The organism is Pseudomonas anguilliseptica, assembly GCF_900105355.1.
Lineage (GTDB): Bacteria > Pseudomonadota > Gammaproteobacteria > Pseudomonadales > Pseudomonadaceae > Aquipseudomonas > Aquipseudomonas anguilliseptica.
The window spans coordinates 2,673,605-2,785,430 of sequence record NZ_FNSC01000001.1; the positions used below are offsets into that span (position 1 = coordinate 2,673,605).

Below are 111,826 nucleotides of genomic sequence, written 5' to 3' on the forward strand. Positions count from 1 at the left end.
TAGCGAAGCCGAGCTGTCGGCCAGCTTCAAGGTCATCCGCGACATCATGCAAGCCGAAGCAGCCGCCAAGGCTGAAGCCGCTGCGGGTGCTGGTCTGGCCTTCCTGGCTGAGAACGCCAAGCGTGACGGCATCACCGTGCTGGCTTCCGGCCTGCAGTACGAAGTGCTGACCGCAGGCGAAGGCGCCAAACCTTCCCATGAAGACAGCGTGCGTACTCATTACCACGGCACCCTGATCGACGGCACCGTGTTCGACAGCTCCTACGAGCGTGGTCAGCCCGCTGAGTTTCCGGTTGGCGGCGTGATCGCCGGCTGGACCGAAGCCCTGCAACTGATGAACGCCGGCAGCAAATGGCGTCTGTATGTACCGAGCGAGCTGGCTTACGGCGAGCAAGGCGTGGGCAGCATCCCGCCGCGCAGCGTGCTGGTATTTGACGTGGAGCTGCTGGACGTTCTCTAAGAGATTGCTCCACGATCTGCTGCGCGTCGGCCCTACTGCGTTCAAAGCAGGCTCGGAATGCTCATGTACAACAGTACACTCCGCTTCTTTGCCGTTTTGACCAGCCGGAGGCTGTTACTAACGTAGCGCCTTGTAGGACTCTAGCTCGCGAGATCTTTAGTCTCTGAGGCTTTCTATCGCGGGCATGGCCCGCTCCTACGCCAGCGACGCTGGAATCTTGTAGGAGCGGGCCATGCCCGCGATGCATTTAAGCTCGGACCGTCAGGGGCGCAATGCCCGGGCGTAGCAATAGAGAAATAGATTACGCACCAACTCCTTGAGCACCAGCGGCTCGCTTGAGTTCAGTTCGTGCAAATCCAGATCCCCCTGATCACGCAGTTCATCCAGCGCATCTTCCTTAAGCAGGGCACAGACTTCGCCGGTATTGCGATTGAGAATGCGTAGATACGGCTGCGGGCGGTCCAGCCAGGCATCGATCAGATAGGTCATGACTCATCTCCCTTTTAAGTGGTCAGATGAGAATAATTCTTATTATATTTATAGCAAGGGTTAATCGCTGCCTTTCGTCGCGTGGTGCAATTGCTGTGGGTCGCAGGCAGTAAAAAGCCCGCCATATGGGCGGGCTTTTGTCTGTTCTGGCAAGTCTTAGTGCGTGCGGGCTACAGCAAAGCGGCTGAGTTCGATCAGTGCGTCGCGGTATTCGCTGGCGGGCAAGACATCCAGGCAGGCGATGGCGCGCTCGGCGTAATCTCGGGCCAGCTGGGCGGTGTAATTCAGCGCGCCGGCGGCTTCTACGGCATTGCGAATGCTTTCAAGATCCTCGATGCCGCCTTTCTGGATCGCCTGGCGTACCAGGGCCGCCTGCTCGGGCGTGCCTTCGCGCATGGTGTGGATCAGCGGCAGGGTCGGCTTGCCTTCGGCCAGGTCGTCACCGACGTTCTTGCCGAGGGTGGTGGCATCGCCACGGTAGTCGAGCAGGTCGTCGACCAGTTGGAAGGCCACGCCGAGGTGATCGCCAAAGGTGCGCAGCGCTTCGGTCTGTTCGGCGTTGGCGCCGGCCAGTGCAGCGGCGCTATGGGTCGAAGCCTCGAAGAGCATCGCGGTTTTGCCGCGGATGACTTCCATATAGGTTTCTTCGCTGGTGCTGGCGTCGCGGATCTTCGACAGCTGCAGCACTTCGCCTTCGGCAATCACCCGGGTGGCCTTGGACAGGATCTTCATCACCGGCATGGAGCCTAGTTCGACCATCATTTCGAACGAGCGCGAATAAAGGAAGTCGCCGACCAGTACGCTGGGCGCGTTACCCCATTGGGTATTGGCGGTGCTGCGGCCGCGGCGCATGTCGGACATGTCGACTACATCGTCGTGCAGCAAGGTTGCGGTGTGCAGAAATTCGATGGTGGCAGCCAGCAGGCGCAGGTTGTCGCCTTCAATGCCCAAGGCCTTGCCACTGAGTAGTACCAGCAGCGGACGCAGGCGTTTACCGCCAGCGGAGATAATATAGTCGCCGATCTTCTCTACGAGCGGTACGCGCGACACCAGTTGGGCGCGGATGATGCCGTCGACGGCGGTAAAGTCATCCGCCACCACGCGGTAGAAAGCCTGGGGTTGCATCGCTTGCACCTGCTACTCATGGGTTGCGCGGCATGCTAGGGGGCAGGGTAGGGGCTGTCAAGGCAAGAGGCTGGGACTCTGGGTGTCGAGGCCTTGCGTCGCGCTGGCTGCTTGCGTATAATCGCGCAACCTGAACTTCCCCCTGGGTATTTCCCTGCCTTACGCAATTGCAAGGGTGTCCTTGAAGGCCCCAAGCAGCCATGCCAGCCGACACTTATTCCTATAAAGCGCTGGGTGAGCAGGATTAACGGAGATTTACCATGTACGCAGTAATTGTTACTGGTGGCAAGCAATACAAAGTCACCGAAGGCGAATTCCTCAAGGTCGAAAAACTCGAGCTGGCCACTGGCGCAGCTGTGACGTTTGACCGTGTTCTGCTGGTCGGCAATGGCGACGACGTAAAAATCGGCGCTCCGGTTGTTGACGGTGCCAAAGTTGTTGCTGAAGTGATCGCTCAAGGTCGTCACGAGAAGGTCACCATCATCAAGTTCCGTCGTCGTAAGCACCACATGAAGCGCCAGGGCCACCGTCAGTGGTACACCGAGATCAAAATCACCGGTATCCAGGCCTGATTCGTTTCGGTCTGATCCCTTTATAGGAGTATTGAACTCATGGCACACAAAAAAGCTGGCGGTAGTACCCGCAACGGTCGCGACTCAGAAGCCAAACGCCTTGGCGTGAAGATGTATGGCGGTCAGGCTATCAAAGCAGGCAACATCATCGTGCGTCAGCGCGGCACCCAGTTCCACGCTGGTTACGGCGTTGGCATGGGTAAGGATCACACTCTCTTCGCGAAAATCGAAGGCGTGATCAAGTTTGAAGTAAAAGGCGCGTTTAACCGCCGTTATGTGAGCGTCGTTGCGGCTTAGTAGCGCGACTGCTGGGAAAGCCCCGTCCTTGCGACGGGGCTTTTTTGTTTCTGTATTCTTGGGGTTTTTGCCAAACTGTCCTGGGTGTTAGCGTTCGATTTGAATGCAGGTCAATTTTGCAAGAACCTGGTGTTTCTCGGTTTAGATGACCCGCGTGATTGCGGGAGGCGCAAAAATGAAATTCGTCGATGAAGTATCGATTTTTGTAAAAGCCGGTGACGGCGGTAACGGCATGATGGCTTTTCGTCGTGAAAAGTTCATCGAGAAGGGTGGTCCCAACGGCGGTGATGGTGGTGACGGTGGCTCGGTGTATATCGAGGCGGTCGAGAACTTCAATACCCTGGTGGACTACCGCTATACCCGTCGTTTCCAGGCGCAGAATGGCGAGAAGGGTGGCAGCACCGACTGTACCGGCGCCAAGGGCGAGGACCTGATCCTGCCGGTGCCGATTGGTACTACGGTGATCGATGCCGGTACTCAAGAGGTAATTGGTGACCTGGTTCGCGCTGGCCAGCGTTTGATGGTGGCGCAGGGCGGTTGGCATGGCCTGGGTAACACTCGCTTCAAGTCCAGCACCAATCGTGCGCCGCGCCAAGCCACGCCGGGCAAGCCGGGCGAGTCGCGCGATCTCAAACTGGAATTGAAGGTATTGGCCGATGTAGGCCTGCTGGGCCTGCCGAATGCTGGCAAGAGCACATTTATTCGTTCCGTGTCGGCCGCCAAGCCCAAAGTCGCTGACTACCCCTTCACTACTCTGGTGCCAAACCTGGGTGCGGTCAGTGTTGATCGCTACAAAAACTTCGTGATCGCCGATATTCCGGGGCTGATCGAGGGGGCTTCCCACGGTGCTGGTTTGGGTATCCGCTTCCTCAAACACTTGTCGCGTACCCGTCTGTTGCTGCATCTCGTCGATATGGCGCCGCTGGATCTGACCGATCCGGCTGAGTCGGCCGCCACCATTATTGATGAGCTGACCAAGTTCAGTCCGTCATTGGCTGAGCGTGAGCGCTGGCTGGTGCTGAACAAGGCTGACCAGATGCTCGATGAGGAGCAGGAAGCGCGGATTGCTGAAATCGTTGCGCGGATCGAGTGGACTGGGCCGGTTTATGTAATTTCTGCCCTGGCGCGCCAGGGCACTGAGAAGCTCTGTTATGACATCATGGACTTCCTTGAGGCGCGCGCTGAGCGCATCCAGGAAAACCCAGAGTACGCTGCCGAGTTGGCCGAGCTGGATACGCGCATCGAAGACGAAGCGCGCGCTCAGCTGCAGGCGCTGGACGATAAGCGCGCGCTGCGTCGTTCTGGGGTCAAGGCCGTCGGTGATGTCGATGAAGACGACAGCTTTTGGGATGAAGAAGACGAAGATGATGGCCCGGAAATCATTTGCGTCCGGGATTAAGCAACTACAAAACGCCGCTTAATTGCGGCGTTTTTGTAATCACAGGTCGCGGCTAAGGTTGGAAGATCATGCGTGACAAGGTAACCGGTGCGCAGCGCTGGGTGGTGAAAATTGGCAGTGCGCTGCTGGCCGCTGATGGTCGTGGTCTGGACCGTGCGGCGATGGCGGTGTGGGTCAGGCAGATGGTTGCGCTGCGCGAGCAGGGTGTTGAGCTGGTGCTGGTGTCCTCTGGTGCCGTGGCGGCGGGTATGAGCAAGTTGGGTTGGGTGGCGCGACCGAGGGCCATGCATGAGTTGCAGGCTGCGGCAGCTATTGGTCAGATGGTACTGATTCAGGCGTGGGAGTCGAGCTTTGCCGAGCATGGTCGGCGCACGGCACAGATTCTGCTAACCCATGACGATCTGTCCGATCGCAAGCGCTACCTGAATGCGCGTAGCACGCTGCGCACGCTGGTGGATCTGGATGTGGTGCCGGTCATCAACGAGAACGACACCGTGGTTACCGATGAGATCCGCTTTGGTGATAACGACACTCTGGCGGCGTTGGTGGCCAATCTGGTCGAGGCCGACCTGCTGGTAATTCTTACTGATCGCGACGGTATGTATAACGCCGATCCGCGGCATAACCCCAATGCTGAGCTGATTTTTGAGGCGGGCGCCGATGATCCGGCTCTGGATGCTGTGGCGGGTGGTGTGGGCGGTGCGCTCGGGCGTGGCGGTATGCAGACCAAGCTGCGTGCGGCGCGTCTGGCGGCACGCTCCGGTGCTCATACGGTAATCGTTGGCGGTGCCATTGAGCAGGTGTTGGCGCGTCTAAAGGCGGGCGAGCGCTTGGGTACTCTGCTGGCGCCAGAGCGCGGCATGCTGGCGGCGCGTAAGCAGTGGCTAGCTGGGCATCTGCAGACCCGTGGCACCCTGGTGCTGGATGATGGTGCGGTCAAGGCGCTGGCGACCGGCACCAAGAGCTTGTTGCCAGTTGGTGTGAAGGCTGTGCAGGGTAGCTTTCGTCGCGGTGAGATGGTGGTCTGCGTGGCGGCGAATGGTCGCGAGATTGCCCGTGGGCTGGCTAACTACAGTGCGCTTGAGGCGCAAAAGATCATCGGCCGGTCGTCAGATGCCATCGAGAGGCTGCTGGGTTATGTTGATGAGCCCGAGTTGGTGCATCGGGATAATTTGATCCTGATTTGAGGGAAGGCTGATGCGAGTGGTAAAGGGATTGTTGGGTGCGCTGGTGCTGTTGCCTGGGTTGGTGGCGGCCGAGCAGATCGGTGAAGTGTCGACGGTCTTTAAGTTTATGGGGCCGAACGACAAGATCGTGGTTGAGGCGTTTGATGACCCCAGGGTAGAGGGGGTTACCTGCTACCTGTCGCGGGCCAAGACTGGCGGCGTTAAGGGTGGTCTTGGGTTGGCTGAGGATCGCGCCGAAGCGTCGATTGCCTGTCGTCAGGTTGGGCCGATCAGCTTTCTGGAGAAGCTCAAGGAGGGCGAGGAAGTCTTCCGTGAGCGCACCTCGCTGGTATTCAAAACCATGCAGGTGGTGCGGTTCTTCGATCAGAAGCGCAATACCCTGGTTTATCTGGTCTACAGCGACCGGGTAATCGAGGGTAGTCCGCAGAATGCGGTGACCGCCATTCCGATTCTGCCCTGGCCGCAAAAGCCCTGAGTTAAAAAAGCCCGAAGTGATTCGGGCTTTTTTGTGGTTGTGGGTGTTGCAGGTTGTGTTGGCAATTATTGCGGGCAATAAAAAACCGGCGGTTAAGCCGGCTTTTCAAGAGCTAGTAGCGTGTTGCAAGCAGCTTAGGCGGCTGCAGTAGCGCTCAGGGCCTTGATGTGGCCATTGAGGCGGCTCTTATGACGAGCGGCTTTGTTCTTGTGGATGATGCCTTTATCGGCCATGCGGTCGATTACTGGCACAGCCAGGGTGTAAGCGGTAGTTGCAAGAGCAGCGTCTTTGGCTTCGATAGCCTTGACGACGTTCTTGATGTAGGTGCGAACCATCGAGCGCTGGCTGGCGTTATGGCTACGACGCTTCTCAGCCTGTTTTGCGCGTTTTTTGGCAGAAGGTGTATTGGCCACCGTCAAGCTCCTCGAAAAAATTCTGGGGGTTACAAACAAATAAGGCCGCGAATCATGCCGATATGAGGGGGTGCTGTCAAGCCTGATGGCTTTTCCCTGTGCTGGCCTGACCAGTGGCAGACCGCTACACTCGTCGCTTTTGCGCGCCAGTGCTTTTTTGCGGAGCCGGGATACTACATGAATTTGCTCAAGTCGTTGGCCGCCGTCAGCTCCATGACCATGCTTTCGCGTGTTTTGGGCTTCGTGCGTGACACCATTATCGCCCGTGCTTTCGGTGCCGGCGTGGCCTCGGATGCCTTTGTAGTGGCGTTCAAGCTGCCAAACCTACTGCGCCGTATTTTTGCCGAGGGTGCGTTTTCCCAAGCTTTTGTGCCGATTCTGGCTGAATATAAAACCCAGCAGGGCGATGAGGCAGCGCGCACGTTTCTGGCGTATGTGACGGGGCTGCTGACCCTGGTACTGGCGCTGGTCACTTTTATTGGCATTCTCGCTGCGCCCTGGATTGTCTGGGCGTCTGCCCCAGGTTTCGCCGATGAGGCGGAGCGCTTTGAGCTGACCACCGACCTGCTGCGGGTGACCTTTCCTTATATCTTGCTGATCTCCCTGTCCTCGCTGGCGGGGGCGGTGCTCAACACCTGGAACAGGTTCTCAGTGCCGGCCTTTGTGCCGACGCTGCTGAACGTCAGCATGATTGTCTTCGCCCTGTTTCTGACGCCTTACTTCGACCCGCCGATCATGGCGCTGGGCTGGGCGGTGCTGGTGGGCGGCTTAGCGCAGCTGCTGTTTCAGCTGCCGCATCTGCACAAGATCGGCATGCTGGTGCTGCCTCGGTTGAACCTCAAGGACACCGGCGTGTGGCGAGTGGTGAAACAGATGGGACCGGCGATCTTCGGGGTATCGGTTAGCCAGATTTCGCTGATCATCAATACGATTTTTGCCTCCTTTCTGGTCGCCGGCTCCGTGTCCTGGATGTATTACGCCGATCGCTTGATGGAGTTGCCGGCTGGCGTGCTCGGTGTGGCGCTGGGCACCATTTTGCTGCCGGCCTTATCGAAAACCCATGCAGGCGCTAGTTGCGAGGACTATTCCAGGCTGCTCGATTGGGGCTTGCGGTTGTGTCTGGTGTTGGCGCTGCCCAGTGCGGTGGCGTTGGCGATTATCTCCGAGCCGCTGATTGTCTCGCTGTTTCAGTACGGCAAGTTCACCGCTGCCGATACCTTGATGACCCAGCGCGCCTTGATTGCCTACTCGCTAGGATTGGTTGGCATCATTCTGGTGAAAATTCTCGCGCCGGCCTTCTACGCCCAACAGAACATCAAGACTCCGGTACGTATCGGGCTTGTGACACTGCTGGCGACCCAGGCGATGAATGTGCTGTTTATCTTTGTAATCCCCCTGGCTCATGCCGGCTTGGCGCTGGCTATTGGTCTGGCCGCCTGTCTGAATGCTGGGTTGTTGTACTGGCAGCTGCGCAAGCGCGACATGTTCCAACCGCAGCCGGGCTGGGCGATGTTCCTCGGTAAGCTGCTGTTGGCGTTGCTGGCGATGGTGGGCGTGTTGCTGCTGGCCATGCAGCAGCTGCCAGCCTGGGCGGACGGCGCCATGCTCTGGCGTTTGCTGCGCTTGGGTGGGTTGGTTGGTGTGGGCATGTTGGCCTATTTGGCCGTGTTGGCGCTGCTGGGCTTTCGCTTGCGGGACTTCGTCCGGCGCAGTGCGCTCTGAAGGCGGCTGATTTGCCGCCTGTTGTCCGCTGCTCGGTGTGCGTATAATCGGCCACTTTATGAGCAAGAAGCGCGTTATGCAGCTGGTTCGAGGCCTACACAACTTGCGGCCCCAGCATCGGGGCTGTGTCGCCACTATCGGTAATTTCGACGGCGTCCATCGTGGTCATCAGGCCATCTTGGCGCGCTTGCGTGAGCGTTCCGCCGAGCTTGGTGTGCCCAGTTGCGTGTTGATTTTCGAGCCGCAGCCGCGTGAGTTTTTTACCCCTGATGTAGCGCCGGCACGCCTGGCCCGCTTGCGCGACAAGCTGGCGTTGTTGGCTGCCGAAGGCGTCGATCGGGTGCTGTGTCTGAGCTTCAACCGCCGCCTGCGTGAGCTGAGCGCCTCCGAGTTCGTGCATCGCGTGTTGGTTGAAGGCCTGGGTGTGCAGCATCTGGAAGTGGGCGATGACTTTCGCTTCGGCTGTGACCGCGCCGGTGACTTCGCCTTTCTGGCCGAGGCCGGTGAGCGTGAAGGCTTCAGCGTCGAGGCTGCCAGCACGGTTGAACTGGACGGTATTCGCGTCAGCAGCACGCGGGTGCGAGAGGCCCTCGATGCGGGTGATTTTGCCTTGGCGCATCACCTGCTCGGCCGCCCTTTCCAGATCGCCGGGCGGGTGTTGCACGGGCAGAAACTCGGCCGCCAGTTGAATGCGCCGACCGCCAACGTGCAGCTCAAGCGCAAGCGTGTGCCGCTCAGGGGTGTGTATCTGGTCAGCACCGAAATCGACGGAAAAACTTGGCCGGGCGTCGCCAATATTGGCGTGCGGCCCAGTGTTGCAGGTGACGGCAGTGCCCACCTGGAAGTGCATTTGCTGGACTTTGCCGGTGATTTATATGGCCGGCGTTTGACGGTGGCTTTCCACCACAAGCTGCGCGATGAGCAGCGTTTCGCCTCACTTGAGGCATTGAAAACGGCCATTGCTGCCGATATTGCTGCCGCCCGTGCCCATTGGCGCGTTTAAGCACTGAGTGCCAACCGCTTACGAAGAGCCTGACATGACCGATTACAAAGCCACGCTTAATCTGCCTGATACCCAATTTCCGATGAAGGCCGGCCTGCCACAGCGCGAGCCGCAGATTCTGCAGCGCTGGAACGAGATTGGCCTGTATCAGAAGCTACGCGCGCAAGGCGAAGGCCGGCCGAAGTTCGTCCTGCACGATGGCCCGCCCTATGCAAACGGCAGCATCCATATCGGTCATGCGGTCAATAAGATCCTCAAGGACATCATCACCCGTTCCAAAACCCTGGCTGGCTTCGACGCCCCCTATGTGCCGGGTTGGGACTGCCATGGCCTGCCGATTGAGCACAAGGTGGAAACCACCTTTGGTAAGAATCAGCCGTCCGACCTGACCCGCGAGCGCTGCCGGACCTATGCCGGTGAGCAGATCGAAGGGCAGAAGGCCGACTTCGTCCGCCTCGGTGTGCTGGGCGACTGGGACAACCCGTACAAGACCATGGATTTTGCCAACGAAGCGGGCGAGATCCGCGCGCTGGCTGAGATGGTCAAGCAGGGCTTTGTGTTCAAGGGCCTGAAGCCGGTCAACTGGTGCTTCGATTGCGGCTCGGCGTTGGCTGAGGCCGAGGTCGAGTATCAGGACAAAAAATCCGATGCCATCGACGTGGCCTTCGTCGTTGAAGATGCTGACAAGCTGGCCGCCGCGTTTGGCCTGGCCAGCTTGCCTAAGCCAGCCTCCATTGTGATCTGGACCACCACGCCGTGGACCATTCCGGCCAACCAGGCGCTGAACGTTCACCCGGAGTTTACCTACGCGCTGGTCGATACCGGTGAGCGCTTGCTGCTGCTGGCCGAAGAGTTGGTGGAAGGCTGTCTGTCCCGTTATGGCCTGCAGGGTGAAGTGATCGCCACTGCAACGGGGGCTGCGCTGGAGCTGATCCGCTTCCGTCATCCGTTCTATGAGCGCTTTGCCCCGGTATATCTGGCTGAATACGTCGAGCTGGGTGCGGGTACTGGCGTGGTGCACTCGGCGCCGGCCTATGGCGAGGACGACTTCCGTTCCTGCAAAGGCTACGGCATGAGTAATGACGACATCCTTAGCCCGGTGCAGAGCAATGGCGTGTATGTCACCGATCTGCCGTTCTTTGGCGGCCAGTTTATCTGGAAGGCCAACCCGGCCATCGTTGCCAAGCTGGAAGAAGTCGGCGCGCTGCTCAAGCACGAAGGTATTCAGCACAGCTATATGCACTGCTGGCGCCACAAGACCCCGCTGATCTACCGCGCCACCGCGCAGTGGTTCGTCGGCATGGACAAGCAGCCTAACGAAGGCGGCCCCCTGCGTGAGCGCGCGCTGGCGGCCATCGAGCAAACTCAGTTCGTCCCTGCGTGGGGTCAGGCTCGCCTGCACAGCATGATTGCTGGCCGTCCGGACTGGTGCATCTCGCGTCAGCGCAACTGGGGTGTGCCAATCCCGTTTTTCCTGCACAAGGCCACGGGTGAACTGCACCCGCGCACTGCCGAGTTGATGGAGGAGGTGGCCAAGCGTGTCGAGCAAGAGGGCATCGAGGCCTGGTTCAAGCTGGATGCCGCCGAGCTGCTCGGCGATGAAGCCGCCGACTACGACAAGATCAGCGACACCCTGGACGTCTGGTTTGACTCCGGCACCACGCACTGGCACGTGCTGCGCGGCTCGCACAACCTGGGCCATGCCAGCGGCCCGCGTGCCGACCTGTACCTGGAAGGCTCCGACCAGCATCGCGGCTGGTTCCATTCCTCGCTGTTGACCGGCGCGGCCATCGATGGCCATGCGCCGTACAAAGAGCTGCTGACCCACGGTTTCGTGGTCGATGAGAACGGCCGCAAGATGTCCAAGTCGCTGGGCAATGTGGTCGCGCCGCAGGAAGTGAATGACAGTCTGGGTGCCGATATCTTGCGTCTGTGGGTGTCGTCCACCGACTACTCCGGCGAGATGGCGGTGTCCAAGGTCATCCTGCAGCGCAGCGCCGATTCCTACCGGCGTATCCGCAACACCGCGCGCTTCCTGCTCTCCAACCTCAGCGGCTTCGACCCGGCGCAGCACCTGTTGCCGGCGGAAGACATGCTGGCGCTGGACCGCTGGGCTGTAGATCGCGCCCTGCTGCTGCAGCGCGAAATCGAAGAAGCCTACGACAGCTACCGTTTCTGGAACGTCTACCAGAAGGTGCACAACTTCTGCGTGCAGGAGTTGGGCGGCTTCTACCTCGACATCATCAAAGATCGTCAGTACACCACTGCGGCTGACAGCGTGGCGCGTCGCTCCTGCCAGACCGCGCTGTTCCATATCGCTGAAGCCCTGGTGCGCTGGATCGCCCCGGTGCTGTCGTTCACCGCCGATGAGCTGTGGGAATATCTGCCGGGCGCGCGTAACGAGTCGGTGATGCTCAATGGCTGGTATCAGGGGTTGAGCGAGCTACCGGAAGGTTTCGAGCTGGATCGTGCCTTCTGGGAGCGCGTGATGGCGGTCAAGGTCGCGGTAAACAAGGAGATGGAAAACCTGCGTGCAGCCAAGGCCATTGGCGGCAACCTGCAGGCTGAAGTGACCCTGTACGCTGAAGACAGCCTGATCGCCGATCTGAACAAGCTCGGTAACGAACTGCGCTTTGTGCTGATCACCTCCACCGCCAGCCTGGCGCCGCTCGCCAGCGCGCCAAGCGATGCCGTGGAAACCGAAGTCGCCGGGCTCAAGCTGAAAGTGTTGAAGTCCGGTCACGCCAAGTGCGCCCGTTGCTGGCATCACCGCGAGGACGTTGGGGTGAACCCGGCGCATCCGGAAATCTGCGGTCGTTGCGTGGACAACATCGAAGGCGCGGGTGAGGTTCGCCACTATGCGTGATAACGGCATGCCTAACACCAGTCGTTTCGGGCGTTTGGCCTGGTTGTGGCTGAGCTTGCTGGTGTTTGTAGTCGATCAGGCGAGCAAGTTCTGGTTCGACAACAACCTGAGCATGTACCAGCAGATCGTGATCATCCCCGACTACTTCAGCTGGACCCTGGCTTACAACACCGGTGCGGCATTCAGCTTCCTGGCCGATGCCGCCGGCTGGCAGCGCTGGTTCTTCGCCGCAATTGCCGTGGTGGTCAGCGCAGTGCTGGTCGTCTGGCTCAAACGCCTCAAGCCAGATGAAACCTGGCTGGCGATGGCTTTGGCGTTAGTTCTGGGTGGTGCTCTGGGTAATCTGGTGGATCGCGTGGTGTTTGGCCACGTGGTCGACTTTATCCTGCTGCACTGGCATCAGCAGTGGTACTTCCCGGCCTTCAACGTGGCCGATATGGCGATTACCGGCGGTGCCATTCTGCTGGGGCTGGATATATTTAAAAGTGAAAAGTCCGGAGAAACAGGCAAATGACTGACGTGCGTATCGGTCCGGACAGAGAAGTGACCCTGCATTTCGCCCTCAAACTGGACAACGGCGATGTAGTGGACAGCACCTTCGATAAAAAGCCCGCCACCTTCAAGGTCGGTGACGGCAACCTGCTACCAGGTTTTGAGCAGGCCATTTATGGTTTGAAAGCGGGCGACAAGCGCAACCTGTCGATCAGTCCAGAGCAGGGCTTCGGTCAGGGTAATCCGCAGAATATTCAGGTCATGCCGCGCAGCCAGTTTCAGGATATGGAGCTGTCGGAAGGCCTGCTGGTGATCTTCAACGACGCTGCCAATGCCGAGTTGCCGGGCGTGGTCAAAGCCTTTGACGATAACCAGGTAACTATCGACTTCAACCACCCGCTGGCCGGCAAAGCGCTGAGCTTTGACGTGGAGATTATTGAGGTCAAAGCGCTCTAAGGCTTAGCCCGTTCCTGTGGGAGCGGCTTTCGTCTTGCGTGTTCCCGGCTGATCCTCGCGATCACGGCGGCTTATACAGATTGCTTTCCCAGTGCGTGCGGCCGCGCCGTACACTAGCTCGCAAGGTCTTTCGTCGAGATATTCGCCATGCATATCAAACTCGCCAATCCCCGTGGCTTCTGTGCCGGCGTCGACCGCGCCATTGAAATCGTCAACCGCGCGCTGGAAGTCTTCGGGCCACCCATCTATGTGCGCCATGAAGTGGTGCACAACAAGTTTGTGGTCGAAGACCTGCGTTCGCGCGGCGCCGTATTTGTCGAAGAGCTGGATCAGATTCCTGATGACGTTATCGTTATCTTCAGCGCCCACGGCGTCTCCCAGGCAGTGCGCAGCGAAGCAGAGCGCCGTGGTCTGAAGATCTTCGACGCCACCTGCCCGTTGGTCACCAAAGTGCATATGGAAGTGGTGCGCTACAGCCGCGAAGGGCGCGAATGCATACTGATCGGCCACGAAGGCCATCCGGAAGTCGAAGGCACCATGGGCCAGTACGACGCCAGCAACGGCGGCACCATCTATCTGGTTGAGGACGAAGCGGATGTCGCCGAACTACAGGTGCGCAATCCCGAAGCCCTAGCCTTTGTCACCCAGACCACCCTGTCGATGGACGATACCAGCAAAGTCATCGACGCTCTACGCAGCAAGTTCCCCGCCATCGGCGGCCCGCGCAAAGACGACATCTGCTACGCCACCCAGAATCGTCAGGACGCGGTCAAACAACTCGCTGCTGAGTGCGATGTGCTGCTCGTCGTTGGCAGCCCCAATAGCTCCAACTCCAACCGCCTGCGTGAGCTGGCTGAGCGCATGGGTACCCCGGCCTACCTGATTGATGGGGCCGAGGATCTCAAGCGGGAGTGGTTTGCAGGCGTGACCGGTATCGGCATCACCGCCGGCGCATCTGCGCCGGAAGTGTTGGTGCAAGGCGTTATTCAGCAGCTCAGCGAGTGGGGCGCGACAGGCGCGCAAGAGTTGTTGGGGCGGCCGGAGAACGTGACGTTTTCGATGCCGAAGGAGTTGCGGATGCTACCTGTTTCATAAGCATCCAGCGTGTTGCCTGAGTATTCGCGCGCGTCCAGCTTTATTGATAATTATTTTGTAGCTGACGTCGTGGTTAGCTGAGCAGACCGTAAAGGTTCCGGCGGCGAACGCTCGGTTAGGTTGGACCGCCTCGCCACGGTTGGTTGCTGGTGACCCTGAGTCGGCTATCAAGAGCGGCTCGCTTGATTAATACCTGTGTATTGGTTAACTCAGTCGTTGTCGAACTGCCTATGCTCTCAACATATCCCACCTGCCATCCACAAGCCCAACAGTTAGCCGATGCGGGCTGTATAAGGACTTCGCGTTGCTGTGTGACCGCTTGGGCGCGGGCAAACCCGATGTCCTGACGTATTTGATGTGTTACTGATTCTAGCCGGCTTCGCTCAAGCCAAGAACTAGCAGCCGGCATAGCGGTTGAGGCCAGAATTGAAAGCACAACAAGAATGATAAGACTTTCAAGCAAACTGGTTCCATTTTCCATTTGTCACATCCATGTGCATTGCTCCAGTTATGAAGCTAGACCACTCAGCAGAAAGCGACCAGTGACCTGTCGTCAGCACCATTGGTGCGGCTGTCGCGCGCCAGGTGACAGACTTGTGCGCTGTCAATAACCTAAATGTGGGATGAATAGGAGGTACAAAGTGAAGCTTTTTCGAGGTTTTACTCTGGTGGAGCTGATGATCACCATTGCGGTTGCTGGCGTGCTTTTGGCGATCGCTGTTCCAAGCTTTACTGACTTAATAAGAAATAACCGCTCACAGGCTGCGGCTAACGAGCTGGTTTCAGCGTTTAACGCAGCGCGGGCAGAGGCAGTTAAGCGTGGTAGGCGGGTGAGTCTTTGCCCAAGTGTTAATGGGACATCTTGCTCGGGCACTGCATGGCAGTCAGGCTGGATTGTGTTTGTAGATACTGCAGCCAGTGACACGACCAGCACGGCAACTGTCGGGACTGTACTCAACCACCGCAGCGCAATGCCGACGGGTGCCACAGCAACGGGAAGTGCAACATTTATTCGCTACTCCGGCTTGGGTTTTGCGCCTGTTCGTCAAAATATTACTGTGCAGACCTCGTCTTGCACTGGACAGAACGCCAGGCTTATTTCCTTTTCGTCGTCGGGACGCATCAATGTGCAAAAAGTTGCGTGCACCTAAGGGGGCTAGATGAAACATGCACAAGGTTTTTCGCTAATTGAGGTGCTGGTAACGTTGCTGATAACGTCTGTCGGCCTCTTAGGTCTTGCTGGGTTGCAGGTAAAGTCACTGCAGTTTAACCATGGGGCTTATTTGCGCTCCCAGGCTAATATTCTGGCATATGACATGGCAGATCGTATGCGCCTCAATAAAGATGATGCGCGTGCAGGGCAGTACAACATCCTCATCACCGCCAACAAGCCTACAGCCTCAAATCTCGAAACCACTGATCAAAATCAATGGTTGACTTTAATTGAGAATACGCTGCCCTCCGGGGATGGGTCGGTCAGCTGTGTATCTAATATCTGCACCTTGACTATTACGTGGCGGGAAGCGGGTCGGGATACGGACGACAGCTTCACCTATAAAACGCAAATCTAGGGTAAAGCTATGCGTAATTTAGAGAAAGGCTTGTCGCTGGTTGAGTTGATGGTGGCAATGGTCATCGGGCTCTTCCTAATAGCCGGGGTCACTAAAGTTTTCTTGGACAGTAAGCGAACATACAGTTTCCAGCAGGCATTGGCGCGAGTCCAAGAAAACGGCCGTATGGCCATGGAGTTTATAGGGCGGGATGTCCGCATGGCTGGTTACTCAGGCTGTGCTAGTGGTGATTACTCATCGCTCACCAATACGTTAAATAACGCTACAAGCTTAAATTATGATTTTTCTCGCGGAGTTAACGGCTATGACGTGGGTGCCAGTGTGCCAGCTGCGTTGTCAGCGTTGAGTCCAGCGCCGCTGGCTAATACTGATGTGTTGATTTTAAAAGGGCCACTTGGCGATGGGGTTAAGATTGTAAGTAATAATGATTCGGCTCAACTTTTTGCGCAGGTTACGAGCACCGATAGTGGGGCTTGTGCAGACAATACGGATCGAATTAGTGGGATCTGTAAGGCTGATATATTGATGGTTGCTGATTGTAGTAAGGCCAGGATATTCCAGGCTGGTAATATTCAGACTACCGGTGGAGCTCCCCCTGCGTTCAATATAACCCATCCGGCTTCAGGTGCTCCTGGCAATGCAATAAGCTCTTGGGGTGGCGCTAGTGCTTTCAGCTCAGAGACCTTCGGCACAGGCGCCGAAATAATCAAAATGAATACCGTGTACTACTATATTGCAACCGGTGCTGGGGGGCGGCCTTCCTTATATCAATCTATAGCGCCTAACCCAAGTGTAGAGATTCTTGAGGGTGTTGAGAATATGCAACTACTCTATGGGCGAGATACAGGTACTGATTTAGTGCCGGATCAATATGATACAGCCACAGCTGTAAGTACAGCATCGGCCTGGGACAAAGTTGGTGCTGTTCGAGTGCAACTATTGATGCAGAGTGTGGATGATGGCGTTACTGACATTGCCCAGCCTTATAGTTTCAACGGAGCGAATGTGACTCCAGTCGATAGAAGGTTGCGTCATATATTTGTCTCTACCATCGGTGTGAGGGCAAAAATGCCATGAATGTGTATTATAAAAAACACCACTTCGGGCAGCGTGGGGCAACCCTAATTGTCGCGTTAATTCTTTTGTTGATTTTGACTGTAATTGGCGTTGCCGGAATGCAGGACACAACGTTGCAGGAAAAAATGGTAGGCAATATGCGTGACCGCAACCTTGCCTTCCAAGCTTCGGAATCAGCCTTGCTCGGCGGCGAGAAATACCTCCAGTCAGCGGTATTGCCAGTGTTTGCAAATTCTGGGGGGCTAATCAATGACACCTATGCAAATCTACAGCCCGGCAATCCGGCTTTCTGGGATAGTTACCCGTGGTCTACCAATGCTAGGACCTATGCTACTCAGTTCAGTGAGCTGAGTGCGGCGCCACTCTATGTCATCGAAGAAATCAAAACTATGGTTGCTCCAGTCGGTGAAAGTATGAAGTTTGGCGCATTGAAAGAGATAAAAAGTTACCGTGTTACGGCCCGTGCTCAAGGTGGCACAACGGACGCGGTGGTGATTCTGCAGTCGACCTATCGTCGGTAGGGAGGTATCTAATGCTTAAATTAAATTCCGTCGCATTGGGCGCAAGCTTAGCCTTGTATGCGTCATCCCCTGCGTGGGCGTTAAATATTGCAGACGTGCCGCTGTTTCAGTCGACTACGGTAGCGCCTAACGTCATGTTGCTCGTCGATAATTCGGGGAGTATGAATAATATTATTCAAGCAGAAGCGGCGCTCTCAGCCAGTTGGCCTGCTATCCGCTATGTTACCCGAAGCGGGCCGGATCTAGCTTGGGCTGCCAATATGGCGGATTCTAACATCGATCTGTCGGCCGTTGAACAGTACACGTGTTCTTCTGGCTTTAAGGCTTTATATGATGCTGCTGGTAATAATGGAAGGTGTTATGTATTGCCTGATCCCGTAGGGGGTGGGTTGACGCGTTATACTGCAAATTATCTTGCATATATTTATGCAAATTACACTAATGCTAATAATGATTTAACCACGCTGTCTGATGCGGTATTTCCGAAGCAAGTGAGAATGACGGTCGCTAAGGAGTCGGCTACGTCCATTGTCAACGCGAATCGCTCCATGCGCATTGGTCTCTCCTCGTTCAATTCACCGATTTTTAATGACGCAGGTCCCGGCGGCAGTATCAATAGCAGTGTTGTCAGTTTGTCTTCATCGACTAGCGTCACCCAGGCTCAGGCTGACGCTAACTACACGGGCTTGATTGCGAGTATTAATGCGCTTGACGCAGTTGCGAACACCCCCTTGGCAGAATCTTATTATGAGGTGACTCGCTACTTTCGAGGTCTGAGTCGCTATCAAGGTGCAGGGCAGGGCAATTATACAAGCCCTATCCAATATCGCTGCCAAAAGAATTTCGGGATTGTTATCACGGATGGTCTGCCGACGCATGACAGTACTTTTAATGCGCCGGACAACGATGCTGATTCTAGGTTGCCGGACTGGGACGGTGTCGGAAGTGGACAAGCTGAAGGTATTAAGTATGCAGACGGCACGGGTGTGAGTGCTGGTGAGGGCAGTAGTCTTTATCTCGATGATATAGCAAAATTTGCATACGATATTGACATGCGAAGTTCTGGTAATGATCTTGCGAATGTATCTTTTAACGACGCTGCATTCACCAAGCAAAATATTGAAACCTTCACTGTGGGTTTTTCTACAGCAAATCAGATGCTTGAAGACTCGGCCGAGCGTGGCGGAGGTGGTTATTACACCGCGAATAACTCCGCCCAACTCAACAGCGCTCTCTCTAGCGCGTTGCAGTCCATTAAAGAGCGGACAAGTTCCGCTGCTGCTATTGCGACAAACTCTACACGCTTGGATGCAGACACGCTTATCTATCAGGCGAAATTCAACAGCGCCGACTGGGGCGGCGAGTTGCTAGCGTTTGGCATCAATGCTGATGGTTCGGTAGGTCCGGTAAGCTGGAGAACTGGTACCGCGGGGCTTATTCCAGCAGCGGCTTCGCGGAATATATTTACTCGTAACGCACTGGGTGGCACTGCTTTCCAGTGGGTTAACCTCACTCTGGCTCAGCAGGCCGAATTGAGTGTGTCTAACGCAGTCGATGGCGCAACCGTTGTAAATTGGCTGCGTGGCGGTAGTTCGGGCGCGACACTCACCAGCGGTGAGGTTTTGCGTAGCCGGGCAACAGTGCTTGGCGATATTGTGAATTCGAATCCGGTATATGTTGGTGCCCAAAATTATGGCTATACCGTACCTAACGATCCCTTGGTGACGACCGAGCCTGCAGATACGTATCAGGTTTTTTTAGAAACAAAAAATAGTGCAACCAAGTTGTTGTTAGTAGGCGCTAATGACGGCATGGTACATGGTTTCAATGCTGAAACAGGTGCTGAGTTGTTTGCCTATGTGCCAACATCTTTGTTCAAGCAGCGTACCACTACCCCTGGTGCCACACCAGGTTTACGCTACCTGACCAAGAGTAGTTATGCTCACAAATATTATGTTGATGGTTCTATAGGTGTAGGTGACGTCTATGACTCCAATGTTGTTAATGGGGGATGGAAGACTTACGCAGTTGGCGGTTTAGGCGCGGGTGGGCGCGGTATATATGCGTTAAATATCACCAATCCGGCAGGTTTTTCCGCTGGTAATGTGTTGTGGGAAATCACGGCGCCCGATACGTCTACGGCTTCGAATGATTGGAATGACCTGGGTTATACCTATGGCGTGCCGGTTATTGCGCGCACCAATGACAATACGTGGGTGGCTATTTTTGGTAACGGCTACGAGAGTAATACTGGTCGGGCAGCTCTCTATGTGGTTAATGCGCTGACCGGTGCTCTTATAAAGAAAATAGTAGTGGATACAGATACCACCGCTGATGTTGATAATGGTCTTTCCACGCCTTCAGTAGTGGTTGATGCAAATCGTCAAATTACTTATGTGTATGCCGGGGATCTGAAAGGTAATCTGTGGAAGTTTGACCTGCGCGGTGCTGTCTCTGCCTGGGATTCTTACAAGACTTCCGGCAATGGCGCTAGCAAGGTAAGTGTTCCGCTATTCATCGCCAAGAATGCCTCGAATCAAGTCCAGCCTATTACATCGGGGTTGGAAATTGGCTCGCATCCTACTGACGGTGGCTTAATGCTCTACTTTGGCACGGGTAAGTACTTTGAGACTACCGACAGCGTAGTTGGCTCTAGCCCGCAAATGCAGAGTTTCTATGGTATTTGGGATAAGCCAGTGACGGGAGCTAGTCTGAATGGTTGGGAGATCACAGCAAGGAGTGAGTTGCAGCGACAACAGATTACCTTTGAATCCGCAGATTATCGGTCGTTCAGTAATAACGCCATTAATTGGTCAGCTCAGCGTGGTTGGTATATGGATCTGGCTCCCCCTCCTTATAGCGCTGCTGGTGAGCGATCTGTGAGTTTGCCACTGTTGAGGGCTGGTCGAATTATTTTCACCACTCTCATTCCTTCTGCCGACCCTTGTCTTGCTGGGGGTGCTAGCTGGCTGATGGAAATTGATGCGTTCACCGGAGGTAGTTTGAATTATTCTGTGCTGGACGTGAATAATGATGGGGAGTTTAATAATGCTGATAAGATTGCTTGTGGTTCAGGCCTTCTTTGTTACGCAGGAGGTAAGCGTTCACCGGAGGGAATTATCAAAACTCCGGGTATCGTTTCCGCAGGTAAGACCGAGTACAAATACTCCGGTGGCTCATCAGGTAATGTTTTGGTGGTCAAGGAGAAGGGTTCACTGAAAGAGGGCAGAATGTCATGGCGACAATTACGCTGAGGCCAACAGTGCGTGGTTTTACCTTGATTGAGTTGCTGATAGTGGTAGCTATAGTCGGAATTTTGGCTGCTATCGCTTATCCCAGTTATCAAGAGTACGTACGCAAAGGCAATCGCACTGATGCCACAACTGCGCTCTTGCAAGTGTCGCAGACGCTTGAGCGCTGCTTCACTCAGTTCAGTACTTACAACAATGCCAACTGTTCTGTGCAAAATGCCGGGACTGTAGACTCTGCTGAGCGGTTGTATACGATCGGCATCGCTAGTGCGGCTACGACTTATACTTTAACGGCTACGCCTGTTGCCGGGAGGGCGCAGGCCAGTGACGGTAAATGTGCGACATTGACACTTACTCACCTAGGGCTTAAAGGCGCTACAGGAACAGCTTCCACTGAATGTTGGAAGTAACAATATTCAGGGCCTGCTTGTCAGGCCCTGTTTCTTTGTGAGGGTGGTAACGTGAAGGTGGTCTGCGTAGGTGGTGGAGTTATTGGCCTGCTGAGTGCTCTAAAGTTGGCAAATTCCGGAGCTAAACTCCGCCTAATAGAGTGTGCTGAGGTTGGCCAGGAGTCTTCCTGGGCCGGCGGGGGCATCGTTTCCCCTCTATATCCCTGGCGCTACGATTACGCAGTGACCGCTTTAGCGCATTGGTCGCAAGAGTTCTATCCGCGTATAGGTCAGCAACTGTTGGTGCAGGCGGGAGTCGACCCTGAGGTTTGTGTCACAGGGTTGTACTGGCTTGACTTAGACGATGAGGCGCAGGCGCTGTCTTGGGCTGACCGCGAAAAGCGGCCGCTGCAGCGGATTGATATGCGCTCTGTCCAGCGCGCAATTCCAGCACTGTCCAGGGTTTTCAAGCATGCGGTGCATCAAGCAGATGTGGCGAATGTGCGCAATCCGCGCTTGGTCAAAGCGCTGCGTGCTGCGCTGCAGCAAATGCCGAATGTCACGCTGCATGAGCAGTGTGCGGTCAGTGGTTTTATCCGCGAAGGCGGGCGTGTTACGGGTGTGCATACGGCACAAGGTGATATGCATGCCGATCAGGTGGTGCTTGCGGCCGGAGCCTGGAGTGGGGCGTTGATGAAAACCCTTGGCATCGAGTTGCCGGTGGCGCCGGTCAAGGGGCAGATGATTCTGTACAAGTGTGCCGAAGACTTTCTCCCGGCCATTGTGCTGGCCAAAGGGCGCTATGCGATTCCGCGGCGTGACGGCCATATTCTGATTGGCAGCACCCTTGAGCATGCGGGGTTCGATAAAGCGCCGACCGACGAGGCGCTGGCCACCTTAAAGGCTTCTGCTGTTGAGTTGTTGCCGGCGCTGGCAGATGCCGAGGTGGTGGGGCATTGGGCGGGGTTGCGGCCTGGTTCGCCTGAGGGCATTCCGTTTATTGGGCTGGTGCCGGGGCGTGAGGGTTTGTGGTTGAACTGCGGGCATTATCGCAATGGGCTGGTGCTGGCGCCGGCGTCCTGCCAATTGCTGGCGGATCTGATGCTCGGGCGTGATCCGATTGTGGACCCGACGCCTTATGCGCCGGCTGGGCGATTGGATTTGACTGTTTGAGTCGATGGTTTAAGGAAGGGCTTTGCGGCTAAAGCCCTTTCTTCAACTGGTGCTATGTGACGCATGGCGTTAGTCGATACCAAGTTTCTTTAGTCGATAGCGCATTGAGCGAAAGCTTAGGCCTAAACGCTGAGCAGCTGCGGTGCGGTTCCAGCGAGTTTCTTCCAGGGCCTGCATGATCAGCTTGCGCTCGATGGCTTCCAGATAGTCCTCTAGGTTGTCGATCTGCGCGAGGTTGGCTTCGCCGTTTTCACTGATGGGCACACTGTCTGCCAGGCGTAGGTCGCTGCTGGTGATGCGATCGTCTTCGCACAGGGTGTAGGCACGTTCGAGCATGTTCTCCAGTTCGCGCACGTTGCCGGGGAAGCGGTAACTCTTGAGCTTCTCCAGTGCGTCGTCATCTAGCTTGGCCGGGCTGAGGCCAGTGCCGTCGGCTAGGCGTTTGAGCATGATATCGGCCAGCAGGGCGATGTCTTCGCGACGTTCGCGTAGAGCGGGCACGCGTAGCTCGATGACGTTGAGGCGGTAGTACAAGTCCTGGCGGAAGCGCCCAGCCGCAACTTCGCCAGCCAGATCCTTGTGGGTGGCGCAGAGAATGCGCACATCGACAATCAGCTCTTGCTGGCCGCCTACGGCGCGTACGGCTTTTTCCTGAATCGCGCGTAGCAATTTAACTTGCATCGGTAATGGCAGGTCGGCGACCTCATCAAGGAACAGGGTGCCGCCGTTGGCCGCTTGAAACAGGCCTTGCTTGTCTTCGATGGCGCCCGTAAAGCTGCCCTTCTTGTGGCCGAAGAACTCGCTTTCCATTAGTTCGGTGGGGATGGCGCCGCAGTTGACCGGGATAAAGGGTTGCTCGCCGCGCGAGCCTTGCTCGTGGACCAGTCGTGCGACCAACTCCTTGCCGCTGCCGGATTCGCCGCTGATATACACCGGGGCTTGGCTGCGGGCGAGCTTGAGAATCTGTTTGCGCATGGCCTTCATCGGCGGTGAGTCGCCGAGCAGGCGGCTGTCTACCGGTAGCTCTTCGCCATCGGCGCTGCGTAGGCGCAAGGCGGCGGCGACCAGTTCACGCAGGCGGCCGAGATCCACCGGCTTGGTCAGAAAGTCGAATGCGCCAGCTTTCAAGGCGTTGATTGCGGTGTCCAGGCTGCCATAAGCGGTGATCATCGCCACGGGTACTTGCGGGTGGCGCAGCAGAATATGTTGCACCAGCTCCAGGCCGGTGCCGTCCGGCAGGCGCATGTCGGTGAGGCACAGGTCGAAGGGCTCTTTGGCCAGCCACTCGCGGGCTTCCTTGACGTTGCGTGCGCTGCGGGTGTCGAGCTTCATACGTCCCAGAGTGATTTCCAGGAGTTCGCGAATATCGGGTTCGTCATCGACGATCAAGGCTCTCTGGCGGGTCATGGTCAGCTCAGTTTGCGCGGGTGGGCGAAGGTGATGCGCAGGCAGCTGCCGCCACCTTCACGAAGTTTATAGTCGAGGCGGGCCTGGTTGCTTTCGCACAGTTCGCGGGAAATATACAGGCCCAGGCCGGTGCCCTTGTTTTCCGTGGTGTAGAAGGGCTCGAACAGATGGTGCAGCTGCTCTTCGGATACGCCGGGGCCGTCGTCCAGCACTTCGAGTACCGGCAGCTCGCTCTCCGGGTCGCGGAACAGCTTCAGCCAGACCTGGCCGTGCCTGTTTTTCTGCGCGCTGTAGCGCAGGCCGTTTTCCACCAGGTTGCTCAGCACTTGGGTGAGCTGGTGTGGGTCCATGCGCGTTTGAATGCTGCCGCTGCTGGTTTCCAGGTGCAGAGTCTGACCGGGGGCGGCGCTGCTGCGGAACTCGCTGGCGAAGCGGTGTAGCCAGTACTTCAGGTCGAGCAGTTGTGGTTCTGCTTGGCGCCGGCGCGACAGTTGCAGAGCGTTCTCGATCACCAGGTTCATCCGCCGCGAGTGATCCTGAATGATCTGCGCCAGGCGTAGGTCCGGACCTTCCAGTTCTTCCGACTCCTGCAGCAGCTGCGCAGCGTGGCTGATCGCCCCTAGTGGGTTGCGAATCTCGTGGGCGATACCGGCGGTCAGGCGGCCCAGTGAGGCAAGCTTGAGCTGTTGCGCCTGCTGCGCGATCTGCGAGATGTCATCGAGGAAGACCAGCGTGTGTTTATGCTCGCCGCGTTGCAGGGCTATAAAGCTTGGCTGCAGCACTCGGCCGTCGGGGGCCGCTTGTAGGCTGGCGGGGTGCAGGCTGGGGTTGTGCGACCATTGCTGCATGCGCTTGATCAGCTCGGGGCAGTGCGGGTCGAGGATCTTGCCGGTCAGATCAGTATGTCCAAGCAGGTGGTTGGCGCCCTGGTTGGCCAGTAGTACGCGGTGTAATTCATCCAGCACCAGAATGCCGGTGCGCATACGTTGTAGGATCAGTGCGTTGAGTGCTTCCAGATTGGCCACGTCGGCGGCGCGTTGCTCGGCCAGACTTTCGCTGACTTGCAGGCGGCGTGTCAGCCCCTGCACAAACAATGCGGCGGCAAAGCACAGCGCGCCAAGTGCGCCGGCCTGCACGTATTGTGCGGCAGCGGCCGGGCGACTGAGGCTGAGGTAGAAGGTCAGGTAGATCATGCCTGTTGCGGCGACTGCGGCAATCAGCAGGCCGATACGTCCGCGCAACAGGATATTGGCGATCGCCACTGCGACAATCAGCAGGTTGCCGATGCCGCTGGGTGTGCCGCCGGCGGCATAGAACAGGCCGGAGAGCAGAATCACGTCGACCATGGCCAGGCTGAATACCTGCGCCAGACGCTTGGGGCGGCGTACGGTGGCGATGATCAGGACGTTGAGTGCCAGATACAGCCAGCTGCCATTGCGAAACAGCGTCGGGTGCATCATGTCCAGCAGCTGGGCGTCGAGGTCGCTGGAAATCAGCAGCGCCAGGGTAATGCCGATAACCAGGCGGTATAGGTGATAGAGCCGCAGGATTCGCCAGCGTTGCTCCCCGCTCAGGGAGAAATCAGCGTTCACCGGATTGTGGGCCTTGTTCTAGGTGTACCTGGCTGCAGAACCACTGTTCGCCCTTTGCCAGTGCATGGTCGCGCGGTACATGGGTGCCGCAATGCTCGCAGCGCACCATAGGCGTCGGAGCTGCGCTGGTGTTGCGCTCTTCGGTGCGTGGGGCTGCTGGCCGAGTAACGCGTCGCCATAGCCAGAAGGCTGCCGCAATGATGGCAATCCAGAACAGTAAGCGGAACAGGCCCATGGAGCTCTCCTTCTATCGGTAAGCGGGCAGTTTAGCTAACCCGTTTGCGTGTGCCCAGCGTTGAAACTGTGCGCGGAGTGTTGTTTTTCTAAGCGTTGGGCGAAAGCGACGCCTGGCGTTTGGCTGTGAGCATGCGTGCGGTTGTAGGTTCGGTGATCTGGCCAATAAAAAGGGAGGCATTGAGCCTCCCTTGTTTAATTGCGTTTGCCGACTTAGTCGAACAGACCGAAAGTCATGTAGCTGAACCAGGAGCGGCTTGGCTTATCTTCGCTGGTGCCAGTCTTGAGTTCGTCCGGAATCTGCTCTTCGGCATCTTCGTACTGGCGAATCACGTCTTGGCTGGCGCGGGTTTCGCCCGGGGGGCAGTGGGGTGTCGGTTTCGATCAGGCCCAGAGTGGCCTTGGCCAGCCAGGAGCGGCTGTCGGCCTCTTCTTCGCGCGGGACGAACTGGCCGTCGACCAGGCTTGGGTGGTCCGGATAGTTGAGCTTGAGGGTTTCCAGGCTGGTGGCTGCTAGATCATCCAGGGTCAGGCGCTGGTAGGCTTCTGTCATGGCCGCCAGACCGTCGCCGACTGCTGGGGTTTCCTGGAAGTTTTCCACCACATAGCGGCCACGGTTGGCGGCAGCCACGTAGGCGTTACGGGTCAAGTAATAGTGCGCCACATGGATCTCGTAGGCGGCCAGCAAGTTGCGCAGGTAGATCATGCGCTGCTTGGCGTCTGGTGCGTAGCGGCTGGTAGGGAAGCGGCTGGTGAGCTGGGCGAACTCGTTGTACGAGTCGCGGGCGGCACCTGGATCGCGCTTGGTCATGTCCAGCGGGACGAAGCGCGCGATCAGGCCGCGGTCCTGGTCGAATGAGGCGAGGCCCTTGAGGTAGTAAGCGTAATCGGCGTTGGCGTGTTGCGGGTGCAGGCGTATAAAGCGATCGGCCGCGGACTTGGCTGCTTTAGGCTCAACGTTCTTGTAGTAAGCGTAGATCAGCTCCAGCTGCGCTTGCTCGGCATAGCGGCCGAACGGATAGCGCGACTCCAGTGCCTTGAGCTTGGCGACGGCGCTGGTGTAGCTACTATTATCCAGGTCGGCCTGTGCCTGCTGGTAGAGTTCGGTCTCGCTCAGATTTTCGTCGACCACCGGCTTCGATGAGCAGGCGGCAGTGAGGGCGAGGATTGCGATCAGCAGCAGGTGTTTCACTTGCATGGCGGCTTGCGTCCCTGTGACGGCGGCTGTCTTGAGCAAGGCCGTCCTGTTATGATGAGCGCCCCCGGTACCCCTGGGGCAAAGACGCCGTATTTAACCACAAGCGTGTAGCCGAAACCAAAAGCTATGCCCCCTCTGTTGCCGAGCATGTCCTCTATTAATAAGCAGATCATTGAACTGAACGCCGAGGTGCCCTATGAAATGGGCGGTCAACGCCTCGATCAAGTCGCCGCACTCCTGTTCGCCGAGCACTCGCGTTCGCGTCTGTCTGCTTGGATCAAAGAGGGTCTGCTGACCGTCGATGGTGAGGTGTTGCGCCCGCGCGACATCGTCCACGGCGGTGCATTGCTAGCGTTGAACGCCGAGCAGGAAGCCCAGGGCGAATGGATTGCCCAGGACATTGCGCTAAACATCGTCTACGAAGACGAGCAGATTCTGGTGATCGACAAACCGGCTGGCCTGGTTGTGCATCCGGCTGCCGGGCATGCCGATGGCACCTTGCTCAACGCTTTGTTGCACCACGTGCCGGACATTATCAACGTGCCGCGTGCCGGCATCGTCCATCGTCTGGACAAGGACACCACCGGCCTGATGGTGGTGGCCAAGACCATCGAGGCGCAGACCCGCCTGGTCGACCAGCTGCAGAAGCGCTCGGTCAGCCGTATCTACGAATGCATCGTGATCGGTGTGATCACGTCCGGTGGCAAGATCAACGCGCCTATCGGCCGCAGTTCGTCACAGCGTCAGCGTATGGCAGTCAGCGATGGTGGCAAGCCAGCGGTCAGCCACTACCGCGTGCTGGAGCGCTACCGTTCGCATACCCATGCGCGGGTCAAGCTGGAAACCGGCCGCACCCACCAGATTCGCGTACACATGAGTCATATTGGCTATCCGCTGGTGGGCGATCCGGTCTACGGCGGGAGTTTCCGTATTCCGCCAGCGGCCAACCCGAGCATGGTGCAGACCCTCAAGGAGTTTCCGCGCCAGGCCTTGCATGCGCGTTTCTTGGAGCTGGACCATCCGATTAGCGGTGAACGGATGAAATGGCAGTCGCCATTGCCGGATGACTTTGTCTGGTTGCTGACGCTGCTGCGTCAGGATCGTGAAGCCTTTATCGGCTGACAAGGATCTGGCTGACACGCGTGGGTAACAGGGAGCAGGGTGACAGGATGCACGACTGGCTAACGCCGCAATGGCCTGCACCGGCCAGAGTAAGGACCAGTGTCACCACCCGCAGTGGTGGTGTCAGCGTTGCCCCGTTCGACAGTTGCAATCTGGGCGAGCATGTTGGCGATGATCCAAAGGCCGTGCTGAAAAACCGTCAGCGCTTGGTCAGCCTGCTCGGCTGCAAGCCCGCCTGGTTGCAGCAGGTGCATGGTGTTGCGGTGGTTGAGGCCAATCCTGCTCTGGTACTTGAAGCCGACGCCAGTTGGACGAGCAAGCCAGGTATCGCCTGCACGGTAATGACCGCCGACTGCCTGCCCGCGCTGTTCTGTGACCGTGCCGGAACCCGTGTTGCGGCAGCCCATGCCGGCTGGCGCGGTCTGGCTGCTGGGGTACTTGAAGCCACCCTGGATCAATTGGCGGTGGCGGCAGATCAGGTACTGGTCTGGTTGGGGCCGGCAATTGGGGCGCAGGCCTTTGAGGTGGGCGCGGAAGTGCGTGAAGCCTTTGTTGGCCAGCATGCGCAGGCCGCAGCGGCATTTCAGCCCAGCATTAATGCGGGCAAATTTATGGCTGATATCTACCAGCTGGCGCGTATTCGCCTGGCCGCTTGCGGCGTTGAGGCAGTCTACGGCGCCGATTTCTGCACCTTCAACGATCCACGCTTCTTCTCCTACCGCCGTTCGGCACAAACCGGGCGTTTTGCCAGCCTGATCTGGCTGGGCAACTGACCCTCGCGTGCCGCCTCTGTGGCACTGCTGCGGTAAATGACTCAGGTCAACGCCACTCGGCTTGAAACCCGCACAATCGGCCTCATCTACTCTTCATCTCGCAGGCTTTCTGTTTGGGCGCGATTCAGTGCGCCGGCCTGCCATCACCACGAGGGCTGATTGTTTATGCGTATTGATCGTTTAACCAGCAAGTTGCAACTCGCGCTGTCCGATGCGCAATCCCTGGCCGTTGGCCTTGATCATGCGGCCATTGAGCCGCTGCACCTGATGCAGGCATTGCTCGAGCAGCAGGGCGGCTCGATCAAGCCGCTGCTGATGCAGGTCGGTTTTGATGTCAACAGCCTGCGTCTGGCCCTTGGCAAAGAGCTGGATCAGCTGGGCAAAATCCAGAACCCATCCGGCGATGTCAATCTGTCGCAGGATCTGGCGCGTCTGCTCAATCAGGCCGATCGCCTGTCGCAGCAGAAGGGTGACCAGTTTATTTCCAGCGAGTTGGTGCTGCTGGCCGCAATGGATGAGAACACCAAGCTGGGCAAGCTGCTACTCGGTCAAGGTGTAAGCCGCAAAGCGCTGGAAAATGCCGTGACCAATCTGCGCGGTGGCGATGCGGTCAATGACCCGAACGTCGAGGAAAATCGGCAAGCCCTGGATAAATACACCGTCGACCTGACCAAGCGCGCCGAAGAGGGCAAGCTCGATCCGGTGATCGGTCGCGACGACGAAATCCGCCGCACCATCCAGGTGTTGCAGCGCCGTACCAAGAACAACCCGGTGCTGATTGGTGAACCCGGCGTGGGCAAGACGGCAATTGCCGAGGGCCTGGCCCAGCGCATCGTCAACGGTGAAGTGCCGGATGGGCTGAAGGACAAGCGCCTGTTGTCGCTGGATATGGGCGCGCTGATCGCAGGTGCCAAGTTCCGTGGTGAATTCGAGGAGCGGCTGAAGGCGGTGCTCAACGAGTTGAGCAAGCAGGAAGGGCGAATCATCCTGTTTATTGACGAGCTGCACACCATGGTCGGCGCCGGCAAAGGCGAAGGTTCGATGGACGCCGGCAATATGCTCAAGCCCTCCCTGGCGCGCGGTGAGCTGCACTGTGTCGGCGCCACTACGCTCAACGAATACCGCCAGTACATCGAGAAAGATGCCGCGCTGGAACGGCGCTTCCAGAAAGTGCTGGTCGATGAGCCGAGCGAAGAGGACACCATCGCCATCCTGCGTGGGCTGAAAGAACGCTACGAGGTGCACCACAAGGTGGCCATCACTGACGGCGCGATCATTGCTGCGGCCAAGCTGTCGCACCGCTATATCACCGATCGTCAGTTGCCAGACAAGGCCATCGATCTGATCGACGAGGCGGCCAGTCGCATTCGTATGGAGATCGATTCCAAGCCTGAAGTGCTCGACCGCCTGGAGCGCCGGCTGATTCAGCTCAAGGTTGAGGCTCAGGCCCTGAAGAAGGAGGACGACGAAGCGGCGATCAAGCGCCTGGCCAAGCTCAACGAGGACATCGCCCGGCTGGAGCGCGAGTACGCTGATCTGGAGGATATCTGGAAGTCGGAAAAGGCCGAAGTGCAAGGCTCTGCGCAGATCCAGCAGAAAATCGAACAGGCCCGTCAGGAGCTTGAGGCGGCGCGGCGCAAGGGCGATCTGAATCGTATGGCTGAGCTGCAGTACGGGATTATTCCCGATCTGGAGCGCAGCCTGCAGATGGTCGATCAGCACGGTAAAAGCGAGAATCAACTGCTGCGCAGCAAGGTCACCGAGGAAGAAATCGCCGAAGTGGTGTCGAAGTGGACCGGCATCCCTGTGAGTAAGATGCTCGAAGGCGAGCGTGACAAGCTGTTGAAAATGGAAGGCCTGCTGCACCAGCGGGTTATCGGTCAGGACGAAGCTGTGGTGGCCGTGGCCAATGCGGTGCGGCGCTCCCGTGCTGGTTTGGCCGACCCGAATAGGCCGAGCGGATCGTTCCTCTTTCTCGGCCCAACCGGCGTCGGCAAGACCGAGCTGTGCAAGGCGCTGGCCGAATTCCTCTTCGATACAGAAGAAGCGCTGGTGCGTATCGACATGTCCGAATTCATGGAGAAGCACTCCGTGGCACGGCTGATCGGCGCGCCGCCAGGCTATGTCGGCTATGAAGAGGGCGGTTATCTGACCGAGGCGGTACGCCGCAAACCCTACTCAGTGATCCTCCTGGATGAGGTGGAGAAAGCTCACCCGGATGTGTTCAACGTGCTGTTGCAGGTGCTGGAAGATGGCCGTTTGACTGATAGCCACGGCCGTACCGTGGACTTCAAGAACACCGTGGTCGTGATGACCTCCAACCTGGGTTCTGCGCAGATTCAGGAGCTGGTCGGGGACCGCGAGGCGCAGCGTGCGGCGGTGATGGATGCGGTAGGCACGCACTTCCGTCCGGAATTTATCAACCGGATTGATGAGGTGGTGATCTTCGAGCCGCTGGCCCGTGATCAGATTGCCGGTATTGCGCAGATCCAGCTGGGCCGTTTGCGTCAGCGCCTGGCTGAGCGCGAGCTGAGCCTGGAGCTGTCTGACGAGGCCTTGGATAAGCTGATCGCCGTCGGCTATGACCCGGTCTATGGTGCGCGCCCGCTCAAGCGTGCGGTACAGCGTTGGATCGAGAACCCCCTGGCGCAGTTGATCCTGGCGGGCAAGTTCGCCCCAGGCAGCAGTGTGACGGGCAAGGTTGAGGGCGATGAAATCGTCTTTGGTTAAGCGCCATCGGCCACAATAGCGCTGCACAATTAAAAACACCCCGGTTCGTTCGCGCTGACCGGGGTGTTTTTTATTCGGCAGGTTTACAGGTGCTTGAGCAGGACTTCCAGCGCTGCAGCCTGGTCTTCTGCCAGGTCAATGATGTGAAAACCTGCCCAGCAATGCTGGCCGTCCGCACCGGGGCGGCTCCACAGGCAGTCGGCCCCCAGGGTTATTTCGCATACGCCTTCAATCACCTGTTCGCTGACCAGGCGGCACTCCACCAACTCGTCTGCGGTCAGCGGCGTGTCACTGAACAGCATGAAGCCATCGGCGGACAGGTCGACCACGCGGCCCAGGCGCTGCCCGGTGTGTAAGTCGAAGACTTCCAGTTGCACGTCGGCGTTATGCCGGCTGTGCAGGCGACGTTCGTCATCCATAGGAGTTCCTTATTCTTGAGGCTCAGCCGTGCGCCCGGTAAAACGCTGGGGCACGCGGTAAATGGCGGTAAGGGCACGGTCCACCAGTGGTGCACCTCGTTCGGGGGTGACGATGCGCGCCAGCCCTTGTTCCATTTCAGTGGCCAACTGGGTGAGCGCTTTGATTGCCACGCGCTGGCCGCTCTGGTCGACAAACATGTAGTTGCGGGTTGTTGGGCTGAACCAGGACAGCTTGAGTGTGCGCACCTGCTCGCCATTGACGAACTCGAACCAGGTGCCGAACTCGATATGCCCCAGTCCTTTGGCCAGCGCCCGCGCGCGGGTCGAGAGTGTTGATTCACGTGGTGCCAGAGTGGCCAGCGCGGCATCTTCACCGAGCATGGCGCCCAGTGGGCTCTCGGGCAGGGTTGGTTTGAGCTGGGCGGCCACCTGTGGCTGCTTGGCCTGTACGGCATGTTGGCAGGCCACCAGGTCCTGCAGCAGGCGGCGGATGCCGTCTTCGTGGTAACCACCGCGCAGTTCCAGGCCCTTCCGCAAGTCTTCGAGTAGCGGCACGCGCAACTTCTGCAGGCGCTCGCGGCCTGCTTCATCGAGCAGCGTGCCGCTCCAGGCCAGCTGCTCAGCCGCTTCGCAGGCGCGTTGCCATTCCGGGCTCTGTTCGCCATTGCGCAACAACACGAATACCAGCACATCGGCCCAGGTCAGTTCGAGGAAGTTACGGATGATGGTCGGCGGCTGGCGGTTGTTCAGGCTGTTGGCGATCGCTTCTACTGCGTGCTGGCGCGCGCCAAGCAGTTTGTCGCGGCCTTTGGCTGCTTCCACTGCACGACGTTCACGCAGCTCGACCTTGTGTCTGAGGGTGGCAACGAATTCGTTGAACTCGTCCAGCAGGCCTTCAAAGAGTTGCAGGTCGCCAAAGAAATCATGGATAACCCGCTCGACTACCCACTGCATCTTGGCCAGCAGGCCGCGCTCATCGCCTTCGCCGCCATACAGCACGCCGGCCTGGGCCATGGCGTTGAGCAGGCGGCGGGCAGGGTGATGATGCTGGGTGAATAGCGCTTTGTCCTGCAGTGCCACTTTAAGGTAGGGCGTGTGCAGGTGAGACAGAGTGGTCTTGCAGCTGTCCGGCAGGTTGTCGTCGTCGAGGATAAAGTCGAACAGCATGCCGACCAGGTCGATTACGTCGGCTTCCTGGTCGGAAACCTTTTGCTGCCCCGGCAGCTCGCTATGGGCTTCCAGCTGTTGTTGCAGGTCCGCCTTGAGGCCTTCTACCTGCTGCGGGCGACTCAGGCGCTGCGACAGGTCGTTGGCCGATTGCTGCTGCATGCGGTTGAGCGCATCCAGCAGGGCCGAGGCGCTATAGGTGCTGGTCGCCTCGCGCGGGGTGAAGCTGGCAATGCTGCGGGTGCCGCCAAGCAGCGGGGCGTCAATATCGCGTTGGCGATGTTCACCCAGCAAGGTTGCCAGGCTGCCCAGTAACTCCTGCGGGTCGCTCGGCGGCGGGCCGCTCAAGTCTGTGCTGCCGGCGCTGTAGGGTTGCCCTGGTGGTTGTGTAGCCGCGGCAGTGCCCTGCGACTGGCTGCTGGTGCTGCTCTCGGTCGTGTGTTCGGCTGATGCAGCGGGTGTTGCCTTGGGGCGTGCTGGCGGGTTGTTGCGCTGTGCGGTGTACTTCAGGTTTGGCAGTACGCCGGCATCAATCAGGCGCTGATTCAGCGCGGCATAGATGCTGTCCAGGCTCTGCATGACGTGCGTGTCAAACAACGCATAAAGGATGACCTTTATACGCAGCGGAAACGGGCAGGGGGGGCAGGGCGTCGCGAAACGCCTGGGCAATCATCTGCGGACCGAAGGGGTTGATGTCCTCGACGAGTTTTTGGCCGTTATTCAGCGGCGCCAGACGTTGCTCTAGAGCAAACAGCGGCTGCGCGCAGCGTGCCTTGACCCGGCTGACCATATTGGTGACTTGCAGGCTTTCTTCATAATCCTCGTTCTGCACCAGGGCCATGTGCTCGGCGTCCAGTTCGCTGGCGCTGGGCGGCGGCTTGAGCTTACCTTCGAGGAAGCCGGAGAAGTTCTGTGCGATCTGCTGGTGGTAGCTGCGTTCTATCTGCGGGCGCTGCCTACGGATCTCGCGCATGTTGTCGAAGAACAGGGTTTGTACCTGGTTGTTCTCGGCTTTTTCGGCGCACTCAAACAACGTGTCGTCGACTTGGGCGAAGACCCCGGTCAGGTGTTCGGCCAGGCGATTCATCACCAGTTTTCGACAGCTTTGCACCAGATCACCGAAGCGCGGCTGGATGCCCCGGCTGGCTAAGGTTTGCGCTGAGCCGGGTAGATTTGGCGGTGTGCCCTGGTTACTCATGGACTTTCCTGGCTGGAGCCTTGCGGCTGGTGCGTCCTGCAATGAATACAGACATAGGGAAGATATAGCAGCCGCTCACGCAGCTGCAAATCATTGTACTAAAAGCAATTTAAGGGGTTGACAGGCGCGCGCGGAAACGTAAAATGGCGCGCCTCAGACACGGGAAACGATTTAACAACCGGCTCCGGTTTCTGAGAAAGGAAGCAAGTAGTTCCGCGATAGCTCAGTCGGTAGAGCAAATGACTGTTAATCATTGGGTCCCAGGTTCGAGTCCTGGTCGCGGAGCCAATATTTCATCGGGGTATAGCGCAGTCCGGTAGCGCGCCTGCTTTGGGAGCAGGATGTCGGGAGTTCGAATCCCCCTACCCCGACCATTTTTGGGTCGTTAGCTCAGTTGGTAGAGCAGTTGGCTTTTAACCAATTGGTCGTAGGTTCGAATCCCACACGACCCACCATTTCAAGCATGCTTGAATGATAAAAAACCCGCCTAGTGCGGGTTTTTTATTGTCCGCGATTTATGCCGGCAACCGTTCTGGCGCTTAAATAAATGTAAAAACGGACCATGGCCGCGATCATCACTTGGTGGTCATGGCCCGCTTTTACGGGTTTTGCTGGATCAGCTTAGTGCAGCTTAAGGCGCGGCTCGGTGCTGCGGCCGATGCGGTCGCCGAGCATCATCAGTAGCGTGCGGGTTACGCCATACAGGGCGATCTGATGCATGCGGTAGAGCGATACGTAGAACATCCTGGCCAGCCAGCCTTCGAGCATCACGCTGCCGGTCAGGTTGCCCATCAGGTTGCCGACCGCCGAGAAGGTCGACAGCGAGATCAGTGAGCCGTAATCGCGGTAGCGATACTCGGGCAGGGCTTTGCCTTCAATGCGCAGTTTCAGCGATTTGGCCAGTAGCGAGGCTTGCTGGTGCGCCGCTTGTGCGCGGGGCGGCACGTTGCGGCCCTCGCTGCCGGGTTGTGGGCAGGCGGCGCAGTCGCCGAAGGCAAAGATGTTGTCGTCCAGGGTGGTCTGCAGCGTCAGGCGCACCTGTAGCTGGTTGATGCGATTACTTTCCAGGCCGTCCAGCTCTTTAAGGAAATCAGGTGCGCGAATCCCTGCGGCCCAGACCTTCAAGGTGGCTGGAATAACCTGGCCTTGCGCAGTATGCAGCGCCTCGCGAGTCACCTGGCTGACGGCTGCGCCGGTAAGTACGGTTACGCCAAGCTTCTCCAGGGTTTTGTGCACTGGCTGACTAATGCGCTCCGGCAGGGCTGGCAATACCCGCGTGCCGGCTTCGATCAGGGTGATGCGCATGTTTTCCGGGCTGATCCGATCCAGGCCGTAGGCCGCCAGTTCACGCGCTGCGTGGTGCAACTCGGCCGCTAGCTCAACGCCCGTGGCGCCGGCACCGACGATAGCGATGTTGATCAGCTCTGTTGCCGCACCTTGGCTGGCATGGGCGCGCAGGTAATGGCTGAGCAATTGATGATGGAAGCGTTCGGCCTGCTCGCGGGTATCGAGAAACAGGCAGTGCTCGGCGGCGCCGGCGGTGCCGAAATCATTAGTGGTGCTGCCCACGGCGATGACCAGGCTGTCGTAACTCAGTTCGCGCGCAGGCATCAGCACCTGGCCCTGCTCATCCAGGGTCGCGGCCAGGCTGATACGCTTTTCTGCACGATTAAGGTCGCACATCCGCCCCAGCTGGAACTCGAAGTGATTCCACTTGGCTTGCGCTACGTAGTTGAGTTCGTCGCCGGAGGAGTTCAGCGAGCCAGCGGCCACTTCATGCAGCAGTGGTTTCCAGATATGCGTCAGGTTGGCGTCGACCAGGGTGATCCTGGCCTGGCCGCGCTTACCCAGGGTTCTACCCAGGCGGGTAGCAAGCTCCAGTCCGCCGGCGCCGCCGCCGACAATTACGATTTGATGAGTCATCAGACACGCTCACAAGGCTTTTAAGAAAAAGTGGTGAGTCGTTGTGGGCGAGCGCTAAGCAGCTCATAGCACCAGTCGACTCAGAAGACGGCTCAGTACACCCAGGCCAATCACGATGATCACGATGATCAGCAACAGTCGCCAGACCTTGAACGGCTGGCGCTCGACCTGATGCTGCGGAGCGCTGAGGTATTGCTCGACACGTTTTAGATCATCAGGGTTCAGGCGACTGGACATGCGTGCCTCGAATTAAGGGGCCGGTTGGCAATTGATGGGATCGATTGCCGACTGAAGTGCTGGGCATTCTAGCCGTGCGGCCTATAAAGGCTCAACGCGCAGGGTGTCATTCAGGCGAATAATGCCCCCTTGTAGCACGCGTGCGGTAATTCCGCCGTGGCCGCGCATGGCTTGAAAGGTGCCGAGGCCCAAGCGTTCTTCCAGCTTTGCACAGGGTTGGCACCAACCCGTGGTTTCCAGAATCGCCTGGCCAAGGCGAAAACGCCGGCCCTTGAGGCTGAACAGGTTGATGCCGCTGACGGCGATATTGCGCCGTAGTTCAGGTGCGCTGATTGGCTGTTCAGCTGGGCGGCCCATCAATGCGCTGATCACTGCCAGGTGTTCCCACTGGATCAGGGTGACCGGCCGGGCATTGCGCGGCCCTGGCCGGCTGTGGTCGCCGGTGAGGCCGGCTTCGCGGCGCGCTTCGACGGCCTCCAGCTCAATCATTTCTGCTCGCGAGGCGGCGCGCACGCCAATCCAGCGCACGCAGCCCTGTTGCGGCACGGCCGCGAGCAATTCGTGCAAAGGGCTCACAGGCTGATGCCCACGTCGAAGAGTACGGAGCGGCCGAGGTTGTTACGCAGAAAGTCCGGAGCGTCCGGGTGGGCGAAAAGTACGCGCGCAAAAGTCGGGCCGACCAGTGACAGCGAGCGCCAACCCTGGCGGAGAAACTCGGTCGGCGGCGGAAAGTGGCTGTTGAAGTCCGGTACGGCGCGCTTCAGGTTGACGTAGGCGAGCAGGTCCAGCTCGCCCAGATCAAGGCCGCGCTCTTTATAGTTGTGGGCTTTCTTGCGCAGGGTTGGGGTCAGCCGTTGTTGTAGTTCGGCTGCGGCGATACGCCGTGGCTTGGCTTCGCGGCGTACCAGTTGACTGAGGGAAAACGCACTGCGGCGCCGCTCCAGTTCGGCGCGCCATTCATCATTCAGGCGGCGGCCCTCGTCGAGGACGAAGAACACTTCAAAGCTGGCCTCGCGGAACAGCACGTCAGGCGGCTCATGGCCTGCGGCGCTGAGCTCATCCAGGCGGTGGCTGACGTTCAGCGCTTGCAGCAGGCGCTGGCAAACCCAGCGCTCGCGCTCCCACTTGCGCGCGTTAGAGAGGAAGGCGTTGGCTTGTTCGGCCTGATGCGTCAGCAGGCGCAGGTAGTCTGAGTCATCCATGGGCTCAGCTTAGCTTGCGCACTTGGGTTGTTGGTACCCCTCTGCGACGGTTGTTGCGGACTTATCATGTGTTGCTGAAGGCCGCAGTTGTAGACTGCACAAGTCGGCCACGATGGCTTGGGGATTGTTCCGCATGATTGCCGCGCACTTGCTGTCTTCCACCAGTCAGATACTGGGTTGGCTGATCTATCTTCCACTGCTGTGCTGGGCGATCTGGCGTGCGCCCTGGGTCGAGCTGTGCAGTGATCTGCGCCGTCAGCATCTGCTCGGCGGCACGACGCTGGCGCTGTTTGTGCTGTGGCTGGTGCGTCGGGATTTCGACTCGGGTCTGTCCTATCACTTTATCGGCATGACGGCGGTCACCTTATTGCTGGACTGGCCGTTGGCCATGCTGGTGGGGTTTATTGCCCAGCTGAGTTTGCTTGCACTGGGTAAGCAGGATCTTGCCGCGCTTGGGGTTAACGGTGTGTTGCTGGTGGTGATACCTGTGTGGGTGACCGAAGCCTGTGCGATTTGGGTTGAGAAAAAGCAGCCGCGAAATCTGTTCGTTTACATCTTCTGCAGTGGCTTCTTCGCCGCTGCGCTGGCGGCATTGCTGTGTATCGCTGCCGCTTTCACCTTGCTTTGGGTAGATGGGTTGTTCCCGATGCCGCCCTGGCTGGAGGACTTCATCGGCTATCTCTGGCTGGTGATTTTTCCCGAAGCCTTTATCAATGGCATGCTGGTAACGGCGCTGGTGGTGTTCTATCCAGACTGGCTGGAGACCTTCAACCGTACGCGTTATCTGGCTGCGCCCTGGAAGGATGATGATCTGCCGCGCTGATGGCGCACCCTTCAGCGTTTCGATTGCGTTGCGTAGCTTGATTCAGATCAAACTACGCGAACGGCTATGCGCGATCTTTTATCTACCAATAGGGAGGGCGTGACATGGGTGTGCATCAATGGGCAAGGCAGGTAATCGAGCAGAGTTTGCAGGGTGTCGAGGTGCAGGGTTTTGATCAGGCGATGGCGCTGAGGGCGTTGCTCAGTGCAGTGGTCGAGCGCAGTCGGGTTGGGCGCAGCGCGGTGGATTTGGCCGCCGAGCTGCAGTTTCTCGCTGACAATCTGGATGACGAGCGCGACTACGGCTTTATGCGGCCCTGACGGTCAGTGTTCGCGCAGGGGCAGTTCGCCAGAGAACACGTCATCTTCCAGTGGGTTACCGGCAATCGCATGCTCTTCCGAGGCCCAGGCGCCGAGGTCGATCAGCTTGCAGCGTTCAGAGCAGAAGGGCCGGCTCGGGCTTTGCGGGCCCCATTCGACGGGCGCACTGCAGGTGGGGCAGGGGACTAGGGTTGGCGTACTCATGTTTGGCCTCCGCGTAGGCTCAGGTAAAAGGTGTGGAGTCGCTCCACTTCGGCTTGCAGCCAGGGTAGATCTTGGTCATTTAGCAGCACATCGTGGGCGTGGCGTAGGCGTTCTTCACGGCTGGCCTGGGCCTGGAGAATAGCCTGCACCTGCTCGCTAGAGCTCTGATCGCGAGCCGTGGTGCGCTGCACTTGCAGCTGCTCGGGGGCGTCCACCACCAGTATGCGCTGGGTTAGCTTGTGCTGGCCTGACTCGACCAGCAATGGCGAAACCAGAATGGCATAGGGTGATTCTGCACGCGCCAGGTACTGGATGATTTCCTGGCCGATCAGCGGATGCAGCAGGGCTTCAAGCCAGCGCCGCTCATTGGCGTCGGCAAAAACCAGGCTGCGCAATGCTGCGCGATTAAGCTGGCCGTCGGCCTGCAACACATCGCTGCCGAAGTGCTCGGCTATCTTGGCCAGCGCCAGCTTGCCAGGCTCAACCACCCAGCGTGCCGCATGATCAGCGTCGACCAGATGCACGCCAAGATCGATAAAGTGCTGGGCCACAGCGCTTTTGCCGCTGCCAATGCCGCCGGTAAGGCCAAGGATCCAGGGTTTTTTCGTCAAGGCGCGCGCTCGTGTTGGTCATCCAAGGGCGCGATTGTAGTGCAGCAGCTTGGCTGCTGGCGAACGGAAGAGGTGGGGCATGTCCGCGAGGTGCTGGCGCTTTCCGGTGTGGTGACGTAGCCCGAATTGCATTCGGACTACATCGTTTTATCAGAGCCCGGCAATCTGCAGGTAGCTGGAGGTGATTTGCTCACCCCAAAGTAAGGCAATCCAGCCGGCAATCGCCAGATAAGGACCAAAGGGGATCGGTGTGCTGGTTTCCGCGTTACGCAGGCGCAACATAATCAAACCCAGTACCGCGCCAACTAGCGAAGACAGCAATATGGTTAGAGGCAATACCTGCCAACCACCCCAAGCACCGAGCATGGCCAACAGCTTGAAGTCGCCATAACCCATTCCTTCCTTACCTGTTACCAGCTTGAACAGCCAGTACACCGACCACAGGCTCAAGTAGCCGGCAATCGCGCCCCAGAGCGCACCCTCCAGGCGAGTAAATAGACCGAAGCTGTTTGCAATCAAGCCGAGCCACAGCAGCGGCAGCACCAGTGAATCCGGCAGCAACTGGTGGTCAACATCGATCAGGCTCATCGCTAGCAAGCCCCAGGTCAACAGGAGCATCGCGCCAGCCTGCCAGGTAAAACCGAAGTGCCACGCGATAAAGGCCGACAACAAGCCGCAGGCCAGCTCAACCAGTGGGTAGCGCATGCTGATCGACGCTTTACAGCTCGAGCACTTGCCGCGCAGAAACAGGTAGCTGATAATCGGAATGTTTTCCCAGGGTTTTATTTCGTGGGCGCAGTGCGGGCAGCTTGAGTTAGGCAATACCAGGTTGAATGTTGCGGCCGGTGCTTCAGTGGACAGCTCCAATATTTCGCGAGCCTGTTCACGCCACTCGCGCTGCATCATTTTTGGTAGGCGGTAAATCAATACATTGAGGAAGCTACCGACCAGCAAGCCAATAAGCAGTGCGCATAAAACAAAGGCCAGCACATGGCTGGCCAAAAAGTCGATTACTGACATAGGTTAAACAACAGCACCCAGCTGGAAGATAGGCAGGTACATGGCAATGATCAGGCCGCCGACAAGAACGCCAAGTACCGACATAATCAGCGGCTCCATCAAGCTGGTCAGGCCATCTACCGCGTTATCAACTTCAGCCTCGTAATAGCTGGCGACTTTATCCAGCATCATATCCAGTGCCCCGGACTCTTCACCAATGGCGGTCATTTGGATGGCCATTGAGGGGAATACTCCGGTGCTGCGCATGGAGAAGTTCAGCTGCATACCGGCACTGACATCCTGCTTGATTTTATTCACCGCATTCTTGAACACGATATTGCCGGTGGCGCCAGCTACAGAGTCCAGCGCCTCCACCAGTGGTACGCCAGCTGCAAATGTGGTTGCCAGGGTGCGGGCGTAACGCGCAACGGAGGATTTGTAGATGATGTCACCTACAATCGGTGCTTTCAGTGCTGTTCGGTCGAGCCAGTTACGGAATTTCTCCGAACGCTTCTTGGTTTCAGCAAAAGCAAAGGCTGTGGCAAGCATGCCAATCAAGATGATGAACCACCACTTTTGCAGGGCCTGAGATATGCCGATTACAAACTGCGTAAATGCTGGGAGTTCAGCGCCAAAGTTGGCAAATACAGATTCAAATTGCGGCACTACTTTGATCAACAAAATAGCCGAAACAATGACCGCCACCAGCACCACCGCAATGGGGTAGTTCATTGCTTTTTTGATTTTTGCTTTAAGCGCTTCGGTCTTTTCTTTGTAGGTCGCAACTCGGTCCAGCAGGTTTTCCAGGGCACCTGCTTGCTCCCCTGCATCCACCAGGTTGCAGAACAGGTCATCAAAGTATTCTGGACGAGTTCTGAGGGCAGCCGCAAAGCTATTACCAGCCGCAACGTGCTGTTTGATGTCATCAACCAGCTTGCGCATATTAGGGTTGTCTACGCCCTCGGCAATAATGTCAAAGGATTGTAACAGTGGTACGCCGGCCTTCATCATGGTGGCCATCTGCCGTGCAAACAGCGCGATGTCCATTGGTTTGATTTTTTTTCCGGCACTGAACAGTGAGGCAGATTTTTTGCGCACCTTGGTCGGGTTAATGCCCTGTTTGCGCAGTTGCGCCTTTACCAGTGCGGGGTTCTGGCCGCTAGCCTCGCCTTTTATTTTGGCACCTTGTTTATTGGTGCCCTCCCAGGCGAAGGTACTGGTTTTTAGTGCTTTAACGGCCATCGGTTAGTCCTTAGTCACGCGGTTCACTTCAGCGAGGCTGGTAACGCCTTGCATGGCCTTCAGCAGCGCTGAGGTACGCAGGTCATTAAAGCCGTCTTTGCGCATCTGGATGGAGATATCAATAGAGTTGCCTTCCTCCATGATAATCCGTTGCAGGGCTGGCGTGTTTTTAACCACTTCATAAATCCCAACACGGCCTTTGTAACCGCCATTGCAGTTTTCGCAGCCTGTAGGTTCATAAATCTTGAAGGTGTCGATTTTGTTTTCCGGGAAACCTTCCTCGAGTAGGGCCTCGCGGGGAACCTGTATTTCCTTTTTGCAGTTATTACAGAGTTTGCGCGCCAGACGCTGAGCAATAATCAGGTTGACCGACGTAGCAATATTGAACGACGGCACGCCCATATTGCGCAGGCGAGTCAGGGTTTCTGCTGCGCTATTGGTGTGCAGCGTGGACATCACCATGTGGCCGGTTTGCGCTGCTTTGATAGCGATGGACGCGGTATCCAGGTCGCGAATCTCGCCGACCATGATGATGTCCGGGTCCTGACGCAGGAATGACTTCAGTGCGGCAGTAAAATCCATGCCCTGTTTGGGGTTTACGTTGACTTGGTTGATGCCTTCCAGATTGATTTCCACGGGGTCTTCAGCGGTGGAGATGTTTACGTCAACGGTATTGAGGATATTCAGGCCTGTATAGAGAGAGACCGTTTTGCCAGAGCCGGTAGGGCCTGTCACCAGGATCATGCCCTGTGGCTGCTTCAGGGCGGACATATAGAGCTCTTTTTGCGACTCTTCATAACCGAGTGCGTCGATACCCATCTGCGCGCTGGAGGAGTCAAGAATCCGCATTACGATCTTTTCGCCCCACAGGGTTGGGCAGGTACTTACACGAAAGTCGATTGATTTGCTTTTAGATATGCGCATTTTGATGCGTCCATCCTGCGGCTTGCGGCGCTCGGAAATATCCAGGCCTGCCATAACCTTCAATCGAGCAGAAATGCGTGGTGATAGCTGGATGGGCGGCCGAGCTATCTCATGCAGAATGCCGTCTGTGCGAAAGCGTACGCGATATGCCTTCTCGTAGGGCTCAAAGTGTAGGTCAGATGAGCCGCCTTTAATGGCATCCAGCAATATCTTATTGACAAAGCGTACTACTGGCGCGTCATCGGCAGCATTGCTGTCCCCGTTGTCCTGCGCATCGTCACTGACCGCTTCAACATCCAGGCCGTCGAGATCTATATCCCCTAGGTCGTCTATTCCGCTTGTGGTCGAGTCGAAGAATTTTTCGATAGCCTCACCAAGCTTGTCGTCTTCCACCAGGATGGCTTCGGTGTTCATTCCGGTGCTGAACTGGATGTCGGTGACAGCTTGGTGATTGGTGGGGTCGGAAACAGCGATAAATAGCTTGTTGCCGCGACGCCATAGCGGCAGCACGCGGTGTTGGCGCACCAGCTTTTCGGTTACTAGATCCTTGGGTTGGCTTTCTTTGTCTATCGAATTCAGATCGACGAAGGATACGCCAAACTGCTCGGAGGCAAGCTCGGCAAGCACGCGACTTTTAACCAGTTTGTTCTGCACCAGATAAGTGACCAGCGACAGTTTATTGCGCTGGGCCTGGCTCTGCGCCTGTTGAGCGGTTTTTTCATCCAGTAGTTCTGCCAGAACCATCTGGCGGGCAAGGCCGGTAAGGGACACACTATCGTTCATTGCAGGCTCCATAACAATCCTTGCCTTATAGCCTAGTTGATTGATGCGTGCCAAACGCAAAGCTGGAGGGTGACAAAAAAAGGCGGTTAGTGCCGGCAGGGTGTGGCGGTGCTGCGTTATTGGCTTGCAGGGCTTGCCTAAAATAGCTGTTTAAGAATTGGCACGAAGGGTGCATTGGGTTGGTGTAGGTCGCTGACCTGAACATAACTAGGAGATGCTATATGAAAGCTCAAATGCAAAAAGGCTTTACCCTGATCGAATTGATGATTGTGGTTGCGATCATCGGTATTCTGGCGGCTGTTGCGCTGCCGGCTTATCAGGATTACACCAAACGTTCCCATGTCTCCGAGGGCTTGAGTCTGGCGTCTGGCGCAAAAACCACGGTTACTGAGTACTTTTCGTCTATCGGGGCTTTCCCTGACAGCAACACCTTGGCAGGCCTTGCCCCTGCGGGGTCCATTAACGGTAACGCAGTTACGTCGGTAGCAGTTGGTGCGAATGGTATGATCACTATCACCTACAATGCGAAGGTAGCAAGCGACAGTACCTTGGTTCTCAGTCCCTTCACTGCAGCGGGGTCGGTTAAGTGGACCTGTAAGGCCGGCGCCACTAACCCGGTTGATGCTAAGTTCCGTCCTTCGAACTGCCGCACCTAAATATCTTGTTTGCATACGCCCGCATTTTGCGGGCGTTTTTTTTGGTGCTAAGTAAATGTCTAAAGAAGTGAGAGCTGTATTTTTTCTATATGCCATTATGGCTCTGGCTTTCGCGTGCTATTTTCCGGGGGTGGCAGGCGGTTTTTTATTTGATGATTATCCGAATCTAGAAGCGATGGGGTATCTCGGTGGCGTAATTAACTGGGAAACCTTTCAGGCGTTTGTTTTTAGCGGCGAGTCCGGGCCTACGGGGCGTCCTATCGCATTGCTCAGCTTTCTGTTGGATGACAATACCTGGCCTAGCCAAGCCCCCTGGTTTAAGCAGACCAATCTTCTGATTCATATTCTGTGTGGTCTGCTGCTGTGCTGGGCCGCCTTATTGCTCGTGCGCAACCTTAAAAGCGTCAGTGAAAGTCAGGCGCAATGGGTTGCTGCGTTGGCCTGTGCTCTTTGGCTGCTGCACCCCTACATGGTATCTACAACGCTATATGTGGTGCAGCGTATGGCGCAACTGGCGACGCTGTTTTGTCTGGCCGGGATTGTTCTGTATCTCTATGGCCGACTGCAGTTGGCCATGCGCCCGCGACGCGCATATATACTCATGAGTTTGGGCCTGGCGGCTGGAACCTTGCTGGCTACCTTCAGTAAGGAGAACGGTGCGCTGCTGCCGTTGCTGGTGCTGGTGATCGAGTACTGCCTGCCGAAAGAAGGTAGGCCTGCGTGGCAGTGGCGCGCCCTGTTTCTCTGGTTGCCCTCGCTGGCTATTTTTGCGCTGCTAGCCTGTGTTATCGATTTTTCGGATAACCCCTGGCCCAATCGAAATTTTAATCAAATTCAGCGGCTGCTGACAGAGTCTCGAATTGTCTGCGAATACCTACTGCACCTGTTCGTACCGAGAATTGAAGGCAATGGTCTTTATCAGGATGGCTATGTCATTTCCAAGGGCTTGTTTGAGCCGGCTAGCACTTTCTCTGCCATTGCATTTCTTGTAGCTCTGCTGGCTTTTGCTTTTGCTGTTGGTAAAAAGGCGCCGTTGATTAGTCTGGGTGTACTGTTCTTCTTTGCCTCCCACTTGATGGAGTCCACCGTCGTCGGGCTTGAACTGTACTTCGAGCATCGCAACTATCTGGCATCGCTGTTCCTGTTTCTGCCGCTGGCCTACTACTGCGTCATCTACAGTAGTCGTTTCAAGCTGTTGCCGGCGCTGGCCGTTGCTGTGCTGGGTATTCTCGCCTCTATGAGTTGGTTGCGTGCATCGCTATGGAGTGATAACGACAAGTTGGAGCTGTATTGGGTGCAGTCCGCTACCAACTCGCCACGAGCCATCAACTCGGTGGCCGCCTATTACATGAATAATGGTGACTATGAAAAGGCCAATGGCTATGTGCTGGCAGCGAGCGGACGTTTGCCGCATAGCTCGCTGCTGACTGCTCGCCTGCTGTTGCAGAAGGTCTGGGTAGGGCAGGCCAGTGAGCAGGATTTTATCCAGGCAGGCGAACGCCTCAAATCGCAGGAGTTCGATGCGCAAACGGTGGCTGGCATACGTATTCTAGTAGAGCGTGTGACGGGTGAAAGTGCCGCAAGCTATCCTCTCGACTATGCTCGCTATAGCCTGGCGTTGTTGGATGCGATGGCAAGCAGCCCGGTGTACGGCCAGTTCCCGCTGTTTATGCGCCTGGAAGCCTACCTGCGTGCTCAGCTATACCTGCGCATTGGTGATGCTGCACAAGCTTATGGGTATTACAGTCAGGCAATCAGCCGCTATCAGGAGATTGACGCTGCGCTTGCCATGGTGGCGGAAATGGCGGAAGGCGGATATCCAGAGATGGCGCTAGCGTTGCTGGAGCAGGCTACTCAAGTGCTTGCACATCAAGATTCGCGCAAACTAAAGCGCTCGCGGATGTCCTACGAGCAGGATATAACCTATCTGAAAGGTGCCTTGAGAGAGGCAATAAAGACCAAAAAAACTCCCACGGAAGCTCCATGACGATCAGCATCATCCTCCCCGCCAAGAACGAATCTGCCGCCATTGGTGCAACAGTTGCCGGCATCCGCCAGCATTACCCTGACGCCGAGGTAATTGTGGTCAATGATGGCTCCACGGACAGCACGGCAGCGGTTGCCGAAGCAGCCGGGGCCAGGGTGGTGCATCACTCCTACAGCAAAGGCAATGGTGCGGCGATTAAAAGTGGCGCGCGCGCCGCCAGTGGCGAGATCATCGTGTTTATGGATGCAGACGGTCAGCATGATCCGGCGGATATTCCCCGCCTGTTAGCGTTGATCGAGCAGGGGCACGACATGGTCGTGGGGGCGCGCCAGAAAGGTTCGCAAGCCAGTGTGGGGCGCGGGCTGGCCAACGGCTTGTACAACCGTTTGGCGAGCTGGATGACGGGGCATCGGGTAGAGGACCTGACTTCCGGTTTCCGTGCTGTACGGGCGGATAAATTCCGCGAGTTTCTTTATCTGTTACCCAACGGTTTTTCCTACCCCACCACCAGTACCATGGCCTTTTTTCGTGCGGGCTATTCGGTGGCCTATGTTCCGATTCACGCGGCCCAGCGTATCGGTAACAGCCATATCCGCCTGCTGCGCGACGGTTCGCGCTTTTTGCTCATCATCTTTAAGATCGGCACCTTATATTCACCGTTGAAAATATTTGCGCCGGTGGCTTTGATCATGTTCATGCTGGCCTCAGGTTGGTATGGCTATACGCTGTACAGCTTTGGTCGCTTCACCAATATGAGTGCCTTGCTTTACAGCGGGGCGGTGATGGTGTTCTTGATGGGGCTGATCTCGGAGCAGATCACTGCTCTGATGTACAAGGGGGAGTGAATGGGCAGCAAAAAAATCATGGGAGAGGCTGATCTGACAATTCACGGTGCGCCGCCTGCATTTTTGCAACCGCTACATGTTGGTCAGCCAAATATCATGAACCGCGATAAGTTTCTGGCGGGCGTCACCCGTGCGCTGGACAATCGCTGGCTGACCAACAACGGCCCATTGGTGCAGGAGTTTGAGCAACGTGTTGCCGATAAATTGGGTGTCAAGCACTGCGTTGCCATGTGTAATGGAACCATTGCGCTGGAAATCGCCATCCGCGCTTTGGGTCTGGCGGGTGAGGTTATTGTGCCTTCTTGGACCTTTGTTGCTACCGCGCATGCGCTGTATTGGCAAGGCATCACTCCTATCTTTGCCGATATTGACCCTGCGACGCACAACCTTGATCCTGTCGCTGTACGCCGCATGATTACGCCGCGTACCAGTGGCATCATTGGCGTGCATGTCTGGGGGCGCGCCGCGCCGGTGGACGAGTTGCAGGCCATTGCTGATGAGCACGGACTAAAGCTGATGTTCGATGCAGCACACGCCTTTGGCAGCAGTTATCAGGGGCAGGGCATCGGCCAGTTTGGTGCTTGCGAGGTATTCAGCTTTCACGCCACCAAATCGTTCAATGCGATGGAGGGGGGGCGCCGTTACCACCAATGACGACGAACTGGCCGAAGCGATGCGCTTGATGCGCAACTTTGGCTTCAAGGGCTACGACAACGTCATCCATCCCGGGACTAACGGTAAGATGATCGAAGTGTGTGCGGCGATGGGGCTGGCGAACTTGGATGGGTTTGATGAGCTGGTGGAGACCAACCGCCGCAACCATGATGCCTACAATCAAGCGTTGGCTGACATTCCCGGCATCAAAGTACTGAGTTATGACTCTGGTGAGCGCAATAGCTATCACTATGTGGTTGTGGAAGTGGGCATCGATTGCCCGGTGTGCCGCGATGATCTCATCGCGACGCTGCAAGCCGAAAACATTTTGGCGCGCAGATATTTCTGGCCCGGTTGCCATCTGATGCAGCCGTATCGAGATTTGTTCCCGCACGCAGGACTTGTGCTTCCGCAGACGATGGCGGAGCAGGTAATGGTGTTGCCAGCAGGCGCAAGCATTACTTTCCAACAAATTCAAACCGTGTGCGATGTTATTCGCAGCAAAGTTTCCTTATGAAATGCCTCGTGACCGCCATGGCTCGATGTCAGCGGAGGTTGTCATCACCCGCTTGGCGCTTTTGCCTTGCGTGGACTGAATTGAGCAGTCTTGCGACATTTTTCAGGAGCTACGCTTTAGTCGGTTGATGTTCATGAAGTATTTATAATTCGGGGGCTTTAGGTGTATGAACAACAATCCTTTCGATCCCGGTTATTACACCAGCGACCAACTCGTAAACATCGGTTTCAAAACCGTTGGAGTAAACGTTAGAATTGCCAAAAACTGCACGATCATTGGGTTGGAAAACATTGAGTTTGGCGACAATGTTCGTATAGACGGGCATTGCACCATCATTGCCGCTGGAAGTGGTTTCGCAAAAATCGGTTCATTTGTTCACATTGCAGGATATTGTGGTATTTATGCCGGAAGTGGTGTCGTGCTCGAAGATTTTTCAGGCTTGTCTGCTGGTGTGAAAATATATACTGGCACTGATGATTATTCAGGCCGAACTCTAACAAATCCAACTGTGCCAGCGAAATACACAGGTGTGACGTCTGGCCTAGTAACGCTCCGTAGGCATGTGATTGTAGGTGCTGGTACCGTTATCTTGCCTCGCGTAACCGCCAACGAAGGAGCATCCGTTGGGGCTCTTTCCTTAGTAACAAAAGATTTGGAATCCTGGTCAATATATTCAGGTACGCCCGCGCGAAAGTTACGTGATCGCTCCAGGGATTTACTGGAGCTAGAGCGGGAACTCCTTGCAGAAGTGAGCCTTGGCAACACGAAATGACTGGGTTAGCTTCAGGCATTTTTCAATTTAGATGCTCCCTGCAATTTTTGATCATATTCAATTTTATTATGCGCAATTTCCAACGATCCCTGTTTTTTCCGACAGCAAAGCGTGTATTTGGATACGCGCGTGCGCTCATGCGGCTTTCTCCTGGCTATTGCAACGTCTGTGATAGACGCGTGCCGGGCTTCTTGCCGTACAGGATCGGTGCGGCTTCGCTGTCCCCCATCCTGAGATATCTGGATTTGGTAGGCTCCGATCTGGAGCGCTTCAGGTGCCCGCATTGCGGCTCCACTGACCGCGAACGCCACCTGCTGGCCTACATGCAACGCACTGGCTTGTTAGAGCTGGCGGGCAAGCGCGTGCTCCATTTCGCTCCGGAAAAGAATTTGCGCCTGCGTATCAAGGCCGCCGGGCCAGTTGAATACGTCCAGGGCGATCTGTTTCCTAGGGATGCCCAGATCACGCGCGTGGACATCACCATGATGCAGTTCCCTGATGAACACTTTGATCTGCTCATCGCAAATCACGTGCTGGAGCATGTACCGGACGACATCACCGCATTGCGTGAAATCGTGCGTGTCCTCAAGCCTGGCGGACACGCCATTCTGCAAACACCATATGCAGCGAAGCTTGAGCGCAGCCTCGCTCTCCCTCATATCAGTTCGGATGCCGCCCGCCTGGCTCTGTATGGGCAGGAGGATCATGTGCGCCTCTATGGAGCAGATATTTTTGAACGCATCATATATGCCGGCCTTTTGTCCCGCGTACAAGTTCATGGAGACCTGTTGGCAGACATGGATCCGCATCGCCACGGCATGAACCCGCGCGAGCCGTTCATGCGCTGGGTCAAGCCCTGATCCGCATGCGAGGCCGCCTAGCCAGCAACACGTTGCTGGCCTCTTTCTGGCAGGCTGTCAGGGTAGTCTGTCAAGCCGCATGGATGATCGTCATCGCACACGCGCTTGGTGCCAGCGGATTGGGTGCGCTGTCTGGCATGCTGGGTCTTGCTGTCACGCTAGGAGGTCTGTCCGGTTTTGGCGGAGCCATGCTCCTACTGAAGAATGTTGCGCGCAAGCCAGAAAGCTTTGGTCGCTATTGGCGGCAATCTGTTGTATTGAGCGCGTGCAGCGGTAGCCTGCTCGTAGTGATTTTTCTGGTTCTTTCTCCGGTTCAGTATGGTTGGGTTTTGCTGCTGGCGATTGCTTGTGCTGATCTCATCTGCGCACCGTTTGTCGTGCTCTGCAGTCATGCTTTCCAGGCCCATGAAAGGATGGGGTGGCACAGCGCACTTCCGGCGATCAATGCGTTCGCGCGGCTGATGGCCGCAATGGCGTTCTGGCTTTGCTCGGCAGAACATGGAATTGGTGGCTATGCCTTGCTGCATGCATTAGCCAGTTTGCTGGGTGCAGGCTTGGCATATCTATCGGTTGTTCTACTGCTCAAACCGTTGCGCCACCCATTCGCTTGGTCGATTGGGGAAGCACGTGAAGGCGCGGCGTTCTCCGCCTTGTGGGTCACAGGCAATGCCACGACTGAGTTGGATAAAGCCGCAGCTTTGTATGTGGGTGGTGGAGAGGTGGCCGGAGTCTATGCGGCCGCCTATCGATTCGCAAGCGTGATGGCTTTGCCGATTGTTTCCCTGATTGGCGCCATTCAGCCGCGCTTGTTCCGCAACGACTCGGCGCAGGGGCGATTGCTGCGGTACTCTCTTGTCGCGATTCTTGGTTGGTCGGTCGTGGGCGGATTGGCCTTGCAATGGCTGGCACAATTCATCCCCATGCTGCTGGGCGAACAGTTGTAAGCGCTCCATAAACCTCATCTACAAATGATCCGCAGGCCAGCCAATGCTGAGCTCCAATTTCTTTCTGGAGCCAGCCGTCATGATGCGCCCCGACGCCAAAGTCGAAAAAGTCTATCTATACCCCAAGCCGGTGGATTTCCGAAAATCCATCGATGGCCTGGCCGCCCTGGTCGAGCTGGATATCAAGGTGGCGGTGTTCGACCCGGTGCTGTTCGTCTTCCTCAACCGCGCGCGCAGCCGGGTGAAGATTTTGTATTGGGAGCGCAACGGCTTTTGCCTGTGGCTCAAGCGATTGGAGGCTGAACGCTTCAAGTCGCATCCGGAACCTGGCGAAGATGCGATCGTGCTGACGGCCCAGGAGTTGAACTGGTTGTTGGACGGTATCGACCTGTGGCGCAACCGGCCGCACCAGGTTTTGACCCCTAGGTTCGTCACCTGAGCCGGTATAATCCACGGCATGATTTCTGTGCCCGAAACCCTTCCTGATGACCCCGCCGCGCTCAAGCAATTGCTCGCTGAGGTGTTGTCGTCGGCGCAGGAATTGGCCAAGGACAAGGATGGGCAGATCGAGCGCCTGCGCGAACAAAACGCGCTGTTGATCCAGCGCCTGTTCGGCCGTAAATCCGAGCAGAGCAGCGACCCGGATTCACCGCAGCTAGAGATGTTCAACGAAGCGGAAAGCCTGGCCGAAGCGGCGGCTGAAGCTCCGGCCGCTGAGGTCGAGGAAGAAGTCGTTGCGCCGACCAAGCGCCGCGGCAAGCGCAAGCCGTTACCGGCCGAACTACCGCGTGTCGAGGTCATCCACGAACTGCCCGAACACGAACTGACCTGCGAATGCGGTTGCCGCAAGCAGGCCATCGGCGAAGAAACCAGCGAGCAGCTGGAAATCATCCCGATGCAGGTTCAGGTGATCCGCCACATTCGCAAGACCTATGCCTGCAAGGCCTGCGAAAGCGCGCCGGTCACCGCTGACAAGCCGGCCCAACTGATCGAGAAAAGCCTGGCCAGCCCGAGCGTGCTGGCGATGCTGCTGACCAGCAAATACGCCGACGGCATCCCACTGTATCGCTTCGAAAAGATGCTCAGTCGCCATGGCATCGACATCCCCCGGCAGACCCTGGCGCGCTGGGTGATCCAGTGCGGCGAACTGCTACAACCGTTGCTCAACCTGATGCGCGACAGGCTGCTGGACAGTCCGGTGATCCACTGCGATGAAACCCGCGTGCAGGTGCTCAAGGAGCCTGGGCGCGATCCGAGCAGCCACTCCTGGATGTGGGTGCAGACCGGTGGCCCGCCTGGCAAACCGGTGATCCTCTTCGACTACACAACCAGCCGCGCGCAGGAGGTGCCGCTGCGCCTGCTCGACGGTTATCGCGGCTACCTGATGACCGACGATTACGCCGGCTACAACGCCGTGGCCGCACAACAAGGTGTTGAACGCCTGGCCTGCTGGGCGCATGCGCGGCGCAAGTTCGTCGAAGCGCAAAAGGTGCAACCGAAGGGCAAAACCGGGCGTGCCGACATCGCGTTGGGGATGATCAACAAGCTCTACGGCATCGAGCGCGAACTTAAGGATGCCAGCGATGAACAGCGCTACCGGGGCCGCCAGCAGCACAGCCTACCGCTCCTCGATCAGCTCAAGACCTGGCTGGAGAAAACCCAGCCGCAGGTCACGGCGCAGAATGCCCTGGGCAAAGCAGTGAACTACCTGGCGAGCAACTGGAGCCGACTCGAACGCTACATCGAGGCTGGCCACCTGCCGATCGATAACAACGCTGCCGAGCGCGCGATCCGGCCCTTCGTCATAGGTCGCAAGAACTGGCTGTTCAGCGACACGCCGAAAGGCGCGACCGCCAGCGCCCAACTCTACAGCCTGGTGGAAACCGCCAAGACCAATGGCCAGGAGCCCTACGCCTGGTTGCGCCATGTCCTCGAACGCCTGCCGCTGGCCAACAGCGTTGAAGCCTACGAAGCGCTGCTGCCTTGGAACTGCCAACCAACGACGCCACTGTAAAACGCAAAACCTCTCCAGAGGGAGGTGGGGTCTATGGAGCGCTTACGGACAGTCCGGTGATCCACTGCGATGAAACCCGCGTGCAGGTGCTAAAGGAGCCTGGGCGCGATCCGAGCAGCCACTCCTGGATGTGGGTGCAGACCGGTGGCCCGCCTGGCAAACCGGTGATCCTCTTCGACTACACAACCAGCCGCGCGCAGGAGGTGCCGCTGCGCCTGCTCGACGGTTATCGCGGCTACCTGATGACCGTCGATTACGCCGGCTACAACGCCGTGGCCGCACAACAAGGTGTTGAACGCCTGGCCTGCTGGGCGCATGCGCGGCGCAAGTTCGTCGAAGCGCAAAAGGTGCAACCGAAGGGCAAAACCGGGCGTGCCGACATCGCGTTGGGGATGATCAACAAGCTCTACGGCATCGAGCGCGAACTTAAGGATGCCAGCGATGAACAGCGCTACCGGGGCCGCCAGCAGCACAGCCTACCGCTCCTCGATCAGCTCAAGACCTGGCTGGAGAAAACCCAGCCGCAGGTCACGGCGCAGAATGCCCTGGGCAAAGCAGTGAACTACCTGGCGAGCAACTGGAGCCGACTCGAACGCTACATCGAGGCTGGCCACCTGCCGATCGATAACAACGCTGCCGAGCGCGCGATCCGGCCCTTCGTCATAGGTCGCAAGAACTGGCTGTTCAGCGACACGCCGAAAGGCGCGACCGCCAGCGCCCAACTCTACAGCCTGGTGGAAACCGCCAAGACCAATGGCCAGGAGCCCTACGCCTGGCTGCGCCATGTCCTCGAACGCCTGCCGCTGGCCAACAGCGTTGAAGCCTACGAAGCGCTGCTGCCTTGGAACTGCCAACCAACGACGCCACTGTAAAACGCAAAACCTCTCCAGAGGGAGGTGGGGTCTATGGAGCGCTTACGCAAGAACTGGCTGTTCAGCGACACGCCGAAAGGCGCGACCGCCAGCGCCCAACTCTACAGCCTGGTGGAAACCGCCAAGACCAATGGCCAGGAGCCCTACGCCTGGCTGCGCCATGTCCTCGAACGCCTGCCGCTGGCCAACAGCGTTGAAGCCTACGAAGCGCTGCTGCCTTGGAACTGCCAACCAACGACGCCACTGTAAAACGCAAAACCTCTCCAGAGGGAGGTGGGGTCTATGGAGCGTTTACGAACAGTTCACGCAGGCGGCGCAGTTGGCGCGTTGGCTGGCGCTGTGGATGCCTCTTTATGCTCTGCGTATGCTTGGCACCAGCATCCTGACCTCACAAGGTAGGCTGGCCCTACGCATCAGCATTGAATGCACAGGGCTTGCAGCCATGCTGGCGCTGGCCGCTTGGTTTATTCCGCAATGGGGAGCGATCGGTGCTGTGGCAATGGCCCTGGGTACCGAGGCGCTGCTTGCCACGCTTGCTTGGGCAGCAGTGGCTTGGGTTCAGCGCCGATAGAACACGCTGGCTTTCATGAATCGGCGGCTGTCGTGCCGCTTGCGCAAGTAGCGCCACAGGGACAAAGGTACTCGCAATACGCCAAGTAGCAACGCGCATGTCACGGGGACAGGGCTTTCTTTGTGCAAGCGCTGGGCCCATGACCACGCCGCGTATATCTTTCCATGCATCAAGTTGGCGACCAGCACTTGTTCGAAGAAGCGAGCGACGGCGGCTTGCTGCGCAGTCCTGCAGACACCGCCTGCGGCCGCGTACTTCAGCGCCTGCCAGAAGTTCTCGTGAACCAGGCCACGCATCGCGGTGCGCATTGAGGTGCTTGAGTTCCAGCGATAGGCGACGAATGGGGCGTGTAAATAGCCTATCTTTCCGGCCATGGCTAGCCGGATAAGGAGCATGTAGTCGATATAAGGTACTGGGACTTCCAGCAATCGCGCTTTGTATGTGGCCCGGTACAGGATGCTGCTGTGACAGAGGAAATTTCCTCGGCCGACAAGGTCATCCAATCCGATGTCTTTTTTCGGGTAGTCCGTGAAGAGGCCCAGCGGATTGCCATCGTCGGAAATAACCAGCGCATTGCATGCCACAGCCGGCATCAGTGGATACTTGTCCAACATCGCGAGTTGTTCATTCAGTTTGCCTGGAAGCCAGTAATCGTCACCATCTAGGTGAGCGATATATCGACCCTTGGCAAGTGCAATCAAATTGCTCAAATTGCCGCTGGGGCCGAGATTCTTCTCGTTGAATACCGGTGTCACGATGCCTTGCCAAGTCCTTGCATATGTTGAAACGATTTCTCGCGTTCCGTCCGTTGAACCGTCGTCGCCAACCAAGACTTCGATTTCACCTGGGGATAGCTGTGCCACGACGCTTTCCAAGCATCTAGCAATGTATCGCTCATGGTTGTAGGTGGATATGCAGATGCTGACGAGTGGGCTGGTCATGAACAGTTCCTCAGTAAGGCCACAGCAGCGCTCAATTGTGGGGGCAGTTTGTGGCCATACGGTGTGTCTGTGTCTGTGTCTGGGCAGCGGTGTTATTCACGGCGTGCTTCGTTGGATTCGGTGAATAGCAAACGCTCCAGCAGCTGCATAGATGCCGCATTTGAAAGGTGCGTAGCGTAAAAACTCCTAGCTGACTCGGCCAAGCGGATGCGTTCTAGGGGCGCGTCTGCCAGAAAGGCTATGGCGTCAGCCAAGGCGGATGGGTTGTTCACTGGTACGCCGAGGAAGGGAGGGGTGAGGGACGATCCGGCAGCCGACTGAAGCCAATCCGTATTGCCTGTTATGATCGCCCGGCCAATTGATGAATATGAATAAATTTTGTAGGGGCATACCCGTTGGGTTTTGTCAGTATCGCCAAAAACTCCCAGACAAATGTCTGAAGCTTTGATTTCGCTGGCCAACTCCTCCGCAGAGTACCATCTTCGCTGCCAAGTCACATTCACAAGATCTGCAATTGCCGCCTGAAGTAATGGCGCATCGGCACCATCGCCTATGATTTGAAACTCAACATCCTGTCGCGAAGCCAGCCGGCGAGCAGCTTCAATTATCGTGCATATTCCGTGCAATGGAACCAGTGTTCCGATGAATAGCACGCGACAACGTTCCCCTGATGGTGAGTAAGGCGTGGGTATATAGTCAATTTCGTTGGTAGCTAATGGTAGTGCAAAAAAATGTGCAGGAGGAAGATTAAATAATCTTGAATAAAACTGGGCGTTCTGCGAGGTGTCAACCAAGACGATGTCTGCCTTGATGAAGGCATGCCGCTCTAATTTGTATAAAAGCCGAGGCAGTAGTGCATTGGGCGACCACAGTTTTCGATCATTAACTACCGTGTCGTACAGAGAAATGAAACCATCCACGATGATACGACGTGGGCGATGCGGCAACAGGTATGCGAGCAATGTGACCAATGGTGCAGGGTAAGGAATATATATAATATTGCAGTGCGGCATGCATCCAATGGCCCATGCCACCTGCAGGTGGGAGGTGATCGCCCGCCACAATGTTTTTATCGGTGAACGTGTACTTTTCCATCCCCCGGTGGTAGTCGACCACATTGGGAAATTTACTTCACGTGTATCAAGCCGGCTTCGCAACTGGCATACCCGATATAGCGTGTTAGGGTAGGCATCGGTTGATTGATGAACACCAGCCACCAGTAGCGTGGAAGAGTTAGATTTTTTCAAGTGGGCCGCTCCTGCCAATTAATCCGTGCCATAACCCTCGTGTGAAGGCGCAAATTTTGGAAGTTTTATCAGATTCGATAAAAGCTATTGCAAGTCCTTCGCCGATCAACCGGAATATCTGGCGGGTTGCCCAGCATGGGTATGCGGTGCCGTACTGTCTTATGGTAAGAATTGTATTGCGTGCTAGGTAATAGCGTCGAGTTGCTTGATGTTGCAGGGACAATGTCAGACCGAAAAGGCAGGCGCCTGCGTTCCCCATACGGTGACGCATAAATGGCTGCACGGTCATTAATATTTCGGCGCCATGGCGATGTGCGCGCAAGCAAAATTCGTGGTCTACCGAGTCAATGAAATAGTCTTCTCGAAAACCGCCGATCTCACGGGCGAAACATGCGGGCATGAATGTGCCCGAAGTGATGAGGGTCTGGCGTGCCCAGGCTTCTGTTGCCTTATGCGGTGCGCGGTGTACAACTTTGGTATCACCGTCGTGTAGATAGTTGCATCCAACCAGAACCGGGGTTGGTGTCTGGCGTGCCGAAATGGAAACCATATTTTCCAGATAGCCTGGAAGAATTTCGGAATCCTGATCAAAGGTGGCGACCCATTCGTAGCCTTTTTCAATGGCGAGATCAATCCCCTTATTCAAGGCAGTTGCTATTCCGAGGTTACGACCATTTTGCAGAACCCTAACCGACGAGGGCAGGTTGGTTAGGGCTGCCCCTTTTGGGGTGTTGTCAACGAGAATGACAGAAGAGAATTGCGTCAGAATTTTGTGTAGTCGCCAGCCAAATGCTGCATCCGGATGGAATAGCACCACGATTGCGCAGGCTCCAGAATTTGTGGGCGTGGGGACTTTGATTTTCTTTTTCACGCTTGCTGTCTTCAGTGATCACGAAAGCTGGCGGGGCTGTTGGATTTTTTGCGCAGTCAGGCGCTCGATATAGCTTTGCCCGGCATTGAGGGTATCGATTTTAGTCAGATCGATGTCAAAGCCTATGACTTTTATCCCTACGTCGCTGAAACGTAAGGCCAGTGGGAGGCCGACATAGCCTAGGCCGTAAATGCCTATGACAGCGGGCCAGCGGCAATGCGTTCATGCCGTCTACTTAGTTCACTCATGCTTGAGTCATCCTTGTGCGCTTCGACAGCAGAATGTGAGGGCTGACCATGCCAGAGATGCCAGGTGTTTTACTGAGTACTTTGTCATCGAGCGATCTTTCTCTCTGTCAGGCTGGTATGCCGAGTTGGGGGCTTACAAACTCAGTCGCATCGACAAATCCACCACCCTCACATCCTTGGTCAATGTGCCAATCGACACATAGTCCACTCCTGTCTCAGCGATTTCCCGCAAGTTGCTTTCGTTTACCCCGCCCGAGGCTTCCAGTTTTGCTTGGCCTTGGGTGAGGGCTACAGCTTCGCGCATTTCATCCAGGCTTAGCTCATCAAGCATGATGATGTCAGCTCCTGCATCTAAAGCCTGGCGCAGCTCTTCCAAGCTCTCCACTTCAACTTCCACCGGCTTGCCGGGCGCAATCTTATGCGCTGCGGCTACCGCTTGGGCGATACCTCCGCAAGCGGCGATATGGTTTTCCTTTATAAGGAAGGCGTCGTATAGGCCGATGCGGTGGTTGTGGCAGCCGCCTTGGGTGACGGCATATTTCTGTGCCAGACGTAGGCCGGGTAGGGTTTTGCGGGTGTCGAGCAATCTGACGGCGGTGCCTTGTACCAGGTCGGCATAGTGCTGGCAGCGGGTGGCTACAGCGGAGAGGGTTTGCAGGAAGTTCAGTGCACTGCGCTCGCCGCTGAGCAGAGCGCGGGCGGGACCTTCAAGCTCAAACAGCACCTGATTGGGTTCGGCGCGTTGGCCGTCCTGGATATGCCAGTGCACGGCCACTCGTGGGTCGAGTCGGCGAAATACGGCGTCTACCCAGGCGGTGCCACAGATCACTGCGGACTCGCGGGTAATGACCTTGGCGTGCGCCAGACGCTCGGCGGGTATCAGTTGGGCGGTGATGTCGCCGCTGCCGATATCCTCTGCCAGTGCGCGGCGCACATTGGCCTCGATTTCGTTGGCGAGGTCGGCGAGGATAAGGTTAGGCATGATGGGCTCCAGTCAGCAGAATGCGCCGATTATAGGGATTGATGGCTGTTTGCGCAGTGTTTGCAGCTGTTCTCTGGCAGCTGTAAGGCTATGCTGATGAAGGTTCTTCGTTAGCTGCATACAGCTGCAACGCATAACGTGTTGCGTTGGTCGTATGCAGGTAACCGTTGGGAAGCTGTGGTGCTGCATCTGTGACGCGGGTCATGTCTGAAGGAAAAGTCCGCTTGGTATGCGCGCGCATCCCTATAATGGCTTTACTTTTTAGGGATGGTCTGAAGTAGCCCTGTATTTCCGGTCAACTTCAGCCTCCGCTGATTTTGAAAGCGGAAAACTGATCAAAAACGATCAAGTCATCCGCTCATTTCGGTGTTTCTGGCCGCCGCGAGCACCTCGCAGCGGTCATTTCCCACATTACAGGCGCACCTCTCCTGCATTCGTCAGCAAATGTCGACGGGCCATCCACAGGTTCGACAGGGCGAACAGCGTTACCAGTTGTGCGGTGTTTTTGGCCAGGCCACGGAAACGCGTCTTCACATAACCGAACTGACGCTTGATCACCCGGAACGGGTGCTCGACCTTGGCGCGAACTTGCGCCTTGGCCTTCTCGATCTTGCGCTTGGCTTTGTACAGCGCGCTGCGCTTACTCAACGTGTTGTACGTACTGCGGCGGGCTGCGATCTGCCAGATCACTTCACGGCCTTCATGTTCTGGCCGCTTCTCTACGCCGGTGTAACCCGCGTCGGCACCCACCATGTTTTCTTTGCCGTGTAGCAGCTTGTCGACCTGAGTAACGTCTGCAACATTGGCTGCCGTGCCGACCACGCTATGCACTAAACCCGACTCGTCATCGACGCCGATGTGCGCCTTCATGCCGAAGTAATACTGGTTTCCCTTCTTGGTCTGGTGCATTTCCGGGTCACGCTTACCGTCCTTGTTCTTGGTCGAACTCGGCGCATTGATCAGCGTGGCATCGACGATGGTGCCTTGGCGCAATGACAAACCGCGGTCACCCAAATAGCCATTGATGACGGCCAAGATGCCCGCAGCCAGTTCGTGTTTCTCCAGCAATCGGCGGAAGTTGAGGATGGTGGTTTCGTCGGGAATGCGCTCCAGGCTCAGACCCGCAAACTGGCGCAGGATGGTGGTCTCGTACAGAGCCTCCTCCATCGCCGGGTCGCTGTAGCCGAACCAGTTCTGCATCAAATGAACCCGTAACATCGCCATCAGCGGATAGGCTGGACGTCCGCCTTCACCCTTGGGGTAATGCGGTTCGATCAAGGCAATCAAACCCTTCCACGGCACAACCTGATCCATCTCGATCAGGAACAGCTCTTTGCGGGTTTGCTTGCGCTTGCCGGCGTACTCGGCGTCGGCGAAGGTCATCTGCTTCATCGGAAAACTCGGCGGGTGGAGTTCAGGTATTTTGCCAAATTCAGGAAGTCTTCTTCAGGGTTTCCTTAGAATTGTTGACGCCAGGCCTTTGACGTTACGGATGACGCTCAGTTGATCGCTGTGCAGATCGGTTCGCCCAAGAGGGGCAGTCTGCAGGAGACTCGCAATGAAGGCTGATGCGAATGTGATTCACCTGAGCAAGGTGGTCCCTGAGCAATCGCCCACTTCGCCGGTAGGAAGACTGCCTGTGGCGCTGACAAATGTGCGTGACAAAGCGGCGCAACAGCTGAAAACGGCGTTGCAGGCGCTGTTCGACAATGCGGACGATACGCTGTTCGAGATGGCGGATCGTGCCACCAGTAATGCCGAGCAGAATGCCTTCTTTGAGGCGATGCGCGATCTGCGTTTGAAACGCAAAAATATCGAACGTGGCTTCCTGCAGAAGGTCTTCGAGGCTTTCGCCACCCTGAATCAATATGAAATTGGCAAGCCGGCGCCTTTGGATGCGGTGTCGTTCGATACCCTGTCGCTGGTGCAGAACGACGCGCTGGAAGAGTCGGTTGCTCTGGACTCCATGGTGGCCAAGGTTGTCAGCCGTGACGGTGCTGCGCTCAGCCATCTGACTACGCGTTTTAACGCCATGGTCAGCAAAAAGCTGGACGACAAGAGCAATCCCATCGGGCCGACCAGCCTGTGCGAATTCTTTCTTGAGGCCTGCAGCAGCTTGGGCGTAGAGATCCGGGTCAAGCTGATTATTCTTAAGGATGGTCTGAAAAAGACTTCCTGATTTTGGCAAAATATCCGCACTCCACCCGCCGAGTTTTCCGATGAAGCAGATGACCTTCGCCGACGCCGAGTATGCCGGCAAGCGCAAGCAGACCCGCAAAGAATTGTTCCTGATCGAGATGGATCGGGTAGTGCCATGGAAAGGGTTGATCGCTTTGATCGAGCCGCATTATCCAAAGGGTGAAGGCGGCCGACCGTCCTATCCGCTGATGGCGATGCTGCGAGTGCATCTGATGCAAAACTGGTTCGGTTACAGCGATCCGGCGATGGAAGAGGCGCTGTACGAGACCACCATCCTACGCCAGTTTGCCGGGCTGACTCTGGAGCGCATTCCTGACGAAACCACCATCCTCAACTTCCGCCGCTTGCTGGAAAAACACGAACTGGCTGCCGGCATCCTGGCCGTGATCAATGGCTACCTGGGTGACCGTGGTTTGTCGCTGCGCCAAGGCACCATCGTCGATGCCACGCTGATCAACGCGCCGAGTTCAACCAAGAACAAGAACGGTAAGCGTGACCCTGAGATGCACTCAACCAAGAAAGGCAATCAGTATTACTTCGGCATGAAGGCGCACATCGGGGTGGATGACGAGTCTGGCTTGGTGCACAGCGTGGTGGGTACTGCCGCCAACGTGGCGGATGTCACCCAGGTCGATAAGCTGCTGCACGGCGAGGAAAACATGGTGGGGGCCGATGCCGGATATACCGGTGTCGAGAAGCGCCCCGAGCATGAGGGCCGTCAAGTGATCTGGCAGGTTGCAGCACGGCGTAGCACTTACAAGAAACTCGGTAAGCGCAGCGCGCTGTACAAAGCCAAGCGCAAAATCGAGAAGGCCAAGGCCCAAGTGCGAGCCAAGGTCGAGCATCCGTTTCGGGTGATCAAGCGTCAGTTCGGTTATGTGAAGACGCGCTTCCGTGGCCTGGTCAAAAACACGGCGCAACTGGTGACTTTATTCGCGCTGTCAAATCTGTGGATGGCGCGCCGACATTTACTGACGAATGCAGGAGAGGTGCGCCCGTAATGCTGGAAATGGCTGCCGCGAGGTGCTCGCGGCGGCTAAAAACACAGAAATGAGCCGGTAATCTGATCGTTTTTGATCGATTTATCACTTTCGAAATCAGCAGAGGCTGACGTCAGCCAGAAATGCATGGCTACTTCAGAGGATCCTTAAGCTGTTCGAAAAGTACGTACTCAGCGACCTTGATCAGCTGTATGCCGATGCTAACCAGGCGTTGATCGCAGCTGGAGTTTTGCCTGAGCTTAAATCTGCACCGGCGCGGCGTAACCCTTCGCGTGCCAGTGCATCGGTTGCTGGTGCTCGCCAGGACGCATCGCCGGAACTCTCGGCTGAATTTGCCGATGAGGGTGTGCAGGAAGTCTTTGGTGCGTTGCAGGAGCTGCTCTCCCAAGCGCGTGGCACCGTGATTCCGCGGTGCAACCGTCCGGCCGATGCGATGCCGATCTCCAGCAATGACCTGATGCGCCTGCTTTCGCATATGCAGCAGCGTGCGCCTGCGCAGGTCAGTGATGATTTTGATCTGCGTGAGCAGTTGGAAGGCTTACTGACCCGTGCCAGTGCTAAAGCTGGTAAGGCGCGGGTGGTCGGTGAGGTTGATGAGGACGTTATCAACCTGGTGTCGATGCTGTTTGAATTTATCCTCGACGACCGCACCTTGCCGGATTCACTCAAGGCGCTGATTGGCCGCTTGCAGATCCCGATGCTGAAAGTGGCGGTGATCGACAAGACCTTCTTCAGCCGTGGTAGCCATCCGGCTCGCCGCTTGCTCAATGAAATCGCCTCAGCCGCCTTGGGTTGGGGCGAGCAGGACGATGCGCAGCGCGACAGCTTGTATCAGAAGATCGAGCAGGTGGTGCAACGCCTGCTCAATGACTTTGTCGATGATCCGGTGATCTTCTCCGAGCTGCTGGCCGAGTTCCTGGCCTTCACCGGCGATGAGCGCCGCCGCAGCGAGCTGCTTGAGCAGCGCACCCGCGATGCCGAAGAGGGCAGTGCCAAGGCTGCATTGGCCCGCCGCGAAGTCGAACAGGCGCTGAATGAGCGCTTGCTCGGCAAGACCCTGCCAGAAGTGGTGGTGCGTCTGCTGCAGGAGGTCTGGAGCAAGGTGCTGATGCTGACCTGTCTGAAGCACGGCGTTGAGTCGGCGGAGTGGCAGACAGCGCTGGCGACCATGGATGACCTGGTATGGAGTGTTGAGCTGCACGAAGAGCCGGAAGCACGCATGCGTCTGCTGGAGATGGTTCCGGGGCTACTCAAGGCACAGCGTGAAGGCATGGCCAGCGCGGCGTTTGATCCGTTCTCCACCGGTGAGTTCTTCAGCCAGCTGGAAGCTTTGCATGTGCAGGCCTTCCAGCGCTTCAAGCGCAGCCTGCCGGAAGAAAACCCACAGGGTGATGTGCCACCGCTTGCTGAAATCGATGAAGAGCAGCGCGCGGCTCTGGCTGAGGCTGGTATCGAGCTGCCATTGCTGGAGCTACCCGCTGCGGAAGCGGTTGAAGAGCCAGCAATGGTCGAGGTGGTCGAAGAGATTATTCTGCTGGCACCCGGCGAGCATCGTGCCGCCGAGCCGGAGGCCAGCTTGCCGGACGACGATGAGTCGCTGCTGCAGGTCGATAACCTGCGGGTCGGCAGCTGGGTCGAGTTTCAGGAAGATGAAGAGCACAAGCTGCGTTGCAAGCTGGCGGCAGTGATCAAGCCTACTGGCAAGTACATCTTCGTCAACCGTACCGGTATGAAGGTGCTGGAGAAAACCCGCATGGGCTTGGCCGTGGAGTTCCGCCGCGGCGCGATTCGCCTACTCGATGATGCGCTGCTGTTCGATCGGGCGCTGGAGTCGGTGATCGGCAACCTGCGCAAACTCAAGGGCGCTTGATCGCCTGTAATTGATGCGTTACCACAACGCCGCCGGGGGTATTGCCCAGGCGGCGTTTTTGCTTCTGCGTATTTACTCGGCTATTCGCCCTTGGCCTTGAGCAAGTTCTGTACTAGCAGGTCGTTAAGAGGCGTAGGTGAGATAGTCGAGGCTAGGCGCCACTAGGCGCCACACCAGTAACAGCCTTCGGCTGGTCAAAACGGTGAAAAAGCGGAGCTTGTGAGCTGTAAATGAGCATTTTTAGCCTGTTTATAACGACGCATCGGTAACGTAGGTAGTTTTTCAGCAGCCTGCTAGAGTGGTGGCTCGTTTAAGGAGTCTTTCATGCAGCTGGATCCTTCCAGTGGCTGGTGCGATGGTATTCAGCACTGCCCGTCGCCGAACTTCAATCAGCGGCCGCTGGGCGAAGTTTCTTTGTTGGTAATCCATAACATCAGTCTGCCGCCCGGGCAGTTCGGCACGGGCAAGGTGCAGGCGTTTTTTCAGAATCGTCTGGATGCTGATGAGCACCCTTATTTCGCCAGTATCGCCAGTCTGCAGGTGTCAGCGCATTTCTTTATCGAGCGTGATGGCGCCGTTACGCAGTTCGTCTCCTGTAACGAGCGCGCCTGGCATGCCGGGGTGTCGCGGTTTGCCGAACGGGAAAACTGCAATGATTTTTCCTTAGGCATTGAGCTTGAAGGTACGGATGATCTGCCGTTCACTGCTGCGCAGTATGCGGCGCTGATTGGGCTGGCCCGGCAGCTGCAGGCGGCTTATCCGGCCATCACTCTGGAGCGCATCTGTGGCCATAGCGATATCGCACCGGGTCGCAAGACCGACCCTGGCCCGGCATTCGATTGGCAGCGTGTGCGCATGGCATTGCAGCAAGACAAGGAGCTGACATGAATTTTCTGGTGCTACTGCTGGTGCTGTGGGTCGAGAAGTTCTCGTCCTGGCGTAAGCCCATTCAACACGATGGCCCCTGGCTGCGCTTGCTGGCTGCAACTGAGAGCAAGCCGCAGTGGGCAGAGCGGCCGTGGCTGGCGTTGGCGTTGTTGGTACTGCTGCCACTTTTGGCGCTGGGGCTGATTCTGCTGGTGTTGGAGCCTGTGGCCTATGGTTGGCTGGCGTTGCCGGTGCATCTGTTGGTGGTGATTTACAGCCTGGGCCGCGGTGATTTACTGGCGGCATTGGGGCCGTTTCGCGATAGCTGGCGCCGTGAGGACGCCGAGGCCGCGTATCTGGTGGCGCGGCGTGATCTGGCGCTGGAGGCGGACGAAGAGGGCGAGTTGCTGCAGCGCGTCCAGGGGCATCTGGTGTGGCAGGCCTACCAGAGCTTCTTCGCAGTGATCTTCTGGTATGCGCTGCTGGGGCCTTTGGCGGCCCTGGCCTATCGGCTGGTCGCCCTGGCCGGCGAGCATGCAACTCTGCCAGCCTTGCGTGAGGCTGCCGTACAGGTGCGTCATGGCTTCGACTGGCTACCGGTGCGTGTGCTGGCCGCCAGTTTTGCCCTGGTAGGTAACTTCGCCGGCGTCAGCCGCAGCTTGTTGCATGAACTGCTCAGTTGGGATATCAGCGCGGCGCAGTTGGCGATCATTACTGCACGGGCTGCTGGCGAAACGCCGGAGCCAGTGATTGGCGAGCTCGGTGTCAGCAGCCTAGACGGACTGTGGCAGCTGTTGGTACGCGCGGCGGTGTTCTGGTATGCGGTGTTCGCCGTATGGACTTTGGTTATCTAAGGTCATCGTTCCACAGCCAGGCCGCACCGCGTACACCGCTGGAGTCGCCGTGCTTGGCCTGTAACAGGCGCGTGTTGACCTGGTCGGAAAACACATAGCGCGGCAACAGGGGCACTACCTGGGAGTAGAGGGCCGTGCAGTTGGACATACCGCCCCCCAGCACGATCACATGCGGATCAATCAGGTTGATCACCGATGCCAGGCCGCGCGCCAGTTGGTCGCAGTAGCGGGTAACGGCCTGCCGTGCGGCTGGGTCGCCGGCCTCTGCGGCGCTCACCTGGGCGCTTGCGTCGAGGCCAAGATTGCTGCGCGCCGCCCAACCTGGGCCGCTGAGAAAGGTTTCGATGCAGTCATCCTGGCCGCAATAACAACGTCGGCTCGGGCCATCCTCATTACGTCGCCAGGGCAGCGGGTTGTGCCCCCATTCGCCGGCGATCGCATTCGGCCCGCCAAGCAGTTGCTGGCGCACGACCAGCCCGCCCGACGCCTGTGCCGAGAATAACCCCGAAAACACTCAGGGCCCCTTCGCCAGCGCCATCGCAGGCTTCCGAGAGAGCAAAACAGTCGGCGTCATTGGCCAGGCGCACTGGCCGCTGTAGCCGTTGCTGAAGATCGGCCTGCAAATCCTCGCCAATCAGACACTGTGAGTTGGCATTCTTGATCCGCCCATGGTCGGGCGAGCGGGTGCCGGGGATACCGACACCGACGCAGCCACGGCTGCCCAGTTCGCGCTCGCAATCTTCAACTAAGCGGGCAATCAGGGCGACGGTTTTCGGGTAATCGCCCTGCGGCGTTGGGACGCGGCGGCGCAAGATTTGCTGGCCGCTTTCCAGTGCGATTATTTCGACTTTGCTGCCACCCAGATCAATGCCGAGCTTCAGTGGTGTGCGCATCATTAACCTTAAGTTACAGAGGTTGGGGTCGATAAGAGGTATACATGGCGCCATGTTCGACCGTTATTTTGTGACATTAATCACATTAATCTGCCCGTATTTACCCCGTTGATGCAAATGCCGCAGGTCGAGCAGCAAGGGACATACAAGCCGCCGTTTGAGATTCTGCACGGCCGTTTTGTAACCTTACACGACAATAATTAGAACTGGAGACGTCCTGTGAAGACCGTGTTGTATCCGGCCATCGCGCTAATGAATCGCCTCAGCTTCGGCATGAAGTTCAGTCTGATCAGTGTGCTGTTCTTTCTGCCCATGCTGGTCACCAACTTCTATCTGGTGCGTGACTCCTATCGGCAGTTCGTCAGCACCCAGGAGGCTCTCGAAAGCATTGATCTGCTCGGTGAAAGCCTGACGCTGCGGCGCAATCTTGAAGACTTCGTCGACCTTATCGAGGTCAATGCGATGATCGGTCAGTCCGGTCAGGCGGGTGATCTTGAAGCGCGTCTGATCAAGCTGCAAGGCGGCATCAGTGAGGCGCTGCAGGGTATGGCAGCAGTAGTGCGCGAGCCTGAGCAGATCGAGGAATTCAACAGCAAGCGCGATCAGCTGATTGCCGAGCTGGGCGCGGTGCAGGCCGAAACTTCGCTGCAGGGCAAGATTGCTCTGGCGGAAAAACTGCTGTGTTTATCAAGCTGGTCGCAGCCCAGGCCGGCTTGAGCCAGGACCGTCAGGGCTCCGTACGACAGATGATCGAACTGGTCACCGTGGACACGCCCAAGGTTACCGCAGTGCTGAGCGAGGGGCGTGCGGTAGGCGCCTACTCCCTGGCTCAGGGTTTTCTCAATTCGTCGGCCAGCACCACGTTTGACGAGCTGCTGCTGGAACTGGAAAAGCTGCATGCCGAGTACGGCTTGAACCTGCAGGCATCACTCAACAGCAGCGCGCAGGCCCGCACAGAACTCGCCAGCCAAGCCGCGAGCAGCCTGGAAACCTTGAAAAGCACTGCTGTGCTGTTTGAAGACAAGGTGGTAATCGCCGATTCGCTGGATACGCCCTGGGCGCAGTTCTACGCAGATATCAGCGGCGCCATGGAGCAGACCTATCAGCTCAATGATGCGGTGCTGGTATTCCTCGACAAGCAGCTTCAGGTGCGCCTGGAGGGAAATCGTACACAGATGGTATTGCTGGTAGCGGCCCTGCTGGTGGTGTTCCTGCTGATCGTCTACCTGTACGGCGGCTTCTACGTATCGATCCGCACCACCTTGAAAAAACTTGGTCAGGTGATGAATCAGGTGGCCGCTGGTGATATGACCGTCAGCTTCAAGGCGCAGAGCCAGGATGAGCTGGGCGAGCTAGGCCAGGTGTTCAATGAGACGGTGAGCAAGATCCACCAGTTGATCGAGCGCGTGGGCCAGACCGTGGTTGAGGTTGAGCGCCAGGCGGACCGCGTGCAGGAGGTCTCCGGTGAAAGTAACCAGGCGGTTGTCGGTCAGCGTGGACAGATCGACCTGATCGCCACCGCAATGAATCAGATGTCTGCCACCGCCCAGGAAGTGGCGCACAGCGCAGCCGCGGCAGTAGGTAGTGCGCAGAGTGTGAATGATGAAACGGTCAGCGGTCGCGCGCTGGTCGAGTCCCAGGTGGGCAGCATTCAACGCCTGGCTGGAGAAATCGATCAGTCGGTAGCGGTGATCAACAAGCTGGCCAGCGATAGCGCTTCGATCAGCCAGGTGCTGGACGTGATCAAGGGCATTGCCGAACAGACCAATCTGCTCGCGCTCAACGCTGCCATTGAGGCGGCGCGGGCCGGCGAGCAGGGGCGTGGCTTTGCCGTGGTGGCCGATGAAGTGCGTAACCTGGCCAAGCGCACGCAGCAGTCCACCGAAGAAATCGAGTCGATGATCGCCAAGCTGCAAAGCGGTGTTGGCGCGGCGGTCAAGGCGATGAACGCCAGCCACCAGATGGCCGACACCACGGTCAATGAATCGGGCAAAGTGCAGCAGGCGCTGGAGAACATCCTTGGGGCGGTGGGCATGATCGTCGACCAGAACCAGCAGATCGCCACTGCCGCCGAAGAGCAAACTGCCGTTGCGCAGGATATCGACCAGAACATCGTCGAGATCAGTCAGGCCGGTGAACGTACCGCCGAAGGGGCCAGCCAGACCGAGCAGGCCAGCCGCGAGCTGTCCGGGCTGGTGGCACGCTTGAAGCAGCTGATCGGTGCGTTCCGCGTCTGATCGGCAACCCGTCAGGAAAAAGCCCGCCATCTTGGCGGGCTTTTTTATTCGCAATGCTTGGCTCGGCCAGTCGGTGTATCCCAGCCAAACAACTCGGCTGCGTTGCGGCTGCTGGTGCTGGCCAGTTCATCCGCGCTGATGCCGCGTAGTTCGGCCAGGGTTGTGCAGATGTCCGGCAGATATTCCGGGCTATTACGCTGGTTGGGGTGCATGGCGGGCGCCATGTCGGGTGAGTCGGTTTCCAGCACGATGGCCTCCAGCGGCAGTTGCGCCACCACCTTGCGCAGCCGCAGCGCCTGCGCAAGGTCGGCGCACCGCCCAGGCCGAGTTTGAAACCGAGCTTGAGGTATTCGCGGGCTTCTTCAGTGCTGCCGGCAAAGGCATGGATGATGCCGCCACGTGGTGGCTTGAGGCGTTTTAGCGTGGCGATGGTCGCCGCATGAGCGCGGCGTACATGCAGCAGGGCCGGTAGTTCGAACTCTATGGCCAGTTTGAGTTGGGCCTCGAACAGCTGTTGCTGCCGCTCGCGATCAAGCTGTTCGAGAAAGTAGTCCAGGCCGAACTCGCCCACCGCGCAGAGCTTGGGGTGGCCGGCGCAGCGGGCTAGCCAATCATGCAATTCGCCCAGGTGCTTAGGGCGATGCTCGTCCAGGTAAACCGGGTGCAGGCCAAAGGCGGCGTGCAGGCAATCTTCGGTCTGTAGCAGATCCCATACCCGTTGCCAGTTGGCCTGATGTACACCCAACACCACCAGGCGCTCGACGCCAAGATCGCGGCAGCGGGCCAGCAGCTCGGCGCGATCAGCATCGAAGTCGGGGAAGTCCAGGTGGGTATGGGTGTCGATCAGGCGCATAGCGTCACGGTTAGCAGCGGTTGCCAGAGAGGTTCAGGCGGCGTGCTTCGTCGTCGCTCACGCACTTACTGTCAGCGCCCTGGACGATTCGCGGGGATTTCCCACTGATGCTACTGGTAAAACTGTCGACAAAGCGCTGCGCCTTGTTCGCATCGTCAAAACGGCGTGCGGCGCTCTGGTTGGAGGTGTAGCTGCCGTTGCTGGCCGCATAGCACTGCGGGTTGCCCTCACAGGAGAGCTCGACGTACCAGTAGGATTGGCGGATTTCCACCCCGGCCATGCTGTAGCTGGCGAGCAGGCTTAAGGCAATGAAGAGCATCGTGCGCATGGAGTTACTCCCTGTAGGTTAAGAAGCCAGCCTAAGCCAGTGCCTTGTCCGTGGGAAGTGTTGCGCTCGATGTGCTGAGACAAAAGCCGCGCATGCGAGCATGCGCGGCTTCGCTGGGGCTTAGTGGTGTTCGCGGGTGGCGCGGAATTTCACATCCGGCCAGCGTTCTTCCATCAGGCTCAGATTGACTCGGGTCGGCGCCAAGTAAGTGAGGTGACCGCCGCCATCCAGGGCCAGGTTTTCCACCGCTTTATTGGAAAATTCCTCAAGCTTCTTCTTGTCGCTGCACTCGATCCAGCGCGCCGACCACACAGTGATCGGCTCGTAGGCGCACTCGACCTTGTATTCCTCTTTCAGGCGGCTGGCGACCACATCGAACTGCAGCACACCGACTGCGCCGAGGATGATGTCGTTGCTGCGCTCGGGGAAGAACACCTGCGTAGCGCCTTCTTCGGCCAGCTGCTGCAGGCCCTGGCGCAGTTGCTTGGATTTCAGCGGGTCTTTCAGGCGCACGCGGCGGAACAGCTCCGGGGCGAAGTGCGGGATGCCGGTGAAACCCAGCACTTCACCTTCGGTGAAGGTGTCGCCGATCTGGATGGTGCCGTGGTTGTGCAGGCCGATGATGTCGCCGGCGTAGGCCTCTTCGAGCATTTCACGTTCGCTGGAGAAGAAGGTCAGGGCGTCGCCGATGCGCACATCCTTGCCGGTGCGCACATGGCGCATTTTCATGCCCTGGCTGTATTTGCCCGAGCAGATGCGCATAAAGGCGATGCGGTCGCGGTGCTTGGGGTCCATGTTCGCCTGGATCTTGAACACGAAGCCTGAGAACTTCTCTTCCACCGGCTCCACGCTGCGCTCGTTGGCCACTCGTGCCAGCGGCTTGGGTGCCCAGTCGACCACCGCATCCAGTACATGGTCGACGCCGAAGTTGCCCAGCGCGGTGCCGAAGAACACCGGAGTCAGTTGGCCGTTCATGAATTCGTCTTGATCGAATTCGTGGCAGGCGCCCTGGACCAGCTCCAGTTGCTCAAGGAAACGGTCGTATTCATCACCCAGGTGGGCGCGAGCTTCATCCGAGTCGAGGTGCTGGATGATCTTGGTTTCGGTGCGCTCGTGGCCGTGACCGGCGGTGTAGACGATGATGTAGTCGCCTTTAAGGTGGTACACACCCTTGAAGTCGCGGTAGCAGCCGATCGGCCAGGTGATGGGCGCGGCCTTGATCTTGAGTACCGCCTCGATCTCGTCGAGCAGCTCGATCGGGTCGCGGATATCACGGTCGAGTTTGTTGACGAAGCTGACAATTGGCGTGTCGCGCAGACGGCACACATCCATCAGGGCGATGGTGCGTGGCTCAACGCCCTTACCGCCATCGAGCACCATCAGTGCGCTGTCCACTGCGGTCAGGGTGCGGTAGGTGTCTTCCGAGAAGTCTTCGTGACCGGGGGTGTCGAGCAGGTTGATCATGTGCTCGCGGTAGGGGAACTGCATCACCGAAGTGGTGATGGAGATGCCGCGCTGCTTCTCCATCTCCATCCAGTCGGACGTGGCATGACGGTCGGATTTACGCGACTTCACCGTACCGGCCACGGCGATTGCCTTGCCCATCAGCAGCAACTTTTCGGTAATGGTGGTTTTACCGGCGTCGGGGTGGGAAATGATCGCGAACGTGCGGCGCTTGCCGACTTCGGTGGCCTGGATGGTCATTGTGCGGGAACCCATCGACTGAATAGTCGGTCTGTCAAAAAAGGCGGCGATTATAACGGTAAACGTCAGCGCGCGCGGCGACCTGTAGTCAGGGGAGAAAATCGCTGGTTTTTAGCGCTTTGTGCAGCATTTCATAACGTTTTGTTTTGAATATAAAACGATCAATCAATAAGGCGACAAAGAGGAGCAAAAGTGCGGCATTTTTGATTGATCTCAGCCCCCCCATGGCCCTAAAGTTCGCGCCCGAGCGTCCATGCTGGCAACGATCCATCCGGCTCAAGTACTGACGACGAGAGACCCGCAGGGTACTCGGCGACATGCCTTGGGAAGTAGGCGAACCAAAGTGGGGAAACTGATCAGACGTTCTGCCTGTGCGGGTTAGCCGCCAGGTCTCCCTGAATGGTGGGTGAGTGGCGCTAATGCCGGCTCATCTGCTGAATGCGTTTTAACTGGTTCTGCCAACTGGAGTCCGAGCATGTCGATCAAGGTCGAAGACTATTACGCACCCGCAACTTTTCAGCGCATGAAGGCTTTCGCTGATACCCAGGAAACCCCCTTTGTGCTGATCGATACCTCGATCATCAGCCAGGCCTACGACGACCTGCGCGCCGGGTTCGAATTCGCCAAGGTGTATTACGCGGTCAAGGCCAACCCGGCGGTCGAGATCATCGACCTGCTCAAGGAAAAGGGTTCCAGCTTCGATATCGCCTCGATCTACGAGCTGGATAAAGTGCTCAGCCGTGGTGTGACGCCTGATCGCATCAGCTACGGCAACACCATCAAGAAATCCAAGGATATTCGCTACTTCTTCGAGAAGGGCGTGCGCCTGTTCGCCACCGACTCGGAAGCCGACCTGCGCAATATCGCCAAGGCCGCACCGGGCGCGAAAGTCTATGTGCGCATCCTCACCGAAGGCTCGACCACGGCCGATTGGCCACTGTCGCGCAAATTCGGTTGCCAGACTGACATGGCCATGGACTTGCTGATCCTCGCTCGCGACCTGGGGCTGGTGCCTTACGGCATCTCCTTCCACGTCGGTTCGCAGCAGCGTGACATCTCGGTGTGGGATGCGGCGATTGCCAAGGTCAAGGTGATCTTCGAGCGCCTGAAAGAAGAAGACGGCATTGTCCTCAAGCTGATCAACATGGGCGGCGGCTTCCCGGCCAACTACATCACTCGCACCAACAGCCTGGAAACCTACGCCGAGGAAATCATCCGCTTCCTTAAGGAAGACTTTGGCGACGACCTGCCGGAGATCATCCTCGAGCCGGGCCGTTCGCTGATCGCCAACGCCGGCATTCTGGTCAGCGAAGTGGTGCTGGTGGCGCGCAAGTCGCGTACCGCCGTCGAGCGCTGGGTCTACGTGGATGTGGGCAAGTTCAGCGGTCTGATCGAAACCATGGACGAGTCGATCAAGTTCCCGATCTGGACCGAGAAGAAAGGCGAAGTGGAAGAAGTGGTGATCGCCGGCCCAACCTGCGACAGCGCCGACATCATGTACGAGAACTACAAATACGGCCTGCCACTCAACCTGGCCATTGGTGACCGTCTGTACTGGCTGTCCACCGGTGCCTACACCACCAGCTACAGCGCCGTGGAGTTCAACGGCTTCCCGCCGCTGAAGTCGTTCTACCTCTAACCCCTACGCGTTACCGCTGACCCAACAAGGCGCTCGCGCAAACGAGCGCCTTGTTTGTTTCTGCAGCAACGTTTTACTGCGCCGCAGGCCTGGATCAATGGATTGCGCGCGCGGCGCTGTCATAGTGCGCTTCAGCTATTTAGAATCATTCGCAGTTGTTTGGTGGCGGGCGCTTGAGGCGGCCGGCGAGGAGAGTGAATCATGATGTTGTTGGCTGCGCGCGAATATTCCATCGCCTCCTTACCCAGCGACGGCGAACTGGAACTGATCGTGCGTCAGGAAAGGCATGCCGATGGCTCGCTGGGCCTCGGCTCGGGCTGGCTGACCGAAGGCGCAGCGCTGCAGGGCCAGTTGCTGGCGCGGGTACGACGTAACAGCGCCTTCCATGCGCCGGACGATGCGCGTCCGCTGATCCTGATCGGCAATGGCAATGGCAATGGCAATGGCACTGGCCTGGCCGGGCTGCGCAGCCTGCTCAAGGCGCGGATTGTCGCGGGGCACACTGCTAACTGGCTGCTGTTCGGCGAGCGCAACGCGGCGTATGACTTCTATTGCCAGGCGCAGCTGCAGGGCTGGCTGGCCACTGGCGACCTGGCGTGGCTGGATCTGGCCTTCTCCCGCGATCAGGCCGCCAAGGTCTATGTGCAGGACCGCCTGCGTGAGTCCGCCGAGCGGCTGCGCGAATGGTTGGCCGAGGGCGCCGCAATCTACGTCTGCGGCAGCCTCGATGGCATGGCTGCCGGGGTGGATCAAGCGCTGCACGAGCTGCTGGGCGAAGCCGCAGTCAACAGGCTGCGCGAAGAGGGTCGTTATCGCCGCGACGTGTATTGATCCGGCCCAGGCTTCCCGCCACGGCAATGCACCACTAAGCTGATGGGCATGAAAAGAATCCTGCTGAACTGCGATATGGGTGAAAGCTTCGGCGTGTGGAGCATGGGCGATGATGTGCATGCCATGCCGCTGGTTGATCAGGCCAACCTGGCGTGCGGCTTTCATGCTTCCGACCCGATGACCATGCAACGCACCGTCGCCCTGGCGGTGCAGCATGGGGTGAGCATTGGTGCGCACCCGGCCTATCCGGATCTGCTCGGTTTCGGCCGCCGGCATATCGCCTGCTCGCCAGAGGAGGTCACCGCGCTGGTGCTGTATCAGCTCGGCGCACTGGATGCCTTCTGCCGCGCGTCCGGTACCCAGTTGGCCTACGTCAAACCCCATGGCGCGCTGTACAACGATCTGGTGCGTGACGATGCGCTGTTCAACGCGGTGCTTGAGGCCTGCGCCAGTTACCGCAAGGGCTTGCCGCTGATGGTGCTGGCGCTGGCTGACAACAGCCGTGAGCTGCGCCTGGCCGATGCCGCCGATGTGCCGTTGATGTTCGAGGCCTTTGCCGACCGCGCTTACCTGGCCGACGGGCAGTTGGCACCGAGGCGTTTGAGCGGCGCGGTGCACCATGATCCGCAGCGGATTTTTCAGCAGGCCCTGGCGATTGCCCGTGGTGAGCCGTTTGCCGATATCGATGGCAAACCGCTGCAGTTGCGCGCCGACAGCCTGTGTGTGCATGGCGATAACGCCGACTCCCTGGCCGTACTGCGGCGTTTGCGGGCCAGCCTGGACGCCCTATGATCCGCCTCGAACCGGCCGGTGCCGAAGCGCTGCTGCTGGTGCTGGCTGAGCAGCCGGATGCGCAGCTGCCGCAACGGATCGCCCTGTTGGCCGAGCGCATCCGATTTGAGCTGGGTGAGGTGCTGACCGATCTGGTGCCGGGCTGGACCAGCCTGTTATTGCACTACGACCTGATGCGTACCGATCACCTGCAACTGGCCGAGCGGCTCAAGCCGCTGCTGGAGTGCTGGCTGGCCGAGCCCTTTGTCGCCCAGGCCGGAAGGCTGCATGAAATCCCCATTTTGTATAACGGTGAAGACCTCGCCGAGGTCGCCCAGCTGTGTCAGCTGAGCCGCGCTCAGGTAATCGAACTGCATGCCGCGAGCGAGTACCGCGTTGGCGCGATTGGTTTTGCCCCGGGCTTTGCCTACCTCGGCGAACTGGACGCGCGCCTGGCATTGCCGCGTCGCGCCACCCCGCGTATCGCCGTACCGGCCGGGAGTCTGGCGATTGCCGAGCGGCAAACGGCGATCTATCCGCACAGCTCGCCCGGTGGCTGGCATCTGATCGGCCGTTGTCCCTGGTCGCTGTTCGACGCCGAGCGCACGCCGCCCTGTCCGCTGGCTCTGGGTGATCGGGTGCTTTTTCGCAGCATCGATGAGCGCGACTTTATCCGCGAAGGCGGCCAGTGATGAGCGGCCTGCGGGTGCTCAAACCAGGGCCGCAAAGCCTGTTGCAGGATGCTGGGCGACGCGGCTGGCAACACCTGAGCGTATCGCCGGCCGGACCGCTGGATTGGCATGGCGCGGCCTGGGCCAATCATCTTCTGAACAATCCCTGGGGCACGCCGCTGCTGGAAATCGCCTTGGGCGGCCTTGAGCTGCAGGCCGAGGTCGACACCTGGGTGGCGGTTTGCGGTGCCCAGGTGCCGCTGCGCAAAGGGCAGCTGTTGCGCCTGGGCTTTGCCCGCAGCGGTCAGCGCGCCTATCTGGCCGTGGCCGGCGGTTTTATTGCGGCGCCGCTGCTGGGCAGCGTCAGTGTGCAGCTGCGAGAAGGGCTGGGGCAGGCGGTGCAGGCAGGGGATCTGCTGGCTTGTCGGCCTGCGCATTTCACCCGCGCCGTCAGCGTGCCCTGGCCCTATCTGCCGGATTACCGCTGCAAACCCTTGCTGCGGGTGATTACCGGCGGCGATGCGGCGAATTTCGAGGAAGACCAGTTGCAGGGCTTTTTCGCTCAGACCTGGCAGCTCAGCCCGCACTCCGACCGCATGGGCGCGCGGCTGCTCGGCGAGGCCGTGCAGCCGCCCGTGCGGCAGTGGTCATTGGGGGTTGGCCGGGGGGCGATTCAGGTGCCGCCGGATGGTCAGCCGATCATCCTCCAGGCCGACCACCAGAGCATGGGCGGTTACCCGCTGCTCGGTTGGCTGCATCCGCTCGATCAGGTGCGCCTGGCGCAATGCCCGGCGCACCATCCGCTGCGCTTCACCCCGGTGAGCATCGGCGACGCGCAGGCTGAGCTGCGCGAGTTCTACCGCTTCTTTCGTCGTTAAAGAGTTTTGGCCATACGGCTGGCCAGCAACGCCCAGGCGAATAACAGCAGGCAGATGACCAGCATGGGCCAACCACGCCAGTACAGGTAAGGCGTGAGCCCCTGCATCGGTTGTACCTGGCCGTAGAGCACCGCCTGTTCGAACTGCGGCAGTTGCGTGGTGATCTGGCCTTGTGGGTCGATCAGCGCGGTGACGCCGTTGTTGGTCGCGCGGATCATCCAGCGGCCGCCTTCCAGGGCGCGCATCTGCGCCATCTGCAAGTGTTGCAGCGGGCCGATGGAGCGGCCAAACCAGGTGTCGTTGCTGATGGTCAGCAGCAGGTCGCTCTGCGCCGCGAGGCCCGCGGAAAACTCCGGGTAGACCACTTCGTAGCAGATAAACGCGGCAATCGCATGGCCCTTGGCCTGCAGCAGGCTCTGCTCAGCGGAGCCGCGGGCGAAGTCGGACATCGGCAGGTCGAAGAAGGCGATCAGCCCGCGCAGCAGGTCCTGCAGCGGCACGTATTCACCAAACGGCACCAGCTTCTGCTTGAGGTAATCGCCGCTGCCCTGGCCAACCACGCTGATGCCGTTGTAGTAGCGCTGCTCGCCACGCTCGTTGCTTTGGCGAATCGGCACGCCGGTAATCAGCGCGGCATTCCGTTCATTGGCAAAGCGATTGATCATGCCCAGGTAGCCCTGAGCGCGGTCCTTGAGCACCGGAATGGCGGTTTCCGGCCAGACGATCAGGTCGGTTGGCTTGGCGCTGAAGGTCATGTCGCGGTACAGCGCCAGCTGCGCGTTGAGCTGCTCGGGGTCCCACTTCATGTTCTGTTCGATATTGCCCTGCATGGCCGACACGCTCAGCGGCTCGCCCAGCGGTTGGGTCCAGGCGTGGCCCTTGAGAGCGATACCGGCGATCCACGGGGCGATTAACAGCACCACGCCTATGGCGAGAAACGCCTTTCGCGTGCGCAGTTGCGCCAGATTCACCAGCAGCGCGGCGCTTAGTGCCAAGGCAAAGGACAGCAGCCACACGCCGCCTACCGGGGCCAGCCCGGCCAGCGGGCCATCCAGCTGGCTGTAACCGGCGTACAGCCAGGGGAAACCGGTGAGAAACCAGCTGCGGAAGGCTTCCTGCGCCAGCCACAGGGCGGCAAAGGCCAAGGCATCGGCCAGCGGCGCTTCGACCCGGCGCAGCCAGCGCGTCCAGACCCAGGCGCTAAGGGCGAACAGCAGACCGAGGCCGCCGACAAACAGCAGGGTCAGAAACACCGCCAGGGGCGGTGAGGCCGCGCCGTAATCGTGGATGCTTACGTACACCCAGCTGGTGCCGGCAGCGAACAGGCCAAAGCCATAACTCCAGCCGCGCAGCACCGCCTGACGCGGCGTGAGGTCACGCAGGCCGAGGTAGAACAGGGCGATGGAGAGGATGGCCAGCGGCCACAGGTCATAAGGCGCCAGTGCCAGCGGGGTGATGGCGCCCGCGAGCAGAGCGATCAGGTTGCCGGGCCAGCCAGGTCGGGTTATCCAGTGCATTGCATGCAGGTCCTTGGATTGAGGTGGCGCAAGGGTAAAGCGGGAGGGCAGACGGGGGAAGTGTTGCGAACCGGCCACCCTGGAGGTGGCCGGTGGCTGTTAGTTACTAACCGGGCTCAGACGCAGCAGATGGATGCGGCGGCTGTCGGCGTTGAGTACGCGGAAGCGGAATTCGCCGATCTGGGTGACTTCGTTGCGCTTGGGCAGGTGGCCGAAAGCGCTCATCACCAGGCCACCGACGGTGTCGAATTCGTCATCGGAGAATTCGGTATCGAAGGCTTCGTTGAAGCTTTCGATCGGCGTCAGCGCCTTGACCAGGAAGTCGCCGGAGGGCAGCGGTTTGACGTAGCTGTCTTCTTCTACGTCGTGCTCGTCCTCGATATCGCCGACGATCTGCTCCAGCACGTCCTCGATGGTCACCAGGCCGGCGACACCGCCGTACTCATCGATCACCACGGCCATGTGGTTGTGGTTGGCGCGGAACTCGCGCAGCAGCACATTGAGGCGCTTGGACTCGGGCACGAAGGTGGCCGGGCGCAGCAGGTCCTTGATGTTGAAGTTGGGCTGTTCGCCCGAGAGGATCAGCGGCAGCAGATCCTTGGCCAGGAGGATGCCGACCACATCGTCGAGGCTCTCACCGACCACGGGGTAGCGCGAGTGCGCCGCTTCGATGATCGAGGGCAGAAATTCCTTGGGCGTCTGGTTGGCCTTGATGCTCATCATCTGTGAGCGCGGCACCATAATGTCGCGAACCTGCAGGTCGGCGACCTGAATTGCACCTTCAACGATGGCCAGTGCTTCGCTGTCGAGCAGCTTGTTCTGATGCGCTTCGCGCAGCACTTCCAGCAATTCCTTGCGGTTTTTCGGCTCATGAGCAAAAGCCTGGGTCAGTCTGTTAAACCAGGACTTTTGCTCGTTGCTCGATCGGTCTTCGCTCATGGTGGTTACTCAGGAACCTTTTGTAATTTCAGTTGGGTTGTAGAGGGATATTATTCGTGGTCGGCGTAAGGGTCGGGATGTCCCAACTCAGCCAGCAATTCTCGTTCCAGCGCTTCCATCTCTTCGGCTTCTTCATCCTCGATGTGGTCGTAGCCGAGCAGATGCAAGCAGCCGTGGATCACCAGGTGCGCCCAATGCGCTTCGCTGGTTTTCGCCTGTTCCTGGGCTTCGCGCTCAACCACCGGCACGCAGATCACCAGATCACCGAGCAGCGGGATATCCAGCATCTCTTCCGGTACATCGGCAGGGAAGGATAGTACGTTGGTGGCGTAATCCTTATGTCGCCAGGTGTGATTGAGCTCGCGGCCCTCGGCTTCATCGACCAGGCGAATGGTCAGCTCGGAGTCGGCGCTGCGCTGGCGCAGGGCAATCTCGCACCAGGCGCGGAACTGCGCCTCGCTCGGTAGGGCGGCGGCGTCGCTGGCAATCTGCAGGTCAAGCTCAAGCATTGCGCTCATCCTGCTCGTCATCCAGCTTGCCGTGCATGCGGTTGTCGTAGCGCTCGTAGGCTTCGACGATGCGCTGCACCAGCGGGTGGCGCACCACGTCCTTGGGCTTGAAGTGGGTGAAACTGATGCCCGGGACGTCACGCAGCACGTCGATGACGTGGGTCAGGCCGCTTTTGGTGCCGCGCGGCAGGTCGACCTGGGTGATGTCACCGGTGATCACCGCTGTCGAGCCGAAGCCGATGCGGGTGAGGAACATCTTCATCTGTTCCAGCGTGGTGTTCTGGCTTTCGTCGAGGATGATAAAGCTGTTGTTCAGCGTGCGACCGCGCATGTAGGCCAGCGGCGCGACTTCGATCACCTGTTTCTCTATCAGCTTGGCCACCTGCTCGAAACCGAGCATCTCGTAGAGCGCGTCGTACAGCGGGCGCAGGTAGGGGTCGATCTTCTGCGACAGGTCGCCAGGCAGGAAACCGAGCTTCTCGCCGGCTTCGACCGCCGGGCGTACCAGCAGGATGCGGCGGATCTGCTCGCGCTCCAGCGCATCCACGGCGCAGGCCACGGCCAGGTAGGTTTTACCTGTGCCGGCCGGACCGATGCCGAAATTGATGTCGTGGTCGAGGATGGCTTTGACGTAGCGCTGCTGATTGGCGCCGCGCGGGCGAATCATGCCTTTGCGGGTGCGCAGGGCGACGCTGGCTTCGACGGTCGGGTTGCTCATTTCCTCGATGCCGGACTCCTGCAGAAACAGGTGCACCAGATCGGGCGACAGTTCGGTGTTTTCGGCTTCGCGGTAGAGGCGGCGCAGTAGCTGCTCGGCGGCGCGGGTCTGGCCGGCGGTGCCGATCAGTTCGAACTGGTTGCCGCGGTTGCGCAATTCGATGCCCAGGCGCTGTTCGATCAGGCGCAGGTGCTCATCAAATTGGCCGCACAGGTTAGCGAAGCGGCGAGCCTCAAAGGGTTCAAGGATAAAGCGGAGTGGTTCTATGGGTGCGTTCAAGGTCGTGTGATGGCCGCCAGTCGGCTGGGGTAGTGAAACGAAGAATAGCGCTAGCGGCCGCGAGGGGGAAGCTCGGGCCGCTGCGGCTTTAGTTGCAGACGGTTTCGTTGATCAGCGTGCCGCGCAGCGAGTTGGGCATGGCTTCGTCGATATGCACGTCGACGAACTGGCCGATCAGGCGCGGGTTATCGCTGCGGAAGTTGACCACCCGGTTGCTCTCGGTGCGGCCCTGGAGCATGCCGGGATCCTTCTTCGAGTAATCGTTGACCAGGATGCGCTGCACGGTGCCAGCCATGCGTCGGCTGTTCTCGAAACCCTGCTGGGTGATGCGGTGTTGCAGCAACGCCAGGCGCTGCTTTTTCAGCTCCAGCGGGGTGTCATCAGGCAGGTCGGCCGCCGGGGTGCCGGGGCGCGCGCTGTAGACGAATGAATAGCAGAAGTCGAAACCGACATCCTCGACCAGCTTCATGGTCTGCTCGAAGTCCTTCTCGGTTTCCCCGGGGAAACCGACGATAAAGTCCGAGCTGATCAGGATGTCCGGCACGGCGACACGCAGCTTGCGAATGCGCGATTTGTATTCGAGTGCGGTGTGGTTGCGCTTCATCGCCGCGAGAATGCGGTCGGAGCCCGATTGCACCGGCAGGTGCAGGTATTTCACCAGTTCGGGGATCTCGGCGTGGGCCTGGATCAGCGCGTCGGAGAATTCCAGCGGATGGCTGGTGGTGTAGCGAATGCGGTCGATGCCATCGATGGCGGCCACGGCGTAGAGCAGTTCGGCGAAGTCGGCGATCTGCCCGTTCTGGGTGGCGCCGCGGTAGCCGTTGACGTTCTGCCCGAGCAGGGTGATTTCACGCACGCCGTGTTCGGCCAGGTGGATAATCTCGCCGAGCACATCGGCCATCGGCCTGCTGACTTCTTCGCCACGGGTGTAGGGCACCACGCAGAAGGTGCAGTACTTGCTGCAACCTTCCATTACCGACACGTAGGCGCTGGGACCATCGACGCGCGGCTCGGGCAGGCGGTCGAACTTCTCGATCTCGGGGAAGCTGATGTCGACTTGGGCGATCTTGGTGCTGCGCGCGGCGTCGATCATTTCCGGCAGGCGGTGCAGGGTCTGAGGGCCGAAGACCACGTCGACGTAGGGCGCGCGATCACGAATCGCCGCGCCTTCCTGGCTGGCCACGCAGCCGCCGACACCGATCACCAGGTCCGGGTTGGCAATCTTCAGCTTTTGCCAGCGGCCGAGTTGCGAGAACACCTTGTCCTGGGCTTTTTCACGGATCGAGCAGGTGTTGAGCAGGATGATGTCAGCGTCTGCCGCCTTCTCGGTGACTTCCAGGGCTTGATGTTCGCCCAACAGGTCGATCATGCGCGAGCTGTCGTACTCGTTCATCTGGCAACCGTGGGTTTCGATATAAAGCTTCTTGGTCATGCGCGCTCAAAAGGGTGATTCGAAGAACCGCGCATTATAGGGAACTCGTGCCAGGGTTCCTAGCGTTGGCTGCTAGGCGGCTATGCTATGATCCGCGCCCTTTCAATTAACCCCTCGGTACGAACTGCATAACCATGAGCAAGCGCGAACCCATCTACAAGGTGATTTTCCTCAACCAGGGTCAGGTGTACGAGATGTACGCCAAGCAGATCTTTCAGAGCGATCTGTGGGGCTTCCTGGAAGTAGAGGAATTCGTCTTCGGCGAGCGCACCCAGGTGGTCGTCGACCCCAGCGAGGAAAAGCTCAAGGCGCAGTTTGACGGTGTGGTGCGCAGCTTTATCCCCATGCACGCGATCATCCGTATCGATGAAGTCGAGCGCCTGGGCACACCGAAGATCAGTGAAGCCAAGGGCGGCGGCAATGTTATGCCCTTCCCCATGCCGATGCCGGACAAGTGAAGCTACTGCGCTCGACCATGCGGCGTTAAAAACTGGCTCGGCATGCTCATTTACACCAGTAAACTCCGCTGCCTCGCCAGTTTTTGCCTTGCCTGCTCTTCGCTCGCTACGCTTCACGCCAAAACGGTTTGACTACGGTAGCGGTGCGAAGGGTGAGGTGAGGGTGTCGGCGTTCTGCAACTCCAGCAGGTAGTTGCGGAAGATTTGCCCGAGCACCTGGCTGGCGATTTCCAGTTCATCGCGAGGCATCTGTGCGGCGATCAGGTCGGCGCTGTCCATGGCTTCGTCCGAGCCGTTCACGGCCGCCATCTTCAGCACGATATAAGCCTGCACGGCGTTTGCCGGCACGCCTTCGCCACGGAAGAACATCATGCCCAGGCGGTATTGCGATTGTGCATGGCCTTGTAGTGAGGCCTGTTCGAACCATTTCAGCGCCTGGCCTAGATCGCGTTCGACACGTTTGCCGTCGTAATAGAACTCGCCCAGCTCGAACTCCGCCTGCAGGTCACCATTGAGCGCGGCCTGCTCGCAGGCCTCGAGGGCGGCGGGCAGTTCTTCGGGTGCGGTGTTGAGTGAGCAGCTGCCAAGCGCGGGGATCAGTAAGGAGTTGCCGCTCGCTGAGGCGAGCAGTGGCAGCAGGAGCAACAGGCAGCCCAGGGACAGGGTGCGGCCGGTGCGTTTCATGAAAATCCGTTTACCTCGGGATGCACAACAGGCGATGTGCCTGGCCGCCGGGGCGCGGCAGCGGTCACATTATGAAATAAGCAGCGCCGTTCTTACAAAGTCTTTACCGGGTTTTCTTCTGTGCGGCCACCTTTCGCGCTACCGGTCAGGCTCAACAGCAGCCAGGTCAGTAGCGGGTAGGCCGGCGTCAGCAGGGCATGGAACAGGTCAACCCTGCGTATCGAACCGATAAAGCCCTGAGTGCCGACGCCCAGACCGGCCAGCAGAAATAGCCCGACCACCGCAATCGCCGCTGCCAAAGGTGCGCGCTTGGGCCATTGCACGGCGCCGGCGTAGAGGATCAGCAGCAGGGTCGCCAGGTTGAGCAGCAGGCGGTAATCTTCCAGCTGGTTCATCTGCCGGAACAGCTCGAAGAACGCGCACAGCCCGAGCAGGATGCGTCCCCAGTTGGCGCGGCTCCACTGCCAGCCCCGGCCAAAGGCCAGCGCGGCGGCGCCAAGCAGTGGCAGGCCGAGAAAGCTGCTGGCCTGGCTTAACCACAGGTGTGCGGCCTGAGCGCCAGGATCGATGCCGAAGCGAACCACGCCGACGGCCGCTGCTGCGGCCGGCAGGATAAACCCCAGCAGCGCGCAGAACAGCGCCGGCTGATCGGCCTCGCCATAGTGCTTGCGGGCTTTGCCGATGACTATTGCGCAGGCCAGGCAGGCCAGTGCCAGAACAGCGTCGCTAAAGGCGGTGCTGTACTGCATCAGGCGCTCTTCAGCTCGGCAAAGGCGCGCTCAGCGGCGTCCAGGGTGATTTTCAACTCGGCATCGCCGTGGGCGATGGAGGTGAAGCCGGCCTCGAAGGCGCTTGGTGCCAGGTACACGCCGCCCTCGAGCATCAGGTGGAAGAAGCGCTTGAAGCGCTCGGCATCGCTGGCCATCACATCATCAAAGGTGACGATGTCGTCGGCACCGCTGAAGTACAGGCCGAACATGCCGCCCGCTTGAGTGGTGACAAATGGGATGCCGGCCGCATCGGCACGGTCCTGCAGGCCTTGCAGCATGCGGCTGGTGTAGTCGGTCAGTTCGGCATGGAAGCCTGGGCGTTTGATCAGGCGCAAAGTGGTCAGGCCGGCGGCCATGGCCAGCGGGTTACCCGACAGGGTGCCGGCCTGGTACACCGGGCCGAGTGGGGCGATGCAGTGCATGATTTCGCGTTTGCCGCCAAAACAGCCGACCGGCATGCCGCCGCCGATGATCTTGCCGAAGGTAGTCAGGTCCGGGGTGACGCCGTAATACGCCTGGGCGCCGCCGAGGGCGACGCGGAAACCGGTCATCACTTCATCGAAGATCAGCACCACGCCATGTTTGTCGCACTGTTCGCGCAGGCCTTGAAGGTAGCCCGGTGCCGGCGGCACGCAGTTCATATTGCCGGCCACCGGCTCGACGATGATGCAAGCGACGGTGGAGCCGACTTCGCTGAGCATCTGCTCAACCGCGGCCAGGTCATTGAAGGGCAGGGTCAGGGTGTGCTTGGCGAAATCCGCCGGCACGCCCGCGGAGCTCGGCACGCCCTGGGTCAGCAGGCCGGAGCCGGCTTTCACCAGCAGGCTGTCGGAGTGGCCGTGGTAGCAGCCTTCGAACTTGATGATGTTGTCGCGGCCGGTGTAGCCACGGGCCAGGCGGATGGCGCTCATGGTCGCCTCGGTGCCGGAGCTGACCATGCGTACCATGTCCATCGACGGCACCAGGCTGCACACCAGATCGGCCATCTCGGTTTCCATGGCGGTCGGTGCGCCGTAGGACAGGCCGTGCTGCAGCTGATTGCGCACCGCGTCGAGCACGTCCGGGTGGCTGTGGCCGAGGATCATCGGGCCCCATGAGCCGACGTAATCCACGTAGCGCTTGTCGTCTTCATCAGTGACGTAGGCACCTTCGGCGTGCTTGAAGAACAGCGGAGTGCCGCCGACGCTTTTGAAGGCGCGCACCGGCGAGTTGACGCCACCGGGGATGTGCTTCTGCGCGTTGGCGAAGAGGATTTCGGAACGGGACATGGCAGGGCCTCTCAAGCAGGGAGTTGGGGCGAGCCGGGCCGCCCCTTAATAACGTTAGTTAGATGTGAACAGGGCGCTAAAGGCGCGGGCGCGGCGCTCGACTTCAGCAGCCGAGTCGGCGCCAAACAGGCCGTGCACTACGGCAACCATGCTGGCGCCGTGGGCAACCAGCTCGGGGGCGTTATCCAGAGTCACGCCGCCAATGGCAACAATCGGCAGGTTGACCTTGGTTTTCGCCGCCGCCAGTAGCTCGACATCAGCCGCCGGTGCGCCGGGCTTGGTGGTGGAATTAAAGAAGCGGCCGAAGGCGACATAGCTGGCGCCTTCCTTGGCGGCGGCTTCGGCCAGCTCCAATTGGGCGTGGCAGGTGCCGCCGATGATGGCCTGGCGGCCCAGCAGGGCACGGGCGGCAGACAGCGAGCCGTCGCCCTGGCCTAGGTGCAGGCCGACGCCTAGGCGCGCTGCCAGTTCGGCATCGTCATTGACGATCAGTGCAGCGCCATAGCGGTTGCACAGTTCACGCAGGGTTTCGGCTTCACGCAGGCGACGGGCGTTATCGGTGGATTTGTCGCGGTATTGCAGCAGCGTCGCGCCGCCCTTGAGGGCCGCTTCGACGTAGGGCAGCAATCTGCCCTTGAGCAGTTCGCTGTCGGTGATGGCATACAGGCCACGCAGTTTCATCGCAAACTCTCCATCAAGAGAGGTCTAGCGGCAGGCGGCGCGGAATGTACTGGCCATGGCCAGGCTGTTCGGCGTCGCGCAGGGTGCGCCAGGTGTAATCAAGGGCGAACTGCACGGCGCTGACCAGTTCCTGGCCCAATGCCAGGCGACCGGCCAGGGTGCTGGCCAGGGTGCAGCCGGAGCCGTGGTAGCTGCCGGGCAGGCGCTGGCAGGTAAAGGTGTGGCGGCTGCCGTCACGACTATAGAGACGGTTGTGCACTTCGTGCTCATCGCCATGACCGCCGGTGATCAGCAGGTGCTGGATATAGGGCAGCAATTTGTCGGCGCACTCATCGGCCGTGCCATCCGGCAGTTCGGCGAGGATGCGCGCTTCCGGCAGATTCGGCGTGGCGATGGTCGAGACGGCGAACAAACGCTCGCGCATGGCATAGCCGACTTCGTCCTTGCCCAGTGCGCCGCCGCCACCGGCACGCAGCACCGGGTCGCAGACCAGCGGAATACCCGGGAGGCGTTGCATGATTTCCAGTACGGTTTCGACCATCTCGACCGAGCCGAGCATGCCCAGCTTTACGGCTTCGACCGGCAGGTCATTGATCACCGCATTGGCCTGGGCCAAGACCCAGTCGCGGTCGAGCACGCGGAAGTCGGAAACGTTGACGGTGTCCTGCACGGTCAGCGCGGTCACGGTAGGAGCGGCGTGACAGCCTTGGGCGAGCAGGGCTTCGATATCGGCTTGCAGGCCGGCACCACCACTGGGGTCATGACCGGACAGGCACAGCACTACGGGGCGAGAGGTAGGCGTTTTCATGGTGCGCGAGCTTACCACCAAACCACGGTTTGCAGACCCCGCAACGCCAGGAAAGCCAGCCGGCCGGACGATCTGTCGCATGTCGACACCGGGCTGTTGCCTCAACCTGCGAAGGGCAAAAATCTCAATACAGTTCAGGTTTTTCCTGGGGCTCTGGCGCAAGGGCCTATGCTAGAGTGCTAGCATCCAAATACACCGCTGCTAGCAACGCTACCTAGGCGTTGCCGGCTTACTCTGGCTGAGTTGCATGCACTACATCCTTCTCTGTTTCTTCATGCTGGTGCCAGGGTTGGCCGGGGCATTGGTTTTTGACGAAAACACCCGCAGCCTGCCGCTCGGCAAGGCTATGTCGGTGTTTGAGGATGTGCGTGGCGATGCCAGCATTGAAGACATCACCTCGCCGGCCCTGCAAGCCAGTTTCCGTCAGCATGACAAGGGTGTACTGAACGCCGGTTATTCGCGTTCGGTGTTCTGGTTACGCCTGGATCTGGAATACCGCCCGCAGCGGGCAACAGGCACACGGCCCTGGTTGCTGGAACTAGCCTATCCACCGCTCGATCATGTGCAGCTGTATCTGCCCGATGCGCAGGGACGCTACCAGATGAGTCAGCACACCGGCGATGCCTTGCCGTTCTCCAGCCGTGAGATCAAACAGCACAACTATGTGTTCGAACTGCAATTGCCGCCGGCGCAGCAGCAAAGCGTCTATTTGCGCCTGGAAAGCCAGGGCTCGATCCAGGCACCGCTGACCCTCTGGGCGCCCAACGCCTACCTGGAAGAACAACCGGCGCGCATCTATGTGCTGGGCATCATCTACGGCGTACTGCTGGTGATGCTGATCTACAACCTGTTTATCTTCCTCAGCGTACGCGACACCAGCTACCTGTATTATATCCTCTATATCGCCTCGTTCGGCTTCTATCAGCTGTCGGTCAACGGCGCAGCCATCGAGTACTTTTGGCCCAACAGCCCCTGGTGGGCGAACGCTGCGACGCCCTTCCTGATTGGTGCGGCGGCGTTGTTTGGTTGTCAGTTCGCCCGCAGCTTTCTGCATACCGCCGAGCACAGTCCCTGGGTCGACCGCGCCCTGTTGCTGATGATGGCCTCGGGCGTGTTGGTGATGACGCTGGCGCTGACGGCCAGTTACGCCCTGTCGCTGCGTCTGGCCACCTACCTGGCATTGGGCTTTACCGTGGTGATCTTCAGCGCTGGCATCCTCGCCTGGATGCGCGGCATGCGCGTGGCGCGTTATTTCATCATCGCCTGGACCGCCTTTCTCGCCGGCGGGATGATCAATACGCTGATGGTGTTGGGCTACCTGCCCAACATGTTCCTCACCATGTACGCCAGCCAGATCGGTTCTGCGCTGGAAGTGGGTCTGCTCTCGTTGGCACTGGCCGACCGCATCAATGCGATGAAGGAGGAGCGCACGCGCATCCTGCAGGAGGCCGGGCTCAAACTTGAAGCCTTCAACCAGGAACTGGCCAACAGCAACCGCCTCAAGGATGAATTCCTCGCTACCGTCACCCACGAGCTGCGCACGCCGATGAATGGGGTGATCGGTTCGCTGGAACTGATGCAGATGCTTGAGCTCGACGGCGAGCTGGCGCATTACCAGCGCACGGCAGCGAGCTCGGCCCGCGACATGATGCGCATGGTCAATGACATCCTCGCCCTCACCGAGCTGCAGGCTGGGCGCCTGTACCCACGGCGCGAACCGTTCAGCCTGCGCGGCCTGTTCGATGGCTTGCGTGCGCAGTACGCCCCGCGCGCCGAAGAAAAGGGCCTGCGCTTTGTGCTTGAGCTGGATGACAGCCTGCCCGACATCCTTGAGGGCGACGCCAGCAAGCTGGTGCAAAGCCTCAGCTGCCTGCTGGATAACGCCATCAAGTTCACCCAGCATGGCGAAGTGCGGGTACGTGTCAGTCGTGGCGGTGCGGCCAGCGATATTCTGCCGCTGCGTATCGAGGTGATCGACAGCGGTGTGGGTTTCGCGGTGCCTGCCGACGGCAAGCTGTATCAGCGCTTCCAGCAACTGGACGGCTCGATGACCCGCGAGTACGGCGGCCTGGGCATCGGTCTGGCGATCTGCCGGCAACTGGTCGATCTGCTCGGCGGTGATCTCAGCCATGAATCCCAGCCAGGGCAGGGCAGCTGTTTCCGTCTGGAGCTGCCGCTGGCCTTGCCGGTGCAGATGACTACTCCAGCCGCCGTCGTGCTGCGCGCCGCCGGTCCGGCGCTGCGCGCGCCGGAGCAGTGCACGGTACTGATCGTCGAGGACAACGCGATCAACCAGCTGGTGACCCGCGGCATGCTGCTCGAGCTGGGCTATCAGGTGCGCACCGCTGATAACGGCGCTGAGGCCCTTGAGGTGCTGCGTAACGAAACCATCGACGCGGTGCTGCTGGATTGCCAGATGCCGGTGATGGACGGTTTTGCCACCTGCCGGGCGCTGCGCAATCTGCCCGGCTGCCAGCTGCTGCCGGTGCTCGCGATCACCGCCCACAGCCACAGCGGCGACCGCGAGCGCTGCCTGGCCGCCGGCATGAGCGATTACCTGGCCAAACCGGTGAAGTTCGAGCAGCTGCGCAATCTATTGCATGACTGGGTGCTCTGCCGCGAGTCCTGATCGCATGAGGTGTATACGCCAGCAGCTGGCCAATATGCCCGCTGTTGTGCCCGGAATCGCCCTTTAGTCAAGCTCTGAATCCTGATTCACTTGGGTAATAGTGAATCAGGATTCAGACCATGGCCTATCGCACCACTGCACTGCGTATCGACCGCGATCAGGCGCTGCGCGAACGGATCATCAGCGCTGCCTTGGCGCGGGTGGCCGAAGGCGGCTTTGCCGCGCTGACCATGCAGGCGCTGGCTGAGGATGTCGGCATTGCCACCGGCAGCCTGTACCGCCATGTGCAGAACAAGGGCGAGCTGGCGGCGGAAGTGTTTGCCGTGGCCAGCCAGCGCGAGGTCGATGCTCTGGCCGCCATCGTACGTGGGGCGGGTAGCCCGGTGCAGCGTCTGGCTGCCGGGCTGGAGCGCTTTGCCGCGCGCGCCTGGGACAGCCGGCGGCTGGCCTTCGCCCTGATCGCCGAGCCGGTCGATGCGCAAGTCGATGAACAGCGCCTGCTCTACCGTGAAGCCTACGCCGAGCTGTTTGTCGAGCTGTTGCAGGAGGGCGTGGCCGCTGGTCAGTTCCACGTGCAGCAGATCAACCTGATTGCTGCCTGCCTGGTCGGCGCCATTGCCGAGGCCCTGGTCGGGCCGTTATCGCCGCCAGCACGTGCGGCCCGCGAAGCCGGTTATCCCGCCCCCAGCCTGGCTGAAGTCAGCCAGGCCCTGACCACCTTTTGTCTACGCGCCGTGGGCGCCAAATTGCCTGCAGAGGAGCCTCAACCATGAATGCCAGCCAACACGCCGAAACCCATGAAGTGTTCAACCAGGTGCCGCCGCTGGATGGCGCCAACCTGTACCGCGTTGACCTGCCGCTGCAGGAGTGGACCAAGTGCTTCGGCGGCGGCTGGGCCGAGCAGCGCCTGGATGTGTATGGCGGCCTGGCGGGCGGCAAGTTGATGGCCGCAGGCTTTCTCGCCAACGAAAACAAGCCGGTGTTCAAGAGCCATGACCGCTATGGCCATCGTGCCGATCTGGTGGAGTTTCACCCGGCCTATCACCAACTGATGAGTGCGGCCATTGAACACGGCCTGCCGTCCATGCCCTGGACCGATCCGCGCGCAGGCGCCCAGGTGGCGCGCGCCGCCATGAGCTACCTGCACAGCCAGGCCGAGGCCGGTAGCGGTTGCCCGCTGACCATGACCTTCGCCAGTGTGCCGGCGCTCAAGCTGCAGGCCGATGTGGCCGAGAAGTGGCTACCGAAAATCCTCTCGACTCAATACGACCCGCGCAATCTGCCGATCGAGCAGAAAACCGGTGCGACCATCGGCATGGCCATGACCGAGAAGCAGGGCGGCACCGACGTGCGTGCCAACACCACGCGCGCCTACCCGGTTGGCCTCGGTGGCTCGGGCCAGGCCTATGAGCTGGTCGGGCACAAGTGGTTCTGCTCGGCGCCGATGTGCGATGCCTTCCTGACCCTGGCGTATACCGACAAGGGCCTGACCTGCTTTCTGCTGCCGCGCCACCGCCCGGACGGCACGCGCAACGAGTTCTATATCCAGCGTCTGAAGAACAAGCTGGGTAACTGGTCGAACGCCTCCAGTGAAGTGGAGTTTCGAGGCGCGCTGGCCTGGATGGTTGGCGAGGAAGGTCGTGGTGTGCCGACCATTATCGAAATGGTCGCGCTGACCCGCTTCGACTGCATGATTGGCTCCAGCGCGCTGATGCGTCAGGCCCTGACTCAGGCCGCGCATCACTGCGCGCACCGTCAGGTTGGGGGGCGGGTACTCAGCGAGCAGCCGCTGATGCAGAACGTACTGGCTGACCTGGCCCTGGAAAGCGAAGCGGCGCTGGCGCTGACCATGCGCATGGGCAAGGCGCTGGATAACCCGCACGATGAGCAGGAAGACAAGTTCGCTCGCCTGGTCACCGCCGTGGGCAAGTATTGGATCTGCAAACGCGCGCCGGCCATGATCAACGAGGCTGCCGAGTGCATGGGCGGTGCCGGGTATGTCGAGGACACCATCCTCCCAAGGCTGTACCGCGAAGCACCGGTCAACTCGACCTGGGAAGGTTCGGGCAACGTGCAGTGCCTGGACGTGCTGCGCGCGCTGTCCAAGGAGCCGGGCGTGCTTGATGCGCTGTTCCATGAGCTCGGCGACGGTCACGGCGATGCGCTGCTGAAAGCCCATATTGCGCAACTGCAGGCAGATTTCCGTGACACCGCCGATATCCAGTACCGCGCCCGTCAGCTCACCGAAGATGTGGCTCTGGCGCTGCAGGCCAAACTGCTGCTGGAAGCCGGCAATGCCGAGGTCTCCGATGCCTTTATCGCCAGTCGTCTGGGTGGTCAGGGCGGGCGGGTCTACGGCACCCTGCCGCGTGGGGTGAATGTCGAAGCGCTGGTGGCGCGCAGTACGCCGCACCTGATCTGAGGCCTGAACATGCACGGCAGTCTGTTTGAGCGGTTGAAGGTCTGGCTGACCGGCGATATTGCGGCGGATTACGGTATCTCCCAGCTGCAGGCCGCAGCCGGGGTGGCGAGCTTCAGCAGTCAGCCGCCGGCCGTGCACTTCAATCCGCTTGGCGGTGTGCATGGCGGCTATACCGCCACGCTGTTCGATGCGGCGTTGGGGTTGGCGGTGTATTCGCAGGCCAGTGCCTCGGAGGTCTACGTGACCGCCAGCCTGCAGGCGAATTACCTGCGCCCGATTGGCCTTGCGGCTTTGCCGCTACGTACTGAAGCCTGCGTGCAGCAGCGCGAAGGGCGAGAGGTCGCGGTGCAGGCCACGCTGCACGATGCTCAGGGGCTGCTGTGCGCCACTGCCAATGGCGTCTTCACCTGCTTGCGTCATACGGCGTCAGGCGCTACCCAGTCCGTTGGTTTGCCTGCGCGGTAAACGTCGGGCTCTGTCATTTCTCGCGGCCGCCGGGTAAGGTGGCCGCCGATGGTTCCAGCCCGTGTGATGCGGCTGGATGAAAAGGGAACAGGGTGAAGCGCACGTCGCCAATGCCCTGGCTGCCCCCGCAACTGTAAACGGCGAGCGAAGCCCAGATGCCACTGACTGCAAGGTCGGGAAGGCGGGCGCAGTGTCAAGCCGTGAGCCAGGAGACCTGCCATCGAAGCCGGGCGCTTATGCCCATCCCCTCAATCCGGATCATCGCGCGGTGGGCGCGGTACAGGAATCTCTATGCACATCGAACCAGAAGTCGTTACTGGCGCCAAAATCTTCCTCGGCTATGCAACCGCCGCAGGTGCCTTTGGCCTTTGCGCCAAGCTTGCGCTCGACAGCGTGCGTGACAATGGCGGCGCTGCCGCCCTGGCATTACGCAGCGTGCTGACCACTGCTCTGGTGTTCTGCTTCTTTGAAGTATTTCCGCACCACGCGGTCGGGGTTTCCGAGGTGCATCTGATCCTCGGTTCGACCCTGCTGCTGCTGTTCGGCGCCGGTGCTACGGCTGTTGGTCTGGCGCTCGGCCTGCTCCTGCAGGGGCTGCTGTTCGCTCAGTTCGACCTGCCGCAATACGGCATGAACGTCACTACGCTGCTGGTGCCGCTGTGGGCTATCAGTGTGCTGGCCAAGCGCATTATCGCGCCGGGTACTGCCTATGTGGACCTCTCCTACAAGCAGGCGCTGGCGCTGTCGACGGCCTATCAGGGCGGCATCGTCGCCTGGGTCGGCTTCTGGGCGTTCTACGGCAACGGCTTCTCCGGCGAGAACCTGGCGGCCGTGGGCAGTTTTGGCCTGGCCTATATGAGCGTGATCCTGATCGAGCCGCTGGTCGATCTGGGTGTGTTGGCCGCTGCCAAGGCGCTGTCCGCGTATAGCCGTGGGCCGTTGTTCAACTCGCGCCTGCATCAACCGGCCTGATTGATTACTGGCGACGCTGCCAGATCAGCTTGCCGGTATTGCTCTCAGTGACCAGGTACTGGTCACTGAAGCGATAGTAGGCAGCGGGCTGATAGTCACTGCGGCCTTGCCTCTGCACTTCCAACAGGCCGTTGTTACTCTGCCAACGGCCGCTGTATTGCAGCTCGCCAGGGCTGTCGTAGTTCCAGTCGGCGCCACCTGCCACGCTGCGTGTCCATTGTGAAACGCTGCCGTCGCCCTGCAGTTGCAGAATCATCTGAGTGGTCATAGAGGCGAAATTGGCGCCGCCGCTGTTGATGATCTTCTCGTGTACCCAAGTGCCGATCAGTGCCGGATCGCGTGTGGCGCTGCTGCTTGGGTTGCTTGCTTGAGCGGCTACTGCACTCAAGTTCTGCCGGTGGAACAGCGCCTTGCGTTCCAGGGTTGCCCCAGTCGTCGGGTTGCGTGCGGCAATATGAGCGTTAAGCATGCCATTGGCGTAAGTGGCATTCATATTGGCAATCAGCTGCCCGGACTGCGCTTCGCTGATCTGCGCGCTGAGCAACTGGCCGTCAAAGCTGCCGCTGATCTGCAGGCGCAACCTGCCACCTTCCACATACTCCCCCGTGACCTGTTTGCCCTGGCTGCGCAGGTGCATTTCGGCTGGCTGGCCATCCAGCGTGGTCAGGTAATGGCCATCCAGGCGATCTGCCAGCAGAAAACTGGGTAACAGACAGAGCACAAGGGTGAGCAGGGCGCGCGGCATGAGCGTTCCTTAGGCAATTGGCCGACAGAAGATTAGCAACGGATGCTTGGCCTGGGGGCCGCCCCGCACTTGCAGACTGCGACGCAGCTTGAAAATAGGAGCGTTGCCATGACCCGTGAACAAGCCTTCTGGCAGGAATACCAACTGGCCCGCGCCCTGCGCGGCACTGATCCTGCTGCCGAGCTGCGCCATCTGGAGCGGGCGCATATTCTCGGTCAGCGCTATTTCAGCGAACACCTGCGCAGCCATCTATGGATGTTCGCTTGGGCCTGGCGCCAGCGAGACTGGTCCGAGGGGCTGGCACAACTGCTGCGCATCCCCGGTAGCCTGGGGTCGCTGCTGGGGTTTTATCCCCTAGGTAATCCGGGTGCCCGGCGCGTCGGCCCGCTGACCCCACAGGCTGTGCCCGAGGATCTCAAGACGTTGCTCAAGTAGCCTGCGCGGATAACGTCGCGCTATCACAAGCGCGGCGGATCAGGGCAAGATAGAGCCATTCCGATCAGCCAGGAAGGTGCCTTGTGAACCCTTGTTCCGATGATTTTATTGTCGCCAACACCGCTGAAGAAGCGGTGGATCGTCTGGCCGCCCTGCACCTGCAGGCGACCACGGGCTTGAGTCAGGCGCTCAAGCGCTATCTCAAGGAACGTATCAAGCCGGATGCCGAGGAGCAGTCGCGTTTTCGCTACCCGGAGCTGCGCCTGATCTACCTGTGCCAGGGCGAGGTGCCAACCACCGTGCGCGCCTATGCCAAGGTGCAGGTGCCCGGCACTTACAGCGTCACCGTGACCCACCCGGCGGCGTTTCGCAAATACCTGCTGGAGCAGCTGCGCCCGTTGATGAACGACTTCACCGTGCGCGTGGAAGTGGGTATCAGCCAGCAGAACATTCCTTATCCGTACGTGGTCGAGCAGGGCGATGAGCTGGCTGGCTCCGGGGTCACTGCCGCCGAATTGGCGCGGGTGTTCCCCAGCACTGACCTGTCCGCCGCCACCGACGGCACCGCCGATGGCCTGTACGACTGGGAAAACACCGACCCACTGCCGCTGGCGCTGTTCGATGCGGCGCGGGTGGATTTCTCCCTGCGCCGCCTGGTGCACTACACCGGCAGCGACTGGCGGCATGTGCAGTCGTGGATTCTGCTGACCAACTACCACCGCTACGTCGACCAATTTATTCGCCATGGTCTGGACATGCTGGTGGGTGAGTCGCGCTTCACCCGCATGGTGCTGCCGGGCAACGTGGTGATCGAGCGCGGCATGGCCGAAGGCGAGATGCAGGCGATTATCGAGAACGTCATCTGGCACCGCTACCAGATGCCGGCCTATCACCTGCAGGCCGACGACGGCCATGGCATCACCCTGGTGAATATCGGCGTCGGCCCATCCAACGCCAAGAACATCACCGACCACCTGGCGGTGCTGCGCCCGCATTGCTGGCTGATGATCGGCCACTGCGGCGGCCTGCGTCAGTCGCAGACCATCGGCGACTACGTGCTGGCCCACGCTTACATGCGCCGTGACGGCATTCTCGACCGTGTGCTGCCGCCGCATATTCCGCTGCCGGCCCTGGCCGAGGTGCAGCAGGCGTTGCAGGAGGCGGCCAAGCTGGTGACCGGTGAAGAGGGCGATGAGCTGAAGAAGCGCCTGCGTACCGGCACCGTGCTGACCTACGACGACCGCAACTGGGAACTGCGCTGGGCCCAGGAGCGACCGCTGATCAACCTGTCGCGCGCCGTGGCGGTGGATATGGAAAGCGGCACCATCGCCGCCCAAGGTTATCGTCTGCGGGTGCCTTACGGCACGCTGCTGTGCGTCTCGGACAAACCGCTGCACAGCGAGATCAAACTGCCGGGCGCGGCCGGTGCCTTCTACGAACGCGCCGTCACCCAGCACCTGCATATCGGCATCACCGCGCTGGAACTGATGCGCAACCAGCTCAACTCGTTGCACTCACGCAAGCTGCGCAGTTTCGACGAGCCGCCGTTCCGGTAGGTTGGGTTGAGGCGCGTAGCGTCGAAGCCCAACAGCTAGTGAGCGTTTCCTGTTGGGCTTCGCAGGCTCAACCCAACCTACGCTTTGCTTGCTGCGCTGCCGTTCAGGGCGTTTTCCAGCCAAGCGCAAAAGCTGCGTGTTAGCGGGTCGTTTTCGCTGTCGCGGTGCACCAACCAGGCCCAGTTGGGGCCACGCACTGTCTGTTCCGCCAGCGGTTGCAGTAGGCCGCTACGCCGAGCCTGGTTAGCCGTAAGCGCTCCATAAACCTCATCTACAAATGATCCGCAGGCCAGCCAATGCTGAGCTCCAATTTCTTTCTGGAGCCAGCCGTCATGATGCGCCCCGACGCCAAAGTCGAAAAAGTCTATCTATACCCCAAGCCGGTGGATTTCCGAAAATCCATCGATGGCCTGGCCGCCCTGGTCGAGCTGGATATCAAGGTGGCGGTGTTCGACCCGGTGCTGTTCGTCTTCCTCAACCGCGCGCGCAGCCGGGTGAAGATTTTGTATTGGGAGCGCAACGGCTTTTGCCTGTGGCTCAAGCGATTGGAGGCTGAACGCTTCAAGTCGCATCCGGAACCTGGCGAAGATGCGATCGTGCTGACGGCCCAGGAGTTGAACTGGTTGTTGGACGGTATCGACCTGTGGCGCAACCGGCCGCACCAGGTTTTGACCCCTAGGTTCGTCACCTGAGCCGGTATAATCCACGGCATGATTTCTGTGCCCGAAACCCTTCCTGATGACCCCGCCGCGCTCAAGCAATTGCTCGCTGAGGTGTTGTCGTCGGCGCAGGAATTGGCCAAGGACAAGGATGGGCAGATCGAGCGCCTGCGCGAACAAAACGCGCTGTTGATCCAGCGCCTGTTCGGCCGTAAATCCGAGCAGAGCAGCGACCCGGATTCACCGCAGCTAGAGATGTTCAACGAAGCGGAAAGCCTGGCCGAAGCGGCGGCTGAAGCTCCGGCCGCTGAGGTCGAGGAAGAAGTCGTTGCGCCGACCAAGCGCCGCGGCAAGCGCAAGCCGTTACCGGCCGAACTACCGCGTGTCGAGGTCATCCACGAACTGCCCGAACACGAACTGACCTGCGAATGCGGTTGCCGCAAGCAGGCCATCGGCGAAGAAACCAGCGAGCAGCTGGAAATCATCCCGATGCAGGTTCAGGTGATCCGCCACATTCGCAAGACCTATGCCTGCAAGGCCTGCGAAAGCGCGCCGGTCACCGCTGACAAACCGGCCCAACTGATCGAGAAAAGGCTGGCCAGCCCGAGCGTGCTGGCGATGCTGCTGACCAGCAAATACGCCGACGGCATCCCACTGTATCGCTTCGAAAAGATGCTCAGTCGCCATGGCATCGACATCCCCCGGCAGACCCTGGCGCGCTGGGTGATCCAGTGCGGCGAACTGCTACAACCGTTGCTCAACCTGATGCGCGACAGGCTGCTGGACAGTCCGGTGATCCACTGCGATGAAACCCGCGTGCAGGTGCTCAAGGAGCCTGGGCGCGATCCGAGCAGCCACTCCTGGATGTGGGTGCAGACCGGTGGCCCGCCTGGCAAACCGGTGATCCTCTTCGACTACACAACCAGCCGCGCGCAGGAGGTGCCGCTGCGCCTGCTCGACGGTTATCGCGGCTACCTGATGACCGACGATTACGCCGGCTACAACGCCGTGGCCGCACAACAAGGTGTTGAACGCCTGGCCTGCTGGGCGCATGCGCGGCGCAAGTTCGTCGAAGCGCAAAAGGTGCAACCGAAGGGCAAAACCGGGCGTGCCGACATCGCGTTGGGGATGATCAACAAGCTCTACGGCATCGAGCGCGAACTTAAGGATGCCAGCGATGAACAGCGCTACCGGGGCCGCCAGCAGCACAGCCTACCGCTCCTCGATCAGCTCAAGACCTGGCTGGAGAAAACCCAGCCGCAGGTCACGGCGCAGAATGCCCTGGGCAAAGCAGTGAACTACCTGGCGAGCAACTGGAGCCGACTCGAACGCTACATCGAGGCTGGCCACCTGCCGATCGATAACAACGCTGCCGAGCGCGCGATCCGGCCCTTCGTCATAGGTCGCAAGAACTGGCTGTTCAGCGACACGCCGAAAGGCGCGACCGCCAGCGCCCAACTCTACAGCCTGGTGGAAACCGCCAAGACCAATGGCCAGGAGCCCTACGCCTGGTTGCGCCATGTCCTCGAACGCCTGCCGCTGGCCAACAGCGTTGAAGCCTACGAAGCGCTGCTGCCTTGGAACTGCCAACCAACGACGCCACTGTAAAACGCAAAACCTCTCCAGAGGGAGGTGGGGTCTATGGAGCGCTTACGGACAGTCCGGTGATCCACTGCGATGAAACCCGCGTGCAGGTGCTAAAGGAGCCTGGGCGCGATCCGAGCAGCCACTCCTGGATGTGGGTGCAGACCGGTGGCCCGCCTGGCAAACCGGTGATCCTCTTCGACTACACAACCAGCCGCGCGCAGGAGGTGCCGCTGCGCCTGCTCGACGGTTATCGCGGCTACCTGATGACCGTCGATTACGCCGGCTACAACGCCGTGGCCGCACAACAAGGTGTTGAACGCCTGGCCTGCTGGGCGCATGCGCGGCGCAAGTTCGTCGAAGCGCAAAAGGTGCAACCGAAGGGCAAAACCGGGCGTGCCGACATCGCGTTGGGGATGATCAACAAGCTCTACGGCATCGAGCGCGAACTTAAGGATGCCAGCGATGAACAGCGCTACCGGGGCCGCCAGCAGCACAGCCTACCGCTCCTCGATCAGCTCAAGACCTGGCTGGAGAAAACCCAGCCGCAGGTCACGGCGCAGAATGCCCTGGGCAAAGCAGTGAACTACCTGGCGAGCAACTGGAGCCGACTCGAACGCTACATCGAGGCTGGCCACCTGCCGATCGATAACAACGCTGCCGAGCGCGCGATCCGGCCCTTCGTCATAGGTCGCAAGAACTGGCTGTTCAGCGACACGCCGAAAGGCGCGACCGCCAGCGCCCAACTCTACAGCCTGGTGGAAACCGCCAAGACCAATGGCCAGGAGCCCTACGCCTGGCTGCGCCATGTCCTCGAACGCCTGCCGCTGGCCAACAGCGTTGAAGCCTACGAAGCGCTGCTGCCTTGGAGCTGCCAACCAACGACGCCACTGTAAAACGCAAAACCTCTCCAGAGGGAGGTGGGGTCTATGGAGCGCTTACGGTTAGCCAGCAATTGGCTGACCAGGGCAATGCCCAGGCCCTGGCTGGCGGCATCCAGCAGCAGGCCTGGGTCGGAGAAGTTAAGTCCGTTGCTCTGCTGGCCTACATCCTGCCCGCCTTGTACTGCCCAGTGGCTCCAATCCATCTCCCGTTCGCCATGCAGGGTGCAGCGCTCGTCTGGTTGTTGTGCCAGCAGGCTGGGGTGGGCTGCTGGATAGAGGCGGTCTTCCAGCAGCACGCGAAAGCTGCACTCGGCCTGGGCGGTGAGGTCGTCACGCACGGCAATGTCGATGGTCTGAGTGGCCATGTCCGGCACCTCATCGCTGGTGAACAGCCACAGGTCGATTGCCGGGTGCAGGCGATGAAATTCGCCCAGGCGCGGCACCAGCCAGTGGCGAGCGAAGGCTGGCGTGGTGTTGACCACCAGTTGGTTGGGCTTGCGGTACTGCTCCAGACGGCGGATACCGACCGCGAGTTGCTGTAGCAGTGACTGGGTGGTGCTGAGCAGGTCATGTCCGGCATCGGTGAGCGCCACACTGCGCCCGCTCCTGAAAAACAGCGGCTGTTCGAGAAAGCTTTCCAGGCTGCGAATCTGTTGGCTGATCGCCGATTGGGTGAGGTGCAGTTCCTCGGCGGCTTTGTGGAAACTGCCCAGGCGGGCGGCGGCTTCGAAGCCGCGCAGGGCGTTCAGTGGGGGGCAGTGCTTGAGCATGATTGATAAGTCCTGCTAATCAGATATGTGCAAAATCTATCGTTAGTCACAGCATTTTTACAGGCCTAGTGGCCTGTCTGGTTAATCCAATAACTCATTCCGAATTACAGCCAGCTTTGCTCGATGCACGGAGCTGATAATCGACTCAGCCGTTTTGCTCCAGCGGAACGGCTTAGCCGAATGTTCGTTATGAGCCTCAATGAAGCGACGTATCGCCGCTCTCAGGTCAGCCACGCTGCTGAAGGCATCACGATAAAGCGCCCGTCTTTCCAGTTGCGCAAACCAGCCCTCCACGGCGTTCAGCCACGAGGCGCTGGTCGGTGTGAAGTGCAGCTTGAAACGGGGATGCTTCTCCAGCCATTCCCTGACGGCAGCGGTCTTGTGAGTCGAGCTGTTGTCCAGAATTACATGCAGGTCCAGCTCGACGGGGGTGCTGCGGTCGATCTGTCGAAGGAACTCCAAAAACTCCTTGGCCCTGTGCCGCTGGGTGATACGGCCGATGACCTTACCCGTCAGGATGTCAAAGGCTGCGTACAGACTGGCCGTACCGTGGCGCTTATAGTCATGCGTCCGCCGCTCAATCTGCCCGGGCTTGAGCGGCAGCATGGGCTGTGTGCGGTCCAGCGCCTGGATCTGTGTTTTTTCGTCAACAGATAGCACCAGGGCGTTGTCGGGCGGATTCAAATAGAGCCCGACGACATCGACCACTTTGTCTGCAAAGTGCGGGTCGTTACTGATCTTGAAGGTTTTCAACCGGTGCGGCTTGAGGTCGGCAGCAGCCCACACCTGTGCGACCTGCCAGATGCTGACCCCAGCGTACTTGGCCATCAACCGTAGGCTCCAGTGGGTAGCTTCGCGCGGGACTCGCTGGGTCGTCAGCGTCAGGATTTCCTTGATCTTCGCTTCGTTGAGCTTGCGAGGCGCTCCACTGCGCCGCAGGTCACTCAGCCCCTCCAGACCGGTCTCCTGGTAGCGTTTACGCCATTTGAAGACCACTGGCGCAGAGACTTGCAGCTGCTCGCTGATCTCCTTGGGCGTGAGACCGTTGGCCAGCAGCAACAGAATTCTGGCCCGCTGGCCGATGCTCTGAGGCAGCGATCCCATGCGTAACCAGCCTTGCAGCATGTCGGCATCACTGGGACTCAAGAAGAATGGGGCTGCTGGCCGGGCCATATGGGAGCTCAATTCATGACGATAGAGCGCGCAGTATACTGGCTCGGCATTGGATTAACGAATTTTACAGACAGCTCACTAGCATGCAAGTCATCACCGCATTCGCGGTTTTCAGTGATAACAAAGACTTAACTGAAGGCACTTGTATGCAGCATAACGCAGTCGCAGAAAACGCTTGGTTCATGCCCGCCGAATGGGTCCCGCACGCCGCCACCTGGATGGTCTGGCCGCACAACCAGGGGCTGTGGGAATCCGCTTGGGGCGTGACCCTGGCCGAGGTGCAGGTCGACTTCGCCCGGGTGGCCAACGCCATTGCGCGCTTCGAGCCGGTAAAGATGGTGGTCGATCCGTCCGCGGCTCTGCGTGCTCGTACGCTGTGCGGGGCCAACATCGAGCTGATCGAACTGGCCGTCAACGACAGCTGGTGCCGCGACTCCGGGCCGAGCTTTGTCTGCCATCCGCAACTGGGGCTGGCCGGGGTTAGCTGGCGCTTCAACGCCTGGGGCGGCAAGTCCGAGCATGATCTGGATGAGGGCCTGGCCCGGCGCATTCTCAACGGCCTGGGCCTGGACTGCTTCGGCACGCCGCTCTCCAACGAAGGCGGTGCCATTCACGTCGACGGCGACGGCACCCTGATCACCACCGAATCGGTGCTGCTCAACCCCAACCGCAATCCGGGGATGAACAAGGCCGAGATGGAAGAGATCTTCGCCCGCCTGCTGGGCGTGAAGAAGACCATCTGGCTGCCGGGCGATCCGCAGTACGTCACCGGCGATATGACCGACGGCCATATCGATGGCGTGTGCGCCTTCGCCAAACCCGGCGCACTGCTGGTGGACGCCACCCGCGACCAATCCTCGGTGTATGCCGAGGTGGTGCGCGAGAACCGCCGCGCCCTGGAGCTGGCCACCGACGCCCGCGGGCGCAAATTCGAGATGCTCGAACTGTTCGAGGCCACCGATGCGGTGGATACCGAAGCCGAGGTGTTCTGCGCCTCCTACACCAACTTCTACATCTGTAACGGCGCGATCATCATGCCGGCCTACGGCATCGCCGCCGATGAGGAGGCCGCGGCAACCCTGCGCATGGCCTTCTCGGGCCGCGAAGTGGTACCGGTGCAGATCAACCAGCTGGCCCATGGCGGCGGCGGGGTGCATTGCATCACCCAGCAACAGCCAGCCTGGCCGTTGAAGGGGTGAAGTCATGAGTAAGCTGACCGTCGCCACCACCCAGTTCGCCTGCAGCTGGAACCTTGAGCACAACCTCGACCAGGCCGAGCGCCTGGTGCGCGAGGCCGCTGCCAAGGGCGCGCAACTGATCCTCTTGCAGGAGCTGTTCGCCACCCCGTATTTCTGCATCGAGCAGGACCATAAACACCTGGCGCTGGCCGAGGAATACGGCCAGAGCCACGTGCTCAAGCGCTTCGCCGCCCTGGCCAAGGAGCTCGGCGTGGTGCTGCCGCTGTCCTGGTTCGAGAAGGCCGGCAACGCCTACTTCAACTCGCTGAGCGTGGCCGATGCCGATGGCCGTCTGCTCGGGGTCTATCGCAAGATCCATATCCCCAACGCCATCGGCTATCAGGAGAAGGAATACTTCAGCCCCGGTGACAGCGGCTTCCGCGTCTGGGGCACCGCCTTCGGTCGCATCGGCGTGGCCATCTGCTGGGACCAGTGGTTCCCCGAGACCGCGCGCTGCCTGGCCCTGCAAGGTGCCGAAGTGTTGCTGTTTCCCACCGCCATCGGCTCCGAACCGGGGGCGCAAACGCTGGACTCGCGTGACCACTGGCAACTGACCCAGCGCGGCCATGCCGCCGCCAACATCATGCCGGTGATCGCCGCCAACCGCGTCGGCCACGAGGTGGCGACCGGCGATCCGGCGCTTTCGATGAGCTTCTACGGCTCGTCCTTTATCACCGACCACAAGGGCAAGCTGCTCGCCGAGGCCGACCGCGACACTAGCGGCGTGCTGGTACGTGAGCTGGACCTCGCTGCCATGGGCGAAGAGCGCCAGACGTGGGGCATCTACCGCGACCGCCGCCCGGAAATGTACGGCCCACTGCTGGGCCTGGACGGTCGACAAACCCACGTGCGCTGGAATCACCAAGGAGTCTGACGATGAAACCTGGTAAAGCCTTACTGATCGGCTCGCTGAGCTTCGCCCTGGGCTGTGCCCAGGCCTGGGGCCAGAGCGAGGACAAGACCCTGCGCCTGTACAACTGGGCCGACTATTTCGCCGAGGACACCCTGGCCAACTTCACCAAGGAGACCGGCATTCGCGTGGTCTACGACGTGATGGACAGCAGCGAAACCCTGGAGGCCAAAATGATGGCCGGGCGCAGCGGCTATGACCTGATCTTCCCTGGCGACACCGTGGCCGAGCGGCTGATGCGCGCCGGTGCGCTGCAGAAGCTCGACCCGCAAAAGCTGAAGCACCTGGACGACATCGAGCCGGGCCTGCGCAACCTGCAGACCCAATACCCCTATTCGCGACACGCCACGGTGCCCTACACCTGGGGTTCGATCGGCCTGACTTACAACACGCAGATGATCGAGCAGCGCATGCCCGGCGCACCGGTCAATAGCCTGGACTTGCTGTTCAAGCCGGAGCTGGCCGCCAAGTTTGCCGACTGCGGAATCTCGATGATCGACTCACCGGATGAAGTACTCGCCGTGGTGCTCAATTACCTCGGGCATAAACCGCGCAGTGGTAAGGCGGAGGATCTGGCTGAGGCGCTGGCGCTGCTGAAAAGCATCAAGCCCTATGTGCGCAAGTTTCAGTCGCAGCCGGTCACGCAGCTGGTCAATGGCGAGGTCTGTCTGTCGCTCGGCTATAGTGGCGACATGACCCAGGCCCAGCGCGCATCTGATGAAGCGAAGGCGGACAGGACCTTCGGCTACCGTATCCCGATTCAGGGCAGCACCATCTGGATGGACACCATGGCCATCCCGGTCGATGCCCCGCACCCGGAATATGCCTACGCGCTGATCAATTTCATCATGCGCCCGGAAAACATGGCGGCGATCAGCAATGCCACCGGTTACCCCACCTCCAGCGCCAAGGCCCGGCCAATGGTCGCGGAAGACATGCGCAACAACCCGGATATCTATGCCGATGAAGCCACCTACGCACGGCTGATTTCCGGCAAGGACATCCCGCAGCGCGACATGCGCGCACGTATGCGCACCTGGAGCACCTTCAAGACCGATCTCTAGGCCTCTCGCCCGATTGTTTCCAACAGCACTCGTCAGCCCCAGCACTTGCCAACTGCCGCGCTCCCTGCGCGGTCAGGAGGGGGCTGGCTGGCGAAAAGACGGGGCAGCAGGCGAGGACAAACAAAGGCCCGACCGCAGAGTAAGAGCAACGCGTTGCAACCGCCTGCGGCGGCCAGGAGCAGCACGCCAGGGAGGCTGTGGCCGGACGCTGCGAAGGGCGTTGACCGGCGGGTATCCATCATAAAAAAGAGAGGGTGCAGAACCATGTCTACACGTCGTGACTTCATCAAACAACTGACGGCCGCCGCAGGCCTGGGTGCTGTCGCCACCATGGGCATCGGCTTGAGTGCGCCGCAGGTGCGTGCCGCACTGGGCAACAGCTGGTATATGCCCGATGAGAACGAGCTTCAGGAACGGGTCTTTCTGGCGTTCGCCGCTTCGACTGCAATCTGGGAAGACTGGGCGACACCGGTCAACAACTGCATCGCGCTGTTGGCCAGGACGATTGCCAAGTATCAGCCGGTGACCGTGTTGTGCCGCGCCAACCAACTGTCACTGGCCAAGAGCAAGTGCGGCACCACTACTAACATTAAGTACCTCACCATGCGGCTGGACGACATCTGGGGGCGCGACTACGGCGGTTGTTTCGTGGTCGATGATCAGGGCGGGCGCGGCCTGGTCGATTTCAACTTTAACGGCTGGGGCGGCAAGCAGCGCGCGGGCAACGACACCCAGGTGGCCGATGAACTGAGTTACGAAACCTATGCCAGCTATATCGCCAGCATGCTGATCGGTGAGGGCGGGGGGATCGAGGTAGATGGCCATGGCACGGCGATCATCACCGAGAGCTGCTGGGTCAACAACAATCGCAACCCGGGTTGGACGCGCAACCAAATTGAGGCTGAGTTGAAGGCCAATCTCGGTCTACGCAAGATCATCTGGTTGCCGGGGATCAAGGGAAAGGACATTACCGATGCCCACGTCGATTTCTATGCACGCTTTGCCTCTAAAGGCGTGGTGGTCGCCAACCTCGATAACGACCCCAAGTCTTACGACTACTCGGTCACCCGCACCCATCTTGATATCCTCAAGAACGCCACCGATGCCGACGGCACAAAGCTGGTGGTGCACACCCTGCCGCCACCCCTGAAGAAACGCAGCAACGTTTACACCCAGAACAACCCGGACTTTGCCCCCGGGTATATCAACTACCTGCCGATCAATGGCGCGGTGATCGTGCCGCAGTTTGGCGACAGTGCCGCCGACAAGTTCGCCAAGGACCTGCTGACCAAGCTGTATCCGGGGCGCGTGGTGGTGCAGGTGAATATCGACCCGATTGCCGGTGGCGGCGGTGGTATCCACTGCGTGACCAAGAACATGCCGGTGGTCTGAGTGTTTTCTCCATAAGGGGTTTTGCGTAGCCCCTATTTGGCTGTGTCGTGGTGGTGTGCAGGTGCTGCTTGCCGTCAGTGCCGACGAGTTTTCGCCGCGACATGGCTGCTTTTATTCCAGGGGTTATGGCACTGAGCATCTCGGAGGCTATCCTGCAGTTGGTGCTAGCGGCTGATAGCCGACGCCGCCACGCTCAGTTATCCGCGTTGTTGTATTTCGCTGAGTGAGCGCTCCTTATCTGTTCTTTACTGAACATAAACGCCGCTGAACCAGCATCTTTAACAAGGTACTTTGCATGCGTGTAACGTCATTCACTTTTGCTCTTTTATTGTTAGGCAGCAGTCTCGCCGTTGCTGCCGAGCCCGGTGCCACATTGCTGCATAACGGCAAGATCTACACCGTCAATGAGGCACAACCCTGGGCCAGCGCCCTGGTGATCGACGACGAGGGCAGCATTGTTGCTATCGGCGATGACGATGACATCGCCGAGTATGTCGATGATCAAACCGAAGTTGTCGATCTCGAAGGGCGCCTGGTGCTGCCCGGATTCCAGGACACCCATGCCCATGTACTGGATGCCTCCTCTGAAGCTCAGGGCGATTGCCAGGTTTCTCCGCAGGATGATGCCGCGCAATGGCTTGAAGACCTCCAGGCATGCAACGAGAAGGATGATGGTGAGTGGTTGTTGGGCTGGGGCTTTTCTGTGCACAGTTTGTTGGAGGAAGAGCAAACCCCGCGTGAACTGTTGGACAGCATCATTACAGATCGGCCTGTGGCGATCATGGAAGAAACCTCGCACTCCTTCTGGCTCAACTCCAAGGCCCTCGAAATGGCCGGTATTGATGACGAGACCGAGAATCCGGAGGGTGGTGTGATCCTGCGTGATGAGGCTGGGCATGCCACCGGCCTGTTGCTGGACAACGCTGGCGACCTGGCGCTGGACAAGGCTCTGCCGCCGTCCAAGGCATTGGCGGATATTTACTATCAGGCAGTGCTCGCCGGGCAGGATGAGCTGGCCAAGAACGGCATCACGTCGGTAGCCGATGCACGTGTGTTCTGGCGGCGCGGTCATATGGAAGCCTGGCGGCGTGCGGCGGAGAAAGACGAGTTGACCGCGCGCACCACGCTGGGTTTGTGGGCTTACCCGACACTGGATGACGAGGAGCAGTTGGCAGAACTGAAAAGCCTGTATGACCCAGGTTCCGCCGACAGCCTGCTACGTGTCACGCAGATCAAGTTTTATGTCGATGGCATTATTCACAACACTACCGCACGCCTGCAGCAGGCCTATAACCAGAGTCTTCCGGGGGTTGAGCCAAAAGGCCTGTACTATTCAGCCCGGGACGCCTCGAACGCTACAGCCGCGAACTGGCCAACGCCGGTTTCGATATGCATGTCCATGCCATCGGCGACCAGGCTGTCAGCGATGCGTTGGACGCCATTGACGCCACTGGGGGCCAGGGCCGTCATCGGATTACTCACGTCGAACTCGTGGCTAAGCAGGATATTCCGCGCTTCAAGCAACAGGGCGTCATCGCAGACTTCCAGCCCAGCCCATATTTCCAGCCATCGTTTCTTAAGAGCAACGAGCCGATGATTGGCGATCGCGCCTACGCGATGCTGCCCATGCGTGAACTTTATGACAGCGGTGCCCGGGTAACCCTCAGCTCTGACTGGGACGTAAATCCGGTTTCGCCATTAGGCATCATGCAGAACGCCCTGAGCTTAGGTGGGCGCAGTCTTCCTAGCCTGGAGGCGGCGGTGAAGGCCTACACCCTGGATGCGGCCTATACCCTGCGCCAAGAAAAGGACACCGGCTCGCTGGAAGTGGGTAAGCAAGCCGATCTCGTGGTGCTCGACCAGAACATCTTCGACTTGCCAATTAAGCAAGTCGGTCAGGCCAAGGTGCTTTGGACCTTGTTGGGTGGCGAAGAAACCTATCGCGATAAGAACTTTTGACCGTCTAGTGTTGTGCCCGCACTGCGGGCACAACCACCATCAGCAACTGGCGTCCAGCACCACTCGGTAGCGCGCTTTACCGGCACGCAGATGATCGATGGCCTCGTTGACCTTGCTCATGGGAAAGTGCTCGACCTGCGGCAGGATCTGATGGCGGGCGCAGAACTCGAGCATTTTCACCATGTTGGCGGGTGAGCCGACCGGGGAGCCGGACATGCTCTTCTGCTTCGGAATCAGGTTGAACACATGCACCGGGATCGCGCTGGGCACGATGCCGACAAAGTGCAGCCGGCCTTTGCCCTTCAGCGTGCCGAGCATGGCGTTCCAGTCCAGGTCCGCGCTGGCGGTGACCTGCAGGAAGTCCAGGCTGGCGGCAATGGCTTTCATCGCATCGCTGTCGGTCGATGCCACCACCTTGTGTGCGCCCAGGCGTTTGGCTTCGTCCTGCTTGCTCAGCGATGAGGTGAAAGCGGTAACTTCGCAGCCCCAGGCATTGAGAAAGCCTAAGGCGAGGTGACCGAGACCACCGATGCCGACCACGCCGACTTTATCGGTGGGTTTTACGTCGAAATCCAGCAGCGGGCTGAACACTGTGGAACCGGCGCAGAACAGCGGGCCGACCAAGGCTGGGTCGAGACCTTCCGGCAGCGGTACGGCCCAGGCCCAGTGGCTGCGCAGGCGGTCGGCGAAACCGCCGTTGCTGCCAACAATCGTCGGTTTTACTGTGCCGCACAGCTGGTGCGAGCCTTCCATGCACGAGCTGCAATGCATGCAACTGCCCTTGTACCAGCCGATGCCTACCCGCTGGCCGAGCCTGAGGCCACGGGCCTGCGGGCCGAGGCGCACTACGGTGCCGACCACTTCATGACCGGGGATAAAGGGGTAGCGCGCATTGCCCCATTCGTTGTCAATCATCGATTGGTCGGAGTGGCAGATGCCGCAGTATTCCACCGCCACTTCCACCTCTTCGGCGCCCAGCGGGCCGGGGTCATAACTATGCGGTTCGAGGGGGGCGCCGGGGGCTTTGGCAGCCCAGCCGGTAAAGGTGTCGACGATGGATTCGGACGAACTCATAACAATGGCCTCGGGGCGGGAAACACAACCTTGCCAGCATAGCCCGCTACAACGTTGCAGGCTGCGCCGATCACTGAGCCTGATAGTCCAACCTTGGCCTCGGTTACACTGGCCGCCTCGTAACCTGTTGCTGGATCACCTATGTCGCGTCCACCTCGCCCTGCATCCTCACGTCCGCACAGCGGCAATCCTGCCGTGCGCCGTGTGGCCAAGGCGCCACCCGCCGAGCCACGGTTGCTGGTGCTGAGCAAGCCCTTCGACGTACTCACCCAGTTCAATGACGAGCAGGGCCGCGCCACCCTCAAGGATTTTGTCGATGTGCCTGGCGTCTATCCGGCTGGCCGGCTGGACCGTGACAGCGAAGGCCTGCTGCTGCTGACCAATGACGGCGGCCTGCAGGCGCGTATCGCCGACCCCAAGCACAAATTGGCGAAAACCTATTGGGTGCAGGTGGAGGGCGAACCGAACGAGGTGCAATTGCAGCAGCTGCGTGAGGGCGTGCAATTGAATGACGGCCCGACCTTGCCGGCCGAAGCGCGCTTACTGGATGAGCCGCAGTTGTGGGCGCGCAATCCGCCGGTACGCTTTCGCAAAAGCATCCCGACGGCCTGGCTGGAGCTGGTGATTCGTGAGGGGCGCAACCGTCAGGTGCGGCGTATGACGGCCGCGGTGGGCCTGCCGACGCTGCGCCTGGTGCGCGTGCGTATCGGCCCGTTCAGTCTGGATGATTTGCAGCCGGGGCAGTGGCGCGAAGTGCCGGCCCGGCTGGGTTGATCAGTAGCCGGCTTTGATAACTGCGATGCCTTTATCCAGCACCTCATTCCAGGCGTTGCGGGTTTCGTTGCAGTACTGCTGGTCATGCTCGCCGATGGTCTGCAGCAGTGCTTGCTGCCACAGCACATACAGCTCAGGGCGAATGTCCATGGCGGCGCGGGAGTGGCTGCAGCCCAGGGCGCGTAGCTTGGTGTCAGGCATGCCGCGCGCATGCATCACCAGGTTGAGAATGCCCTGACGCAGCAGCAGCTTTTGCCCGTTCATCTCGGTATTGGCGAACTTCTCGCGCACCTCGGGTGAGCTGGCAAGGAAGTGCTGGTAGAAATTGTCGAAGAAATCAGGGCTGGCGCAGCAGCGGCCATAGCTCTGCATCACCCGGTCGGAGGGGGACATGAATACTCCTGGGGAACGGCGGAAAGCTGCATTCTAGCGCGGTTGGATGCGGCTGGGCGTGCAGTAGTCGGCGCGGGCAGCTTTATCAGCCGTGGATGCCGCGACTTACTTCGATGATGTAGGTGATGATCGGCTTGGCCAGGAAGGCGAACAAGCACAGGCCCAGACCGAGGAACAGGATCGCCGTACCCAGGCGGCCGGCTTTGGAGGTTTTTGCCAGGTCCCAGATGATAAAGAACATAAACACCATCAGCCCGCCGACCAGCGCGTACATCATCAGCGATTCGAACTGTTCGGTTTCCATTCGGGCCTCGTGAACCTGCAGGTGCTCGGCTGGTTGCCGAAATCGATGCGTAGGCGGGGGCGGTGACGCTCGCCAGAGGGGCGCGATTATACGCGCCGTGGGCGGCCCTGCCAGCCGCGCATGGCGAGGGTGCGGCGATCAGCCGCGCAGATGCTGCAACGGCAGCTGGGTGCTGGAGAGAATCTGCTGCAGTACGAAGCTGGAGCGCACGCTGGAAACGCCCTCGATACGGGTCAAGGTGCCCAGCAGCAGTTTCTGGTAGTGATCCATGTCCGGTACCACCACCTTGAGCTGGTAGTCCGCGTCCATCCCGGTGACCAGGCAGCATTCGAGCACTTGCGGGCATTTGCGGATTTCTTCCTGAAAATGCTCGAAACGCTCAGGGGTGTGCTTGTCCATGCCGATCAGCACGTAGGCGGTCAGCGTCAGGCCGAGCTGCTTGCGGTCGAGCAGGGCGACCTGGCCAAGGATATAGCCATCATCTTCCAGTTGTTTGACCCGCCGCGAGCAGGGCGAAGGCGACAGGCCGATGCGTTCGGCCAGCTCCTGGTTGGATAGGGTGGCGTCGCGCTGCAATTCGGCGAGGATATTCAGGTCATAACGATCAAGTCTGTTCATATTTACCGTGCTTTCGTTATTAAGTTGTGCATGATGATGCGCTTGTGGTGATTAATTGCGCAAGTGATAGATATATTAGCAATATTCGCAATCTTTCACTGCCTCGGCGGGCGTAAGCTTTACCTCAACTTCAAGGCCCGGACGACACGTCCAGCCGCCTCGCCCAATCAGGTGAGCGGTCGCCGCCGATCCCACCGGATCGTCACGGCTCCCGGGTCCGCACTGCCCAACCAGGCAGGCGAAGAAAAGGCGTTACCATCGCCATAATGACGGGCACAAAAAGGGGAAGGCCTGCAGGCCTTCCCCTTTTTTGTGTCCGTGTTCCATTGGCTCGTATCAGGCGCCAACTCGTAGGTTGGCGTAGAGCGTAGCGAAGCCCGGCCGCTCATGGCATGCCTCGTTGGGTTTCGTCGCGATGCTCCTTACCCGCTAGCGCGCGTGCTTTACCACGCTGCTCGGGTCGGCATGCACCAGTACTTCGGCACGGGGGAACTCGCTGCGGATCGCCGCTTCAACCTGCTCGCACAGGCCGTGCGCATGCAACAGGCTCAGCTCACTTGGCAACTCCACATGCAGCTGGACGAACCAGTGGGTGCCAGAGAGGCGCGTGCGCAAGTCATGCACGCCCAGTACGCCGGGCACTGCGCAGGCCAGACTGTGCATCTGCGCGCTGATCTGCGGGTCGAGCTCCTGATCCATCAGCACGGTTGCTGCTTCGCGGACAATGCTGATGGCGCTCCAAAAGATATACAGCGCAATGCCGATACCGAAGATGGCATCCAGTTGCGGCCAGCCGTAACTGGCCAGCAGCAACGCCAGGAGGATGCTGCTGTTGAGCAGCAGGTCCGAGCGATAGTGCAGCGAGTCGGCGCGAATTGCGGTGGAGCCGGTCAGCTTGACCACATGGCTCTGGAACAGCAGCAGGGCAATGGTCACCGCCAGCGACAGCAGCATCACCGCGATGCCCAGGGCCGGTGCGCCAAGCGGTTGCGGATTGAGCAGGCGATCAATCGCGTGGCTGCCCACCAGCACGGCGCTGGCGCCGATAAACAGCGCCTGGCCAAGGCCGGCCAGGGCCTCGGCCTTACCATGGCCGTAGCGGTGATCCTCATCGGCTGACCGAGCCGCTGAGCCACCAGGCAATCGCTTTAGCCAATGCCAGAATGAGCGCAGCCGACAACGCGGCGAAGGTCGCCAGGCGCATCAGGCGGGCGTGGTGGGGCAGTGTTTTCACGGGGTATCCGAATAAGAACGTCGATATTGCCAAGGCTAGCGCGAAATATGAAAAAGCCCGCTGGGGTAGCGGGCTTCTTCGTTGCGGGTCAGGCCGCCGGACGCAGGCCGTAGGCCGCGAGTTGCTCGGCGCTGCCGCTGTGCTGGATCAGGCGCGGGTCATCCAGAGGCAGGCTATGGCCCGTCTGTACTTCGATCAGCGCCTTGAGCTTGAGCGGGTCGACCTTACCGTCGGCATCCACCACATTCTGCAGGTCTTGCGGATCCATCTGTGAGGTCAGGCCGCCGGGCAGATAGATCGCACCACTGGCGAAGTCGATACCAAAGGTGATCAGCCCGGGGATGACATAAAACAGAATACCGATGGCGTTGAGCCCGGCGACCACTGGGTCGATACGGCCTTCGATCTGGCCGCGGCGATCCGGAAAGAAGAGGGTGCCGCATGCGCTCAGTTGGGTGAGTAGGGTGGCGACGAGAAGGCCACCGATAACGCGGGTTTGGGTGCGCATTGAACATCTCCATGGAAAAGTGGCGCAACTATACCAATGCCTGTATTGCAATACCGCTGTTCAGGCGCTGCCAGTGCTATTTCGCGTAGCCATATCTGACAGGTCAGACAGCGCCAATGGCCCAGCGGTTCGCCGTTATAATCCTGCGCCTTGAATGGAGCCCGCATGAATTCCCTGCCAATCGATGTGCTGCTGCCTGAGCTGTGTCAGGCCCTTGCCCTGCGTGACGAAGCGGTGCTGGAAGCGCCGCCCGGTGCCGGCAAGACCACCCGTGTGCCGCTGG

The 111,826-nt window shown here is 59.2% G+C and carries 107 protein-coding genes, 3 tRNA genes, 11 pseudogenes and 1 riboswitch (2 of these 122 cut by a window edge); of the genes and pseudogenes, 72 read left to right on the forward strand and 49 right to left on the reverse strand.

Annotation, left to right across the window (positions count from 1 at the left end; translation table 11 throughout):
- Nucleotides 1–460 carry the 3' portion of a BamJ family beta-barrel-assembly machinery protein gene (locus BLW24_RS12935; protein WP_090381555.1) on the forward strand. It extends 158 nt beyond the left edge of the window, so the window shows 460 of its 618 coding nt (coding positions 159–618); its start codon lies off the left edge, out of view; it ends in the stop codon at nt 458–460.
- Nucleotides 461–721: 261 nt separating this feature from the next.
- Here the strand turns inward: BLW24_RS12935 and BLW24_RS12940 are convergent, their stop codons facing one another.
- Both BLW24_RS12940 and BLW24_RS12945 read right to left on the reverse strand, forming a co-directional pair.
- Nucleotides 722–949, reverse strand: coding sequence for a PA4570 family protein (locus BLW24_RS12940; protein ID WP_090249418.1), 228 nt, complete (start codon nt 947–949; stop codon nt 722–724).
- A 156-nt stretch (nt 950–1,105) separates the two neighbouring features.
- Entirely contained in the window at nt 1,106–2,074 is a 969-nt protein-coding gene (locus BLW24_RS12945; protein WP_090381559.1) for a polyprenyl synthetase family protein, read from the reverse strand.
- A 260-nt stretch (nt 2,075–2,334) separates the two neighbouring features.
- Between BLW24_RS12945 and rplU the strand changes: the two genes are divergently transcribed.
- The 5 genes from rplU (at nt 2,335) to BLW24_RS12970 (ending at nt 6,004) form a co-directional block, all read left to right on the forward strand.
- Nucleotides 2,335–2,646: a 50S ribosomal protein L21 gene (rplU, locus tag BLW24_RS12950; protein ID WP_090381562.1), complete on the forward strand. Its 312-nt coding sequence runs from the start codon at nt 2,335–2,337 to the stop codon at nt 2,644–2,646.
- Between the two features lie 39 nt (nt 2,647–2,685).
- The gene (gene rpmA / locus BLW24_RS12955; RefSeq protein WP_085584170.1) at nt 2,686–2,943 is read left to right on the forward strand and encodes a 50S ribosomal protein L27; all 258 of its coding nucleotides are present in this window, start codon (nt 2,686–2,688) and stop codon (nt 2,941–2,943) included.
- A 175-nt stretch (nt 2,944–3,118) separates the two neighbouring features.
- On the forward strand, nt 3,119–4,342 hold the full coding sequence (gene cgtA / locus BLW24_RS12960) for an Obg family GTPase CgtA (protein ID WP_090381569.1): 1,224 nt from the start codon (nt 3,119–3,121) through the stop codon (nt 4,340–4,342).
- 68 nt (nt 4,343–4,410) lie between these two features.
- Nucleotides 4,411–5,529: a glutamate 5-kinase gene (gene proB / locus BLW24_RS12965; protein ID WP_090381574.1), complete on the forward strand. Its 1,119-nt coding sequence runs from the start codon at nt 4,411–4,413 to the stop codon at nt 5,527–5,529.
- Between the two features lie 10 nt (nt 5,530–5,539).
- On the forward strand, nt 5,540–6,004 hold the full coding sequence (locus tag BLW24_RS12970; protein WP_090381580.1) for a CreA family protein: 465 nt from the start codon (nt 5,540–5,542) through the stop codon (nt 6,002–6,004).
- A gap of 134 nt (nt 6,005–6,138) precedes the next feature.
- Here the strand turns inward: BLW24_RS12970 and rpsT are convergent, their stop codons facing one another.
- Nucleotides 6,139–6,417, reverse strand: a complete 279-nt coding sequence (rpsT, locus tag BLW24_RS12975) for a 30S ribosomal protein S20 (protein ID WP_090381587.1) — start codon at nt 6,415–6,417, stop codon at nt 6,139–6,141.
- A gap of 177 nt (nt 6,418–6,594) precedes the next feature.
- Between rpsT and murJ the strand changes: the two genes are divergently transcribed.
- The 6 genes from murJ to ispH all read left to right on the forward strand — a co-directional run bounded on the left by murJ (nt 6,595) and on the right by ispH (nt 14,051).
- Entirely contained in the window at nt 6,595–8,139 is a 1,545-nt protein-coding gene (gene murJ, locus BLW24_RS12980; RefSeq protein ID WP_090381595.1) for a murein biosynthesis integral membrane protein MurJ, read from the forward strand.
- A gap of 76 nt (nt 8,140–8,215) precedes the next feature.
- A complete protein-coding gene (gene ribF / locus BLW24_RS12985) occupies nt 8,216–9,142 on the forward strand; it encodes a bifunctional riboflavin kinase/FAD synthetase (protein ID WP_167360370.1) in 927 nt (308 codons plus the stop codon).
- Nucleotides 9,143–9,176: 34 nt separating this feature from the next.
- Nucleotides 9,177–12,008 carry an isoleucine--tRNA ligase gene (ileS, locus tag BLW24_RS12990; RefSeq protein WP_090381598.1) on the forward strand — a complete coding sequence of 944 codons (2,832 nt, stop codon included), beginning with the start codon at nt 9,177–9,179 and terminating at the stop codon, nt 12,006–12,008.
- Between the two features lie 7 nt (nt 12,009–12,015).
- Nucleotides 12,016–12,522: a signal peptidase II gene (lspA, locus tag BLW24_RS12995; protein WP_090387730.1), complete on the forward strand. Its 507-nt coding sequence runs from the start codon at nt 12,016–12,018 to the stop codon at nt 12,520–12,522.
- Nucleotides 12,519–12,956 carry an FKBP-type peptidyl-prolyl cis-trans isomerase gene (gene fkpB / locus BLW24_RS13000; protein WP_090381602.1) on the forward strand — a complete coding sequence of 146 codons (438 nt, stop codon included), beginning with the start codon at nt 12,519–12,521 and terminating at the stop codon, nt 12,954–12,956. The genes lspA and fkpB overlap by 4 nt, the downstream gene beginning before the upstream one ends.
- Nucleotides 12,957–13,103: 147 nt before the next feature.
- Nucleotides 13,104–14,051 carry a 4-hydroxy-3-methylbut-2-enyl diphosphate reductase gene (ispH, locus tag BLW24_RS13005; protein ID WP_090381606.1) on the forward strand — a complete coding sequence of 316 codons (948 nt, stop codon included), beginning with the start codon at nt 13,104–13,106 and terminating at the stop codon, nt 14,049–14,051.
- Nucleotides 14,052–14,166: 115 nt separating this feature from the next.
- Here the strand turns inward: ispH and BLW24_RS27170 are convergent, their stop codons facing one another.
- Nucleotides 14,167–14,532, reverse strand: coding sequence for a GspH/FimT family pseudopilin (locus BLW24_RS27170; RefSeq protein WP_090381610.1), 366 nt, complete (start codon nt 14,530–14,532; stop codon nt 14,167–14,169).
- Nucleotides 14,533–14,692: 160 nt separating this feature from the next.
- Between BLW24_RS27170 and BLW24_RS13015 the strand changes: the two genes are divergently transcribed.
- From BLW24_RS13015 to thiO, 7 genes are read left to right on the forward strand one after another with little or no spacing between them, the layout of a single operon-like run.
- Complete coding sequence (locus BLW24_RS13015; protein WP_167360371.1) at nt 14,693–15,202, forward strand: GspH/FimT family pseudopilin; 510 nt, start codon at nt 14,693–14,695, stop codon at nt 15,200–15,202.
- A gap of 9 nt (nt 15,203–15,211) precedes the next feature.
- Entirely contained in the window at nt 15,212–15,622 is a 411-nt protein-coding gene (gene pilV / locus BLW24_RS13020) for a type IV pilus modification protein PilV (protein ID WP_090381616.1), read from the forward strand.
- Between the two features lie 9 nt (nt 15,623–15,631).
- Nucleotides 15,632–16,699, forward strand: coding sequence for a PilW family protein (locus BLW24_RS13025; protein WP_090387732.1), 1,068 nt, complete (start codon nt 15,632–15,634; stop codon nt 16,697–16,699).
- The gene (locus tag BLW24_RS13030; RefSeq protein ID WP_090381621.1) at nt 16,696–17,220 is read left to right on the forward strand and encodes a pilus assembly PilX family protein; all 525 of its coding nucleotides are present in this window, start codon (nt 16,696–16,698) and stop codon (nt 17,218–17,220) included. Before BLW24_RS13025 ends, BLW24_RS13030 begins: the two co-directional genes overlap by 4 nt.
- An 11-nt stretch (nt 17,221–17,231) precedes the next feature.
- Nucleotides 17,232–20,474: a pilus assembly protein gene (locus BLW24_RS13035; protein WP_090381625.1), complete on the forward strand. Its 3,243-nt coding sequence runs from the start codon at nt 17,232–17,234 to the stop codon at nt 20,472–20,474.
- Nucleotides 20,456–20,881, forward strand: coding sequence for a type IV pilin protein (locus tag BLW24_RS26830; RefSeq protein WP_090381632.1), 426 nt, complete (start codon nt 20,456–20,458; stop codon nt 20,879–20,881). Before BLW24_RS13035 ends, BLW24_RS26830 begins: the two co-directional genes overlap by 19 nt.
- A gap of 51 nt (nt 20,882–20,932) precedes the next feature.
- Nucleotides 20,933–22,033 carry a glycine oxidase ThiO gene (thiO, locus tag BLW24_RS13045; RefSeq protein WP_090381637.1) on the forward strand — a complete coding sequence of 367 codons (1,101 nt, stop codon included), beginning with the start codon at nt 20,933–20,935 and terminating at the stop codon, nt 22,031–22,033.
- 69 nt (nt 22,034–22,102) lie between these two features.
- Here the strand turns inward: thiO and BLW24_RS13050 are convergent, their stop codons facing one another.
- The 4 genes and pseudogenes from BLW24_RS13050 to BLW24_RS13065 form a co-directional block, all read right to left on the reverse strand.
- Nucleotides 22,103–23,440 carry a sigma-54-dependent transcriptional regulator gene (locus BLW24_RS13050; protein ID WP_090381642.1) on the reverse strand — a complete coding sequence of 446 codons (1,338 nt, stop codon included), beginning with the start codon at nt 23,438–23,440 and terminating at the stop codon, nt 22,103–22,105.
- 2 nt (nt 23,441–23,442) lie between these two features.
- The gene (locus BLW24_RS13055; RefSeq protein WP_090381648.1) at nt 23,443–25,032 is read right to left on the reverse strand and encodes a sensor histidine kinase; all 1,590 of its coding nucleotides are present in this window, start codon (nt 25,030–25,032) and stop codon (nt 23,443–23,445) included.
- Entirely contained in the window at nt 25,022–25,267 is a 246-nt protein-coding gene (locus BLW24_RS13060; RefSeq protein WP_090381655.1) for a PP0621 family protein, read from the reverse strand. The genes BLW24_RS13055 and BLW24_RS13060 overlap by 11 nt, the downstream gene beginning before the upstream one ends.
- A 212-nt stretch (nt 25,268–25,479) precedes the next feature.
- Nucleotides 25,480–26,464, reverse strand: a pseudogene (locus BLW24_RS13065) (outer membrane protein assembly factor BamD).
- A gap of 147 nt (nt 26,465–26,611) precedes the next feature.
- Here BLW24_RS13065 and rluD point away from each other — a divergent pair.
- From rluD to clpB, 3 genes are all read left to right on the forward strand, one after another.
- Nucleotides 26,612–27,586: a 23S rRNA pseudouridine(1911/1915/1917) synthase RluD gene (rluD, locus tag BLW24_RS13070; RefSeq protein WP_090381660.1), complete on the forward strand. Its 975-nt coding sequence runs from the start codon at nt 26,612–26,614 to the stop codon at nt 27,584–27,586.
- Nucleotides 27,587–27,633: 47 nt separating this feature from the next.
- Nucleotides 27,634–28,359, forward strand: coding sequence for a peptidoglycan editing factor PgeF (gene pgeF / locus BLW24_RS13075; protein ID WP_090381665.1), 726 nt, complete (start codon nt 27,634–27,636; stop codon nt 28,357–28,359).
- Between the two features lie 165 nt (nt 28,360–28,524).
- Entirely contained in the window at nt 28,525–31,089 is a 2,565-nt protein-coding gene (gene clpB / locus BLW24_RS13080) for an ATP-dependent chaperone ClpB (protein ID WP_090381668.1), read from the forward strand.
- Nucleotides 31,090–31,172: 83 nt separating this feature from the next.
- On the opposite strand, the gene BLW24_RS13085 is transcribed toward clpB, so the two are convergent.
- Genes BLW24_RS13085 through BLW24_RS27175 form a run of 3 tightly spaced genes read right to left on the reverse strand, consistent with a single transcriptional unit; the run spans nt 31,173 to nt 33,873 of the window.
- A complete protein-coding gene (locus BLW24_RS13085; RefSeq protein WP_090381671.1) occupies nt 31,173–31,508 on the reverse strand; it encodes a PilZ domain-containing protein in 336 nt (111 codons plus the stop codon).
- A gap of 9 nt (nt 31,509–31,517) precedes the next feature.
- On the reverse strand, nt 31,518–33,254 hold the full coding sequence (locus BLW24_RS13090) for a DUF1631 family protein (RefSeq protein ID WP_420874992.1): 1,737 nt from the start codon (nt 33,252–33,254) through the stop codon (nt 31,518–31,520).
- A 10-nt stretch (nt 33,255–33,264) separates the two neighbouring features.
- Nucleotides 33,265–33,873: a DUF1631 family protein gene (locus BLW24_RS27175; RefSeq protein WP_420874993.1), complete on the reverse strand. Its 609-nt coding sequence runs from the start codon at nt 33,871–33,873 to the stop codon at nt 33,265–33,267.
- A gap of 212 nt (nt 33,874–34,085) precedes the next feature.
- Between BLW24_RS27175 and BLW24_RS13095 the strand changes: the two genes are divergently transcribed.
- From BLW24_RS13095 to BLW24_RS13105, 3 genes are all read left to right on the forward strand, one after another.
- Nucleotides 34,086–34,161 (forward strand) — tRNA-Asn (locus BLW24_RS13095).
- Nucleotides 34,162–34,170: 9 nt separating this feature from the next.
- A tRNA-Pro gene (locus tag BLW24_RS13100) sits at nt 34,171–34,247 on the forward strand.
- 5 nt (nt 34,248–34,252) lie between these two features.
- Nucleotides 34,253–34,328 (forward strand) — tRNA-Lys (locus tag BLW24_RS13105).
- A 166-nt stretch (nt 34,329–34,494) separates the two neighbouring features.
- Here the strand turns inward: BLW24_RS13105 and BLW24_RS13110 are convergent.
- The 4 genes from BLW24_RS13110 to BLW24_RS13125 form a co-directional block, all read right to left on the reverse strand.
- Nucleotides 34,495–35,796, reverse strand: coding sequence for an NAD(P)/FAD-dependent oxidoreductase (locus BLW24_RS13110; protein WP_090381676.1), 1,302 nt, complete (start codon nt 35,794–35,796; stop codon nt 34,495–34,497).
- A 63-nt stretch (nt 35,797–35,859) separates the two neighbouring features.
- Nucleotides 35,860–36,033: a DUF3094 family protein gene (locus BLW24_RS13115; RefSeq protein ID WP_090381681.1), complete on the reverse strand. Its 174-nt coding sequence runs from the start codon at nt 36,031–36,033 to the stop codon at nt 35,860–35,862.
- 81 nt (nt 36,034–36,114) lie between these two features.
- A complete protein-coding gene (locus BLW24_RS13120) occupies nt 36,115–36,609 on the reverse strand; it encodes an MOSC domain-containing protein (protein WP_090381684.1) in 495 nt (164 codons plus the stop codon).
- A complete protein-coding gene (locus BLW24_RS13125) occupies nt 36,606–37,235 on the reverse strand; it encodes a DUF1780 domain-containing protein (protein WP_090381688.1) in 630 nt (209 codons plus the stop codon). The genes BLW24_RS13120 and BLW24_RS13125 overlap by 4 nt, the downstream gene beginning before the upstream one ends.
- A 133-nt stretch (nt 37,236–37,368) precedes the next feature.
- On the opposite strand from BLW24_RS13125, the gene BLW24_RS13130 reads away from it, so the two are divergent.
- Together BLW24_RS13130 and BLW24_RS13135 are read left to right on the forward strand one after the other, a co-directional pair.
- On the forward strand, nt 37,369–38,058 hold the full coding sequence (locus BLW24_RS13130) for an energy-coupling factor ABC transporter permease (protein WP_090381696.1): 690 nt from the start codon (nt 37,369–37,371) through the stop codon (nt 38,056–38,058).
- A 104-nt stretch (nt 38,059–38,162) separates the two neighbouring features.
- Nucleotides 38,163–38,378, forward strand: coding sequence for a hypothetical protein (locus BLW24_RS13135; RefSeq protein ID WP_090381702.1), 216 nt, complete (start codon nt 38,163–38,165; stop codon nt 38,376–38,378).
- A gap of 3 nt (nt 38,379–38,381) precedes the next feature.
- On the opposite strand, the gene yacG is transcribed toward BLW24_RS13135, so the two are convergent.
- Both yacG and coaE read right to left on the reverse strand, forming a co-directional pair.
- Nucleotides 38,382–38,582 carry a DNA gyrase inhibitor YacG gene (gene yacG / locus BLW24_RS13140; RefSeq protein WP_090381707.1) on the reverse strand — a complete coding sequence of 67 codons (201 nt, stop codon included), beginning with the start codon at nt 38,580–38,582 and terminating at the stop codon, nt 38,382–38,384.
- Nucleotides 38,579–39,193, reverse strand: a complete 615-nt coding sequence (gene coaE / locus BLW24_RS13145) for a dephospho-CoA kinase (RefSeq protein ID WP_090381713.1) — start codon at nt 39,191–39,193, stop codon at nt 38,579–38,581. Before coaE ends, yacG begins: the two co-directional genes overlap by 4 nt.
- Here coaE and BLW24_RS25970 point away from each other — a divergent pair.
- Entirely contained in the window at nt 39,083–39,313 is a 231-nt protein-coding gene (locus BLW24_RS25970) for a hypothetical protein (RefSeq protein ID WP_167360303.1), read from the forward strand. The two genes, coaE and BLW24_RS25970, sit on opposite strands and share 111 nt — an antisense overlap.
- 30 nt (nt 39,314–39,343) lie before the next feature.
- Here BLW24_RS25970 and BLW24_RS13150 read toward each other — a convergent pair whose 3' ends face one another.
- From BLW24_RS13150 to pilB, 3 genes are read right to left on the reverse strand one after another with little or no spacing between them, the layout of a single operon-like run.
- The gene (locus tag BLW24_RS13150) at nt 39,344–40,213 is read right to left on the reverse strand and encodes a prepilin peptidase (RefSeq protein WP_090381720.1); all 870 of its coding nucleotides are present in this window, start codon (nt 40,211–40,213) and stop codon (nt 39,344–39,346) included.
- Nucleotides 40,214–40,216: 3 nt separating this feature from the next.
- The gene (locus BLW24_RS13155) at nt 40,217–41,434 is read right to left on the reverse strand and encodes a type II secretion system F family protein (protein ID WP_090381725.1); all 1,218 of its coding nucleotides are present in this window, start codon (nt 41,432–41,434) and stop codon (nt 40,217–40,219) included.
- Between the two features lie 3 nt (nt 41,435–41,437).
- A complete protein-coding gene (gene pilB, locus BLW24_RS13160; protein WP_090381732.1) occupies nt 41,438–43,141 on the reverse strand; it encodes a type IV-A pilus assembly ATPase PilB in 1,704 nt (567 codons plus the stop codon).
- 221 nt (nt 43,142–43,362) lie between these two features.
- Between pilB and BLW24_RS13165 the strand changes: the two genes are divergently transcribed.
- From BLW24_RS13165 to BLW24_RS25975, 13 genes and pseudogenes are all read left to right on the forward strand, one after another.
- On the forward strand, nt 43,363–43,797 hold the full coding sequence (locus BLW24_RS13165) for a pilin (protein ID WP_090381737.1): 435 nt from the start codon (nt 43,363–43,365) through the stop codon (nt 43,795–43,797).
- Nucleotides 43,798–43,852: 55 nt separating this feature from the next.
- Complete coding sequence (locus tag BLW24_RS13170; RefSeq protein WP_090381743.1) at nt 43,853–45,784, forward strand: hypothetical protein; 1,932 nt, start codon at nt 43,853–43,855, stop codon at nt 45,782–45,784.
- Nucleotides 45,781–46,629, forward strand: coding sequence for a glycosyltransferase family 2 protein (locus BLW24_RS13175; protein WP_090381748.1), 849 nt, complete (start codon nt 45,781–45,783; stop codon nt 46,627–46,629). The genes BLW24_RS13170 and BLW24_RS13175 overlap by 4 nt, the downstream gene beginning before the upstream one ends.
- A complete protein-coding gene (locus BLW24_RS26835) occupies nt 46,630–47,283 on the forward strand; it encodes a DegT/DnrJ/EryC1/StrS family aminotransferase (protein WP_208600172.1) in 654 nt (217 codons plus the stop codon).
- Between the two features lie 19 nt (nt 47,284–47,302).
- Nucleotides 47,303–47,800 carry a DegT/DnrJ/EryC1/StrS family aminotransferase gene (locus tag BLW24_RS26840; protein ID WP_276326439.1) on the forward strand — a complete coding sequence of 166 codons (498 nt, stop codon included), beginning with the start codon at nt 47,303–47,305 and terminating at the stop codon, nt 47,798–47,800.
- 166 nt (nt 47,801–47,966) lie between these two features.
- Nucleotides 47,967–48,572, forward strand: a complete 606-nt coding sequence (locus tag BLW24_RS13185) for an acyltransferase (protein ID WP_090381755.1) — start codon at nt 47,967–47,969, stop codon at nt 48,570–48,572.
- On the forward strand, nt 48,569–49,432 hold the full coding sequence (locus BLW24_RS13190) for a class I SAM-dependent methyltransferase (protein ID WP_090381760.1): 864 nt from the start codon (nt 48,569–48,571) through the stop codon (nt 49,430–49,432). The genes BLW24_RS13185 and BLW24_RS13190 overlap by 4 nt, the downstream gene beginning before the upstream one ends.
- Before the next feature lie 5 nt (nt 49,433–49,437).
- Nucleotides 49,438–50,376 (forward strand): oligosaccharide flippase family protein, encoded by a 939-nt coding sequence (locus BLW24_RS13195; RefSeq protein WP_090381765.1) that lies wholly within the window; start codon nt 49,438–49,440, stop codon nt 50,374–50,376.
- Between the two features lie 43 nt (nt 50,377–50,419).
- A complete protein-coding gene (tnpB, locus tag BLW24_RS13200; RefSeq protein WP_244161054.1) occupies nt 50,420–50,815 on the forward strand; it encodes an IS66 family insertion sequence element accessory protein TnpB in 396 nt (131 codons plus the stop codon).
- A gap of 18 nt (nt 50,816–50,833) precedes the next feature.
- Nucleotides 50,834–52,390, forward strand: a complete 1,557-nt coding sequence (gene tnpC / locus BLW24_RS13205) for an IS66 family transposase (RefSeq protein WP_090375474.1) — start codon at nt 50,834–50,836, stop codon at nt 52,388–52,390.
- A 41-nt stretch (nt 52,391–52,431) separates the two neighbouring features.
- A pseudogene (tnpC, locus tag BLW24_RS13210) lies at nt 52,432–53,262 on the forward strand (IS66 family transposase); the annotation flags it as partial.
- Nucleotides 53,263–53,307: 45 nt separating this feature from the next.
- Nucleotides 53,308–53,511: pseudogene (locus tag BLW24_RS13215) on the forward strand (transposase domain-containing protein); the annotation flags it as partial.
- A gap of 70 nt (nt 53,512–53,581) precedes the next feature.
- Nucleotides 53,582–53,833 (forward strand): polysaccharide biosynthesis C-terminal domain-containing protein, encoded by a 252-nt coding sequence (locus BLW24_RS25975; RefSeq protein ID WP_090381768.1) that lies wholly within the window; start codon nt 53,582–53,584, stop codon nt 53,831–53,833.
- Here BLW24_RS25975 and BLW24_RS13225 read toward each other — a convergent pair.
- From BLW24_RS13225 to BLW24_RS13250, 6 genes are all read right to left on the reverse strand, one after another.
- Nucleotides 53,821–54,774: a glycosyltransferase gene (locus BLW24_RS13225; protein ID WP_090381771.1), complete on the reverse strand. Its 954-nt coding sequence runs from the start codon at nt 54,772–54,774 to the stop codon at nt 53,821–53,823. The two genes, BLW24_RS25975 and BLW24_RS13225, sit on opposite strands and share 13 nt — an antisense overlap.
- Before the next feature lie 92 nt (nt 54,775–54,866).
- Nucleotides 54,867–56,021 (reverse strand): glycosyltransferase, encoded by a 1,155-nt coding sequence (locus BLW24_RS13230; protein WP_139272673.1) that lies wholly within the window; start codon nt 56,019–56,021, stop codon nt 54,867–54,869.
- Nucleotides 56,008–56,892: a glycosyltransferase gene (locus BLW24_RS13235; protein WP_167360372.1), complete on the reverse strand. Its 885-nt coding sequence runs from the start codon at nt 56,890–56,892 to the stop codon at nt 56,008–56,010. The genes BLW24_RS13230 and BLW24_RS13235 overlap by 14 nt, the downstream gene beginning before the upstream one ends.
- Nucleotides 56,893–56,910: 18 nt before the next feature.
- Complete coding sequence (locus BLW24_RS13240; protein WP_090387733.1) at nt 56,911–57,090, reverse strand: hypothetical protein; 180 nt, start codon at nt 57,088–57,090, stop codon at nt 56,911–56,913.
- 183 nt (nt 57,091–57,273) lie between these two features.
- Nucleotides 57,274–58,122: a carboxylating nicotinate-nucleotide diphosphorylase gene (gene nadC, locus BLW24_RS13245; RefSeq protein WP_090381787.1), complete on the reverse strand. Its 849-nt coding sequence runs from the start codon at nt 58,120–58,122 to the stop codon at nt 57,274–57,276.
- 411 nt (nt 58,123–58,533) lie between these two features.
- Nucleotides 58,534–59,514: an IS5 family transposase gene (locus BLW24_RS13250; RefSeq protein ID WP_090375775.1), complete on the reverse strand. Its 981-nt coding sequence runs from the start codon at nt 59,512–59,514 to the stop codon at nt 58,534–58,536.
- Nucleotides 59,515–59,680: 166 nt separating this feature from the next.
- Here BLW24_RS13250 and BLW24_RS13255 point away from each other — a divergent pair.
- The 5 genes and pseudogenes from BLW24_RS13255 to ampE form a co-directional block, all read left to right on the forward strand.
- Nucleotides 59,681–60,277, forward strand: a pseudogene (locus BLW24_RS13255) (DUF1631 family protein); the annotation flags it as partial.
- Between the two features lie 64 nt (nt 60,278–60,341).
- Nucleotides 60,342–61,322: an IS5 family transposase gene (locus tag BLW24_RS13260; RefSeq protein ID WP_090375326.1), complete on the forward strand. Its 981-nt coding sequence runs from the start codon at nt 60,342–60,344 to the stop codon at nt 61,320–61,322.
- A 142-nt stretch (nt 61,323–61,464) separates the two neighbouring features.
- Nucleotides 61,465–63,192: pseudogene (locus BLW24_RS13265) on the forward strand (DUF1631 domain-containing protein); the annotation flags it as partial.
- A gap of 324 nt (nt 63,193–63,516) precedes the next feature.
- The gene (gene ampD / locus BLW24_RS13270; RefSeq protein WP_090381794.1) at nt 63,517–64,080 is read left to right on the forward strand and encodes a 1,6-anhydro-N-acetylmuramyl-L-alanine amidase AmpD; all 564 of its coding nucleotides are present in this window, start codon (nt 63,517–63,519) and stop codon (nt 64,078–64,080) included.
- Entirely contained in the window at nt 64,077–64,913 is an 837-nt protein-coding gene (ampE, locus tag BLW24_RS13275; RefSeq protein ID WP_090381800.1) for a regulatory signaling modulator protein AmpE, read from the forward strand. Before ampD ends, ampE begins: the two co-directional genes overlap by 4 nt.
- Here ampE and BLW24_RS27180 read toward each other — a convergent pair.
- Nucleotides 64,906–65,860 (reverse strand): annotated as a pseudogene (locus BLW24_RS27180) (ROK family protein). The gene ampE and the pseudogene BLW24_RS27180 overlap by 8 nt on opposite strands.
- Nucleotides 65,861–66,025: 165 nt before the next feature.
- Here BLW24_RS27180 and BLW24_RS27185 point away from each other — a divergent pair.
- On the forward strand, nt 66,026–66,523 hold the full coding sequence (locus BLW24_RS27185) for a hypothetical protein (protein WP_420874994.1): 498 nt from the start codon (nt 66,026–66,028) through the stop codon (nt 66,521–66,523).
- 815 nt (nt 66,524–67,338) lie between these two features.
- Nucleotides 67,339–68,043 carry a methyl-accepting chemotaxis protein gene (locus BLW24_RS27190; RefSeq protein WP_414628355.1) on the forward strand — a complete coding sequence of 235 codons (705 nt, stop codon included), beginning with the start codon at nt 67,339–67,341 and terminating at the stop codon, nt 68,041–68,043.
- 44 nt (nt 68,044–68,087) lie between these two features.
- Here the strand turns inward: BLW24_RS27190 and BLW24_RS13290 are convergent.
- The 3 genes and pseudogenes from BLW24_RS13290 to BLW24_RS13300 all read right to left on the reverse strand — a co-directional run bounded on the left by BLW24_RS13290 (nt 68,088) and on the right by BLW24_RS13300 (nt 70,928).
- Nucleotides 68,088–68,896, reverse strand: a pseudogene (locus tag BLW24_RS13290) (TatD family hydrolase).
- A 10-nt stretch (nt 68,897–68,906) separates the two neighbouring features.
- Entirely contained in the window at nt 68,907–69,224 is a 318-nt protein-coding gene (locus BLW24_RS13295) for a hypothetical protein (RefSeq protein WP_090381804.1), read from the reverse strand.
- A 120-nt stretch (nt 69,225–69,344) separates the two neighbouring features.
- Nucleotides 69,345–70,928: a peptide chain release factor 3 gene (locus tag BLW24_RS13300; RefSeq protein ID WP_090381808.1), complete on the reverse strand. Its 1,584-nt coding sequence runs from the start codon at nt 70,926–70,928 to the stop codon at nt 69,345–69,347.
- 475 nt (nt 70,929–71,403) lie between these two features.
- Here BLW24_RS13300 and BLW24_RS13305 point away from each other — a divergent pair, with 475 nt between their 5' ends.
- From BLW24_RS13305 to BLW24_RS13325, 5 genes and pseudogenes are all read left to right on the forward strand, one after another.
- On the forward strand, nt 71,404–72,567 hold the full coding sequence (locus BLW24_RS13305; RefSeq protein WP_090381815.1) for a type III PLP-dependent enzyme: 1,164 nt from the start codon (nt 71,404–71,406) through the stop codon (nt 72,565–72,567).
- 210 nt (nt 72,568–72,777) lie between these two features.
- Nucleotides 72,778–73,398 (forward strand): annotated as a pseudogene (locus BLW24_RS13310) (flavodoxin); the annotation flags it as partial.
- A gap of 48 nt (nt 73,399–73,446) precedes the next feature.
- Nucleotides 73,447–74,190, forward strand: a complete 744-nt coding sequence (locus BLW24_RS13315; protein WP_090387734.1) for a 5-oxoprolinase subunit PxpA — start codon at nt 73,447–73,449, stop codon at nt 74,188–74,190.
- On the forward strand, nt 74,187–74,861 hold the full coding sequence (pxpB, locus tag BLW24_RS13320) for a 5-oxoprolinase subunit PxpB (protein WP_090381827.1): 675 nt from the start codon (nt 74,187–74,189) through the stop codon (nt 74,859–74,861). The genes BLW24_RS13315 and pxpB overlap by 4 nt, the downstream gene beginning before the upstream one ends.
- Complete coding sequence (locus BLW24_RS13325) at nt 74,861–75,718, forward strand: 5-oxoprolinase subunit C family protein (protein WP_090381832.1); 858 nt, start codon at nt 74,861–74,863, stop codon at nt 75,716–75,718. Before pxpB ends, BLW24_RS13325 begins: the two co-directional genes overlap by 1 nt.
- On the opposite strand, the gene lnt is transcribed toward BLW24_RS13325, so the two are convergent.
- The 5 genes from lnt to miaB form a co-directional block, all read right to left on the reverse strand.
- Nucleotides 75,715–77,235, reverse strand: coding sequence for an apolipoprotein N-acyltransferase (gene lnt / locus BLW24_RS13330; protein WP_090381838.1), 1,521 nt, complete (start codon nt 77,233–77,235; stop codon nt 75,715–75,717). The genes BLW24_RS13325 and lnt overlap by 4 nt on opposite strands.
- Before the next feature lie 99 nt (nt 77,236–77,334).
- Nucleotides 77,335–78,174, reverse strand: a complete 840-nt coding sequence (locus tag BLW24_RS13335; RefSeq protein WP_090249233.1) for an HlyC/CorC family transporter — start codon at nt 78,172–78,174, stop codon at nt 77,335–77,337.
- 50 nt (nt 78,175–78,224) lie between these two features.
- Entirely contained in the window at nt 78,225–78,683 is a 459-nt protein-coding gene (ybeY, locus tag BLW24_RS13340; RefSeq protein ID WP_090381841.1) for an rRNA maturation RNase YbeY, read from the reverse strand.
- Nucleotides 78,676–79,680 (reverse strand): PhoH family protein, encoded by a 1,005-nt coding sequence (locus tag BLW24_RS13345; RefSeq protein ID WP_090381845.1) that lies wholly within the window; start codon nt 79,678–79,680, stop codon nt 78,676–78,678. Before BLW24_RS13345 ends, ybeY begins: the two co-directional genes overlap by 8 nt.
- Before the next feature lie 88 nt (nt 79,681–79,768).
- Nucleotides 79,769–81,112, reverse strand: coding sequence for a tRNA (N6-isopentenyl adenosine(37)-C2)-methylthiotransferase MiaB (gene miaB / locus BLW24_RS13350; protein WP_090381847.1), 1,344 nt, complete (start codon nt 81,110–81,112; stop codon nt 79,769–79,771).
- A 134-nt stretch (nt 81,113–81,246) separates the two neighbouring features.
- Here miaB and BLW24_RS13355 point away from each other — a divergent pair, with 134 nt between their 5' ends.
- Nucleotides 81,247–81,570, forward strand: coding sequence for a DUF1820 family protein (locus BLW24_RS13355; protein WP_090249225.1), 324 nt, complete (start codon nt 81,247–81,249; stop codon nt 81,568–81,570).
- Between the two features lie 132 nt (nt 81,571–81,702).
- Here the strand turns inward: BLW24_RS13355 and BLW24_RS13365 are convergent, their stop codons facing one another.
- From BLW24_RS13365 to BLW24_RS13385, 5 genes are all read right to left on the reverse strand, one after another.
- A complete protein-coding gene (locus tag BLW24_RS13365; RefSeq protein WP_090381856.1) occupies nt 81,703–82,254 on the reverse strand; it encodes a tetratricopeptide repeat protein in 552 nt (183 codons plus the stop codon).
- A 92-nt stretch (nt 82,255–82,346) separates the two neighbouring features.
- On the reverse strand, nt 82,347–83,003 hold the full coding sequence (locus BLW24_RS13370) for a hypothetical protein (RefSeq protein ID WP_090381863.1): 657 nt from the start codon (nt 83,001–83,003) through the stop codon (nt 82,347–82,349).
- Nucleotides 83,003–84,292 (reverse strand): glutamate-1-semialdehyde 2,1-aminomutase, encoded by a 1,290-nt coding sequence (gene hemL / locus BLW24_RS13375; protein ID WP_090381869.1) that lies wholly within the window; start codon nt 84,290–84,292, stop codon nt 83,003–83,005. Before hemL ends, BLW24_RS13370 begins: the two co-directional genes overlap by 1 nt.
- Before the next feature lie 54 nt (nt 84,293–84,346).
- On the reverse strand, nt 84,347–84,973 hold the full coding sequence (thiE, locus tag BLW24_RS13380; RefSeq protein ID WP_090381876.1) for a thiamine phosphate synthase: 627 nt from the start codon (nt 84,971–84,973) through the stop codon (nt 84,347–84,349).
- Between the two features lie 13 nt (nt 84,974–84,986).
- A complete protein-coding gene (locus tag BLW24_RS13385) occupies nt 84,987–85,781 on the reverse strand; it encodes a hydroxymethylpyrimidine/phosphomethylpyrimidine kinase (RefSeq protein WP_090381880.1) in 795 nt (264 codons plus the stop codon).
- 247 nt (nt 85,782–86,028) lie between these two features.
- Between BLW24_RS13385 and BLW24_RS13390 the strand changes: the two genes are divergently transcribed.
- From BLW24_RS13390 to BLW24_RS13410, 5 genes are all read left to right on the forward strand, one after another.
- The gene (locus tag BLW24_RS13390; protein WP_090381886.1) at nt 86,029–88,410 is read left to right on the forward strand and encodes a hybrid sensor histidine kinase/response regulator; all 2,382 of its coding nucleotides are present in this window, start codon (nt 86,029–86,031) and stop codon (nt 88,408–88,410) included.
- Between the two features lie 119 nt (nt 88,411–88,529).
- A complete protein-coding gene (locus BLW24_RS13395) occupies nt 88,530–89,183 on the forward strand; it encodes a TetR/AcrR family transcriptional regulator (RefSeq protein WP_090381891.1) in 654 nt (217 codons plus the stop codon).
- Entirely contained in the window at nt 89,180–90,832 is a 1,653-nt protein-coding gene (locus BLW24_RS13400; RefSeq protein ID WP_090381897.1) for an acyl-CoA dehydrogenase family protein, read from the forward strand. Before BLW24_RS13395 ends, BLW24_RS13400 begins: the two co-directional genes overlap by 4 nt.
- Nucleotides 90,833–90,841: 9 nt before the next feature.
- Nucleotides 90,842–91,297: a PaaI family thioesterase gene (locus tag BLW24_RS13405; protein ID WP_090381902.1), complete on the forward strand. Its 456-nt coding sequence runs from the start codon at nt 90,842–90,844 to the stop codon at nt 91,295–91,297.
- A gap of 32 nt (nt 91,298–91,329) precedes the next feature.
- Nucleotides 91,330–91,533, forward strand: a riboswitch (cobalamin riboswitch).
- Nucleotides 91,534–91,588: 55 nt separating this feature from the next.
- On the forward strand, nt 91,589–92,269 hold the full coding sequence (locus tag BLW24_RS13410) for an energy-coupling factor ABC transporter permease (protein WP_090381908.1): 681 nt from the start codon (nt 91,589–91,591) through the stop codon (nt 92,267–92,269).
- 4 nt (nt 92,270–92,273) lie between these two features.
- Here BLW24_RS13410 and BLW24_RS13415 read toward each other — a convergent pair whose 3' ends face one another.
- On the reverse strand, nt 92,274–93,014 hold the full coding sequence (locus BLW24_RS13415) for a hypothetical protein (protein WP_090381914.1): 741 nt from the start codon (nt 93,012–93,014) through the stop codon (nt 92,274–92,276).
- A 108-nt stretch (nt 93,015–93,122) separates the two neighbouring features.
- On the opposite strand from BLW24_RS13415, the gene BLW24_RS13420 reads away from it, so the two are divergent.
- The 5 genes and pseudogenes from BLW24_RS13420 to tnpC (BLW24_RS13440) form a co-directional block, all read left to right on the forward strand.
- Nucleotides 93,123–93,449 carry a DUF3703 domain-containing protein gene (locus tag BLW24_RS13420; protein ID WP_167360373.1) on the forward strand — a complete coding sequence of 109 codons (327 nt, stop codon included), beginning with the start codon at nt 93,123–93,125 and terminating at the stop codon, nt 93,447–93,449.
- Between the two features lie 83 nt (nt 93,450–93,532).
- Nucleotides 93,533–95,005 carry an AMP nucleosidase gene (amn, locus tag BLW24_RS13425; protein ID WP_090381920.1) on the forward strand — a complete coding sequence of 491 codons (1,473 nt, stop codon included), beginning with the start codon at nt 93,533–93,535 and terminating at the stop codon, nt 95,003–95,005.
- Nucleotides 95,006–95,301: 296 nt separating this feature from the next.
- Nucleotides 95,302–95,697, forward strand: a complete 396-nt coding sequence (gene tnpB / locus BLW24_RS13430) for an IS66 family insertion sequence element accessory protein TnpB (RefSeq protein ID WP_244161054.1) — start codon at nt 95,302–95,304, stop codon at nt 95,695–95,697.
- Between the two features lie 18 nt (nt 95,698–95,715).
- Complete coding sequence (tnpC, locus tag BLW24_RS13435) at nt 95,716–97,272, forward strand: IS66 family transposase (RefSeq protein WP_090375563.1); 1,557 nt, start codon at nt 95,716–95,718, stop codon at nt 97,270–97,272.
- A 41-nt stretch (nt 97,273–97,313) separates the two neighbouring features.
- Nucleotides 97,314–98,144: pseudogene (tnpC, locus tag BLW24_RS13440) on the forward strand (IS66 family transposase); the annotation flags it as partial.
- Here the strand turns inward: tnpC (BLW24_RS13440) and BLW24_RS13445 are convergent.
- Complete coding sequence (locus BLW24_RS13445; protein ID WP_090381922.1) at nt 98,096–98,902, reverse strand: LysR family transcriptional regulator; 807 nt, start codon at nt 98,900–98,902, stop codon at nt 98,096–98,098. The pseudogene tnpC (BLW24_RS13440) and the gene BLW24_RS13445 sit on opposite strands and share 49 nt — an antisense overlap.
- An 81-nt stretch (nt 98,903–98,983) precedes the next feature.
- On the reverse strand, nt 98,984–100,075 hold the full coding sequence (locus BLW24_RS13450; RefSeq protein ID WP_090375778.1) for an IS630 family transposase: 1,092 nt from the start codon (nt 100,073–100,075) through the stop codon (nt 98,984–98,986).
- Between the two features lie 146 nt (nt 100,076–100,221).
- On the opposite strand from BLW24_RS13450, the gene BLW24_RS13455 reads away from it, so the two are divergent.
- The 6 genes and pseudogenes from BLW24_RS13455 to BLW24_RS26850 all read left to right on the forward strand — a co-directional run bounded on the left by BLW24_RS13455 (nt 100,222) and on the right by BLW24_RS26850 (nt 106,638).
- Nucleotides 100,222–101,274: an agmatine deiminase family protein gene (locus BLW24_RS13455; protein ID WP_090387735.1), complete on the forward strand. Its 1,053-nt coding sequence runs from the start codon at nt 100,222–100,224 to the stop codon at nt 101,272–101,274.
- 4 nt (nt 101,275–101,278) lie between these two features.
- Nucleotides 101,279–102,187: an N-carbamoylputrescine amidase gene (aguB, locus tag BLW24_RS13460; protein WP_090381925.1), complete on the forward strand. Its 909-nt coding sequence runs from the start codon at nt 101,279–101,281 to the stop codon at nt 102,185–102,187.
- A gap of 2 nt (nt 102,188–102,189) precedes the next feature.
- The gene (locus tag BLW24_RS13465; protein ID WP_090381928.1) at nt 102,190–103,287 is read left to right on the forward strand and encodes an extracellular solute-binding protein; all 1,098 of its coding nucleotides are present in this window, start codon (nt 102,190–102,192) and stop codon (nt 103,285–103,287) included.
- 264 nt (nt 103,288–103,551) lie between these two features.
- Nucleotides 103,552–104,679, forward strand: coding sequence for an agmatine deiminase family protein (locus BLW24_RS13470; protein WP_090381931.1), 1,128 nt, complete (start codon nt 103,552–103,554; stop codon nt 104,677–104,679).
- A gap of 295 nt (nt 104,680–104,974) precedes the next feature.
- A pseudogene (locus BLW24_RS26845) lies at nt 104,975–105,976 on the forward strand (amidohydrolase); the annotation flags it as partial.
- Between the two features lie 92 nt (nt 105,977–106,068).
- On the forward strand, nt 106,069–106,638 hold the full coding sequence (locus BLW24_RS26850) for an amidohydrolase family protein (protein WP_276326440.1): 570 nt from the start codon (nt 106,069–106,071) through the stop codon (nt 106,636–106,638).
- A gap of 39 nt (nt 106,639–106,677) precedes the next feature.
- Here BLW24_RS26850 and ahr read toward each other — a convergent pair whose 3' ends face one another.
- On the reverse strand, nt 106,678–107,712 hold the full coding sequence (gene ahr, locus BLW24_RS13485; RefSeq protein WP_090381939.1) for an NADPH-dependent aldehyde reductase Ahr: 1,035 nt from the start codon (nt 107,710–107,712) through the stop codon (nt 106,678–106,680).
- A gap of 204 nt (nt 107,713–107,916) precedes the next feature.
- Between ahr and BLW24_RS13490 the strand changes: the two genes are divergently transcribed.
- The gene (locus tag BLW24_RS13490) at nt 107,917–108,486 is read left to right on the forward strand and encodes a pseudouridine synthase (protein ID WP_167360447.1); all 570 of its coding nucleotides are present in this window, start codon (nt 107,917–107,919) and stop codon (nt 108,484–108,486) included.
- Here the strand turns inward: BLW24_RS13490 and BLW24_RS13495 are convergent, their stop codons facing one another.
- From BLW24_RS13495 to BLW24_RS13515, 5 genes and pseudogenes are all read right to left on the reverse strand, one after another.
- Nucleotides 108,487–108,879, reverse strand: coding sequence for a globin (locus BLW24_RS13495; RefSeq protein WP_090381945.1), 393 nt, complete (start codon nt 108,877–108,879; stop codon nt 108,487–108,489).
- Nucleotides 108,880–108,964: 85 nt separating this feature from the next.
- Nucleotides 108,965–109,183, reverse strand: coding sequence for a DUF2788 domain-containing protein (locus tag BLW24_RS13500; RefSeq protein ID WP_090381947.1), 219 nt, complete (start codon nt 109,181–109,183; stop codon nt 108,965–108,967).
- Between the two features lie 138 nt (nt 109,184–109,321).
- Nucleotides 109,322–109,801 carry an Lrp/AsnC family transcriptional regulator gene (locus tag BLW24_RS13505; protein WP_090381951.1) on the reverse strand — a complete coding sequence of 160 codons (480 nt, stop codon included), beginning with the start codon at nt 109,799–109,801 and terminating at the stop codon, nt 109,322–109,324.
- 429 nt (nt 109,802–110,230) lie between these two features.
- Nucleotides 110,231–111,005: pseudogene (locus tag BLW24_RS13510) on the reverse strand (cation diffusion facilitator family transporter).
- Nucleotides 111,006–111,123: 118 nt separating this feature from the next.
- Nucleotides 111,124–111,543, reverse strand: a complete 420-nt coding sequence (locus BLW24_RS13515; protein ID WP_090381955.1) for a polyribonucleotide nucleotidyltransferase — start codon at nt 111,541–111,543, stop codon at nt 111,124–111,126.
- A 165-nt stretch (nt 111,544–111,708) separates the two neighbouring features.
- Here BLW24_RS13515 and hrpB point away from each other — a divergent pair, with 165 nt between their 5' ends.
- Nucleotides 111,709–111,826, forward strand: the 5' portion of a protein-coding gene (gene hrpB, locus BLW24_RS13520; RefSeq protein ID WP_090381958.1) for an ATP-dependent helicase HrpB. 2,423 nt of this gene lie beyond the right edge of the window; the window shows 118 of its 2,541 coding nt (coding positions 1–118); the start codon lies at nt 111,709–111,711; its stop codon lies beyond the right edge, outside the window.

Coding starts and splice junctions, on each gene's coding strand:
- BLW24_RS12940 (WP_090249418.1), bottom strand. CDS start 949: ATGACCTATCTGATCGATGCCTGGCTGGACCGCCCGCAGCCGTATCTA.
- BLW24_RS12945 (WP_090381559.1), bottom strand. CDS start 2,074: ATGCAACCCCAGGCTTTCTACCGCGTGGTGGCGGATGACTTTACCGCC.
- rplU (WP_090381562.1), top strand. CDS start 2,335: ATGTACGCAGTAATTGTTACTGGTGGCAAGCAATACAAAGTCACCGAA.
- rpmA (WP_085584170.1), top strand. CDS start 2,686: ATGGCACACAAAAAAGCTGGCGGTAGTACCCGCAACGGTCGCGACTCA.
- cgtA (WP_090381569.1), top strand. CDS start 3,119: ATGAAATTCGTCGATGAAGTATCGATTTTTGTAAAAGCCGGTGACGGC.
- proB (WP_090381574.1), top strand. CDS start 4,411: ATGCGTGACAAGGTAACCGGTGCGCAGCGCTGGGTGGTGAAAATTGGC.
- BLW24_RS12970 (WP_090381580.1), top strand. CDS start 5,540: ATGCGAGTGGTAAAGGGATTGTTGGGTGCGCTGGTGCTGTTGCCTGGG.
- murJ (WP_090381595.1), top strand. CDS start 6,595: ATGAATTTGCTCAAGTCGTTGGCCGCCGTCAGCTCCATGACCATGCTT.
- ribF (WP_167360370.1), top strand. CDS start 8,216: ATGCAGCTGGTTCGAGGCCTACACAACTTGCGGCCCCAGCATCGGGGC.
- ileS (WP_090381598.1), top strand. CDS start 9,177: ATGACCGATTACAAAGCCACGCTTAATCTGCCTGATACCCAATTTCCG.
- lspA (WP_090387730.1), top strand. CDS start 12,016: ATGCCTAACACCAGTCGTTTCGGGCGTTTGGCCTGGTTGTGGCTGAGC.
- fkpB (WP_090381602.1), top strand. CDS start 12,519: ATGACTGACGTGCGTATCGGTCCGGACAGAGAAGTGACCCTGCATTTC.
- ispH (WP_090381606.1), top strand. CDS start 13,104: ATGCATATCAAACTCGCCAATCCCCGTGGCTTCTGTGCCGGCGTCGAC.
- BLW24_RS27170 (WP_090381610.1), bottom strand. CDS start 14,532: ATGGAAAATGGAACCAGTTTGCTTGAAAGTCTTATCATTCTTGTTGTG.
- pilV (WP_090381616.1), top strand. CDS start 15,212: ATGAAACATGCACAAGGTTTTTCGCTAATTGAGGTGCTGGTAACGTTG.
- BLW24_RS13025 (WP_090387732.1), top strand. CDS start 15,632: ATGCGTAATTTAGAGAAAGGCTTGTCGCTGGTTGAGTTGATGGTGGCA.
- BLW24_RS13030 (WP_090381621.1), top strand. CDS start 16,696: ATGAATGTGTATTATAAAAAACACCACTTCGGGCAGCGTGGGGCAACC.
- BLW24_RS13035 (WP_090381625.1), top strand. CDS start 17,232: ATGCTTAAATTAAATTCCGTCGCATTGGGCGCAAGCTTAGCCTTGTAT.
- BLW24_RS26830 (WP_090381632.1), top strand. CDS start 20,456: ATGGCGACAATTACGCTGAGGCCAACAGTGCGTGGTTTTACCTTGATT.
- BLW24_RS13050 (WP_090381642.1), bottom strand. CDS start 23,440: ATGACCCGCCAGAGAGCCTTGATCGTCGATGACGAACCCGATATTCGC.
- BLW24_RS13060 (WP_090381655.1), bottom strand. CDS start 25,267: ATGGGCCTGTTCCGCTTACTGTTCTGGATTGCCATCATTGCGGCAGCC.
- rluD (WP_090381660.1), top strand. CDS start 26,612: ATGTCCTCTATTAATAAGCAGATCATTGAACTGAACGCCGAGGTGCCC.
- pgeF (WP_090381665.1), top strand. CDS start 27,634: ATGCACGACTGGCTAACGCCGCAATGGCCTGCACCGGCCAGAGTAAGG.
- clpB (WP_090381668.1), top strand. CDS start 28,525: ATGCGTATTGATCGTTTAACCAGCAAGTTGCAACTCGCGCTGTCCGAT.
- BLW24_RS13085 (WP_090381671.1), bottom strand. CDS start 31,508: ATGGATGACGAACGTCGCCTGCACAGCCGGCATAACGCCGACGTGCAA.
- BLW24_RS13090 (WP_420874992.1), bottom strand. CDS start 33,254: ATGCAGAGCCTGGACAGCATCTATGCCGCGCTGAATCAGCGCCTGATT.
- BLW24_RS27175 (WP_420874993.1), bottom strand. CDS start 33,873: ATGAGTAACCAGGGCACACCGCCAAATCTACCCGGCTCAGCGCAAACC.
- BLW24_RS13110 (WP_090381676.1), bottom strand. CDS start 35,796: ATGACTCATCAAATCGTAATTGTCGGCGGCGGCGCCGGCGGACTGGAG.
- BLW24_RS13115 (WP_090381681.1), bottom strand. CDS start 36,033: ATGTCCAGTCGCCTGAACCCTGATGATCTAAAACGTGTCGAGCAATAC.
- BLW24_RS13125 (WP_090381688.1), bottom strand. CDS start 37,235: ATGGATGACTCAGACTACCTGCGCCTGCTGACGCATCAGGCCGAACAA.
- BLW24_RS13130 (WP_090381696.1), top strand. CDS start 37,369: ATGATTGCCGCGCACTTGCTGTCTTCCACCAGTCAGATACTGGGTTGG.
- BLW24_RS13135 (WP_090381702.1), top strand. CDS start 38,163: ATGGGTGTGCATCAATGGGCAAGGCAGGTAATCGAGCAGAGTTTGCAG.
- yacG (WP_090381707.1), bottom strand. CDS start 38,582: ATGAGTACGCCAACCCTAGTCCCCTGCCCCACCTGCAGTGCGCCCGTC.
- BLW24_RS25970 (WP_167360303.1), top strand. CDS start 39,083: ATGATCAGCGTCGACCAGATGCACGCCAAGATCGATAAAGTGCTGGGC.
- BLW24_RS13150 (WP_090381720.1), bottom strand. CDS start 40,213: ATGTCAGTAATCGACTTTTTGGCCAGCCATGTGCTGGCCTTTGTTTTA.
- BLW24_RS13155 (WP_090381725.1), bottom strand. CDS start 41,434: ATGGCCGTTAAAGCACTAAAAACCAGTACCTTCGCCTGGGAGGGCACC.
- pilB (WP_090381732.1), bottom strand. CDS start 43,141: ATGAACGATAGTGTGTCCCTTACCGGCCTTGCCCGCCAGATGGTTCTG.
- BLW24_RS13165 (WP_090381737.1), top strand. CDS start 43,363: ATGAAAGCTCAAATGCAAAAAGGCTTTACCCTGATCGAATTGATGATT.
- BLW24_RS13170 (WP_090381743.1), top strand. CDS start 43,853: ATGTCTAAAGAAGTGAGAGCTGTATTTTTTCTATATGCCATTATGGCT.
- BLW24_RS13175 (WP_090381748.1), top strand. CDS start 45,781: ATGACGATCAGCATCATCCTCCCCGCCAAGAACGAATCTGCCGCCATT.
- BLW24_RS26835 (WP_208600172.1), top strand. CDS start 46,630: ATGGGCAGCAAAAAAATCATGGGAGAGGCTGATCTGACAATTCACGGT.
- BLW24_RS26840 (WP_276326439.1), top strand. CDS start 47,303: ATGCGCTTGATGCGCAACTTTGGCTTCAAGGGCTACGACAACGTCATC.
- BLW24_RS13185 (WP_090381755.1), top strand. CDS start 47,967: ATGAACAACAATCCTTTCGATCCCGGTTATTACACCAGCGACCAACTC.
- BLW24_RS13190 (WP_090381760.1), top strand. CDS start 48,569: ATGACTGGGTTAGCTTCAGGCATTTTTCAATTTAGATGCTCCCTGCAA.
- BLW24_RS13195 (WP_090381765.1), top strand. CDS start 49,438: ATGCGAGGCCGCCTAGCCAGCAACACGTTGCTGGCCTCTTTCTGGCAG.
- tnpB (WP_244161054.1), top strand. CDS start 50,420: ATGCTGAGCTCCAATTTCTTTCTGGAGCCAGCCGTCATGATGCGCCCC.
- tnpC (WP_090375474.1), top strand. CDS start 50,834: ATGATTTCTGTGCCCGAAACCCTTCCTGATGACCCCGCCGCGCTCAAG.
- BLW24_RS13225 (WP_090381771.1), bottom strand. CDS start 54,774: ATGACCAGCCCACTCGTCAGCATCTGCATATCCACCTACAACCATGAG.
- nadC (WP_090381787.1), bottom strand. CDS start 58,122: ATGCCTAACCTTATCCTCGCCGACCTCGCCAACGAAATCGAGGCCAAT.
- BLW24_RS13250 (WP_090375775.1), bottom strand. CDS start 59,514: ATGAAGCAGATGACCTTCGCCGACGCCGAGTACGCCGGCAAGCGCAAG.
- BLW24_RS13260 (WP_090375326.1), top strand. CDS start 60,342: ATGAAGCAGATGACCTTCGCCGACGCCGAGTATGCCGGCAAGCGCAAG.
- ampD (WP_090381794.1), top strand. CDS start 63,517: ATGCAGCTGGATCCTTCCAGTGGCTGGTGCGATGGTATTCAGCACTGC.
- ampE (WP_090381800.1), top strand. CDS start 64,077: ATGAATTTTCTGGTGCTACTGCTGGTGCTGTGGGTCGAGAAGTTCTCG.
- BLW24_RS27190 (WP_414628355.1), top strand. CDS start 67,339: ATGTCTGCCACCGCCCAGGAAGTGGCGCACAGCGCAGCCGCGGCAGTA.
- BLW24_RS13295 (WP_090381804.1), bottom strand. CDS start 69,224: ATGCGCACGATGCTCTTCATTGCCTTAAGCCTGCTCGCCAGCTACAGC.
- BLW24_RS13300 (WP_090381808.1), bottom strand. CDS start 70,928: ATGACCATCCAGGCCACCGAAGTCGGCAAGCGCCGCACGTTCGCGATC.
- BLW24_RS13305 (WP_090381815.1), top strand. CDS start 71,404: ATGTCGATCAAGGTCGAAGACTATTACGCACCCGCAACTTTTCAGCGC.
- BLW24_RS13315 (WP_090387734.1), top strand. CDS start 73,447: ATGAAAAGAATCCTGCTGAACTGCGATATGGGTGAAAGCTTCGGCGTG.
- pxpB (WP_090381827.1), top strand. CDS start 74,187: ATGATCCGCCTCGAACCGGCCGGTGCCGAAGCGCTGCTGCTGGTGCTG.
- BLW24_RS13325 (WP_090381832.1), top strand. CDS start 74,861: ATGAGCGGCCTGCGGGTGCTCAAACCAGGGCCGCAAAGCCTGTTGCAG.
- lnt (WP_090381838.1), bottom strand. CDS start 77,235: ATGCACTGGATAACCCGACCTGGCTGGCCCGGCAACCTGATCGCTCTG.
- BLW24_RS13335 (WP_090249233.1), bottom strand. CDS start 78,174: ATGAGCGAAGACCGATCGAGCAACGAGCAAAAGTCCTGGTTTAACAGA.
- ybeY (WP_090381841.1), bottom strand. CDS start 78,683: ATGCTTGAGCTTGACCTGCAGATTGCCAGCGACGCCGCCGCCCTACCG.
- miaB (WP_090381847.1), bottom strand. CDS start 81,112: ATGACCAAGAAGCTTTATATCGAAACCCACGGTTGCCAGATGAACGAG.
- BLW24_RS13355 (WP_090249225.1), top strand. CDS start 81,247: ATGAGCAAGCGCGAACCCATCTACAAGGTGATTTTCCTCAACCAGGGT.
- BLW24_RS13365 (WP_090381856.1), bottom strand. CDS start 82,254: ATGAAACGCACCGGCCGCACCCTGTCCCTGGGCTGCCTGTTGCTCCTG.
- BLW24_RS13370 (WP_090381863.1), bottom strand. CDS start 83,003: ATGCAGTACAGCACCGCCTTTAGCGACGCTGTTCTGGCACTGGCCTGC.
- hemL (WP_090381869.1), bottom strand. CDS start 84,292: ATGTCCCGTTCCGAAATCCTCTTCGCCAACGCGCAGAAGCACATCCCC.
- thiE (WP_090381876.1), bottom strand. CDS start 84,973: ATGAAACTGCGTGGCCTGTATGCCATCACCGACAGCGAACTGCTCAAG.
- BLW24_RS13385 (WP_090381880.1), bottom strand. CDS start 85,781: ATGAAAACGCCTACCTCTCGCCCCGTAGTGCTGTGCCTGTCCGGTCAT.
- BLW24_RS13390 (WP_090381886.1), top strand. CDS start 86,029: ATGCACTACATCCTTCTCTGTTTCTTCATGCTGGTGCCAGGGTTGGCC.
- BLW24_RS13395 (WP_090381891.1), top strand. CDS start 88,530: ATGGCCTATCGCACCACTGCACTGCGTATCGACCGCGATCAGGCGCTG.
- BLW24_RS13400 (WP_090381897.1), top strand. CDS start 89,180: ATGAATGCCAGCCAACACGCCGAAACCCATGAAGTGTTCAACCAGGTG.
- BLW24_RS13405 (WP_090381902.1), top strand. CDS start 90,842: ATGCACGGCAGTCTGTTTGAGCGGTTGAAGGTCTGGCTGACCGGCGAT.
- BLW24_RS13410 (WP_090381908.1), top strand. CDS start 91,589: ATGCACATCGAACCAGAAGTCGTTACTGGCGCCAAAATCTTCCTCGGC.
- BLW24_RS13415 (WP_090381914.1), bottom strand. CDS start 93,014: ATGCCGCGCGCCCTGCTCACCCTTGTGCTCTGTCTGTTACCCAGTTTT.
- BLW24_RS13420 (WP_167360373.1), top strand. CDS start 93,123: ATGACCCGTGAACAAGCCTTCTGGCAGGAATACCAACTGGCCCGCGCC.
- tnpB (WP_244161054.1), top strand. CDS start 95,302: ATGCTGAGCTCCAATTTCTTTCTGGAGCCAGCCGTCATGATGCGCCCC.
- tnpC (WP_090375563.1), top strand. CDS start 95,716: ATGATTTCTGTGCCCGAAACCCTTCCTGATGACCCCGCCGCGCTCAAG.
- BLW24_RS13445 (WP_090381922.1), bottom strand. CDS start 98,902: ATGCTCAAGCACTGCCCCCCACTGAACGCCCTGCGCGGCTTCGAAGCC.
- BLW24_RS13450 (WP_090375778.1), bottom strand. CDS start 100,075: ATGGCCCGGCCAGCAGCCCCATTCTTCTTGAGTCCCAGTGATGCCGAC.
- BLW24_RS13455 (WP_090387735.1), top strand. CDS start 100,222: ATGCAGCATAACGCAGTCGCAGAAAACGCTTGGTTCATGCCCGCCGAA.
- aguB (WP_090381925.1), top strand. CDS start 101,279: ATGAGTAAGCTGACCGTCGCCACCACCCAGTTCGCCTGCAGCTGGAAC.
- BLW24_RS13465 (WP_090381928.1), top strand. CDS start 102,190: ATGAAACCTGGTAAAGCCTTACTGATCGGCTCGCTGAGCTTCGCCCTG.
- BLW24_RS13470 (WP_090381931.1), top strand. CDS start 103,552: ATGTCTACACGTCGTGACTTCATCAAACAACTGACGGCCGCCGCAGGC.
- BLW24_RS26850 (WP_276326440.1), top strand. CDS start 106,069: ATGCATGTCCATGCCATCGGCGACCAGGCTGTCAGCGATGCGTTGGAC.
- ahr (WP_090381939.1), bottom strand. CDS start 107,712: ATGAGTTCGTCCGAATCCATCGTCGACACCTTTACCGGCTGGGCTGCC.
- BLW24_RS13495 (WP_090381945.1), bottom strand. CDS start 108,879: ATGTCCCCCTCCGACCGGGTGATGCAGAGCTATGGCCGCTGCTGCGCC.
- BLW24_RS13500 (WP_090381947.1), bottom strand. CDS start 109,183: ATGGAAACCGAACAGTTCGAATCGCTGATGATGTACGCGCTGGTCGGC.
- BLW24_RS13505 (WP_090381951.1), bottom strand. CDS start 109,801: ATGAACAGACTTGATCGTTATGACCTGAATATCCTCGCCGAATTGCAG.
- BLW24_RS13515 (WP_090381955.1), bottom strand. CDS start 111,543: ATGCGCACCCAAACCCGCGTTATCGGTGGCCTTCTCGTCGCCACCCTA.